This window comes from Thioclava electrotropha, from assembly GCF_002085925.2.
GTDB lineage: Bacteria > Pseudomonadota > Alphaproteobacteria > Rhodobacterales > Rhodobacteraceae > Thioclava > Thioclava electrotropha.
Genome location: NZ_CP053562.1, coordinates 624,266 through 735,817, shown reverse-complemented (window position 1 = coordinate 735,817; position 111,552 = coordinate 624,266). Strand labels below are relative to the sequence as shown.

Annotated in this window: 118 protein-coding genes, 1 tRNA gene and 5 pseudogenes (2 of these 124 only partly in view); 59 read left to right on the top strand and 65 right to left on the bottom strand. The window is 62.5% G+C overall.

Going from position 1 to position 111,552, the window contains the following annotated elements:
* The 9 genes from uxuA to uxaC all read right to left on the bottom strand — a co-directional run.
* A protein-coding gene (uxuA, locus tag AKL02_RS03745) for a mannonate dehydratase (RefSeq protein WP_083079745.1) crosses the window boundary here: on the bottom strand, window positions 1-304 show its beginning. 881 nt of this gene lie to the left of the window's left edge; the window shows 304 of its 1,185 coding nt (coding positions 1-304); it begins with the start codon at window positions 302-304; its stop codon lies off the left edge, out of view.
* Window positions 301-1,740: a mannitol dehydrogenase family protein gene (locus AKL02_RS03740; protein WP_083079747.1), complete on the bottom strand. Its 1,440-nt coding sequence runs from the start codon at window positions 1,738-1,740 to the stop codon at window positions 301-303. Before AKL02_RS03740 ends, uxuA begins: the two co-directional genes overlap by 4 nt.
* Window positions 1,718-2,461, bottom strand: a complete 744-nt coding sequence (kduD, locus tag AKL02_RS03735) for a 2-dehydro-3-deoxy-D-gluconate 5-dehydrogenase KduD (RefSeq protein ID WP_083079749.1) — start codon at window positions 2,459-2,461, stop codon at window positions 1,718-1,720. The genes AKL02_RS03740 and kduD overlap by 23 nt, the downstream gene beginning before the upstream one ends.
* Window positions 2,458-3,282 (bottom strand): 5-dehydro-4-deoxy-D-glucuronate isomerase, encoded by an 825-nt coding sequence (gene kduI, locus AKL02_RS03730; RefSeq protein WP_083079751.1) that lies wholly within the window; start codon window positions 3,280-3,282, stop codon window positions 2,458-2,460. Before kduI ends, kduD begins: the two co-directional genes overlap by 4 nt.
* Window positions 3,283-3,293: 11 nt before the next feature.
* Entirely contained in the window at window positions 3,294-3,599 is a 306-nt protein-coding gene (locus tag AKL02_RS03725) for a cupin domain-containing protein (protein ID WP_078545539.1), read from the bottom strand.
* A 13-nt stretch (window positions 3,600-3,612) separates the two neighbouring features.
* Window positions 3,613-4,893, bottom strand: a complete 1,281-nt coding sequence (locus AKL02_RS03720; protein ID WP_078540065.1) for a TRAP transporter large permease — start codon at window positions 4,891-4,893, stop codon at window positions 3,613-3,615.
* A gap of 4 nt (window positions 4,894-4,897) precedes the next feature.
* Complete coding sequence (locus tag AKL02_RS03715; RefSeq protein WP_083079753.1) at window positions 4,898-5,455, bottom strand: TRAP transporter small permease; 558 nt, start codon at window positions 5,453-5,455, stop codon at window positions 4,898-4,900.
* 62 nt (window positions 5,456-5,517) lie between these two features.
* Window positions 5,518-6,498, bottom strand: a complete 981-nt coding sequence (locus AKL02_RS03710) for a TRAP transporter substrate-binding protein (protein WP_083079755.1) — start codon at window positions 6,496-6,498, stop codon at window positions 5,518-5,520.
* Window positions 6,499-6,526: 28 nt separating this feature from the next.
* Window positions 6,527-7,933 carry a glucuronate isomerase gene (gene uxaC, locus AKL02_RS03705; RefSeq protein WP_083079760.1) on the bottom strand — a complete coding sequence of 469 codons (1,407 nt, stop codon included), beginning with the start codon at window positions 7,931-7,933 and terminating at the stop codon, window positions 6,527-6,529.
* A 98-nt stretch (window positions 7,934-8,031) separates the two neighbouring features.
* On the opposite strand from uxaC, the gene AKL02_RS03700 reads away from it, so the two are divergent.
* Complete coding sequence (locus tag AKL02_RS03700; protein WP_083079763.1) at window positions 8,032-8,739, top strand: GntR family transcriptional regulator; 708 nt, start codon at window positions 8,032-8,034, stop codon at window positions 8,737-8,739.
* Window positions 8,740-8,812: 73 nt separating this feature from the next.
* Here AKL02_RS03700 and AKL02_RS03695 read toward each other — a convergent pair whose 3' ends face one another.
* From AKL02_RS03695 to AKL02_RS03650, 10 genes are all read right to left on the bottom strand, one after another.
* Window positions 8,813-9,097 (bottom strand): hypothetical protein, encoded by a 285-nt coding sequence (locus AKL02_RS03695; RefSeq protein WP_133052005.1) that lies wholly within the window; start codon window positions 9,095-9,097, stop codon window positions 8,813-8,815.
* Between the two features lie 182 nt (window positions 9,098-9,279).
* The gene (locus AKL02_RS03690) at window positions 9,280-10,059 is read right to left on the bottom strand and encodes a relaxase/mobilization nuclease domain-containing protein (RefSeq protein ID WP_083079768.1); all 780 of its coding nucleotides are present in this window, start codon (window positions 10,057-10,059) and stop codon (window positions 9,280-9,282) included.
* A gap of 342 nt (window positions 10,060-10,401) precedes the next feature.
* Window positions 10,402-11,916, bottom strand: a complete 1,515-nt coding sequence (locus tag AKL02_RS03685; protein WP_083079771.1) for an aldehyde dehydrogenase (NADP(+)) — start codon at window positions 11,914-11,916, stop codon at window positions 10,402-10,404.
* A 77-nt stretch (window positions 11,917-11,993) separates the two neighbouring features.
* A complete protein-coding gene (locus tag AKL02_RS03680; RefSeq protein WP_078604208.1) occupies window positions 11,994-12,755 on the bottom strand; it encodes an SDR family oxidoreductase in 762 nt (253 codons plus the stop codon).
* Window positions 12,756-12,874: 119 nt separating this feature from the next.
* Window positions 12,875-13,903: a TRAP transporter substrate-binding protein gene (locus AKL02_RS03675; protein WP_078545523.1), complete on the bottom strand. Its 1,029-nt coding sequence runs from the start codon at window positions 13,901-13,903 to the stop codon at window positions 12,875-12,877.
* 50 nt (window positions 13,904-13,953) lie between these two features.
* A complete protein-coding gene (locus AKL02_RS03670; protein ID WP_078545521.1) occupies window positions 13,954-15,231 on the bottom strand; it encodes a TRAP transporter large permease in 1,278 nt (425 codons plus the stop codon).
* Window positions 15,228-15,764 (bottom strand): TRAP transporter small permease, encoded by a 537-nt coding sequence (locus tag AKL02_RS03665; RefSeq protein ID WP_083079773.1) that lies wholly within the window; start codon window positions 15,762-15,764, stop codon window positions 15,228-15,230. Before AKL02_RS03665 ends, AKL02_RS03670 begins: the two co-directional genes overlap by 4 nt.
* A gap of 4 nt (window positions 15,765-15,768) precedes the next feature.
* Entirely contained in the window at window positions 15,769-16,926 is a 1,158-nt protein-coding gene (locus tag AKL02_RS03660) for a fumarylacetoacetate hydrolase family protein (protein WP_108722445.1), read from the bottom strand.
* Between the two features lie 141 nt (window positions 16,927-17,067).
* On the bottom strand, window positions 17,068-17,784 hold the full coding sequence (locus AKL02_RS03655) for a FadR/GntR family transcriptional regulator (RefSeq protein WP_078545515.1): 717 nt from the start codon (window positions 17,782-17,784) through the stop codon (window positions 17,068-17,070).
* 29 nt (window positions 17,785-17,813) lie between these two features.
* Window positions 17,814-19,232, bottom strand: a complete 1,419-nt coding sequence (locus AKL02_RS03650; protein WP_083079777.1) for an FAD-binding oxidoreductase — start codon at window positions 19,230-19,232, stop codon at window positions 17,814-17,816.
* Between the two features lie 154 nt (window positions 19,233-19,386).
* On the opposite strand from AKL02_RS03650, the gene denD reads away from it, so the two are divergent.
* The 3 genes from denD to AKL02_RS03635 are packed head-to-tail and all read left to right on the top strand — an operon-like array spanning window position 19,387 to window position 23,041.
* Window positions 19,387-20,370, top strand: a complete 984-nt coding sequence (denD, locus tag AKL02_RS03645; protein ID WP_083079779.1) for a D-erythronate dehydrogenase — start codon at window positions 19,387-19,389, stop codon at window positions 20,368-20,370.
* A 53-nt stretch (window positions 20,371-20,423) separates the two neighbouring features.
* Window positions 20,424-21,269 (top strand): NAD(P)-dependent oxidoreductase, encoded by an 846-nt coding sequence (locus tag AKL02_RS03640; RefSeq protein ID WP_232621710.1) that lies wholly within the window; start codon window positions 20,424-20,426, stop codon window positions 21,267-21,269.
* Window positions 21,266-23,041 (top strand): IlvD/Edd family dehydratase, encoded by a 1,776-nt coding sequence (locus AKL02_RS03635; protein ID WP_083079783.1) that lies wholly within the window; start codon window positions 21,266-21,268, stop codon window positions 23,039-23,041. The genes AKL02_RS03640 and AKL02_RS03635 overlap by 4 nt, the downstream gene beginning before the upstream one ends.
* Window positions 23,042-23,528: 487 nt before the next feature.
* Here AKL02_RS03635 and AKL02_RS03630 read toward each other — a convergent pair whose 3' ends face one another.
* The 7 genes from AKL02_RS03630 to AKL02_RS03600 all read right to left on the bottom strand — a co-directional run bounded on the left by AKL02_RS03630 (window position 23,529) and on the right by AKL02_RS03600 (window position 31,937).
* Window positions 23,529-24,407, bottom strand: a complete 879-nt coding sequence (locus AKL02_RS03630) for an SMP-30/gluconolactonase/LRE family protein (RefSeq protein WP_083079785.1) — start codon at window positions 24,405-24,407, stop codon at window positions 23,529-23,531.
* A gap of 26 nt (window positions 24,408-24,433) precedes the next feature.
* Window positions 24,434-25,360, bottom strand: a complete 927-nt coding sequence (locus tag AKL02_RS03625) for a 3,5-dioxohexanoate:acetyl-CoA acetone transferase (RefSeq protein ID WP_078540082.1) — start codon at window positions 25,358-25,360, stop codon at window positions 24,434-24,436.
* A 4-nt stretch (window positions 25,361-25,364) separates the two neighbouring features.
* A complete protein-coding gene (locus AKL02_RS03620; protein WP_083079789.1) occupies window positions 25,365-26,306 on the bottom strand; it encodes a 3-hydroxyacyl-CoA dehydrogenase in 942 nt (313 codons plus the stop codon).
* Complete coding sequence (locus tag AKL02_RS03615) at window positions 26,306-27,100, bottom strand: SDR family oxidoreductase (protein ID WP_083079791.1); 795 nt, start codon at window positions 27,098-27,100, stop codon at window positions 26,306-26,308. Before AKL02_RS03615 ends, AKL02_RS03620 begins: the two co-directional genes overlap by 1 nt.
* A 14-nt stretch (window positions 27,101-27,114) precedes the next feature.
* Entirely contained in the window at window positions 27,115-29,178 is a 2,064-nt protein-coding gene (locus tag AKL02_RS03610; RefSeq protein ID WP_083079794.1) for an ABC transporter permease, read from the bottom strand.
* A complete protein-coding gene (locus tag AKL02_RS03605; RefSeq protein ID WP_083079796.1) occupies window positions 29,175-30,746 on the bottom strand; it encodes a sugar ABC transporter ATP-binding protein in 1,572 nt (523 codons plus the stop codon). Before AKL02_RS03605 ends, AKL02_RS03610 begins: the two co-directional genes overlap by 4 nt.
* Before the next feature lie 75 nt (window positions 30,747-30,821).
* Window positions 30,822-31,937, bottom strand: a complete 1,116-nt coding sequence (locus tag AKL02_RS03600; RefSeq protein ID WP_083079798.1) for a sugar ABC transporter substrate-binding protein — start codon at window positions 31,935-31,937, stop codon at window positions 30,822-30,824.
* 122 nt (window positions 31,938-32,059) lie between these two features.
* Between AKL02_RS03600 and AKL02_RS03595 the strand changes: the two genes are divergently transcribed.
* The 5 genes from AKL02_RS03595 to AKL02_RS03575 all read left to right on the top strand — a co-directional run bounded on the left by AKL02_RS03595 (window position 32,060) and on the right by AKL02_RS03575 (window position 36,594).
* Window positions 32,060-32,752, top strand: a complete 693-nt coding sequence (locus tag AKL02_RS03595) for a GntR family transcriptional regulator (protein WP_232621709.1) — start codon at window positions 32,060-32,062, stop codon at window positions 32,750-32,752.
* Window positions 32,753-33,193: 441 nt separating this feature from the next.
* Window positions 33,194-34,843 carry an FAD/NAD(P)-binding protein gene (locus AKL02_RS03590; RefSeq protein WP_165757048.1) on the top strand — a complete coding sequence of 550 codons (1,650 nt, stop codon included), beginning with the start codon at window positions 33,194-33,196 and terminating at the stop codon, window positions 34,841-34,843.
* Between the two features lie 97 nt (window positions 34,844-34,940).
* Window positions 34,941-35,177 carry a HigA family addiction module antitoxin gene (locus AKL02_RS03585; protein WP_198453248.1) on the top strand — a complete coding sequence of 79 codons (237 nt, stop codon included), beginning with the start codon at window positions 34,941-34,943 and terminating at the stop codon, window positions 35,175-35,177.
* A 667-nt stretch (window positions 35,178-35,844) separates the two neighbouring features.
* Window positions 35,845-36,003, top strand: a complete 159-nt coding sequence (locus AKL02_RS03580) for a hypothetical protein (protein ID WP_108722447.1) — start codon at window positions 35,845-35,847, stop codon at window positions 36,001-36,003.
* A 237-nt stretch (window positions 36,004-36,240) separates the two neighbouring features.
* Entirely contained in the window at window positions 36,241-36,594 is a 354-nt protein-coding gene (locus tag AKL02_RS03575; RefSeq protein WP_083079860.1) for a response regulator, read from the top strand.
* 260 nt (window positions 36,595-36,854) lie between these two features.
* On the opposite strand, the gene AKL02_RS03570 is transcribed toward AKL02_RS03575, so the two are convergent.
* The 3 genes from AKL02_RS03570 to AKL02_RS03560 all read right to left on the bottom strand — a co-directional run bounded on the left by AKL02_RS03570 (window position 36,855) and on the right by AKL02_RS03560 (window position 37,565).
* Entirely contained in the window at window positions 36,855-37,016 is a 162-nt protein-coding gene (locus tag AKL02_RS03570; RefSeq protein ID WP_165757049.1) for a hypothetical protein, read from the bottom strand.
* A gap of 67 nt (window positions 37,017-37,083) precedes the next feature.
* Window positions 37,084-37,302, bottom strand: coding sequence for a hypothetical protein (locus AKL02_RS03565; RefSeq protein WP_083079800.1), 219 nt, complete (start codon window positions 37,300-37,302; stop codon window positions 37,084-37,086).
* Between the two features lie 56 nt (window positions 37,303-37,358).
* Window positions 37,359-37,565 (bottom strand): cold-shock protein, encoded by a 207-nt coding sequence (locus AKL02_RS03560; RefSeq protein ID WP_075777127.1) that lies wholly within the window; start codon window positions 37,563-37,565, stop codon window positions 37,359-37,361.
* A 710-nt stretch (window positions 37,566-38,275) separates the two neighbouring features.
* Here AKL02_RS03560 and AKL02_RS03555 point away from each other — a divergent pair.
* The 6 genes from AKL02_RS03555 (at window position 38,276) to AKL02_RS03530 (ending at window position 41,511) form a co-directional block, all read left to right on the top strand.
* Complete coding sequence (locus AKL02_RS03555) at window positions 38,276-38,545, top strand: DUF982 domain-containing protein (protein ID WP_083079802.1); 270 nt, start codon at window positions 38,276-38,278, stop codon at window positions 38,543-38,545.
* 468 nt (window positions 38,546-39,013) lie between these two features.
* On the top strand, window positions 39,014-39,220 hold the full coding sequence (locus AKL02_RS03550; protein ID WP_083079806.1) for a cold-shock protein: 207 nt from the start codon (window positions 39,014-39,016) through the stop codon (window positions 39,218-39,220).
* 181 nt (window positions 39,221-39,401) lie between these two features.
* Complete coding sequence (locus AKL02_RS03545) at window positions 39,402-39,554, top strand: hypothetical protein (protein ID WP_165757045.1); 153 nt, start codon at window positions 39,402-39,404, stop codon at window positions 39,552-39,554.
* 337 nt (window positions 39,555-39,891) lie between these two features.
* A complete protein-coding gene (locus AKL02_RS03540) occupies window positions 39,892-40,836 on the top strand; it encodes a DnaJ C-terminal domain-containing protein (RefSeq protein ID WP_083079807.1) in 945 nt (314 codons plus the stop codon).
* Window positions 40,833-41,162, top strand: coding sequence for a chaperone modulator CbpM (locus AKL02_RS03535; RefSeq protein WP_083079809.1), 330 nt, complete (start codon window positions 40,833-40,835; stop codon window positions 41,160-41,162). The genes AKL02_RS03540 and AKL02_RS03535 overlap by 4 nt, the downstream gene beginning before the upstream one ends.
* Before the next feature lie 142 nt (window positions 41,163-41,304).
* Complete coding sequence (locus AKL02_RS03530; protein WP_083079811.1) at window positions 41,305-41,511, top strand: hypothetical protein; 207 nt, start codon at window positions 41,305-41,307, stop codon at window positions 41,509-41,511.
* Between the two features lie 24 nt (window positions 41,512-41,535).
* Here AKL02_RS03530 and AKL02_RS03525 read toward each other — a convergent pair whose 3' ends face one another.
* The 3 genes from AKL02_RS03525 to AKL02_RS03515 all read right to left on the bottom strand — a co-directional run bounded on the left by AKL02_RS03525 (window position 41,536) and on the right by AKL02_RS03515 (window position 43,265).
* Window positions 41,536-42,456: a transglutaminase family protein gene (locus tag AKL02_RS03525; RefSeq protein ID WP_083079813.1), complete on the bottom strand. Its 921-nt coding sequence runs from the start codon at window positions 42,454-42,456 to the stop codon at window positions 41,536-41,538.
* Window positions 42,457-42,546: 90 nt separating this feature from the next.
* On the bottom strand, window positions 42,547-43,053 hold the full coding sequence (locus AKL02_RS03520; RefSeq protein ID WP_083079815.1) for a hypothetical protein: 507 nt from the start codon (window positions 43,051-43,053) through the stop codon (window positions 42,547-42,549).
* A 74-nt stretch (window positions 43,054-43,127) separates the two neighbouring features.
* Window positions 43,128-43,265, bottom strand: a complete 138-nt coding sequence (locus AKL02_RS03515) for a hypothetical protein (protein ID WP_165757050.1) — start codon at window positions 43,263-43,265, stop codon at window positions 43,128-43,130.
* A gap of 1,056 nt (window positions 43,266-44,321) precedes the next feature.
* On the opposite strand from AKL02_RS03515, the gene AKL02_RS03510 reads away from it, so the two are divergent.
* From AKL02_RS03510 to AKL02_RS21275, 5 genes and pseudogenes are all read left to right on the top strand, one after another.
* Entirely contained in the window at window positions 44,322-44,750 is a 429-nt protein-coding gene (locus AKL02_RS03510) for a PACE efflux transporter (RefSeq protein WP_083079819.1), read from the top strand.
* A gap of 2 nt (window positions 44,751-44,752) precedes the next feature.
* Window positions 44,753-45,400, top strand: coding sequence for a 5-formyltetrahydrofolate cyclo-ligase (locus tag AKL02_RS03505; RefSeq protein WP_083079821.1), 648 nt, complete (start codon window positions 44,753-44,755; stop codon window positions 45,398-45,400).
* A gap of 183 nt (window positions 45,401-45,583) precedes the next feature.
* Window positions 45,584-45,661 (top strand): annotated as a pseudogene (locus AKL02_RS21280) (IS5/IS1182 family transposase); the annotation flags it as partial.
* Window positions 45,662-45,915: 254 nt separating this feature from the next.
* Window positions 45,916-46,119: a type II toxin-antitoxin system RelE/ParE family toxin gene (locus tag AKL02_RS03495; protein WP_198453246.1), complete on the top strand. Its 204-nt coding sequence runs from the start codon at window positions 45,916-45,918 to the stop codon at window positions 46,117-46,119.
* Window positions 46,120-46,170: 51 nt separating this feature from the next.
* The gene (locus AKL02_RS21275) at window positions 46,171-46,428 is read left to right on the top strand and encodes a HigA family addiction module antitoxin (protein ID WP_083079824.1); all 258 of its coding nucleotides are present in this window, start codon (window positions 46,171-46,173) and stop codon (window positions 46,426-46,428) included.
* A gap of 373 nt (window positions 46,429-46,801) precedes the next feature.
* Here AKL02_RS21275 and AKL02_RS03485 read toward each other — a convergent pair whose 3' ends face one another.
* A complete protein-coding gene (locus tag AKL02_RS03485) occupies window positions 46,802-47,209 on the bottom strand; it encodes a GFA family protein (RefSeq protein ID WP_083079826.1) in 408 nt (135 codons plus the stop codon).
* A gap of 236 nt (window positions 47,210-47,445) precedes the next feature.
* Window positions 47,446-47,886: a redox-sensitive transcriptional activator SoxR gene (soxR, locus tag AKL02_RS03480; RefSeq protein WP_083079828.1), complete on the bottom strand. Its 441-nt coding sequence runs from the start codon at window positions 47,884-47,886 to the stop codon at window positions 47,446-47,448.
* Between the two features lie 441 nt (window positions 47,887-48,327).
* Here soxR and AKL02_RS03475 point away from each other — a divergent pair, with 441 nt between their 5' ends.
* Window positions 48,328-48,753 carry a VOC family protein gene (locus AKL02_RS03475; protein WP_232621708.1) on the top strand — a complete coding sequence of 142 codons (426 nt, stop codon included), beginning with the start codon at window positions 48,328-48,330 and terminating at the stop codon, window positions 48,751-48,753.
* 370 nt (window positions 48,754-49,123) lie between these two features.
* Here AKL02_RS03475 and AKL02_RS03470 read toward each other — a convergent pair whose 3' ends face one another.
* Complete coding sequence (locus tag AKL02_RS03470; RefSeq protein WP_083079864.1) at window positions 49,124-50,302, bottom strand: MFS transporter; 1,179 nt, start codon at window positions 50,300-50,302, stop codon at window positions 49,124-49,126.
* A 97-nt stretch (window positions 50,303-50,399) separates the two neighbouring features.
* Here AKL02_RS03470 and AKL02_RS03465 point away from each other — a divergent pair, with 97 nt between their 5' ends.
* Window positions 50,400-51,290: a LysR family transcriptional regulator gene (locus AKL02_RS03465; RefSeq protein WP_083079830.1), complete on the top strand. Its 891-nt coding sequence runs from the start codon at window positions 50,400-50,402 to the stop codon at window positions 51,288-51,290.
* 126 nt (window positions 51,291-51,416) lie between these two features.
* On the opposite strand, the gene AKL02_RS03460 is transcribed toward AKL02_RS03465, so the two are convergent.
* Complete coding sequence (locus tag AKL02_RS03460; RefSeq protein ID WP_133052006.1) at window positions 51,417-51,725, bottom strand: hypothetical protein; 309 nt, start codon at window positions 51,723-51,725, stop codon at window positions 51,417-51,419.
* 92 nt (window positions 51,726-51,817) lie between these two features.
* Between AKL02_RS03460 and AKL02_RS03455 the strand changes: the two genes are divergently transcribed.
* A complete protein-coding gene (locus AKL02_RS03455) occupies window positions 51,818-53,326 on the top strand; it encodes a Fic family protein (protein WP_083079832.1) in 1,509 nt (502 codons plus the stop codon).
* 12 nt (window positions 53,327-53,338) lie between these two features.
* Here AKL02_RS03455 and AKL02_RS03450 read toward each other — a convergent pair whose 3' ends face one another.
* Together AKL02_RS03450 and AKL02_RS21270 are read right to left on the bottom strand one after the other, a co-directional pair.
* On the bottom strand, window positions 53,339-54,586 hold the full coding sequence (locus AKL02_RS03450; protein ID WP_083079835.1) for a plasmid recombination protein: 1,248 nt from the start codon (window positions 54,584-54,586) through the stop codon (window positions 53,339-53,341).
* Window positions 54,587-55,130: 544 nt separating this feature from the next.
* A pseudogene (locus tag AKL02_RS21270) lies at window positions 55,131-55,265 on the bottom strand (GSU2403 family nucleotidyltransferase fold protein); the annotation flags it as partial.
* A 296-nt stretch (window positions 55,266-55,561) separates the two neighbouring features.
* Here AKL02_RS21270 and AKL02_RS03440 point away from each other — a divergent pair.
* From AKL02_RS03440 to AKL02_RS03430, 3 genes are all read left to right on the top strand, one after another.
* Window positions 55,562-56,299: an RNA-guided endonuclease InsQ/TnpB family protein gene (locus tag AKL02_RS03440; RefSeq protein WP_165757051.1), complete on the top strand. Its 738-nt coding sequence runs from the start codon at window positions 55,562-55,564 to the stop codon at window positions 56,297-56,299.
* Window positions 56,300-56,506: 207 nt separating this feature from the next.
* Window positions 56,507-56,791, top strand: coding sequence for a CopG family ribbon-helix-helix protein (locus AKL02_RS03435; protein WP_083079840.1), 285 nt, complete (start codon window positions 56,507-56,509; stop codon window positions 56,789-56,791).
* Window positions 56,788-57,069, top strand: a complete 282-nt coding sequence (locus AKL02_RS03430; protein WP_083079843.1) for a type II toxin-antitoxin system RelE/ParE family toxin — start codon at window positions 56,788-56,790, stop codon at window positions 57,067-57,069. The genes AKL02_RS03435 and AKL02_RS03430 overlap by 4 nt, the downstream gene beginning before the upstream one ends.
* A gap of 60 nt (window positions 57,070-57,129) precedes the next feature.
* Here the strand turns inward: AKL02_RS03430 and AKL02_RS03425 are convergent, their stop codons facing one another.
* The 10 genes from AKL02_RS03425 to AKL02_RS03380 form a co-directional block, all read right to left on the bottom strand.
* A complete protein-coding gene (locus AKL02_RS03425; protein ID WP_083079845.1) occupies window positions 57,130-57,732 on the bottom strand; it encodes a plasmid pRiA4b ORF-3 family protein in 603 nt (200 codons plus the stop codon).
* Between the two features lie 274 nt (window positions 57,733-58,006).
* A complete protein-coding gene (locus AKL02_RS03420; protein ID WP_078523233.1) occupies window positions 58,007-58,324 on the bottom strand; it encodes a type II toxin-antitoxin system RelE/ParE family toxin in 318 nt (105 codons plus the stop codon).
* Between the two features lie 4 nt (window positions 58,325-58,328).
* Window positions 58,329-58,583, bottom strand: coding sequence for a ribbon-helix-helix domain-containing protein (locus tag AKL02_RS03415; protein ID WP_078523234.1), 255 nt, complete (start codon window positions 58,581-58,583; stop codon window positions 58,329-58,331).
* An 18-nt stretch (window positions 58,584-58,601) separates the two neighbouring features.
* Window positions 58,602-58,961: a hypothetical protein gene (locus AKL02_RS03410; RefSeq protein WP_083079848.1), complete on the bottom strand. Its 360-nt coding sequence runs from the start codon at window positions 58,959-58,961 to the stop codon at window positions 58,602-58,604.
* Between the two features lie 379 nt (window positions 58,962-59,340).
* Complete coding sequence (istB, locus tag AKL02_RS03405; RefSeq protein ID WP_078572607.1) at window positions 59,341-60,102, bottom strand: IS21-like element helper ATPase IstB; 762 nt, start codon at window positions 60,100-60,102, stop codon at window positions 59,341-59,343.
* Window positions 60,099-61,595 carry an IS21 family transposase gene (istA, locus tag AKL02_RS03400; RefSeq protein WP_198453284.1) on the bottom strand — a complete coding sequence of 499 codons (1,497 nt, stop codon included), beginning with the start codon at window positions 61,593-61,595 and terminating at the stop codon, window positions 60,099-60,101. The genes istB (AKL02_RS03405) and istA (AKL02_RS03400) overlap by 4 nt, the downstream gene beginning before the upstream one ends.
* A gap of 159 nt (window positions 61,596-61,754) precedes the next feature.
* Window positions 61,755-62,567, bottom strand: coding sequence for an Ivy family c-type lysozyme inhibitor (locus AKL02_RS03395; RefSeq protein ID WP_083080256.1), 813 nt, complete (start codon window positions 62,565-62,567; stop codon window positions 61,755-61,757).
* A 135-nt stretch (window positions 62,568-62,702) separates the two neighbouring features.
* Window positions 62,703-63,221 (bottom strand): lysozyme inhibitor LprI family protein, encoded by a 519-nt coding sequence (locus AKL02_RS03390; protein ID WP_083080259.1) that lies wholly within the window; start codon window positions 63,219-63,221, stop codon window positions 62,703-62,705.
* 224 nt (window positions 63,222-63,445) lie between these two features.
* A complete protein-coding gene (locus AKL02_RS03385) occupies window positions 63,446-64,162 on the bottom strand; it encodes a histidine utilization transcriptional repressor HutC (protein ID WP_083080262.1) in 717 nt (238 codons plus the stop codon).
* On the bottom strand, window positions 64,159-65,529 hold the full coding sequence (locus AKL02_RS03380; protein WP_083080265.1) for a formimidoylglutamate deiminase: 1,371 nt from the start codon (window positions 65,527-65,529) through the stop codon (window positions 64,159-64,161). The genes AKL02_RS03385 and AKL02_RS03380 overlap by 4 nt, the downstream gene beginning before the upstream one ends.
* A 72-nt stretch (window positions 65,530-65,601) precedes the next feature.
* Between AKL02_RS03380 and hutI the strand changes: the two genes are divergently transcribed.
* From hutI to rfbA, 30 genes and pseudogenes are all read left to right on the top strand, one after another.
* Complete coding sequence (hutI, locus tag AKL02_RS03375; RefSeq protein ID WP_083080267.1) at window positions 65,602-66,780, top strand: imidazolonepropionase; 1,179 nt, start codon at window positions 65,602-65,604, stop codon at window positions 66,778-66,780.
* Complete coding sequence (gene hutH, locus AKL02_RS03370; RefSeq protein ID WP_083080270.1) at window positions 66,774-68,294, top strand: histidine ammonia-lyase; 1,521 nt, start codon at window positions 66,774-66,776, stop codon at window positions 68,292-68,294. Before hutI ends, hutH begins: the two co-directional genes overlap by 7 nt.
* Window positions 68,291-69,100 (top strand): N-formylglutamate deformylase, encoded by an 810-nt coding sequence (gene hutG / locus AKL02_RS03365; protein ID WP_083080272.1) that lies wholly within the window; start codon window positions 68,291-68,293, stop codon window positions 69,098-69,100. The genes hutH and hutG overlap by 4 nt, the downstream gene beginning before the upstream one ends.
* Complete coding sequence (locus AKL02_RS03360; RefSeq protein WP_083080275.1) at window positions 69,097-70,290, top strand: CaiB/BaiF CoA transferase family protein; 1,194 nt, start codon at window positions 69,097-69,099, stop codon at window positions 70,288-70,290. The genes hutG and AKL02_RS03360 overlap by 4 nt, the downstream gene beginning before the upstream one ends.
* Window positions 70,287-71,429: an acyl-CoA dehydrogenase family protein gene (locus AKL02_RS03355; protein ID WP_083080277.1), complete on the top strand. Its 1,143-nt coding sequence runs from the start codon at window positions 70,287-70,289 to the stop codon at window positions 71,427-71,429. Before AKL02_RS03360 ends, AKL02_RS03355 begins: the two co-directional genes overlap by 4 nt.
* A gap of 22 nt (window positions 71,430-71,451) precedes the next feature.
* Window positions 71,452-73,146 (top strand): urocanate hydratase, encoded by a 1,695-nt coding sequence (hutU, locus tag AKL02_RS03350; protein ID WP_083080294.1) that lies wholly within the window; start codon window positions 71,452-71,454, stop codon window positions 73,144-73,146.
* Window positions 73,143-73,691 (top strand): HutD/Ves family protein, encoded by a 549-nt coding sequence (locus tag AKL02_RS03345; RefSeq protein ID WP_083080279.1) that lies wholly within the window; start codon window positions 73,143-73,145, stop codon window positions 73,689-73,691. The genes hutU and AKL02_RS03345 overlap by 4 nt, the downstream gene beginning before the upstream one ends.
* A 100-nt stretch (window positions 73,692-73,791) precedes the next feature.
* Window positions 73,792-74,604, top strand: coding sequence for a transporter substrate-binding domain-containing protein (locus tag AKL02_RS03340; protein WP_083080282.1), 813 nt, complete (start codon window positions 73,792-73,794; stop codon window positions 74,602-74,604).
* A 67-nt stretch (window positions 74,605-74,671) separates the two neighbouring features.
* Window positions 74,672-75,319 carry an amino acid ABC transporter permease gene (locus tag AKL02_RS03335; protein ID WP_083080285.1) on the top strand — a complete coding sequence of 216 codons (648 nt, stop codon included), beginning with the start codon at window positions 74,672-74,674 and terminating at the stop codon, window positions 75,317-75,319.
* Window positions 75,319-75,978, top strand: a complete 660-nt coding sequence (locus AKL02_RS03330) for an amino acid ABC transporter permease (RefSeq protein ID WP_232621707.1) — start codon at window positions 75,319-75,321, stop codon at window positions 75,976-75,978. The genes AKL02_RS03335 and AKL02_RS03330 overlap by 1 nt, the downstream gene beginning before the upstream one ends.
* A 3-nt stretch (window positions 75,979-75,981) precedes the next feature.
* Window positions 75,982-76,308 (top strand): ATP-binding cassette domain-containing protein, encoded by a 327-nt coding sequence (locus AKL02_RS21340; RefSeq protein WP_269780189.1) that lies wholly within the window; start codon window positions 75,982-75,984, stop codon window positions 76,306-76,308.
* Window positions 76,230-76,775: an amino acid ABC transporter ATP-binding protein gene (locus AKL02_RS03325; protein ID WP_269780188.1), complete on the top strand. Its 546-nt coding sequence runs from the start codon at window positions 76,230-76,232 to the stop codon at window positions 76,773-76,775. Before AKL02_RS21340 ends, AKL02_RS03325 begins: the two co-directional genes overlap by 79 nt.
* Window positions 76,776-77,856: 1,081 nt before the next feature.
* A pseudogene (gene istA / locus AKL02_RS03320) lies at window positions 77,857-79,352 on the top strand (IS21 family transposase).
* Window positions 79,349-80,110: an IS21-like element helper ATPase IstB gene (istB, locus tag AKL02_RS03315; protein ID WP_078572607.1), complete on the top strand. Its 762-nt coding sequence runs from the start codon at window positions 79,349-79,351 to the stop codon at window positions 80,108-80,110. The pseudogene istA (AKL02_RS03320) and the gene istB (AKL02_RS03315) overlap by 4 nt, the downstream one beginning before the upstream one ends.
* Window positions 80,111-80,279: 169 nt before the next feature.
* A pseudogene (locus tag AKL02_RS03310) lies at window positions 80,280-80,870 on the top strand (cupin domain-containing protein); the annotation flags it as partial.
* A gap of 533 nt (window positions 80,871-81,403) precedes the next feature.
* Window positions 81,404-81,772: a MarR family EPS-associated transcriptional regulator gene (locus tag AKL02_RS03305; RefSeq protein WP_083080344.1), complete on the top strand. Its 369-nt coding sequence runs from the start codon at window positions 81,404-81,406 to the stop codon at window positions 81,770-81,772.
* A 326-nt stretch (window positions 81,773-82,098) separates the two neighbouring features.
* Complete coding sequence (locus tag AKL02_RS03300) at window positions 82,099-83,403, top strand: oligosaccharide flippase family protein (RefSeq protein ID WP_165757065.1); 1,305 nt, start codon at window positions 82,099-82,101, stop codon at window positions 83,401-83,403.
* Window positions 83,404-83,473: 70 nt separating this feature from the next.
* On the top strand, window positions 83,474-84,760 hold the full coding sequence (locus AKL02_RS03295) for an O-antigen ligase family protein (RefSeq protein ID WP_083080350.1): 1,287 nt from the start codon (window positions 83,474-83,476) through the stop codon (window positions 84,758-84,760).
* Window positions 84,761-84,833: 73 nt separating this feature from the next.
* Window positions 84,834-85,931: a glycosyltransferase gene (locus AKL02_RS03290; protein WP_165757066.1), complete on the top strand. Its 1,098-nt coding sequence runs from the start codon at window positions 84,834-84,836 to the stop codon at window positions 85,929-85,931.
* A 1-nt stretch (window position 85,932) separates the two neighbouring features.
* Complete coding sequence (locus AKL02_RS03285) at window positions 85,933-86,967, top strand: hypothetical protein (protein ID WP_083080356.1); 1,035 nt, start codon at window positions 85,933-85,935, stop codon at window positions 86,965-86,967.
* Window positions 86,964-87,557 (top strand): nucleoside/nucleotide kinase family protein, encoded by a 594-nt coding sequence (locus AKL02_RS03280; protein ID WP_083080359.1) that lies wholly within the window; start codon window positions 86,964-86,966, stop codon window positions 87,555-87,557. Before AKL02_RS03285 ends, AKL02_RS03280 begins: the two co-directional genes overlap by 4 nt.
* Complete coding sequence (locus AKL02_RS03275; RefSeq protein WP_083080361.1) at window positions 87,554-88,723, top strand: hypothetical protein; 1,170 nt, start codon at window positions 87,554-87,556, stop codon at window positions 88,721-88,723. The genes AKL02_RS03280 and AKL02_RS03275 overlap by 4 nt, the downstream gene beginning before the upstream one ends.
* Window positions 88,724-88,904: 181 nt before the next feature.
* Complete coding sequence (locus AKL02_RS03270) at window positions 88,905-89,417, top strand: acyltransferase (RefSeq protein WP_083080363.1); 513 nt, start codon at window positions 88,905-88,907, stop codon at window positions 89,415-89,417.
* A 77-nt stretch (window positions 89,418-89,494) separates the two neighbouring features.
* A complete protein-coding gene (locus tag AKL02_RS03265) occupies window positions 89,495-90,673 on the top strand; it encodes a glycosyltransferase (RefSeq protein WP_165757067.1) in 1,179 nt (392 codons plus the stop codon).
* Window positions 90,674-90,714: 41 nt separating this feature from the next.
* Entirely contained in the window at window positions 90,715-91,791 is a 1,077-nt protein-coding gene (locus AKL02_RS03260; RefSeq protein ID WP_133052022.1) for a glycosyltransferase family 4 protein, read from the top strand.
* Window positions 91,788-92,864, top strand: coding sequence for a DUF1972 domain-containing protein (locus AKL02_RS03255; RefSeq protein WP_083080369.1), 1,077 nt, complete (start codon window positions 91,788-91,790; stop codon window positions 92,862-92,864). Before AKL02_RS03260 ends, AKL02_RS03255 begins: the two co-directional genes overlap by 4 nt.
* Window position 92,865: 1 nt before the next feature.
* Window positions 92,866-93,438: a dTDP-4-dehydrorhamnose 3,5-epimerase gene (gene rfbC, locus AKL02_RS03250; RefSeq protein WP_232621706.1), complete on the top strand. Its 573-nt coding sequence runs from the start codon at window positions 92,866-92,868 to the stop codon at window positions 93,436-93,438.
* Window positions 93,435-94,472 carry a dTDP-glucose 4,6-dehydratase gene (gene rfbB, locus AKL02_RS03245; protein ID WP_083079523.1) on the top strand — a complete coding sequence of 346 codons (1,038 nt, stop codon included), beginning with the start codon at window positions 93,435-93,437 and terminating at the stop codon, window positions 94,470-94,472. The genes rfbC and rfbB overlap by 4 nt, the downstream gene beginning before the upstream one ends.
* Window positions 94,469-95,314, top strand: coding sequence for a dTDP-4-dehydrorhamnose reductase (gene rfbD / locus AKL02_RS03240; protein ID WP_198453244.1), 846 nt, complete (start codon window positions 94,469-94,471; stop codon window positions 95,312-95,314). Before rfbB ends, rfbD begins: the two co-directional genes overlap by 4 nt.
* A complete protein-coding gene (gene rfbA, locus AKL02_RS03235; RefSeq protein WP_083077595.1) occupies window positions 95,311-96,192 on the top strand; it encodes a glucose-1-phosphate thymidylyltransferase RfbA in 882 nt (293 codons plus the stop codon). The genes rfbD and rfbA overlap by 4 nt, the downstream gene beginning before the upstream one ends.
* 258 nt (window positions 96,193-96,450) lie before the next feature.
* On the opposite strand, the gene AKL02_RS03230 is transcribed toward rfbA, so the two are convergent.
* Window positions 96,451-97,101, bottom strand: a complete 651-nt coding sequence (locus AKL02_RS03230) for a hypothetical protein (RefSeq protein ID WP_083077597.1) — start codon at window positions 97,099-97,101, stop codon at window positions 96,451-96,453.
* Between the two features lie 93 nt (window positions 97,102-97,194).
* On the opposite strand from AKL02_RS03230, the gene AKL02_RS03225 reads away from it, so the two are divergent.
* On the top strand, window positions 97,195-97,431 hold the full coding sequence (locus AKL02_RS03225) for a helix-turn-helix domain-containing protein (RefSeq protein ID WP_075777684.1): 237 nt from the start codon (window positions 97,195-97,197) through the stop codon (window positions 97,429-97,431).
* Between the two features lie 13 nt (window positions 97,432-97,444).
* On the opposite strand, the gene AKL02_RS03220 is transcribed toward AKL02_RS03225, so the two are convergent.
* The 10 genes and pseudogenes from AKL02_RS03220 to AKL02_RS03180 all read right to left on the bottom strand — a co-directional run bounded on the left by AKL02_RS03220 (window position 97,445) and on the right by AKL02_RS03180 (window position 107,280).
* Complete coding sequence (locus tag AKL02_RS03220; protein WP_332836462.1) at window positions 97,445-98,869, bottom strand: DUF6538 domain-containing protein; 1,425 nt, start codon at window positions 98,867-98,869, stop codon at window positions 97,445-97,447.
* Window positions 98,870-98,910: 41 nt separating this feature from the next.
* Window positions 98,911-99,573, bottom strand: a complete 663-nt coding sequence (locus tag AKL02_RS03215) for an XdhC family protein (protein ID WP_232621705.1) — start codon at window positions 99,571-99,573, stop codon at window positions 98,911-98,913.
* Window positions 99,574-99,618: 45 nt separating this feature from the next.
* A pseudogene (locus AKL02_RS21265) lies at window positions 99,619-99,681 on the bottom strand (hypothetical protein); the annotation flags it as partial.
* Between the two features lie 368 nt (window positions 99,682-100,049).
* Window positions 100,050-101,372 (bottom strand): TRAP transporter large permease, encoded by a 1,323-nt coding sequence (locus AKL02_RS03210; RefSeq protein ID WP_083077606.1) that lies wholly within the window; start codon window positions 101,370-101,372, stop codon window positions 100,050-100,052.
* 1 nt (window position 101,373) lies between these two features.
* Window positions 101,374-101,919, bottom strand: coding sequence for a TRAP transporter small permease subunit (locus AKL02_RS03205; RefSeq protein ID WP_165756963.1), 546 nt, complete (start codon window positions 101,917-101,919; stop codon window positions 101,374-101,376).
* A 40-nt stretch (window positions 101,920-101,959) separates the two neighbouring features.
* Window positions 101,960-103,033, bottom strand: coding sequence for a C4-dicarboxylate TRAP transporter substrate-binding protein (locus AKL02_RS03200; RefSeq protein ID WP_078601945.1), 1,074 nt, complete (start codon window positions 103,031-103,033; stop codon window positions 101,960-101,962).
* A gap of 80 nt (window positions 103,034-103,113) precedes the next feature.
* Window positions 103,114-103,575 carry an SRPBCC family protein gene (locus AKL02_RS03195; protein ID WP_083077612.1) on the bottom strand — a complete coding sequence of 154 codons (462 nt, stop codon included), beginning with the start codon at window positions 103,573-103,575 and terminating at the stop codon, window positions 103,114-103,116.
* Entirely contained in the window at window positions 103,572-105,938 is a 2,367-nt protein-coding gene (locus tag AKL02_RS03190; protein WP_083077615.1) for a xanthine dehydrogenase family protein molybdopterin-binding subunit, read from the bottom strand. The genes AKL02_RS03195 and AKL02_RS03190 overlap by 4 nt, the downstream gene beginning before the upstream one ends.
* A complete protein-coding gene (locus AKL02_RS03185) occupies window positions 105,935-106,423 on the bottom strand; it encodes a (2Fe-2S)-binding protein (protein WP_108722362.1) in 489 nt (162 codons plus the stop codon). The genes AKL02_RS03190 and AKL02_RS03185 overlap by 4 nt, the downstream gene beginning before the upstream one ends.
* Entirely contained in the window at window positions 106,420-107,280 is an 861-nt protein-coding gene (locus AKL02_RS03180; RefSeq protein ID WP_083077617.1) for an FAD binding domain-containing protein, read from the bottom strand. The genes AKL02_RS03185 and AKL02_RS03180 overlap by 4 nt, the downstream gene beginning before the upstream one ends.
* 153 nt (window positions 107,281-107,433) lie before the next feature.
* Here AKL02_RS03180 and AKL02_RS03175 point away from each other — a divergent pair, with 153 nt between their 5' ends.
* A complete protein-coding gene (locus AKL02_RS03175; protein WP_198453242.1) occupies window positions 107,434-108,087 on the top strand; it encodes a TetR/AcrR family transcriptional regulator in 654 nt (217 codons plus the stop codon).
* Window positions 108,088-108,314: 227 nt separating this feature from the next.
* Window positions 108,315-109,019 (top strand): hypothetical protein, encoded by a 705-nt coding sequence (locus tag AKL02_RS03170; protein ID WP_083077620.1) that lies wholly within the window; start codon window positions 108,315-108,317, stop codon window positions 109,017-109,019.
* A 109-nt stretch (window positions 109,020-109,128) separates the two neighbouring features.
* On the opposite strand, the gene AKL02_RS03165 is transcribed toward AKL02_RS03170, so the two are convergent.
* The 6 genes from AKL02_RS03165 to AKL02_RS03140 form a co-directional block, all read right to left on the bottom strand.
* Window positions 109,129-109,204 (bottom strand) — tRNA-Phe (locus AKL02_RS03165).
* 98 nt (window positions 109,205-109,302) lie between these two features.
* Complete coding sequence (locus tag AKL02_RS03160; protein ID WP_078545394.1) at window positions 109,303-109,494, bottom strand: DNA gyrase inhibitor YacG; 192 nt, start codon at window positions 109,492-109,494, stop codon at window positions 109,303-109,305.
* A complete protein-coding gene (locus AKL02_RS03155; RefSeq protein WP_083077623.1) occupies window positions 109,491-110,543 on the bottom strand; it encodes a ribonuclease E/G in 1,053 nt (350 codons plus the stop codon). Before AKL02_RS03155 ends, AKL02_RS03160 begins: the two co-directional genes overlap by 4 nt.
* A complete protein-coding gene (locus AKL02_RS03150) occupies window positions 110,543-111,112 on the bottom strand; it encodes a Maf family protein (RefSeq protein WP_083077626.1) in 570 nt (189 codons plus the stop codon). The genes AKL02_RS03155 and AKL02_RS03150 overlap by 1 nt, the downstream gene beginning before the upstream one ends.
* The gene (gene infA / locus AKL02_RS03145; protein WP_010397442.1) at window positions 111,109-111,327 is read right to left on the bottom strand and encodes a translation initiation factor IF-1; all 219 of its coding nucleotides are present in this window, start codon (window positions 111,325-111,327) and stop codon (window positions 111,109-111,111) included. The genes AKL02_RS03150 and infA overlap by 4 nt, the downstream gene beginning before the upstream one ends.
* An 82-nt stretch (window positions 111,328-111,409) precedes the next feature.
* Window positions 111,410-111,552, bottom strand: partial view of a carbon-nitrogen hydrolase family protein gene (locus tag AKL02_RS03140; protein ID WP_083077780.1) — the 3' portion only. The gene runs 751 nt beyond the window's last position; only the last 143 of its 894 coding nucleotides appear in the window; its start codon lies off the right edge, out of view — the gene reads right to left on this strand; the stop codon is at window positions 111,410-111,412.

Here is a 111,552-nt window from a genome sequence, read left to right as displayed (position 1 = left end):
AGATCGTGGTGATGCCCTCGGCGGCGAGATTGGCCATCGATTGGCGGTAATTGGCGAAAAGCGCGCTCAGATCGCCTTCGCCGCGCTTGATCCGCTCGTGGATCGGCAGGCTTTCGACCACATACCAATGCAGCCCCGCCGCCTCGATCCGGGCGCGCCGATCGGCGATCGCCTCGCGCGACCAGACCTCGCCATAGGCGATCTCGTGCAGGGCGGTGACAATGCCCGATGCGCCCGTCTGCGCGATCTGCGGCAGGGAAATCGTGTCCAGCTCGGGGCCATACCAACGCCAGCTCTCGATCATTGGAGAACCTCCCGCACCGCGGCGCGCGCGCCTTTTTCGACGAGCGCGCGATAGGCCTCCGTGACCGGGGCCTGCAGGGATTGTGCGAGCTCGGGCGGAAACACAGAACGCAACGACAGAAGCGCCGCAACCTTGCCCTCGGCATCCGCGGCACTGTCGGAGAGCGCACGCAACTCAGCGGCCAGCGGGTCTTTCACCTCGATCGGCTGCCCGCTCTCGTCGTCGCCGCTGACGTAGCGCATCCAGGCCGCGATCGCGAGCATCAGGCCCGGGCAGCTCCGCCCTGCCTTCAACGCATCGGCGACGGTGGCCAGAATGCGCTGCGGCAGTTTCTGGCTGCCATCCATCGCGATTTGCCATGTCCGGTGACGGATCGCGGGATTGGCGTAGCGCTCTGCGAGCGCGTCGGCATAACGCTCGAGCGAGACGCCCGGCGGCGGGGTCAGCGAAGGGATGATCTCGTCGCGCCACAGATAGCGCACGAAGTCGGCCATCACCTCGTCGTCCATCGTGTCGGAAATCGTCTCGAACCCCGCCAGATAGCCAAGATAGGCCAGAGAGCTGTGGGTGCCGTTCAGCATCCGCAGTTTCATATGCTCGAACGGAGTGACGTCGCTGACCATCTCGACACCGACCGCGCCCCAATCGGGCCGCTCGCCATCGACGAAATCATCCTCGATCACCCATTGGCGGAACGGCTCGTGCATTACCGGCAAGGCGTCGTGCCAGCCGGCGAGCTCTTCGAGCCGCGCGATGTCCTCGGGCTTCGTCGCGGGCACGATGCGGTCCACCATGGTCGAGGGGAACCGCCCCTCAGCCGCGATCCAGTCCGCCAGCTCCGGGTCGATCCGGCGCGCCAGATCCAGCACCACGCCGCGCAGCAGCCGGCCGTTTTCGGGCAGGTTATCACAGCTCATCGCGGTGAAGGGACGCAGGCCGCGCGCGTGGCGCAGCTGCAGCGCACGCACAAGATAGCCGGGCGCAGAGACGGGCAGGTCGTTGGCCATGTCATGCACGATATCGGGATGATCGGGGTCAAGCGCGCCGGTCGCGGGCGAATGGCAATAGCCCTTCTCAGTGATCGTGAGCGATACGATGCGCACATCCGGATCGGCCATCACGTCGAGCACTGCTTGCGGATTTTCGCGGGCCACCAGAATATCGCTGACGATCTCGATGCGCTCGGGCGTTTCGCCCTCGGGGCCGAACTCCAGCCCGCTATAGGCGAAATCCTGCGGCGCCAGCGCATCGCGCATCCGCGACGATTGCAGCGACACGCCGGTGATCCCCCAGTCGCCGCCGCTTTTCGCAGCAGCCTCAGCCGTGTAGATCGCCCCATGGGCGCGGAAGAACGCGCCGAGGCCGAGATGGACGATACCGGTTTTGAGCTTCGCGCTTTCGCGGGTGAGACGTTCAGCGGGCAAGCCAGCCTCCATCGACATTCAGCACCGCACCATGGATGTAGCGCGCGGCGGGGGAACACAGGAAGGCGGCGGTGCCGCCGATATCGGAAGGATCGCCCCAGCGCCCGGCCGGAATTCGCGCAAGGATCGCTTCGCTGCGCTCTGGATCGGCGCGCAGAGCCTCGGTGTTGTTGGTCGCGATATAGCCGGGTGCGATGGCGTTTACGTTGATCCCTTTGGCCGCCCATTCGTTGGCGAGGATCTTGGTCAGCCCCGCCACACCATGCTTGGATGCGGTGTAGGACGGCACGCGGATGCCGCCCTGAAAGGATAGCAGCGAGGCGATGTTCACCACTGCCGAAGGCGTATTGCCCTGCTCGAGCGCGGCGCGGGCGAAGGCTTGCGTGGTGAAGAACAGCGCCTTGAGGTTCACGTCCATCACCGCGTCCCAATCGGCTTCGGTGAAATCCAGACTGTCCTCGCGGCGGATGATGCCCGCGTTGTTCACGAGGATCGAATAGCCCACATCCGTGAAGCTGTCCTGCGCGGCCATTGGGTCTGCGAAGTCGAGGAGCAGCGCCTCGCCCTGCCCGCCCGCATCCGCGATCATCTCCAGCGTCTCGGTGCATTCGCGCCGCCCCGCACAGGTCACATGCGCGCCTTGCGCAGCCAGCGACACCGCGATTGCCTGACCGATGCCGGTATTCGCGCCGGTGACGAGGGCGCGGCGGTTCTCCAGCGAAAACGGGCTCATTTCAGATCCGCCGGCTGGACGAAGTCCATGTCGGTGTAATCGACATTGTCGCCCGCCATCGCCCAGATGAAGGTGTATTCGCCGATCCCGGCCCCGGAGTGGATCGACCACGGCGGCGAGATCACGGCCTCTTCATTGGCGATCATCATGTGGCGGGTCTCGGTCGGCTCGCCCATCAGATGCAGCACGCGCGCCTCAGGTGTCATGCCCCAATAGAGGTAGGCTTCCATCCGCCGGTCATGGACATGCGCGGGCATCGTGTTCCAGACCGAGCCTTCGACCAGTTGCGTGTAGCCCAGCACCAGTTGGCAGCTTTCCATCACGGTGGGATGGATGAACTGGTTGATGACGCGTTTGTTGGAGGTCGCAGCTTCGCCCAGCTCGACGCGGTTCGCCTCGGCGAGCTTGATCAGGCGATGGGGACAGGCGCGATGCGCGGGTGCGGAGACCAAATAGAACCGACCGTCGCCCTCAAAAGTCACCGGACCTGCGCCCATGCCCAGATACAGCACATCGCCGCGCCCCATCTCCCAAGCGTCGCCAGCGGCTGAGACGCGTCCCGTTCCGCCGATATTCACGATGCCCATTTCGCGCCGGTCGAGGAAGGTGGCGGTCCGCGTCTCGTCCACCACGTCGAGCGTGAGCGGCGCGCCGTTCGGCACCGCGCCCCCGAGCGTGAACCGGTCGTAATGCGTGTAGATCAGGCGGATTTCGCCGGGCGCGAACAGCCCGGTGCCCAAGAAATGCTCCCGCAGCTCCTGTGTGCCCATCGTGCGGGCGTGGTCGGGATGGATGGCGTGGCGGGTTTCTACGCTGAGCATTGAATGTCCTTTCACAAAAAATCGTCGCGGCGCGGGGTGAAGCAGTCGAGCAGCTCCCCCGCTTCGACACAGACACAGCCGTGTTCGGCGCCGGACGGTATCATCAGGCTGTCCCCGGCGCGGAGCACGTGCTCCGCACCGTCCAGGACAAATCGAAATTCCCCGGAATTGCAGTAGGTGGCCTGCACGTGAGGATGGGAGTGGAGCGCGCCCTCTGCCCCGGCCTCGAAACGAACCGAGACCAGCATCATCTGCTCGTTTTCGGTCAGAACCTGGCGGGCGATGCCCTCATCGGGATAGGCGATCGGGTAGCTCATGGGAAAACTCCTCTCAGTGGAAGACCGACGGCAGCCAGAGCGAAAGCGCGGGGATGTAGGTCACCAGCATCAGCGTGGCGAAGGTCGCGAAATAGAACGGCCAGATCGATTTCATCACCGTCGTGATCGGCACCCGGCCCACTGCGCAGCCGACGAACAGCACCGCACCGACCGGCGGCGTGCAGAGACCGATCCCGAGGTTGAGCACGAGGATCACCCCGAACTGCACCGGATCGACGCCGAAGGCCTGAGCCACGGGCAGGAAGATCGGCGTGGTGATCACGATCAGCGGCGACATGTCCATGAACGTGCCCAGCACCAGCAGCAACAGGTTGATCAGCAGCAGGATGACGATCGGATTATGCGAGAAATTCTCGAGCAGATTGATCAGCTTGGCCGGCACTTGCAGATAGGCCAGCAGCCAGCCGAAGGAGGCCGCGCAGCCGATCACCATCAGCACCATCGCCGTCGTGCGCACCGCGCCCTTGGTCGCTTCGATGAAATCCGACAGCTTCATCGTGCGATACAGGAAGACGGTCACCAGAAGCGCGTAGACCACCGCGATATTGGAGCTTTCAGAGGCGGTAAAAATGCCCGAGCGCACGCCGCCGAAGATGATCAGGATCATGATCAGACCGGGCATCGCATTCCAGAACAACCGCCCGAGGGCCCTGCGACCGGGAAACGGTTCGGTCGGGTAGCCGCGGCGTTTGGCGACGAAATAGGCGGCGGTCATCAGCGACAGCGCAAGCACCAGACCCGGAATGATCCCGGCGGTGAAGAGATCGGCGATCGAGATCTTCCCGCCTGCCGAGATCGAATAGATGATCATGTTATGGCTGGGCGGCAGCATCAGCGCGATGATCGCCGCCGTGACCGTGATGTTCACGCCGTAATCCGCGCCGTAACCTCGTTCGCGCATCTGCGGCACCATCAGGCCGCCCACTGCCGAGGCATCCGCCGCAGCCGAGCCCGACACGCCGCCGAACATGACCGAGGCGAGGATGTTCACCTGCCCCAGCCCGCCGCGCATATGCCCGACCAAGGCACCCGCCAGCGCGACCAGCCGCCGCGCGATATCGCCGCGCACCATCAGGTCACCGGCATAGATGAAGAACGGGATCGCCATCAGCGCAAAGACAGAGACGCCGGAATTCAGACGCTGGAACACCACCACCGGGGGAAGCCCGAGATAAGTGACTGTCGCGAAGGAGGCCACGCCGAGACAGAACGCGACCGGCGTTCCGATCAGCAGAAGGACGGTAAAGGTCCCGAACAAGATCCAGAGTTCCATCGGTTCAGTTCCCTTTGCCAGTTACAGCATTGCCTTCAAGCTCTGCCGCATCGTGATCGTCGCCGAACCGCGACGTAGACAGACCCGCGAGCCGGCGCAGGATGCGCTCGGCGCAGAAGATCATCAGCAGCGCTCCGCCCGCCGCGACCGGCACGAAGCGGAAAGCCCCGGAAACGCCGAGCCCCGAAATCGTCGTGGCGGCCATCTTGTCCGCCAGCTCCCAGCCGTATTTGAGCATCCCGAAACCGAAAGCCGCGACAACGAGGTCCGAGATCGAGAAGAAGGTCAGGCGCACCTTTTCGGGCAGCACGAAAAGCAGCACGTCGAAGCTGAGGTGGTAGCCCTCCCGGATGCCGACAGCCGCGCCGAGGAAGATGAACCAGCCCATCAAGATCACGCTCGCGGGCTCGGCCCAGAAAAGGCTTGAGCCGAGAACGTAGCGATAGAAGACCTGGGCGAAGACGAAAGCCGTCATCAGCACCAGACCGATCCCTGATAGCCATAGGGCAGCCCGGCCCAACCAGCCCGTCCAGACGGCCAGTTTTTCCACAACGTTGCGCATCGGTGGGAACTCCACGGAAAGAATGTGCCCCCGCCGCAATGGGCGGGGGTCGAGAGGTCAGATCACTTCGTCGCTTGAATGCGCGCCACCAAATCCTTCGCCTCGGGCGTGGTCACGTATTTGTCGTAGACCGGCTTCATCGCGTCGATGAAGGGCTGCTTGTCGATGTCCTTCACGACTTTGACGCCAGCCGCTTCGACCTTGTCCTCGGATTTCTTTTCCTGCTCGGCCCAGAGCTTGCGCTCGAGCGTTTCCGAGTTCTTCGCCGCCGCCTTGATGACATTCTGATCTTCGGGGCTCAGCTTGTTCCAGGTCGTGAGCGACATCGCCACCAGTTCCGGCACCATCAGGTGCTGATCCTGCGTGTAATAGGGAGCGACTTCGAAATGGCCCGAGCTGTCATAGGAGGGCCAGTTGTTTTCCGCACCGTCGATGACGCCGGTCTGGATCGAGGAGTAGACCTCGCCATAGGGCATCGGCGTAGCATTGGCGCCGATCGCCTTCATCATGTCGACGAACACGTCGTTCTGCATCACGCGGAACTTCATGCCCTGAAGATCGTCGATCGATTTGATCGGGTGCTCGGAGTTGTAGAAGCTGCGCGAGCCTGCGTCGTAATTGGCCAGCTGCACCAGATCATGTGCCTCGAACGCCTTGCCGACTTCGGCGCCGATCGGACCGTCGAGCACGTGGTGCTGATGCTCGACCGAGCGGAACAGATAGGGCAGCGAGAACAGCTGCGTTTCCGGAACGATGTCGTTGAAGGTGCCGAACGAGGCGCGCACCATGTCGATCACGCCCAGCTGGGTCTGCTCGATCGTATCCTTCTCCTCGCCCAGCTGCGCGGACGGGTAGACCTCGATGCAGATCCGGCCATCGGTCTTCGCCTCGACCTCCTTGGCCATCGATTTCACCGCCTCGACGGTCGGGTAGCCGTCGGGGTGGGTGTCCGACGAGCGCAGGGTCATGTCGCAGGCCGACGCGGTCGTGACGCTGGCGGCCGAAATCAGCAGCGCAGCGATAGGTGTCAGTGTCTTTTTCATTACTTCTCTCCTCCCAGAAAGTGCTCAATCAGAGCTTGTAGGCTTGGCGTGCAAGCCTGTGTGTGAGGTCGTTGATGACCTCAGAAGCTTCCTCCTCCGTCAGCCGCCCGGTGGCGACCAAGTTGGCAAGGAATCCGGCATCGACCCGGCGCGCGACGTCGTGGCGCGCGGGGATCGACAAATAGGCACGGGTGTCGTCGTTGAAGCCGACCGTGTTGTAGAAGCCCGCCGTTTCGGTGGTCATCTCGCGATAGCGCCACATGCCCTCGAAGCTGTCGTGGAACCACCACGCGGGGCCGAGGCGCAGACAGGGATAGACCCCTGCCAGCGGCGCCAGCTCGCGCGCATAGGTGGTCTCGTCGAGTGTGAACAGGATGACGCGCAGCTCGGGGGTCTGCCCCACCGCATCGAGAAGCGGTTTGAGCGCGGCGACATAATCGGTGCGCGTCGGGATATCGCAGCCCTTGTCGCGCCCGAAGCGGGACAGGATAGGATCGGAATGGTTGCGCGACGAGCCGGGATGGATTTGCATCACCAACCCATCCTCGCAGGACAGCTTCGCCATCTCCGTCAGCATCTGAGCGCGAAACGCCTCGCGCTCCGCCGCATCCGCTTTCCCCGCGAGCACCTTGTCATAGAGCGCCTCCGCCGCGGCGCGATCCAGATTGAGCGTCGCGGCACTCGGATGACCGTGGTCGGTCGAGGTCGCCCCGAAAGACGCGAAATAGGCGCGCCGGTCGCGATGGGCGTCCAGATAGGCCGCGAAGGATGTGCCCGACTGCCCGCCAAGCTGGCAGAACGTCTCGACATTCTGCGCGAAGCCTTCGAAATCGGGATCCACCACCGGATCGGGGCGATAGGCGGTGATCACGCGCCCGCCCCACCCGCTTTCGCGGATCATCCGGTGCCATTTCAGATCATCGAGCGGACTTTCCGTCGTCGCGATCACCTCGATATTGAACTGCTCGAACAAAGCGCGCGGGCGCATCTCCGGGCTCTGAAGCGCCTCCGAGATGCGATCGTAATACATGTCCGCGGTGTCGGCGCTGAGCCGCTCGGTGAAGCCGAAGATCGTCTCGAACGCATGGTCCAGCCAGATCCGCGAGGGCGTGGCGCGGAACAGGTGGTAATGTTCCGCGAACAGCCGCCAGATCTTGCGGCCATCGGTTTCCGTCTCGCCGCCATCGACGCGCGGCACGCCAAGCGCTTCCAGCGGCACGCCTTGGCTGTGAAGCATCCGGAACACATAGTGATCGGGCGTCACGAAAAGCTGGGCGGGATCGGGAAAGGCTTCGTTCTGCGCATACCAGCGCGGATCGGTATGGCCATGGGGCGATATGATTGGGGCGTCCTTGATCATGTCATAGAGATCGCGCGCAAGGGCACGAACCCCCGGATCAGCTGGCAGCAGGCGATCTTTATTCAGCAGCACCATGGTCTATCGCTCCCCCCGTCGCTATTTTCTTAGGTGGACTACCACCGAACTAATAAACTAATATGCTAGAATACCCGGACCGTCAACGAGGAGTTCCGATGCCCGCGCCCCTGCCTTTGACCCAGCTTGATCAGAACGCACGCATGTCGGTCTCCGATGTCGTTTTCGAACATTTGCGCCAACAGGTTCTGGGGTTATCCCTGCCGCCGGGTACGAAGCTCTCGGAAGTGGAGGTCGCCAAGCAGATGGGCGTTTCGCGTCAGCCGGTGCGCGATGCCTTCTACCGTTTGTCGAAGCTCGGATTTCTGGTGATTCGACCTCAGCGCGCGACGACGGTGTCGCTGATTTCTCGCGATGCGGTGCTGCAAGCGCGCTTCATTCGCAACGCGCTCGAGGTTGAAACTGTGCGCGTCGCGGTCGCCGCATTGACCGATGAGGATCTCGCGGCGTTGCGCGATCTGATCGAGCAACAGCGTGCCGCAATGGAAAAGGGAGAGAAGACCAAATTCCACGAACTGGACGATCAGTTTCATCGCGAGATATGCACCCGGGCCGGGCTCGGCTTCACCTGGGAACTGATCGCCGAGAATAAGGGCCACATGGATCGCGTGCGGATGCTGTCGCTGTCTTTCGCCTCGCGCGATGCGTTCGACGATCACGTAAAGATTCTGAGCGCGCTCGAAAGCCGGGACCTTGACCGCGCGACACAGGCGATGCGCGATCACTTGTCGCGCATCCTCGATCAGATTGACCGCATTCAGGACGATCACACCGAGCTTTTCGAGGTCGCGCCTCACCAGAGCTGAGGTCGGGATGGTGTGATCGCCGAATACTTCGACCTGGGAACTCAAGGTCGACAAACGTGACGGCATCGGGCGTCTACCCAACCCCCGGCCCTTCGATCTCTTCCACGCGCGCCGGCTGCATCGCACCAACCCCGACCTCTCCAGCCCGCACGATAAGATCGAGAACAGCTTGGATCATCCAGTCCTCCTTGTTCTCACCGAGTTCCTTGAGAAACGCAGGCATGTCCTGCATCACGATATCGCCACCCGAGATTTCGGCACGACCCTCGGCAAGCGCAGCGATGACATCGCGCAGAGCGGCCTGCTTTTGCGCAAAATCCAGAGCTCTTCGGTCGAGCTCCGCGGACGTCCCCTGCATCTGTGCCGCAATCGCCTTGCGCGCGGCATGTTGTTTCGTCGTTAGCCGCGCTTTTCGCGGCCCGTCGCGCAACAACCCGCAAGGCGCTCCGACCGCCGCGTGATAGTTATTCTGGAACTCCCGCATGGCTGCACGATAGGCGGCTATCTCCGGAACCTCACCGCGCAGTTTTCGAGCCGCTTTCAGATGGGCACGGTTCTCTTCTTTCCACGCCGCAAGCGCCTTGGCATTCTCAGCGCCACCGCGCGACAGTCCGAGCGCCACGCATCGAGACGCGTGGCATTATGTACCTTGTTGTGCGCGATGGTCTCCGGTCGTTTACCAAGAGCCCGCTTGCGCGGTCTCGGCGGAAGCGCCTGGGGGATGGGGCGCGGGAGAGAGCAAATGGCCGAAGGAGTCTCGCAGGAGGCGCGCACCTCCGCGGCTGCGCGCTTGCCCGCATGCAGCTTGTTCGCATCGAGCTTCGGATCGTCGACATTGATCGCAAGGATGTGGAGGTGGACGTGGGCCTCATCGAGATGCAGCACGGCCACCCATTGAGTTCCCTTGGGCACGCGCCTTTTGAAATGCGTAAGCACCCGTTCCGCCCAGCTGAGGATTTGCGGACGATAGCCCTTCTCATCACGCCTGAAGGCCTCCACCGAAAGGGGGGGCGAGTGTATCTCCGTGTAAAGCGTCGCCGCATCCCGGCGCAGCCGACGCTGATAGCTCGTGCCTTTCGCACTTTTCACGGTCTCACGGATCGTCTCCACTTTCTCGGTCCAGAGCGCTTCGAGTTCTTCGAGCGTCGTCGTCCCGTCAAGCTTGGTGGGAGCCTTTGGCTCGGCGAAATGGCCCGAATAGCGTGGCACCCGCATCGCCTCGCCAAAGACCTGCTCGGCCGTGTTCACCTGCGCAGGCGCCCCCTTAACTTTGCGCGGGGCGGCCGAGTAACATTCGATATGGACGAACTGATAGCTCATGGATCACCTCTTCTCTTCCTTCGCTCTCACTCGAGGATAAGAGGGTGACCTGAAAAAACGGGCAGGACGGCGCACACGAAAAACGGCGCCAGGAAAACTAGCTATACGAAAGACTATAGTTAGCTTTTTTGAACGGCCGGATTGCGGGCCAGCGCGGCAGCGTCGGCTTATGCTCAAAAAAGGCGGCACGCGGGGGCACCATAGTTCGCCCCCCCCCGGGAAGGACTTCGCCCGACCAAAAATCGAAGGCCTCCCAAACGCAGCAACATCCTCAAGAGCGTGTAGCTTAAGCGACCACTTCAGGCTGTTCATCGTTCTGCCTGAAACGAAAGCCGACGAAACTCACGCAAGGTCCGCGGGCAGCACGCCCTCGGGGATGTTCTGGTAGCAGACCGGGCGCAGGAAGCGCCGGATCGAGAGCGTGCCGACGCTGGTCGCGCCGAAGTTCGTGGACGCCGGGTAGGGCCCGCCATGGACCATTGCGTCACAGACCTCCACGCCGGTCGGGAAGCCGTTGGCCATCACGCGGCCCGCCTTGCGCTCGAGCACCGGCAGCAGCTTGCGGGCAAGCTCCGCATCGCCGTCATCGAGATGCATGGTTGCTGTCAGCTGGCCCTCGAAGCCCTTCGCAAGATCGACCATCTGTGCCGGATCAGAGACCCGGACCACAAGACCGAGCGGCCCGAAGACTTCTTCGCCAAGCGCATGGTCCTGCAGATAGTTCTCGGCGCTCGTCTCGTAGAGGTTCGGGGAGGCGTTGCGGCCCTCTTGCTCGGTCGTCAGCACCGGAGTCACGGAATTGCGGGTATCGAACCGGTCCTTGCCGTCGCGATAAGCCTGCGCGATGCCGTCTGTCAGCATGACCTGCGGGCCGGAAGCCGACAGCGCTTCTTTCGCGGCGGCGACGAAGGCGTCGCCTGCCGGGCCTTCCTCGACCACGGCGATGCCCGGGTTGGTGCAGAACTGGCCCGCGCCCATCGTCAGCGAGCCTGCCCAGCCGGTGCCGATCTCGGCGCCGCGCGCCTTTGCGGCCTCGGGCAGCAGGAACATCGGGTTGACCGAACCGAGTTCACCGAAGAAGGGGATCGGCTCGGGGCGTTGGGCACACAGATCGAACAGCGCACGGCCCCCGCCCAAGCTACCGGTGAAGCCCACCGCCTTGATCAGCGGATGCTGCACGAGCCCTTGCCCCACGTCACGGCGTCCGCCCTGGATCAGACTGAAGACGCCTTTGGGCATGCCGGTCTTCTCGACTGCGGCCTTGATCGCCTCGGCCACGATTTCGCCGGTGCCTGGATGGGCAGAGTGGCCCTTCACCACGACCGGGCAGCCTGCGGCCAGCGCGGCGGCGGTGTCGCCGCCCGCTGTCGAAAACGCCAGCGGGAAGTTCGACGCGCCGAAGACCGCGACCGGACCGATCGGACGCTGCATCATCCGCAGATCCGGGCGCGGCAGCGGCTGGCGATCGGGGAGTGCCTCGTCATGGCGGCGGTCGAGATAGTCGCCGTTGCGGATGTGGCTCGCAAAGAGACGCAGCTGGCCCACGGTGCGCCCGCGCTCGCCATTCAGGCGCGCCTCGGGCAAACCGCTTTCCTGCGTGCCGATCTCGGTGATCGCCTCGCCGCGTGCGTCGATCTCGTCGGCGATAGTCTCGAGGAACTTGGCGCGGGTCTCACGGCTCGAATAGCCGTAGTCCCAGAATGCCTCCTCAGCTGCCTCGCAGGCCGCGTTCACCATCTCGACCGTGCCGACGCAGAACTCATGGCTCGGCCCATGGGCTGGGTCGGAAGAGAACGTTTTGTCGGTGCCGATCCATTCGCCGGCGATCAGGTGTTGTCCGTGCGGGGTGAAGGTCATGATGTCTCCTTGTTAATTCGTCACCGGGCCCGACGCAGAACGGCGTCGCAGAGACCCTTCGTTCAATGCGCGCGGTTTCAAAGAACCGCCGTCATGCCGCCGTCGATGTAGAGGATTTGTCCGTTCACGAAATCCGAGGCCGACGAGGCGAGAAATACCACCGCGCCCTGCAATTCCTCGGGCTTTCCCCAGCGCCCGGCGGGTGTGCGCCCGCGGACCCAGCTGTCGAAATCCTGATCTTCCTGAAGCGGGCGCGTCATGTCGGTCATCATGTAGCCGGGTCCGATGGCGTTCGCTTGAATGTTCGAGCCGGCCCACTCCGCCGCCATCGACCGCGTCAGCATTTTGACGCCCCCTTTGGCGACCGTGTAGGGCGCGACCGTGACGCGGGCGAGGTCGCTCATCAGCGAGCCGATATTGATGATCTTGCCGCCCCCTTTCGCGATCATCCGCGAAGCTGCTTCGCGGCCACAAAGGAATGCAGAGGTCAGGTTGGTATCGAGCACGCGCTGCCAGTCCGCCGCGCTCAGTTCCAACATCGGACGGCGCAACTGGATACCGGCATTGTTCACCAGAATGTCCGGGGTGCGCCCCTCCGCGTCGAGCCTCTCGAACGCCGCGCGCACGGCGGCCTCGTCGGAGACGTCGAAGGCCGCGGCGCTCACGTCGTAGCCTTGTTCGATCATTTCCTTTCGAGTCTGCTCGAGCCGTGCGGCATCAAACCCGTTGAGCACCACGTGCGCGCCCGCGGCCGCCAGCGCCTCCGCGAAGGTTCTGCCCAGACCGCGAGACGAGCCGGTGACCAGTGCGGTTTTGCCTGAGAGATCGAATGTGTTCATCGCCCTATCCTCGTGTCCGTGTCGTGACCAAAAAGGGAGAGGCGGGCCGGAGGACATGGCCCGCCTCTTGATCCGCCCGAGGGAATGGGCGGATCAGCTTGAGACTACATTACGCAGCCTCAGTTGCTGCTCGCTTTCTTCTCGGAGCGAAGCCCGTCGATCGTCTTCTGCACCCGATCGATGACGTCGCCACCGATTTCGTCGCGGTGCTTGTCGTAGACGACCTGCGACTTCTCACGCATGCGAGCCAGCTCTTCAGGCGAGACTTTGTTGAACTTGATCCCGGCCTTTTCCATCTTCTCGAGCGATTTCTTGTTGAGATCCTGGATCACGTTGCGCTCGACTGAGCCGCCCTTGACTGCACAGGTGCGCAGCGCATCCTGTTCGTCGGGATCGAACGTATCGAAGATCGGCTTCGAGAACAGGAAGAGGAAGGGCGTATACGCGTGCTTCGTCTCGCTGATATATTTCTGCACTTCGTAGAACTTCGAAGTGTCGATCGTGACATAGGGGTTTTCCTGTGCATCGATCGCGCCGGTCTCCAGTGCAGAGAACACTTCGCCGAAGGCCATCGGCGTCGCGTTGGCACCGAGATTGTCGAAGGTGTCAAGGAAGATATTGTTCTGCATCACGCGGATCTTGATGCCCTTGAGGTCTTCCCACTTGGTGATCGGACGCTTCGAGTTCGACACGTTACGGAACCCGTTCTCCCAATAGGCGAGGTTGACCAGCCCTTTGTCGGCCAGCTTGTCATTCAGGAACTTGCCGAAATCGCCATCCATGACGGCGTAGGCTTCCTCGTTGGTCTGGAACAGGAACGGCAGATCAAACACACCGAGCGCTGGTTCGATCCCGACAAGCGGCGAGGACGAGGTCACCACCGCGTCGAGCGTGCCTGAGCGAAGCGCCTGGGTCGCCTGAAGGTCGCCGCCAAGCGAACCGCTCCAGTAAGCCTGAAGCTTCATCTTGCCGCCGGTCTTGTCGTCAAGACACTGCTGCATCGCATCGACGCCATTATGCACCGGGTGGTTCTCGGCGACACCGTTGGAAATCCGGATCGTGCGGTCGTGGAATTCGGCTGCGGCAGGGCTTGCGACCGCTACCATCGTGCCAAGCAGAAGCGCTGCTTTAATTGCCTTGGTTTTCATTGTTTCCTCCCTTTGGAAATTAACGTTGGCAAATGTTGACCCGTGACCGGTCAGTAGAACCAATGTGCCGGAACGAGCACGATCTGCGGAAAGGCCACGAGAACGAAGAGCACCAGGATCTCGGCCACGAGGAAGGGCCAGACACCGATGATCACACGGCCAAGGGGGATCCTCCCGACCCCGCTGACCACGTTGAGGACGACACCGACAGGCGGCGTCAGAAGTCCGATGCAGCAGTTCATGATGAACATCACACCGAAGTAGATCGGATCGATCCCCGCCTTCTGCACCAGCGGCAAGAGCACCGGGGTCAGGATCAGGATCGTCGGCGTGAGATCGAGGGCGGTGCCGACCATAATAATCAGCACCATGATGAAGGCCATGAGCAGCTTCGGATGCTCGATCAGCGGTTCGATGATGCTGCCGAGCTCGGCGGGGATATTCGCCATCGTGATGAGCCAAGCCGAGACCAGCGCGGCACAGACAAGGAACATGATCGCCGCCGTTGTACGACCTGCCGCGATGAACACGCCCGGCAGGGATTTCAAGGTGAGTTCGCGATAGACGAAGAGCCCGACGAAGAGCGCATAGAAGGTCGCGATCACCGCAGCCTCGGTCGGGGTGACGACACCGAACTTGATACCGCCGAGAATGATCACCGGCATGCCAAGCGCCCAGATTGCGCGCATCCCTGCCCGGCCTTTCTCGCCCCAGCTGGCACGCGGCAGCGTCTCGGCCTTGTCCTTCCGGGCAACGAAGAGCCAAGTGACGATCAGCACGGTCCCCATCAGGACACCAGGTGCGATGCCAGCCATGAACAGCTTGGAGATCGAAAGGTTGCTCGCGACGCCGAAGATAATGAAGGCCATCGAGGGCGGGATGACCGGCGCGATCACGCCACCTGCGGCGATCAGGCCGGCGGAACGCGGCACGTCATAGCCGGCGCGGCTCATCATCGGCAGCAAGATCGCAGCGAGTGCGGCACTATCGGCGGCAGCCGAGCCAGAGATCGAGGCGAGGATCACCGCCGCCATGATGGCGACGATGCCCAGACCGCCGCGGATATGCCCGACGCAGGCGATCGCGAAGTCGATGATCCGGCGCGAGAGCCCGCCGGCATTCATCAGTTCGCCTGCGAGAATGAAGAACGGGATCGCGAGAAGGGTGAAGGTATTCGCCCCGATCGCCATATTCTGGGCGATGATCTGGGTGTTGAACATCCCCAGATATTCCATCAGCGCGATGCCGCAGAAGATCAGAGCGAAGGCAACAGGAACCCCGATGGCCATGGCGCCGATGAGCGCGACAAGAAAGACAACGAGGGTCATGATGCACGCCCCTCGATATCTTCAGCGTCATGATGTTGGCCTGCGAAGCGGGCGAACTCGGCGTCGCTCATCCGACCGGTCAGCAACCGGAAGAGCCGCTCGAGCGAGATGAGGATGATCCCGGCACCCGTGAACAGCCCGGTGCCGTAGACAAAGCCCATCGGCATCATCGTTACCGGAGCGCCCATCGTCATGTTGATCGGCAGCTGCTTCCATGTGCCGATAAAGAGCACCGCCGAACAGCCGATGATCACGATCTCGCTCAGCCCCATCAGGACCATGCGTCCGCGACGACCGAAGGCCGCGGCCACTGTCTCCATGCCCATATGCATATGGTGATGGTGTGCGACGACGGCGCCGATGAAGGTCAGCCAGACGAAGAAGAAGCGCGACATTTCCTCCGAGACGGCAATGCCGCTATCGAACGCGTAGCGCAGGATGACATTGAGAAAGACCATCAGAGCCATCCCGGCGAGCAGAAGCGCCAGCAGGATGTCGAGGCCTCGGTAGAAGAGTGCGATAAGTTTCTGCATCCGCTTACACCCTGTCGCCGAGGCCGCGGGCGACCAGGTTGGCAATCAGCGCGCGGCTGCCAAAGACCCATTCGGGACAGGCATCACAGCGAGCGACGCGGTTCACCAGAGTCCCGAGCCGCGGCGAAGCAATCTCGACCTCGTCGCCGGTCTCGTGGGTGAAGCCCTGCCCTGGCGCACGGCGATCCTGCACCGGCGCGAAAAGCGTGCCGAGGAACAGGACCGCGCCGTCGGGATATTGGTGGCTGCGATTGAGCATCTGCCGGGCGAGTTCGGCGGGCGAGCGGCTGATCGCCTCCATGCGGCTCTCACCCGCCATCTCGAACCCGTCGGTGCCGCGCACGCGCAGAGTGACGACCGCGGTCTCGACATCGGCGAGCGTGAAATGGTCGTCGAAAATCCGCAGGAACGGCCCGATCGCGCAGGAGGCATTGTTATCCTTGGCCTTGCCGAGCAGGAGCGCCGAGCGACCTTCGACGTCGCGCAGGTTCACGTCATTGCCCAACGTCGCACCAAGAATCGTGCCATCCGAGCGGATCGCCAGCACAATCTCGGGCTCGGGATTGTTCCAGTCCGAAATCGGGTGGATGCCGATCTCGGTACCGCATCCGACAGATGACATGGGCTGGGCCTTCGTGAAGATCTCTGCGTCCGGACCAATGCCGACCTCGAGATATTGCGACCAGAGGCCCATCTCCTGCAGCAGTGCCTTCACTTTCGCAGCGGCTTCCGATCCGGCAGAGATATCGCGCAGGTTCTCACCGATCACCGGAGCAAGCTTGGCGCGAATGTCCTGCGCGGCCTGAAGGTTGCCGCCGGCGCGTTCTTCGATCACGCGCTCCAGCATACTTTCAGCGAAGGTGACGCCCGCGGCCTTCACCGCCTGAAGATCGATCGGCGCCAAGAGATGACCGGCCTCGCCGGACATGAAACCCTCCAAAGCTCCGAGCACCGGCAGATCGTCGCGCCTCAGGCATGCTTGCAAATCGTCGCACTCCAGAAGCCCGGAAACCGTCGCTGCGATATGAGAAAGATCGTGCAGGATTCCGTTGCGCAGAACGGTTACGCAGGGCCCGCCTTCCGCCTTCGACCAGACCCGGCCGATCAGCAGGGCGCGTGCGTCATCCTCGGGCAAAATACGGCCCGTTTCCAAATTGAGCATAGGTGCCAATTCCCCCTCCATGTTGTCGGGCGCAGTATCTCCTCATACCGCACTGACATATGATGTCAGACAACACTACAACCTAAAATACAACCCCTATTCTGCGCCGCCTATGCGGCTCAAGCGTATGTGATGCTCAGCTTACTCGACGAACTCGAACTGCAGGCCGACACGCTCCGCGGAGTTGACCAGATGGCGCTGCATCGCGGCCCGTGCCGCGGCGGGATTGCGCGCTCGAATGGCCTCGCAAATCGCCCCGTGCTCTTCGATCGTCCACGCGATCACATCGTCGAGCTGCCCCTCGGCGCGCGCGATCGTAATGACATGGCTGATCCGCTCCGAGATCGCGGTGACGAATTGCACGAAATAGTCATTGCCCGTCGCCTCGGCGATGATGCGGTGGAAATCGAGATCGGCGGTGACGCCCGACTTGCCCCAATCACGAATACCCGACAGGCCCATCATCGCGGCGTCGAGCGCCGCCATCTGGGCCTCGGTGTGGTTCACTGCTGCGAGTGCAGCCGCTTCCATCTCCAGCGGCACGCGCACCTGATAGAGATCGTTGAAGGCGTGCCGGTCCATCTTCTTGCCGTCCTCGAGACGGATCTGGCGTGCTTTGCGCTCCACCACGAAGGCACCGACACCCTGTCGCGTCTCGACCAGCCCTTCGTTGCGCAGTTGCGCAATCGCTTCGCGCACGACGGTGCGGCTCACGCCGAAGGTCTTGGACATCGCATGCTCTGTCGGCAGCTTGTCACCGGCTTTCAGCACGCCATCATAAATCCGCTTGGCGAACTGCGTGGCGATCCGCGTTGGCAGGTGATCCGTGCGGGCAATCTGCTCGAACTCATTATCCATCACTCATTCCTCATCTCGTCCCAAGTCCGTCAACTTTCGAGGTCGATCAGACACCCGGGGTTCATCGTCAAATTTGGATCGATCGCCCGCTTGATCCGCCCCAGCAGATCATGCTGAACCGAAGACGCGCGCGCGGCGAAGTCGGCCTTCTTGAGACGTCCGACCCCGTGCTCTGCGCTGATCGAACCGTCATAGCGATCCAAGACCCCGTTGAGAACTGTTTTAGCTCGAAAAATCTGCTGATCGAGCGCCTCCATGCCCTCCGGGTCTGGCAGCACGTTCAGATGCACATTGCCATCCCCCACGTGACCGTAGGAGACGCAGACCGCCCCGGGCAAGGCTTCTCCGACCGCCGCCTCGGCCTCAGCGACGAACGCAGCCAGTTCTGAAAGCGGCACCGAGAGATCCGTGCGCAGATGTTTTCCGCGCCGCGCCTGCCCCTCGTTCATCCCCTCACGCACCAGCCAGATATTCTGCGCCTGAGCTTTCGACTGCGCGACCACGCCGTCGCGCACGAGCCCCTCTTCCATCGCCAGTTCGAGGAATTGAGAAAGAAGAGCCTCGATATCGACGAGACCCGAGCCCGAAAGCTCAACCAGCGCATAGGCGCGATGTGCGGGCTCAAGCGGCAACGAAAGATCGGGAATACCCTCGCGCGCGAGCGTGAATGCCTCAGCGGGCAGGAATTCGAAGGCCGACATCAGGTCACAGCACTGGCGACGCGCGAGACGGTAAAGCTCGATCGCGTCTTCTAGCGAGTCGAGCGCCAGCAACGCGGTCGAGACTTGGTCGGGTGCGGGCATCAGCTTGAAGGACACGGCCGTGACGATGCCCAGCACCCCTTCGGCTCCGATGAAAAGCTGCTTGAGATCGATCCCGCGATTATCCTTGCGCAGCCGACTGAGCCGATCGAGCACGCGACCGTCCGGCAGGACGACCTCAAGCCCGAGCACCAGCTCGCGCGTCATTCCATAGCGCAGGACGTTCACCCCGCCCGCATTGGTCGAGACATTGCCACCGATCTGGCAGGTGCCTTGCGCGCCGAGCGCGAGCGGGAAGTAGAGACCGGCCTCGGCCACTTCTTCCTTGAACGACTCGAGCACGACACCAGCTTCGACAACCGCCGTGAAATCCTGTGCGCTCAGGCTGCGGACCCGGTCCATACGCTCGAGCGACAACACGACCTGAGACTCAGGCGCATCGGGCACCGCGCCCAGAGCAAGTCCGCTACGCCCCCCCTGTGGCACAACGCCGAGCCCGAGCTTTGCACAGGCTCGCACGGCGCGGGATACGTCTTCGGTGCTCCGCGGTCGCAAAAGCGCAATGGCAGAACTGGTGATGTCGCCGTGCCAGTCCTGGCAATGGCGCGCGATCAGCCCGGCATCGGTCGAGACCATGTCGCCGTCCAGCATCGTGCAAAGTTCCTCCGCCGCCTCACCTTTCTGCATGCCTCTCCCCCCACTCTTGTTCTTCGTGCTCGCCCGTCGCCCCATCTCGACCAGCTGGACAAAAATGATTTGCATCCCGCATATATCTGGTTATCAGACAACATTACAACATTTTTGATGCTGGACTGCGAATTTCTCAGGGAGGAGACACGTTATGCACGCACTCATTGTCGGCGCGGCGGGAATGGTTGGCCGAAAACTCACCGATCGAATCGTCCGAGGAGCGCCGCTTCAGGGCAAATCGGTCGACCACCTGTCGCTGGTCGACGTAGTCGCCCCGGAAACGCCGGAGGGATACTCAGGCACCACCGATTGCCTGCAAGCCGACCTGTCCGAAGCAGGCACGGCAGAGAAACTGATCGCCGCGCGGCCTGATGTGATCTTCCACCTAGCCGCGATCGTCTCGGGCGAGGCCGAGAAAGATTTCGAAAAGGGCTACCGGATCAATCTCGACGGCAGCCGCGCGCTCTTCGAGGCAATCCGTCACGCGAACCTCGCCGATGGCTATCGTCCGCGGGTGGTCTTCGCCTCTTCCATCGCGGTGGTGGGCGCGCCCCTGCCCTATCCGATCCCCGACGAGTTCCACGCGACGCCCCTGACCAGCTACGGCACCCAGAAGGCGATCTGCGAATTGCTGCTGTCGGACTATTCGCGCCATGGTTTCTTCGACGGGATCGGCATCCGCCTGCCCACGATCTGCATCCGTCCGGGCAAACCGAATGCCGCAGCGTCAGGCTTCTTCTCGAACATCCTGCGCGAACCCTTGGTGGGTCAGGAAGCCGTGCTTCCGGTGCCCGAGACGATCCGGCACTGGCACACCTCGCCGCGCTCGGCAGTGGGTTTCATGATGCACGCAGCCGATATCGATCTGGATGAGGTCGGGCCGCGCCGCAACCTTTCGATGCCGGGTGTCAGCGCCACAGTCGGCGAACAGATCGAAGCCTTGCGCCGAGTTGCAGGACAAAAGGCTGTCGCCCTGATCCGGCGCGAGCCAGACGCGATGATCACCAAGATGTGCGAGAGCTGGGCCGCAGGCTTCGACGCGACCCGCGCCCGCCAGCTCGGCTTTACCTCGGAAGACAGCTTTGACGCGATCATCCAAGCGCATATCGAGGATGAACTGGAAGGTGCCGCGTGACACAGCCGCTCCCCAATATTGCTTTTCTGGGCACAGGTCTAATGGGGGCGCCGATGGTTCGGCGCCTCCTCGGGGCGGGCTATCCCGTCACCGCATGGAACCGCGCTGCCGAAAAGGCCCGCGCGCTGGTCGCCGCCGGGGCCGAGCAGGCGGGGAGCCCCGCCGAGGCCGTCGCGAAGGCGGATATCACCTTCACCATGCTTTCTGATGGCGCAGCGGTGGCCGACGTGCTGTTTGCGCAAGTCACAGCCGAAGCCCTGCGCCCGGGCAGCGTGCTGATCGACACCTCGTCGATCGCGCCGGACGTGGCGCGCGATCATGCCGCCCGGCTCGAAGAGCTTGGCGTGACGCAGATCGACTGCCCTGTCTCGGGCGGCACTGCGGGCGCCGAGAGCGGAACGCTCGCTTTGATGGCGGGTGGGCCGAAAGAGACGATCGCGCGGATCGCGCCCGTGCTCGAACCACTTGGGCGAATGACCCATGTCGGCCCTGCGGGCGCCGGTCAGGTCTGCAAACTGGCCAATCAGCAGATCGTCGCGATTACCATCGGCGCGGTCGCCGAGGCGATGGTCCTCGTGAGAGCGGGCGGCGCAGATCCCGCGAGATTCCGCGACGCGATCCGCGGTGGCTTTGCCGAAAGCCGCATCCTCGAACTGCATGGCGCGCGGATGATCGCCCGCGATTTCACCCTAGGCGGCCCGTCGCGACTGCAGCTGAAAGACCTTCGCGGCGTCGAAACGCTTGCGAACGCAAACCATCTCGAGCTCCCGCTGACCGATACCGTGCGTGCGGCCTACGAGGCCTTCGTCGCCGCTGGAAACGGCGACGTCGATCATTCCGGGCTGCTGCTTCATCTTGAGACGCTCAACTGCGTGTCCCTTCTCGAGGAAAGATCATGACCAAAACCGAACGCCGCCTGCGCTCGCAAGACTGGTTCGACAATCCCGATCATGCCGACCTGACTGCGCTTTATCTCGAACGCTTCATGAATTACGGCACGACGCCTGAAGAGTTGCGCGCGGGCAAGCCGATCATCGGGATCGCCCAGTCGGGCAGCGACCTGAACCCATGCAACCGCCACCATCTGGATCTCGCCAAGCGCGTGCGCGACGGGATCCGCGATGCAGGCGGCATCCCGATCGAATTCCCGACGCATACGCTCTTTGAGAACTGCAAGCGTCCGACCGCCGCGCTCGATCGCAACCTCGCCTATCTGGGTCTTGTCGAACTGCTTTACGGCTACCCGTTCGACGGTGTCGTGCTGACCACGGGTTGCGACAAGACCACCCCGTCGGCCCTGATGGCCGCGGCGACGGTCGACCTACCCGCGATCGTTCTGTCCGGCGGGCCGATGCTCGACGGCTGGCACGAGGGAGAACTCGTGGGCTCGGGCACGGTGATCTGGCGTTCACGCCGCAAATACGCCGCGGGCGAAATCACCCGCGACGAGTTTCTCGAAACCGCGCTCGACAGCGCGCCCTCGATTGGCCACTGCAACACGATGGGCACGGCCTCTACCATGAACGCCATCGCGGAGGCGCTGGGTATGTCGCTCACTGGCTGTGCGGCGATACCGGCAGCCTATCGCGCCCGCGGCCAGATGGCCTATCGCACCGGGCGACGTGCCGTTGAACTGGTCCACGAGGACATCCGGCCCTCGAACATCCTTACCCGCGAGGCCTTCCTGAACGCGATCAAACTGAACGCGGCGATCGGCGGCTCGACTAATGCCCAGCCGCATATCATGGCAATGGCGAAACATGCGGGCGTGACGCTCGATCCGTCGGACTGGCAAACGCATGGCTACGACATCCCGCTGCTGGCCAATGTGCAGCCCGCCGGGAAATATCTGGGCGAACGGTTCCACCGCGCGGGCGGTGTCCCTGCGATCCTGTGGGAACTACTGCAGGCGGGACAGCTGAACGGCGATTGTCCCACCGTCACCGGTCACAGCGTGGCGGAGAACTTAGACGGGCACGAGAGCACCGATCGCGAGGTGATCTACCGTTTCGAGGAGCCGATGATGGAGCGCGCGGGCTTCTGTGTCCTCTCTGGCAATCTCTTCGACTTCGCGATCCTGAAAACCTCGGTGATTTCGCCGGAGTTCCGAGAGCGTTATCTCAGTGAGCCGGGCCGCGAGGGAATTCTCGAGGGCACGGCCTTCGTCTTCGACGGCTCGGAAGACTATCATGCCCGCATCAACGACCCCGCACTCGTGATCGACGAATCCTCGATCCTCGTGATCCGGGGGGCGGGTCCGCTCGGCTGGCCGGGCTCTGCGGAAGTGGTGAACATGCAGCCGCCGGATCGCTTGCTGAAACGCGGCATAACCAGCCTGCCGACGATCGGTGACGGGCGACAATCGGGCACCTCGGACAGCCCCTCGATCCTGAACGCCTCACCCGAGAGCGCGGCGGGCGGCGGGCTGGCATGGCTGCGCACGGGCGATACGATCCGGATCGATCTGAACACCGGGCGCTGCGACATGCTCGTTGCCGACGACGAACTGGCAGCGCGCAAGGCTGGCGACCTGCCGCCGACCCCCGAGGCAGCGACCCCGTGGCAGAAGCTCTACCGCGAGACCGTCACGCAGATGGCCGACGGTGCGACGATCCGCGACGCCGAGCAGTTCCGTCAGCTTGCGAAGAGACTGCCGCGGCACAATCACTGAGATGAACCTCCCCCACCAATCCGATCGGTTGGAAGGGGCTTGTGGTGAGGTCTTTTGGTCAAATTGGCCGGGCCGCAGGCGACAATCCTGCGGTCCATGCCCCCGAGAAGTGAAAGCAGCTATTTCTATTGCCTGTCTCGGAGGAGAGCGCGAGCCGAGCCAATAACAATTGAAGGCGGGCGACGCTAAGAGCTTTGGACTTAAGTGCCGTGCTGAGTGACCTTCAAATGACCCGTGCAGCCTATTTTCAAATCGGTCGCGACAATCTGAAAGCTGCTCTGCGACCAGCTCTTTGACCTATCGTCGAACGGTCACTCTGCGGTCGGTGAGCTAACATATGGGAGCGAGCAATGACCGGCGCACAGCCCGCCTGAACACTGATTTTCGCGACGACACGTTTGGCCGCTCTCCGGTCTCACGCAGCCCCTCTGGATGCGCCTGCGCGCCGAGTGCGCGCAGGGCTTTGGAGGGGGGCGACTTCGACTACTCAGCCGCCGAAGCGCGGCTCGGACACGCCTTTCACGCCGAGACCGCGGATCGCGAACAGGCTGCCGCGCTGAACACCGTCGTCGGGAAAACGCGGCAGCGGCGGCTTCGCCATCGACGTGACGTAGAGCACGTCGAGATCGGGGCCGCCGAACTGGACGCTCGTGACCTTCTTCACTGGCATCGGGATTTCCATGTCGAGCGTGCCGTCCGGTGCGAAGCGGCAGATCCGCCCGTCATAGACCAGCGCCATCCAGTAATAGCCCTCCGCATCGACCGTCGCCCCATCCGCGGCGCCCCCGTTCGAGGTATCCGCCTTCGCAAAGGTGCGACGGTTCGAAATGCCGCCCGTCTCGATGTCATAGTCATAGGCCCACATCTCACCGGTCCAGGTATCGGTGAAGTAGAAGGTCTTGTCGTCCGGCGAGAAGCAAGGCCCGTTCGAGCAGATGATCCCCTCCTCGAGCTTGGTAACGCTCAGGTCGGGATCGACGCGGTAGAGTGCGCCCAGCGGCCCCTCCTCCTGCATATCCATCGAACCAGCGAAAAACCGACCGCGCCGGTCGCATTTGCCGTCGTTGATACGAGTCGTCGCGAGATTGGCCTCCGGGTCGTGCAGCAACTCGCAATCGCCGCTGTCGAAATCCAGCAACCAGAACCCCTTGTCGAGCGAGACGATGGCCCCCTTGCCGTCCTTGCGCACCGCCATCGAGCCGATCTTGCCCGGCACGTCCCAGGCACGCAGTTCTGTGCCGTCCGCAGTGCAGCGAAACACCCGTCCATCCATCGAGTCGATGAAATAGAGCCGCTGGCTTTCGACGTCCCAGACCGGGCCCTCGCCCAGTGTCGTCTTCACGTCGAGCAGAATATCGATCTGCATGTTGGTCTCCTCCCTTGGTATCCGGTTCAGAAGTTCACGGCGTCGCCGCCCTTGAGCGCGAGCATCTCGCGCGCCTCGTCCGGCGTCGCGAGCTCGAGGCCCAGCCCCTCGACGAGGGCGCGCGCCTTGGCGACCTGTTGGGCGTTGCTCTCTGCAAGTTTGCCGCGCGAGATCCAGATGCTGTCCTCGAGACCGACGCGGATATTGCCCCCCATGCTCAGTGCCTGTGTCGCGATGCGAAACTGGTCCTTGCCGGCCCCCAGAACCGACCAGCGGAAATCCTTTCCGAAGAGACGGTCTGCCGTGCGCTTCATGTGCATGACATCCTCGGGATGGGTGCCGATCCCCCCCAGAAGACCAAAAACGGACTGAACGAAGAACGGCGGCTTCACGAGGCCACGATCGGCGAAATGTGCGAGGTTGTAGAGATGCGAGATATCGTAGCATTCGAACTCGAACCGGGTGCCGTTGTCGTAGCAGGTCTCCAGAACGTATTCGATGTCCTTGAACGAATTGCGGAAGACGAGGTCACGCGACCCCTCGAGATGCTCGCGCTCCCATGCGTGCTTGAACTCCTTGTATTTCGCGAGAAGCGGGAAGAAGCCGAAATTCATCGACCCCATGTTGAGCGAGGCGACCTCGGGCGCCCATTGCGCAGCGGGCTTCGTGCGTTCGTCCACCGTCATGTAGGGCGAGCCGCCGGTGGTGATATTCACCACCGCATTCGTCGCCTGCTTGATCCGGCCCAGGAACGGCGCGAAGGCCTCGGCCGACTGGTCAGGCTTGCCGGTTTTCGGGTCACGAGCATGCAGGTGCAGGATCGCGGCCCCCGCCTCGGCCGCCCCGATCGCGGCTTCGGCGATCTCGTCGGGCGTGATGGGCAGGTGATCCGACATCGTCGGCGTGTGGATGGCGCCGGTCACGGCGCAGGTGAGGATGACCTTGTCTGGCATTCTATCAATCTCCGATTTCGTCTGTTGCGCGGCGCTTGTGAGCGGCGAGCGCCATGAGGCGCCGGTCTCGCCACGCCTGACGCTGAGCAAGCTCGTCTGCGGGAAGCGCCGCACGGCGCTCCGCCTCGATCCGGTCCAGCACGGGGCCGCGCCAGTCCGCTGCGGGTTGCCCCGCCATGCCGTCATAAATGCCGCCATAGCGCGTCACATATTGCCGCACGCCCTCGGGCGCGTTGAGGTCGATGGTCTCGAACGGGCCGATGAAGGACCAGCGAAGCGCGAGCCCTTCGCGCAACCCGATATCGACGTCTTCGGTGCTGGCATATCCATCGGCCACAAGCCGGAACGCCTCATGCAGAAGGGCGCCCTGAAGGCGGTTCATCACGAAGCCGTCGATTTCCTTCTGCATGACGATCGGGCGCATGCCGGCGTCGCGCAGAAGATCCGCCGTGCGCTCAAGAAGCGCAGGATCGGTCCAGGGCGCAGGCACCAACTCTGCTGCGGGCACGAGATAGGCGGGATTGATCGGATGATTGACCATGACCCGGTGACGTCCCGCGAGCCCCTCGGAAATGGCCGAAGGCAGCAGGGCCGACGACGAGGAGGCGAGCACGGCATCGGGTCCGGCAATCGCGTCGAGACGCGCGAAGATTTCGCGCTTCACCCCGATCTCCTCGAAGGTGCTCTCCTGCACGTGCCGCGCGCCCTCGAGCGCCTCTTCGAGCGTGGCGACCGGCTCGATGCGCGCGAGGGCTTCCTCGGCGGTGCCAGGGATGAGGCCCAGGCGCTCCAGTTCCGGCAGCATCTTGGCGGCGAAGTCGCGCGCGGCCTTTGGCGCGGCGGGGACCTCGTCCCACAACCTCACCGGATGACCGGCGCGGGCGAATACGATGGCCCAGGCGCGCCCGATAAGCCCCGAACCGACGCAGGCGACAGGGTCTTTCATCACAAGGTCTCCACGTTGCCATCGACGGGGAAGCTCTGCCCCGACAGGTTGCGCCCGGTATCGGCGATCAGGAAGGCGGCCATGTCCGCCACGTCCTCAGGCGGGGTCATCCGGCGCAGAGAGACGTTCGACAGATACCGCTCGGTCATCTCTTCATGGCTGATCCCGGTCTGCTTCGCGCGAGCTGCGATCACGCCTTCGATCCGCGGCCCTTCGATAATGCCGGGCAGGATCGCATTGGCACGGATATTCTCGGGGCCGAGCTCTTTCGCGAGGCTCTGGGTGAACCCGATCACCCCCCATTTCGCCGAGGCGTAGGGCGTGCGGAACGCATAGCCGAACTTGCCCGCCGAGGAGGAGATGTTGACGATCGCTCCGCCCCCTGCCGCGCGCAGCATCGGGACCGCTTTCCGCGTGCATAGGAACTGACCCGTCAGGCCGATATCGAGGCAGCGCCGCCAATCCTCGGGCGAGATTTCGTCGACCGAGCCGGTAGGCCCCGCAATGCCGGCATTGTTGACCAGCGCATCGAGCCCGCCGAGGGTCTTTCCGATCGCCTCGAAGAAAGATGCCACCGCCGCTTCATCCGAGACGTCGGCGCGCAGGGCCACTTCGGCGCCCAGCTCCTGCGCGGCCCGTTCAAGCGCGGCTTCATCGATATCGCAGATAGCCAACCGCGCGCCTTGCCGAGCCAGTTCCCGCGCGATGCACAGACCGATGCCGGAAGCGCCCGCCGTGACCGCAACGCGTTTACCCTCGAGGCCGGGCAATTTCATCCTGGATGTATCACTCATCGAAATCTCCTTGGTTATTTGCGCAATGCGATCACGGCCATCAGGATGACGAGCCCGAAGAACACTGAGCGGAATGCGAAGGGCAGCGCGGTGCCGGCAAGCAGGGTCTGCATCGCGGTCAGCAGCAGTGCGCCGCCCAGCATGCCCGCGTAATGCCCGCGGCCACCCGTGATCAGCGCCCCGCCCACGACGACGACCGCGATCGAGGGCAGAAGGTAGTCATCCCCCATCCCTAGGCTCGCCTGTCCGGAGAAGCCCGCCAGCAGAACGCCGACCAGCGCCGCGCAGAGCGCCGAGAGGATGTAGACAGAGATGATGACCCTTCCTGTGCGCACCCCCGAGAGGCGCGCCGCAAGTTCGCTGTTGCCGACCGCGTAGACCCGGCGCCCGAACGCGGTGCGCCCCAATAGGACAATCGCGAGAGCGACGAAGGCGGCCATGAAGATGATCACCGGGGTCACCCCCATCAGCTTGCCGGTCATCAGCCAACGCAGCGAGGGCGGTGCGAACCCGGCGGGCGTGCCGCCCGACCAGATCAGCGCCGCGCCCTGAAGAATGCCGTTCATCGCGAGCGTCACGACGATCGGCGACAAGCCCAGCGCCACGACGCCCAACCCGTTCGCGAGCCCGATCAGCGCAGCCACCGCGAAGACCACCGGCAGCGCCGTGAGCAACCCCATGTCCTGCCCGCCAACGAGCCCGGTCAACATCACGCCCGACAGCGCGATGCTCCAGGGCAGCGACAGGTCCAGCCCCCCGGTCAGGATCACCGCGCCCTGCCCCAGAGCGAGGATCGCGAGGAAGCTCGAGAGCACGAGGAGCGAGTCCCAGTAGCGCCAGCCGCTGAAGACATTGCCCAGCACCAGTTGCGTCGCGATCACGACCACCACGAGGCAGATCCAGGCGGGCAGGACGTGGCGCAGCGTATGGCCGTGACGCTGCAGGAAGCTTTGCGCGGGGGCGGTCTCTGCCGGTCGCGTGAAAGCCAGCCTGTGATCCTCGCCCGAGCGTTGGCCAACGAGCCATCCGCGCCGCCGGGCGCCGATCGCATCGGTGACTTCGCGCAGGCGTTGCGAGAGCGTGCTGTCACGGCGCAACGAGCCCGCGAGCACGGCGATCAGGAGCACTGCGCTTTCCGCAATGGTCGAATAGTAAGCCGAGACGTTGAGCGACAGCAGCAGGTTCACCACGATCATCAGGATATAGGCCCCGAGGATCGTGCCCAGCACGCCGCCTTTGCCACCGCCAAGACGGGTGCCGCCGATCACCACAGCCGCGAAGGTCGGCAGCAGGAGCGAGTTCCCCACCAACGGGTCGCCGCTGCCGGTCTGGGCGCTGACGAAAACACCCGCGAGCCCGTAAAGCCCACCTGCGAGCACGTAGGTCGCGAAGGTAACGGTGCGCGCGTGAAGCCCCGTCGCGCGGGCAGCCTCGGCGTCGCTGCCCACTGCATAGAGCGTGATCCCGTAGCCCGTGCGCTTGAGCCAGAGCCACAGCGCCACCAGCACGAGCATCAGCGTGATCGGTGCAGGCAGCAGGCCGGGGATCGTGTCACCAAGATAGACAGATGCGAGCGAAGGCGCGACGAATCCGCCCGGCATCGCCATCACAAGAAGCGTCAGCCCCTGAACGATGAACATCACCGCCAAGGTGACCACGATGGGCTGCAGGCGCACCACGGCTACGAAAAACCCGTTCACCGCGCCCACAGCCATGCCGATACCGATCCCGATCGCGGTCCAGAGCGGCACGGAGGCCTCCATGTTCGCCGGGTCCATAGAGGTCGCAAGCACCGCGTTGACCAGCGAGACCACCGCCCCTGCCGACAGGTCGAACCCGCCCGACAGGATAACCAGCGTTTGTCCCGCAGCCGCAATCGCGGAGGTCGCCCCGCCACTAGCTAGGAAGGAAATGTCGAAATAGCTCAGCGGATAGGGGCTCAGCCCCGCGTTCAACGCCATGAGCCCCGCCAGCACCAGCGCCGCGACGATCACGGCCTGTCCGTGACGCAGGCTGCGTAGCCAGTTGGAGGACTTGCGCCGCGGCGCGGCCCCGGATGATAGGCTTTGGTCACTCATGCCCGGACCTCCTGTTTCGGATGCGTCGTGTCTCCCTTCAGCGGTGCGTTGCCGCCGAGCGTGGCCTGCATGATCGCGTTCTCGCTCAATTCTTCACCCTCGAGCCAACACGACAGCCGACCCTCGTAGAGGACGCCGACCCGGTCGCACAGATGCACGAGTTCAGGGATTTCGGTGGAATGGAGCAGGACCGAACCGCCTGCATCCGTATAGGCGCGCAGCAGCGCATAGATTTGCTCTTTCGTCCCGACATCGATGCCGCGCGTCGGGTCGAAGAGGAGCAGAATCCGACTTTGCGCCACGAGCCACTTGGCCAGCACGATCTTCTGCTGATTGCCGCCCGAGAACGCGCCCGCGGGCAGGTAATGCGCGCGTTCGTCCACCTCGACGGCGGCGAAAGCCCCCGCAGCGGCACGCGCCTCCGCCCCGTCATCGAGAACCGGCCCCCGGTGAAACCGCGAGAGCACGGGCAGGCTGGCATTCTGCCGCCCACTGAGTTCCAGGAACAAACCTTGCGTCTTGCGTTCCTCGGGCACGAGCCCGATCGCGACCGACGGATGCAGCGCATCGGCCGGGGCGCGCAGATGGAGGGGCGTCCCGTCCAGCTCGATATGGCCCGCGCGCAACCGCTCCTGTCCGAAAAGGGCGGAGAACAGCGCCTCCTGCCCCATGCCTTGCAGCCCGGCGATCCCGAGGATTTCTCCCTTATGTAGAGAAATTTCGGCCTTGCGCAGCTTCGGCCCCGCCGACAGCCCACGGGTGGCGAGAACCGGGACCTGCCCCGCGATCGCCTTCGGGGCGCGGCGCGGCGGGAAGGCATTCTCGACCGAGCGGCCCACGATCATCTCGACCACTTCGGCATCGCTGACATCCGCGACCTTCGCCGAAGTCACGGACCGTCCGTTGCGCAAGATGGTGAGCGTGTCGCAGAAGGCGCGCACTTCGGGCAAGCGGTGCGAGATGAACAGCACGGTAATTCCCTGCGCGGCCGCGTCCGCGATGATCCGGCCGAGCCAGTCGACATCGCTGCCAGAGAGCGCCGATGTCGGCTCGTCGAGCAAAAGGATTTCGGGCTGGCGGTAGAGGGCGCGGGCGATCTCGATCTTCTGGCGCACAGCCAAAGTCAGTTCCTCGGCCAACGCATCGAGATCGACGTCGAGGCCCAGCGCTTCGAAATGTGCGGTCACCTCGCGCCGCGCACGGCTGCGGTCCAGCGTGCCGATGATCGTCCGGCGCGACCGCCCCAGCAGCATGTTGTCGAGCACGCTCAGGTCCGGCACCAGCGTCAGCTCCTGAAAGGCGGTCTGGATCCCCGCGGCATGGGCATCGCGCGCATTGCGCAAATTTACGTCGCGTCCGCCTATTCGGATCGTGCCAGAATCTGGCCGCACGAGCCCCGAGAGCAGTTTCATGGTGGTCGACTTGCCGGCGCCGTTTTCGCCGAGCAGGGCGTGGACGCGGCCGCGAGCGACGGAGAAGCTGACCTTGTCATTGGCGACGGTGGGACCGTAGGCCTTCGATAAGTCGTGAACTTCCACCGCAGGCGCTGAATCGGCGATGCGTGACATGCAATTCTCCGGAATGCGTATGTAGGGTGCGGTCTGCGCCCGGCGGCGGAAATCCCCGCCGCCGGGCGTGTGACCTCAGTTCTCGGGCTGGCCGACAAGCGCGGCGTTCAGACCAAGCTGCGGCAGATCTTCCGAGAAGATCGAGGCGAACCAGCCGGGGTTCGACACCATCGAGGGCTGGAACACATTGCACCCCGCCTTCTGCTCATCCCAGCTTCCCGTCTCGCAAAGCTGCACCGTTTCGTTGGTGACGAGGGGCAGCGGCAAGGTGGTATGCTTCGGGATGTCCTTCCCTTCGAGCTTATCGACCGCGAGCTTGAGGGCCAGCGCGCCGGAATAGGGCGGCGAGGCGTAGGAAATCCGGGGCGCGCCCATCGGCGCATAGGGCTTGCTCGCCCCTTCGACCGCTGTATCTGCCGGAAGCATTTGGATGCGCCCGCCATTCGATCCCTCACCTGCACAAGGCAGCAGTTCGGAAGGATCGCGTCCCGCTTCGAGCTGCATGGAATCCGCCGTGTAGCAGCCAACCTGCATCCAGAGCCCGTTGATATCGGACCAGTCGCGGGTGGCCATCAGCTTGTTGAGTTCAGTCCGGGCCACCGCCTGGCTCCACATGCCCACGGCCTCGCCGACGATATTGATGCCGTCATGCTGAGCGAAGACTTCCTTGGCCGCCTTGGTTCGGGCGGTATCCACGGACGTGCCGGGCACGCCCGTCACCATCACGACATCGCCCTTGCCGCCCATCTTGTCGACCAGCCATTCCGCCGTCTTTCGACCGGCCTCCTCTTGGTCGATCGTCACGTTATAGGCGCAGGGCTCCGTGATCTCGGCGTCATAGGCGATGACCGTCACACCACGCGAGCAGGCGCTCTTGACCACGCTGTTCAGCGCAGTGGGCGAGATCGGGTAGACGACGATCGCGTCCGCCCCGGCCTGCACCATCGCGTTGATCTGCTGAATCTGGCGCTGGGCGTTCGGCCCGGCGACCTGGACTTCGAGATCCACCTTGTCGGCATAGTCCTTTGACGCGGCGAGCGCCTTGACCATGTTCGAGGCCTCGGCCTGCCAATCGTTCCCGATATAGCTCATCGAAAGATAGACTTTGTAAGGCCCGTCGCTCTGCGCCTGGGCGGCTCCAGCCACGAGACCAAGGGCGCAGGCGGCGCCCGCGATATAGCGTTTGATCATTTCTTCCTCCCATGTCCGGCGACTCTCCCCGGCCGCCTCACGGGATTCACGATCCGATATCTTTGATCAAAAGTCAAAACGTGTTTTATTCTTTTTCGAGCCGGCGTAGTTTAGGCCGTGAAATGAAAGGTCTGACCATGTTCGAAAGCGTCACGCCGCTAAAGCGCGAAACCCTGCAGACGCTGGTGCATCAGCGGCTTTGCGATCTGATTCTGCAGGGCGAGATCGCACCCGGCGAGTCGATCACTGTCGCCAGCATCGCCAAGGCGCTCGACGTCAGTCCGATGCCTGTGCGCGAAGCAATTTCCCGGCTCATGGCCCTCGGAGCCCTGACCATCGTGTCGGGACGATCCATCGGAGTGCCGCGTCTTGGGGCAGAGGAACTCGCCGACCTGCGCAAAGTCCGCTCGGAGATCGAGACCACCGCGGTGGCCTGGGCGGTCGAGCGCCGCGATCCCGAGTTCATCGCACGGCTGGAGAAAGTCCTCTACGCGATGGAAGCTGCGGAAGCCGCGGGTCAGGTGCGCGAATTCATCCACGCGAATTACGACTTCCACTTCACCATCTACCGGCAGGCAGGTTCCCCCCTGCTCCTCGAGATCATCGGCAATATCTGGCTACGGATAAATCCGCAGTTCCACCTGCTGCAACGCCATGGCCACTACCGTGTTTCCAACAAGCAGCACCGCAGGCTGTTCGAAGCGATCCGGGACGGTGACAGCGCGGCGGCCATCGCAGCCCTGCGCGAGGATATCGACAGCGCCTACGAAGTGATCCTCGCCAGCCTCAAGGAGAGCGACGCCGAGCGCGGGTGAACGGGTTGGCGGGCGATGCTGGGCAGAGCGGGCAACGCCGGCCCGGAAAAGCTACCTATATGACAGACTATAGGTAGCTTTCTCGAACGGCTGGATTGCGAGCTGGTGCGGCAGCGCCGTAAAGGGTCGCGTGGGCACCCTTTTCTTCGTCGCATCCAAACGTTAGCCCTTCCTAGCCCACGCAGGAACCTGAGAAGCTCTTTTATTGCAGGGGCCCAAGTGGTGGGCGTCCGATGTAAGCAGAAGTTCCAGATGCATCGGTCCCATTCGAAGATAATGCATCGGAAAGTCGCGGTCATCGGGCCTTCCGTTCAGGGGTCGAGGCTCCTCGGAAGGAACCAATTCGTTGGAAGCTTGTTTCGATAATGCGCGGCCAATCGCGCAGAAACTCTTACCTTTTCAAAGTTGTTAGCCCTGCGAAGTCTTTCGAAAGGTCGGATCGTGAGACGCCCCACTCCGCGCCCATCTCATGGCACGCCGATAGCCAGCCCGGCGGCCGGTCTCTCCTCCCGCAAAAGCGCAAATGCGCCACAATCGGTCGCGCTTGTCGGGAGCGGAGCTACAGCCATTTACGCGCTCAAGCACCTGATTGAGATCTCCTCCCCGCTCACAATCCATATCTTCGAGCGCGAGCGCGAGATCGGGCCCGGGATGCCCTATCGAAATGGGGTTAACCACCCGCAGATGCTCGCCAATATTGGCAGTCGAGAGATCCCGCCCGTGGGGGAGAGCCTGGAAGCGTTTTTACTGAATAGCAATGCGGCAACGCTCGCAGAATTCGGGATCACTCACGCGGAAATCGGGCCAGAGACCTTCTATCCTCGCCTCGTCCTCGGCCGCTACTTTATCGCTCAAATCGCGGCTCTCATAGCAAAAGCGCGTGGCCGCGGACATAGTGTAGAGGTCCGCTCGCGCCATACTGTTTTGGACATAGAGCCGACCCAGCTCGGGACGCGTGTGAAGTGGGAAACGCCGCACGAAAGAGGCACGGAAACTTTCGACCACGTCATCCTGGCGACCGGGCATCAATGGCGCGATCGGACTGATAACTCGGGAGTTCAGCTCCATTCGCCGTGGCCCGCGGAATCGTTGCGACGCTTCATTGGCTGCGCAGTAGGACTCCTTGGCAGTTCTCTTACTGCGATTGATGCCGCTGTCGCCCTGGCGTCTTTCCACGGGCGATTTGAAGAGAATGAGAACCAGGTGCGCTGGGTCCCCCACACTCCCGACGCCGGGTTCACGATGGTGATGATGTCGCGCCGTGGTGTCTTGCCCGATGCAGACTGGTATTACCCCTACCCTCTACCGTCACTTTCGCTTTTCACCCGCGAAGCGATTTCGGACCTCATCGGACGGGACAATTTTCTTATCCAATGCCAATCGGTTCTTGCGAAAGAACTCGAGGCACTGGATCCCGCATACGCCGCACGCACGCGACCCGCGCAGCTTGAAGGGTTTGCACAGCGCCATTTTGCCGATCGGCTGTCAAAGAACTCTTGGGAGGATGTGCGCTCCGATTTGAGTCTCGCGAAGGCGAACCGCGCTTCGAAGGTCAGCGAACCATGGCGCGTCGTTCTGTTGGCAGCACATGAAGTCTACCAGGGCCTCCTTGAGCATCTAACACCGGAAGACCGCGCAGTGTTTGATCGTGAATTGTTTCGGGTTTTCTCCGATGTCTATGCATCGGTGCCGCATCGATCAATCGAGCGGATGATCGCGCTGCACGAGGCCGGTGTGCTCGAACTCGTGCGGCTTGGAGAGGACTATTCGATCGCGGCGGAGCGACAGACGGTTAGAATCACCGGTGCTTCCGGCACGATCACGGTCGAGCACTTGATCGATGCGCGCGGCCAACGGCCTACCGACCTCACCGAGTTGATGTTCCCGACGCTCCGCGATGCGGCCGATCTCGATCCGGAGACCCTACTAGTCAGCGGCCCGCATCAACCAGCCGGAACGATAACCTGCGTGGCGATCCCGGTAGTGCTGAAACGCAACCCCTTCGTGCAGGGACTGGAAAATGCCGAGGCGTTGGGACGGCGCGCTGCGCAGAACATTGCCGATGCAATCGCGATCCGCAGTCGCGTCTGAGAGCGCAAGCCCGCTCGAGATGAGGCACAACTCAGACACGAAGACCGCGCGGTTGCTCGTTTTCCAGACGTTCTCCGATCCCTTCAGAGACGGCAAAATGAAGTGCAATCCTGCCCGCTGCCCGACGCATCCGGGCGAACTGCTCCGCGAGGAGCTGATCCCCGCGACCAGGAAATCCAACGCCGAGATCGCGCGGATGCTCGGAATCTCGCGCCAGCACCGGCATGACATCCTGGCCGAACGGAAGCCCGTGAGCGCTGAGGTCGCCGTGCGTCTGGGTAAGCCATTCGGAAACGCGCCGCTGATCTGGGATCAGGATGCAGGCGGCCCATGATGCCTGGCACGCATCCCGAGAGGTGAATGTGTCGACGATTCCGACACTGTGTGCGGCTGAATAAGCCACGATTCCGAAGACGGGCGCGGGAGATTTGCCGTCCCGCGCCAGGTGCAAGATCTGCGGCACGATTCCAGAAAGCTGGAATCGTGAATATGCAGCAACCTCCGTCTGGACAATATGGGGTCAGCAGGCAGAGGCCGCATCCTCTTTCAAAATCAGAGGTGTGATGGCGAGCTTTGAACGGGCCCGGTGGAAGAAGGTCATCCCCTACCCTCACCGTATTCGACAACAGCCATTTCGCGACCTGAGTGAATATTATCGAACATGCAGCGCCGATGGGCTTCGGGTGTTCGATACACAACACTCTTTCTCACGGTGGTGTTCGGATCGCGACACAGCATGTCAGTTATCGAACACCCCGGCCCCACGCCAACTAATTGATATACATTCGAAACTCGTGCCGCGAGATGCTGCAAAACGAACACCTCGATGTTACTGCCATGTCGAAGCCCTCCCGAGACGATACAGATCTTCTCCGCGGAGGAATGGTGCTTCCGCGTGCGCCGGCGGATGATTGGAAGACTAGAAAACGAGCAGGAACGAACCTACGAAAACTGACGCTAGAACATGAGGCGAAAAGACCTCTCTGCTGACCATTCTCGTGATGGAAGCGTCGTTTGCAGGCGTCTATCTCGCCTACTCTTTCATCTTCACTTGGGGATACGATACGACCTTTCCCCGCAACAACGGGGACGGATGGCATTACGATGGAAGAAAAAGCGGCGGGAGGAATCGCCCCCCTGCTTGGCCTGGCACTTCTTAGCCGCCCGTGCCTCTCAGGATAAGAGGCTTGATGTGACTAGACGCCATGTGACGCAGCCAGCGGGCACGGCCCGCTCAACACGCTGCCAAAATAGATAAATATTAATTTCGCCAGGGAACCGCAGATGTGCGATAGCGTTGGTCTAAGTCTTCTGACCGACAATTGCTCTATCGCAATTGCGTATTGTCCCTGTGTCTCGACAAAGCGCACCTTCTCCTCAGGCACCAGGGTAATACGATGCGCAACGATGCGACCAAAGTTCTCGTGGTCGAAGACGAGGCCATTATAAGGATGGATCTCGTTCTCGGGCTCGAAGAACTGGGCTATTATGTGCTTGAGGCGAACTCCGCTGATGCTGCACTCAGCCTACTAGACGCGTGGCAGGAAATTGACCTGCTAATTACCGATATCGACATGCCCGGAAAAATGAACGGAGTGGGGCTCGCGCATGAGGTGCGGCGCAGGTATCCCGCGTGCCAGATCATCATCATGTCGGGGCATTCAGCGCCCGAAACGCTAGACCTCCCCAAGCGCAGTGCTTTTATGCCAAAACCGATCAGCCCTGGCGAACTCGCAGCGACCTTCACCTGACGAAAAGCTCTGAATATCCGCGATTGCGCCTAAGACGGCATCCTCAGCGTGAAGGTCGTGCCGGCTGGCGCGGTGTCCGGTTCCTGGATTAGAATTCTGACAGCCGAATGACCTATCCGCTAAGAAAGCGAAGCGGCAGGAGTTTCCTCCCGCCGCCTTGCCTCCCGACAAGTAGTGTGGCGCGCGTCGTTAAGTTTTTGCGAAACCTCACATCGCTCAGCCCTCTTGCCAGGAACTCCGGTCCCGAATTTCAGGCAAGACTATTCCTGAATTCCGCCCGGCAGGGCGCTGCGCTCGTCCGATATCTTTTCTTCGGACAAACTCCGGAAGAAGTGATGCCAAGCAAGAGCAGCATGGCCCTTGGAATGCGCGTGGTCCCTCGTCTGGGACGTCTTGCCCGCAGGCATTTTTTCGACAGCCATATTTCGGCCCTCCCTTTAAACCCCGAGAGATACTCAGGAAATTCCTGTGGATGACCGAAATATCCGGTCAGCGTCGCGGCTTTTTCTCGCGCGGGAACGGTGCCGCAGCACTTTCGTCCGAATTCCGTTCCAAACGCGCCGCGCGCAAACTCGCGGTCAGCTCCGCTCTTTTCGCGGAGTCATCGTCACGGATGAGGCGCACTGCGGCATCCGTCTTGTCCTGAGCCGTCACGGCTTTCCGAGGCAGATCACGGAAAAAACCGTCCACATTGTAATTACGGGGCATATGCCCTCCTTGGTTGCGAAATCCGGCCCACCGGGCCGGATATGGAACCTTTGCGTTCAGCCGAGCGCCAGATCGCAGGCGGACTCACGCCCGTCGCGGCCGGTTTCGATCTCGTAGGTGACGGCCTGTCCGTCATCGAGCTGCGAGAGGCCCGCGCGCTCGAGGGCCGAAATGTGGACGAAAATGTCACGTCCACCGGTCTTCGCTTCGATAAAGCCGAAGCCTTTGGTCTGGTTGAACCACTTCACGGTGCCATTGGCCATCGTGATGTCTCCTCAAATATTGCGGTCCGCGGAATGCGACAGCCCGGCTCAGTCAATTCAATAAGGCAGACTGAAGCCAAGGAGGGAGACAGGTTGCAGAAGGGAATAGCGTTGCCCGATCTGCCTACGCCAGTTTGGCTAAATTAGCAAAGGAAATGCGCGGCGCACCATCGCGTCGTCCGGCCTCCCCTGACGAAAGCTGATTAATATCGAGCACAATCAATCTGTTGTGCAAAAACGCGGGCGCGCGCTGCAATTTCCTCGCAATCGTGGCGGAGATCGCTTACCTGAGAACTCGCATATCTTAATTCTCAGACCCTGTTCCTTCCGGCTCAGCGACGATCTTGAGCTTTGTCGGGCCGCGCGTTTTCGAAGCCGGCATAAGGAAAAGGAGCCTCACCCGGCCCATAGCGACGTGAAGCCATTCGAGCAGACCAACCCCTTAGCAACCGCGCCGTGCGGGTTCTGGCCGATTGCGCATATTGCACCCCTTGCGCGTTCGCCGCGGGCTTCGCGCATCGAAAGTGCCGGATCGTGATCCGCGCGCGTTGACGCTGACGCGTCTCGATCCGAACGTAAAGACATCCCGCGCGCAATACCGCGCGCCGACCTAATTCACCGCATGGCGCAGGCATCGCCCGCACCGTGCCTCCGTGATCGCGCGACCGGTCAAACTGGTCCCGTCACGATCTCTTGGAAAGATACGAACCTTGATCGAAATTTACTGGGGCAAACCCATCTCTCTCGTCGTGTCGCCCGAAGGCGACGTCAAGAACTTCAGCACCATCGAGCAGGTGCATTACTGGCTTCGCAAGAAGTGGCCCGTCGCCGACACCGCGCAAGACTATGCGATCGGACGCATCGAGGCCGCTATGGACTGCCTGGGCTCCGTGGACGATGCGCGCAGCGCCTTCCTTGGCGCCGCCGGCACCGCGGGTTTCGTGCCATTTGAACCAGCGGCTCATGCCCTTGCGGCCTGACACCGGTTAGCCCTGAGGCACCCGTCCGCAGCGAAGGGCCCTCCGCGCGAAGCGCAAAAGCTGCAGGCTATGTGATCGAAACCTTTTGACGGCCTGTTACCTTCACGGTGAGCTGACCCTGCCGATCGTGGATAAGGCGGACGATGTCTGGCGCAAGGGCACGGGCGCCTCCGTCTTGGTGATCCCGCCCTGGCTTCCTGCCGCCGAAGTGAGCGGCAGATCGAGACCTTTCTCGATATCGAGAAAGGCCGCCCGCCCTCGGCCCCGAATGCGCATCTGGGTTGAGAGATGCATTTTTCATCTCATTTCTCGGTTGCATCTTGTATCGCCGCCCGCCCGCTCCATCTATGAGGAGCTTCGTTATTCCGACCGCACCCTGTCTCCTTCATCGGCCTCAGTTTGCTTTCCGATCTGACCGGCCGACCTGCCGCCTTATGCGGGCAGATTTTCAATCAAGGAGACAACACGATGGCCAATGGCACCGTGAAATGGTTCAACCCCGGCAAAGGCTTCGGCTTCATCCAACCCGAGAACGGTCGCAAGGACGTGTTCCTGCACATCAGCGCGCTCGAACGAGCGGGCCTTTCCGAGATCGACGACGGTCAGAAAGTGACCTTCGAGATCGAAACCGGCCGCGATGGCCGGGAATCCGCCAAGGATCTCGAACTCGCCTGATAAAACCGTTCGCGGACTGGTGTCTTCCGGTCCGCGAACGCGCCCATGTGGCGAGAGTCTTCTCTGCTCGAATACCATTGCGCAGTCCAGGTTCGAAACATCTGTAGAACCACCCATCCGGCATTGAGGATCAGGATGTGCGGGCGGGTTCAAAATTCACCTGTCTACGCGGAGAACGATCATGGGCTATTCCCCTCAAAAGAAACAACTCGACCTCAAGGATTTCCTGAGCCAGCCCGCCAAAAAAGGCTTCCGGAAAGGCGTCGGTTTTCGACGCGCGCCGACAAATCCGACCCCTGTCAAAGCCGGCGCAAAACAGGCCACGGCGAAATAAACAGCTGCACCGAGTTAATTGATTTCCCCGCTCCCCGAGAGACGGGGCTGATCAGTCGGCGTTCAGCGCGAGCCACTTTCCTGAATGCTTATTGAGACGCCTTAATCCTAGCTTTGGGCCAAGACACCCTCATGGGTGGCAGCCTCCTCGCTCGCCGCGTTTGCCGTGGGTTCGCAGCCGCTTGGCCCCACATCGCTCAGCACAGTCACTCACGTCATTTTCGCATTGACGTGGATCACGGACTCAAGCTCCCTTCTCGTGGCATCCAACGACAAGTGAACCCACTTCTGCACGCGCTGCGTCTTACGATGCGTCGCTCGCCGAACAGGAAACCTGGATGCCCAATGATCCATACAAAGTCCTTGGCCTGACCAAGGCCGCGACAGCTGACGAAATCAAGAAGGCGTATCGCAAACTTGTGCGGACGAGCCATCCTGATTTGCACCCGGATGACGCAGGAGCCGAAGCGCGGTTCAAGGCGATATCGGCCGCCTACGATATCCTGAAAGATCCCGAAACCCGTGCGCGCTACGACGCCGGAGAAATCGATGGTCTCGGTGCAGAACGTCCGCGGCGCCAGTATTACCGCGATTTCTCGGGCTCATCCGACAATACATATCAGCGACAGCGCGGGTTTGGGCCGGATGTCGATCCGGCAGATATCTTCGCGGACATATTGCGCAATCGCGGGCAGTCTGGCGCTGGCGACTTCGGCGACCGTGGTTTTTCCGCACGCGGCGCCGACGCGCGCTATTCGCTCACCGTGCCGTTTCTGGATGCTGCGCGCGGAGCGGAAACCCACATCATGCTGCCCGATGGACAAAGCCTGACCGTCAAGATCCCACGAGGCACTGAAGACGGCCAGACACTTCGGTTACGCGGCAAGGGGGCGCCTGGCTATGGCGGTGCTCCTGCGGGGGATGCGTTGATCACCGTTCTGGTGGGGTCTCATCCGGTGTTCGACCGAGACGGCGATGATATCCTGGTAACGCTCCCCATCACCATCGAAGAGGCCGTTCTCGGCGGTAAGGTCACCGCACCGACGATTGACGGCCCCGTCGGGCTCACGATCCCAGCAGGTGCGAATTCGGGCCAGGTCTTACGTTTGCGTGGACGTGGCATCGCCAACGCGAAGCGCAAAACCAAGGGTGATCAGCGGGTTGAGCTGAAGATTGTTACTCCGCCCGACATTGACGACGGCCTGCGTGATTTCCTCACCGAGTGGCGCAAGACACATAGCTTCAATCCGCGTGTCGACTTGATGAAAAGGGCCAGCGCATGACGGACAGGTTTTCCGAAGAGGACGTGATCTCCAACGTCACCCGCCTCACACGAAGTCAGCTTTTGAGCTATGTCGAAGGCGAACTCGTCCGACCGGAAAAGAGTGACACCGGCTATATTTTCCGCCGCGTCGACATCGCGCGATTGGAGCTATTGTGCGATCTCTCCCATGATCTTGACCTCGACGAAACGGCGCTGGCTATCGTGGTCTCGCTCCTTGACCAGCTGCATGCTGCGCGACAGGACCTCGTTACGATTGCCCGCGCGCTAGACAGCCTGCCACCGGAACTTCAGACGAGTGTCCTGGCAGCAATGAAACGGCCATGAACAAAATGCGCCTCTCCCCTTTGGAGAAAAGACTAACCTCAAAACGAGGACATTTCAGGGGAACAGGTCACCTGTCTTGCAGTAGTATGGCGGCTCGTTTCATTAACTGCCTCGAAGTGCGGACACTACAGGGAGATTAAAAATGGAAGACCCAATTCAGCTCGGCCAAGGCGTATTCGTGACTGGCGCAGAAAAAACGATCTTCCGATTTGAAGGACGCGCACGGGATGGCTTCGTCACTATTAGCGGATCAGGCGGCTTCACCTGCGACGTGCCAGAGGATTGTATTCAAGCGGTCAAAAAGCGCACCCGGAAGGAATTCGGAAATATCGACTTTCATCGCGACTGAACGCGCAAAGCACCCATCACCTGATTAACGCCTTGGCAGGTCGTCGAAACTTGCCTCCTCCGCCACGGGCACGTCGGCGCGCCCGCTTTGAACGGAGACCTCAACAGAGAGATCATAGAGCGCGTTGCCAAATCCTGAGAAGCTGCCCGAAATTGGTGAGACCTGATGGATACCTCGACCGACCGCGACCGGTATCAGGTTCTGCGACCCGACGCTGCGATTTGTCGGATCGAATGCGATCCATCCGGCGCCGGGGACGAATATCTCGACCCATGCGTGGGTCGCCCCTGAGCCAGCCGATCCCACAAGGTTCATTTCGGGATTGAAGAGATATCCCGAGACGATGCGTGCTCCGAAACCGAGATGGCGGACGGCCTCGGCAAGCAGGACCGCGAAGTCGCGGCACGAACCCCAGCACCGGTCGAGTGTTTCGGCCGGCGATTGGGTGCCCTCATCCTCCCGGCTCTGGTAGGAAATCTGCTTGAACACCCCGGTGCTGATGTCCTTCAGCAGAGACAATGTGTCAGTCGGGCGCCCCATGACGAAGTTCTCGACCCAGCGGGAAAGGCGGCCTTGGATGTCTTGATATTGCGGGGTGGTCAGCGCCCCCAAGTCCGTCCAGTCGTCCGCAGCGTAGAGAAAAGGATATTGGGCAGCAGAAGAAGCGATGGCGAAGACCGGCCAGGCCGAAGCAGTCAGCTCCACGGACGCACGGCTTTCGATTGCCAGATGATCAGTCTGGTCGTCGAACACGGCAGTGGCGATGGCGTTGCCCGCCACATCATGCGCCCATGTTATGTGCGCCGCCGGCGTAATGGAGAGCGCGTGCGAGAGCAGCCGCAATTCGCGCGTCTCGCGCGGGCGCAGCATCAACCTGTGCGGCCCGAGAGAGACGTCTCCCCGGTATCGGTAGGTCGTTTTGTGAAGAATGTCGAGGCGGGCCAAATGACGCTCAAATACGGTCAGATAATAGTGGCAGCCACGCCCACAGCCATGTCGGCTAGCAATGGGGCAGCCAGACGCCTCGTTAAGCCGCTAATTTCTCGGTCGTGTTTCCGGCCTCGTCGGCATCCCTTCGTTTTCGGCGGCCAGAATGGACGCTTCGTAGCGCCGTCTTTCGGGAGCCGGCAGGGGCTCCAGTCTGGATAGATCCGGATCAGGCGACCGGAATACCGAGTAGAGATGGCGCAGATGCGCCTCCGAGACACCATCGGCCTTCATGACGAGGCGCACCATCGGATCCGAAAGCATCTCTTCCACAAAAAAGTCCAACAGGGCGCGGCCCGTAAGCCTGTCCCTGGCACGCGCGTGGGCGAGATCAGCCAAGGTAACGGTCAGCGTCCTTTCCAGGCCAGGATGTGAGGCGTTGGGACGCCGTTTCACCAAGACGGACGCTTTCCAGATTTCGGGATCCTTCCGATCCGGAGGAGGGGCCAGCTCCGTCTCGATCTCATACTCTCCCGCCGGGAGAGTCTCGGCAAATCCCGGAAGGCTGAACGGGCGGGAAAAAACCACGACGGTCTTGCGTGTAAGTTCTTCCACTGGCGCACTCCTCTCACATGATGAGCGAATGACCCGCGCCCTTGCCAGGGCCGGGGCGCGGGTCGGCGCAGGTCTCAAGAAGTCTTGGATTTCGCCGGCGCTTCCTTGCTGGCGGCCTTGGTCTCGCTCTTCTCGGCAGAAAGCTCGGCAGTCTTCTCGGGCGTTGGCTTCATCGCCGCTGCGGCCCGAGTAGTCAGGTCCTTGAAGGACATGTCATCGATCCTTTTATCGCCCGACGTCAACTCTTGGCCCATGTCGGACCGGGATTCTTGCCGTCGGCCTAATGTATATGGGGACGAGGGACCTGCTTTACGATGATCAGGCGCCAGGGAATCTGAGAGCAGGTGCGATCTCCGGTCCGGCCCCCGATTTCCCCACGCGGATCTCGATCCGATGTCCGAGACATTCGCGCGGCACAGTCAGTGGCGAAAGACCAGAGATTTCGACTAGGCAAAGTTTGCCCTAGATATCCGCGCTGACCTGCCCCCTTGGGTCCCTCGTTCATAACGAGAGTCTGCAGGTCATCAGCAAACCTATGAAAGGCTACGGGAATCGGGGGGTGTTCCGGAACGCTTTTCATCTCTCGTCAAATGACTTGTTAGCGAAATCGGACGGCCTCTGCGGCCCCCACGAGAGACATGGCAGGGGCCGCGAGACCGTTCTGGCAGGCAATATACCTAGGGAGGAAGCCAGACCGGGTTCGTCACATTCAATTGCCGCCCATGCTTGCCACCGATATGAGCACCGCAGATCATCGAAGCGTCAAGAATGGAGACACTGCGAAGACCGAGCGAACGATGACGTGGTAGCACATCGGCACTTTCGTTCGCGCTCGCCGACGGCCTTTCGACGACAGAACACCTGATCTCGGCTCAAGTTCCACCCGACACTATGATCTTCCGGATATCTGCAATCTTCATGGACGTTCAGGGGCGAAACTCGCTGCATAGGATCCCGCCCGACTGCAACGGGCTTCTAACCGAATGGCGATCTTGGTCTGAGAAAATCAGCAGCGTCTTTCGGGGTGGCGGTCTCTCTTGGTGTCTCGCCTCATTTGGGCAAGCGGCCTTGGACACCCCATCCCGGCTCGTCCGTTTCCTCAGCGAGCGAAGTCCGCGAGGCACGGCCCCCGTGGTCTCTGGACAGCGCAGTGCCCCCAAGCTTGAAAAGCCGACGCACGGGTCCCACCATAGGGAGACCCGAGGATGACCTCGCCCGACCAGAAGGCCGGCACGCTTAATCTCCAGCCCGACACTTGAAGACCTTCCATGCGCAGCACCCCAGACCGTATCCGCCAAGCCGTGAGCTTCGAACTCATTGGTCTCCTCATCGTGACGCCGCTTTTCGCTTGGGCTTTCGATCATCCCATGGAGAAAATGGGCGTGCTGGTCGTCCTTGGCGCAACAGCGGCCACTGCCTGGAACTATCTTTTCAACCTGGCCTTCGATCATCTCCTGCTCTGGCGTCGTGGCGATGTCCGTAAGACTATGCCAATTCGGATCTCTCACGCGGTGCTTTTCGAGGTGTCTCTGCTCACCCTGCTTCTGCCGATTTTCGCATGGTGGCTCGACGCCTCCCTGCTGACCATTCTCGTGATGGAACTGTCCTTTGCAGGCTTTTACCTCGTCTACGCCTTCGTTTTCACTTGGGGATACGATACGATCTTCCCGCCTCAGAAACGTGATCGGATGGCATAAACATGGATGACGATGCGACCGGAGGAGCCCCCGCCTGCTTTGCTCATCTTCTGGTCGACGGGCACCTGGTCGATCCCGAGACAGCACGCGATGTGGCGCGGTTCAGACGGGCGGAGCGCGCGCGGCTTGTGGCCGCGCGGGCCTTGTCAACAGAAGACCGAGAGCGCGCGACCGCGCGCTTGATTGACGGTCTCGAGAGAATCCTCCCCCTCGACGCCGCCACGACAGTGGCCACCTACTGGCCAATCCGGGGCGAACCGGATCTGCGGCCCTGGATGCGCAAGGCACACGACGTCGAGGCCGAGGTTCTGTTGCCCGTCGTCGTCGCGCGAGATGCGCCGCTCGAATTCCATAGGTGGTCCCCGGAATGCCGGATGGTGCGCGGCGTCTGGAACATTCCCGTGCCGGCCGCAGGCGAACCTCGCACGCCCGACATCGTGATTGTCCCCCTTGTCGGGGTCGACACGACCCTCCACCGCCTTGGAAACGGGGGCGGCTATTACGACCGGACGCTCCCCCGTTTCGAGAAAAAACCGCGGATCGTCGGCATAGGTTTTTCGGGCTGCCTCTTGCCAACCATCTACCCGATGCCTTGGGATGTGCCGATGGATGAGATCCTTCTGTCGGATGGCACCCATTTGACGAGATAGCGCAGAGAGAAGCGGTGTCCCCGCCTGGTCACGCCTCTATCGTAGTTCCGCGCCGCACTCCTTCTGCTGTAACGAGCGCATCAGATACCACGCACAATCTCGAGGCACTGGTCACCAGCGCCCCGGGAGGTCATCGACAGCTTTATTTATATCAGGCGATGCGTTGACGCTCAGAAGAGCATGATAAGAAATCTTTTTGGGCTGACCGACGAGCGGATGCCGCGGTTGCGCCCGTTCTTTCCCAAGAGCCATGGCAAGCCGAACACCAGAATGTCGACAACGCCGACCGCCTGGCCCACGCCCCTGTCATGTGTCAGATTGTCGGTGGTCGCGCGGCCAATGCACAAGCGGCCTCGCAGATGAGGCGGTTCGAGACCGAGATCCGGGCCGCCCCATCCGTAAACCAACTGCTTACGATTGTAGGCTAATAGCTTACGCATAGATATATAAAGACCTTCGCGAACAAGCAGCTGAAAGCCCTGTGGGAGATGGGAAAGTCATAGATCGATGCACGGATGCACAGCCGTATTCTGCGTCGACTGGATGCCCTCGACGCCGCGACCGCGCCAGAAGACATGAACCTTCCGGGCTTCGACTGTCACAGCCTGCGAGGTCACAACCCAACCCGCTACACGACCCATGCGAATGGCCCGTGGTGCATCACCTTCGAGTTCCGCGACGGCGACGCCTATGTGCTGGACTACGAGCAATATCACTAGGAGGCAAAGAAGAGCTGCAATCCTGATCGCTGCCCGACGCATCCGGGCGAACTGCTCCGCGAGGAGCTGATTCCCGCGACCAGGAAATCCAAGACCGAGATCGCGAGGAGGCTCGGGATCTCGCGCCAGCACCGGCATGACATCCTTGCCGAACGGAAGCCCGTGAGCGCTGAGGTCGCCGTGAGTCTGGGCGAGCTATTCGGAAACGCGCCGCTGATCTGGAGCAGGATGCAGGGCGCCCATGATGCCGGGCACGCATCCCGCGAGCTGGATGTGTCGGCCATTCCGACGCTCTGTCCGGCGGAATGAACGCCTGTCTCGCGCTTCCGTGACCTTCGATGCTTTCATGCGGTTGCGCTCCTCTCCCAGCCAGGAAAACTTCTTTGAAAACTCCAGTTTCAAACGGTCCAACTTTCCGGGGGCAGAGCAATACGGCCGGGCGGGTCTCAAGACAGGCTTACCGCGACGCCGCATGGCCGCTTCGAGCCCAGAGTCACCAGACCCGTAGCGCCAAGTTCAAAGCCGGCGATCGAGGCCGCTCGAATGTCGCCGCGCAGCTTCCCTGAACCGGACTTAGCCCCGGACTTCCTTTTCCGAGCTGTTGGACGGGAGAACGGACATAGTAGTCGTTCGTCTCTACATCGGTTAGCTGCTCTATCCGATTGAACGCAAGATTGTCATATCAACTGGGAAGTTCGTCGATTCTTTTAACTGAGGCCAGATCGTCGTCCCAATTCGCGCGACTGGAGAGGCAAATATGCGCGGTGGGTCGTATGTCGATCGGGCTATCGAGTGAGCCTGCTGGGGCGACGAGGGAGCCATCATGCGCTTGAGAGAACGGCAGTGCCGACCCGCAGTCTGCACAGAAGCTCTTCACGTGCTGCGTCCCGGGAACGCGAAATATCCTGATTTTTTCCGTCCCGGACAGCCAGGTGATTTCAGCCGTCGATGAAAACAGGTTCGCAGAATGAGCCGTGCCGCTATCTTTGCGGCAGCGTCCGCAATGGCACAGGAAGAAGCTCTCGAACTCTCCCGATATGCGAAACCGCACGGCTCCACACAGGCACTTTCCGTTCACCTCGTTATCCATTCGTAGCCCCCTCGACATGCCCCGATCGGGCCGACTTCCGGGGCAAAGCCTCACAAGGAGCAACGTGAGCGTCAACTGCTCACGCAATCCGAAACGCCGATGCCCGACATGTCGACGGTCGGTGGGCGCATTCAGCGTCAAACGGGATAGCGCTTTGAAAGATGACGTCTATTGCGAATTCACCCAACTCTTTAGGGTGATCGCGCCATTTTTTAAGCCCTGCCTTGGCTACAGTCTCAGATATCCTCGATCCACTTTCTTGGACCGGTCCCTCGCTGACGCAGTTCATCCTTGGGATTGAACATCTTGCAGGATTTCAAAGAAAGGCAGCCGCAGCCGATGCAAGCGGTCAGGGTCTTTCGCAGGCGCTGAAGTTGGGCAATCTGCTCGTCGACCCGGTGCGTCCACTTCTCTGACAGCGCCGCCCAGTCTTCCCCGGTCGGAACATGGTCTGTCGGCAGCTTGTCGAGTTCGGTTTTGATCTCTTCAAGCGTCATGCCGAGGGTCTGAGCGAAAGTGATAAAGGCGAGGCGCCGCAGAACGTGGCGCGGGAAGCGTCTGTGCCCGGAGCCAGCCCGCTCGGACGAGATGAGCCCGCGCTCCTCGTAATAGCGCAGCGCCGAGGAGGCGATGCCGCTGCGGCGTGAAATCTGGTTGATGGTCAGCGTCGTTTCCATGGTTCGGTTGTTTCTCGAATTTCAGCATTGACCTAAAGTTAGCTTCAACTTTTAGAACGTCGCTCGTCCGACAGTCAACGGAGGGAAACCATGCGACAGAGTCACGCTTATCCTTCGGCTCAAAAGATGCAGACTTTTCGCATGCCAGGAGAAGTCGGCAGCCGGCGCGACCGTTTGACCGTGGGCAGCGCATCATGAAGCCAGAGGCGCCCCCGCAAGCTTTGCAGCTGCGCGATGAACTTCATTGCTTGCTTCGCCGCCATGGAGCGACGTCTGTCCTTCACGCCCTGCTGTGGACGTTGCTGCAGTCACGGCGGAGGCCCAAATCGATCGCCACGACTACCCTTCGCTCGCATATCCGGCGCGACGTTGGCCTACCACCCGCGCCGCCGAACCCGACGCGATAAGATGAATTGCACTGACAGGAGATCAGAGATGCCCATGGAAATCGACAGCGAAACCGGCCCCGCGAACAAGTTTGCAGACATGATCGAATGTCATGGCCTCATCCTCTTCACCGAGCGCTACGAGGCCTGCGTGGAGTTCTATCAAACCAAGCTCGGCCTGCCGCTCTGGTATGAAAAGCCGGGGCTGACCTGCCTTCGCTTTGGCGACGGATATCTGATGATCGAGACCGGCGGACGCGCAGAGAATGCCCGGAAAGACATCTCTCAGAACCCGGTTGCCTTGCGCTTCAACGTCTCAGACGTGAAGGCTGCGGCGCGCCTGCTGGAGACTCAGGGCGTGCCGGTCGAAGTCAAAATGCACAGCTGGGGCACGACCGGCGCGTTCCTCGACCCCGACGGCAACGTGTGCAGCCTGAAGAACGCCGACGATCCCTTCTTTACCGATGAGCAAGGGCAATGATGTGCAGCCTTCCCAAGATAAAGTGGTAGCCGTCAAACGTTCTCTCTCTCGAAAGGGCAGGGTATCTATGGAAGGTGAAGCAACTGCGCGGGGACGAAAATACTGCCACGTAGCTTCAGCAGCTCGACGTGCTTGACGGGCACAGCAGAGCTGGGTGGGCCATCTGGCCCGAACCGGACGTTAGTGCCAAGTGTTGCGAACGTCCGGTGTCAGACCGTGGTGAAACGCGAAAGTGACTTCGACTAATGCCTGAAGCCAGTATCAAACAGGCGATAGGCATCGGGCTGCAAAATTCGTGAGTGTGAGGGAGGGGCGGGCGCCCCTCTGTCTTCATGCGCACGCCCGCCCCAATTTCAGGGCTCAAACCGTATCACTCCGCTGGATGTGGAAACGCACTCTTCGCAAGACGTCCGCTCAACCGGGTCAGCGCCAGCGCGCCCAGCACGACGACCGCGCCGAGGAAGGGCGTGACCGACAGGCCGAGCTGATCGACCGCGAGACCGCCGACCCAGGCCCCGCCCGCGATGCCGAGGTTGAAGGCCCCGATATTGAGGCCAGAGGCCACATCGACCGCCCCCGGCGCAACGCTGCGCGCGATATCGACAACATAGGCCTGCAGGGGCGGCACGTTGCCGAAGGCGAAACCACCCCAGAACAGCACCACCGCGATGGCGGCCCAGGGCGTGGCGAGGCTCAGCCCCAGCAGCGCGAGCGACGCGGCTAGCCCCGCGAAGATCAGCGTGAGCGCCGGCACCGGCCCGATCCGGTCGGACAGCTTGCCGCCCGCGATATTCCCGACCGCGACCGAGATCCCATAGAGCAGGATCACGAGGCTCACCGATCCGGCGCTCAGCCCCGTCACATCGGTCAGCATGGGCGCTAGGTAGGTGAAGGCGATGAAGTTGCCGCCATAGCCCACGGCCGTGATCAGATAGACCAGCAAAAGCCGCGGCGAGGTCAGAACGCTCAGCTGTTGCTTCAGCGACGGCGACGCACCGCGCGGCAGGTTCGAGGGCACCAGAAGCGCCGAGGCGATGAAGCCGATCACGCCCAGCCCGACGACGCCGAGGAAGGTCGCGTGCCAGCCGAAATGCGCCCCGATCCATGTGCCAAAGGGCACGCCGGTCACCAGCGCGACAGTGAGCCCCATGAAGACCATGGCGATCGCGCTCGATTCCTTTTCGCGCGGCACGAGGCTCGTCGCAATGGTCGAGGCGATGGCGAAGAACACCCCATGTGCGAGGCCGGTGATGAAGCGTGCCGCGATCAGCGCGCCGAAGCTTGGGGCAACCGCTGCGAAGGCGTTGCCGCCGACAAACAGCGCCAGAAGCGCCAGCAGCAGCGTCTTGCGCGGCGGCCGGTCGGCAAGCGCGGTCAGCACCGGCGCACCGATGGTGACGCCAAGCGCGTAAAGGCTCACGAGAAGCCCCGCCGAGGGCAGCGGCACACCCAGCGACTGGGCGATGGTGGGGATGAGGCCGACGATCACGAACTCGGTCGTGCCGACGGCAAAGGCGCTGATCGTGAGCGCCCAGAGAGCAAGAGGCATGTCGATCTCCCTTTGGTTGAATTGGATATCGACATCCCATCTGTCATGGGTCAGCCTTTGCGTGAACAGACAGGTCTGGAAAGGATCATTGCGCAAAATGCACGAATTGCCGCAAACCCGCGATCTGGCGACCTTCGTGAGCGTCGTCGAGGCGGGCGGTTTCGCCGAAGCCGCGCGGCGCTTGGGTGTGGCGCCTTCGACGCTGAGCCGCACGGTGAGCCGATTGGAAGAGCGGCTTTCGGTGGTCCTTCTGCGTCGCACGACGCGTGCGCTGGAACTGACCCCGGAGGGGCGCGACCTGCTCGAAGCCGCGCGCGAGATCGTCGACCGGACCGAGGCGCTGGCCGATCTCGCGACGCAAGGGGGCACGCCGCGCGGGCCGCTTCGGATCAACGCGCCGGTGCCTTGGGTGCTGCATGTGCTCGCCCCCGCCCTGCCCGATTTCATCGCGCGCTATCCCGAAATCGAGATCAGCATCGAGATGACCGATAGCGTCGTCGACCTGATCGGCGCGCAGGCCGATGTCGCAATCCGTATGGGCACGCTGGGCGATAGCGAGCTTTTGCGCCGTCCTTTGGGTTATGCTGTCTGGCGGCTCGTGGCCGCGCCGGATTATCTCGCACGTATGGGCCCCCCCGAGACGCCGCAAGATTTGACGCGGCTCCGGCAGGTGCGCTTCCAGAGCCCCGCTCATATCAACGAACTGCGCTTCGACGATGACCCCGAGCCGGTTGCGCTCGCGCCCTCGGTCACAGCGGGGAATGGCGAGGCCGCCCGGGCGCTCGTCTGCGCGGGTCTCGGGGTCGCGCGGTTTTCCGATTTCATGGTAGCGCGGGACATTGCCGAGGGGCGGCTGGTCGAACTGTTTCCCGGCAGGCTCAGCGTCGAGCCGCTGCCGGTTCAGGCCGTCTACATGACGCGTGCGGCCGGGCTTCGAAGACTTGGGGCATTTCTCGACTGGCTGAGTGAGGTTTACGGATCGCAATAACGGGATCGATCCGCAGTGCGCTTGAACAAGTCTGCCCATAACGCCTATCCACTTCCGGCCCGTTGCTGTCTTTCCTCGACGGGCGCGCACGATGCAGTCGAGCGTCTGGCCGCGCCTCTGTGCGCCTTACAATTCCTGCAACTGGTCGCGCAGGAAAGCCACGTTGACCGCAAGCCCCGGCAGCAACCACTGGAAGAGACGCACGACGGAAAGGATCTCTTCGAGTGGTCCATCCTTGCGCGCCGCTTCCTGCAGTTCGGTCGATGACAGCCGCGTCGGGTTTGGCATGTTCAACGCCAGCATGAAGCGCGTGTTTGGAGAGAACGTCCCAAAATTTCGCCCGCGAGACCGGACCTGAGCCGCCTGCGAGCGCTTGGCGGCGGCAACAGTGACGAAATTCGAAAGAAAAGCGCTTAAAGTGAAGAAAATCGACACGAGGTGACGGTTCTCTACGCGGATGATCTTGTAGCTTTGGTGAAAAGAATCTAAATAAACGCCATGAGGGTGATTATTTTCGTGGCGTGGTGATGACTTTCTACGGACGCAAGCTTCCCGGCCAAGGCCGGATTGCAGGATATGGCTGGCTGATCAGTGAGCTCGGTCTGCGCACGCCCATGCCGCGCCGCCTGGCTCTTGTCTCCGACCACCACGAACGCCGGTCCGAACCGGAATGGGAAATATTTCGATCGGAGCAATGGCCGGGTGAGGCCGTCTTCGATCACCTGACGTTTGCCATCAAGAACGAAGGCATCGATCTTCGGATCATGCATGAGGTCACAAGGGTTGCAGACCATTCCGAGATTTCCCGAGCCCTGATGGGAGCGACCGGCCTCGTCGCGCGTCGGCTTTGGTTCTTTTGGGAATGGCTGACAGGCGAGATGCTGGATCTGCCTGACCTTGGGAAAGTGAAGTATCAACCCGCGCTCGATCCAGACATCTATTTCGCTATCGATCCAGGGATTCGATCGGCCCGCCACAAGATTATCGATAACCTGCCCGGCACCCCGGCCTTTTGTCCTCTCGTGCAGAGATCCCCGAGGCTCGAGAAGCTGATCGCGCTGCAACTGCCAGCTCTGGCAAGGGAGATCACAGGAAAGGCGCCGCAACATATCGTATCGCGCGCCGCGGCTTTCCTGTTGCTTGACGATTCCAAGGCTTCCTTTGCGATCGAGCAGGAGAAACCAGGCCCCCAACGAGCAGCCCGCTGGGCACGCGCGATCGGCGAGGCGGGAAGCCATCCGCTATCGCTGGGCGAGCTTGAGCGCCTGCAACAAATTGTCTTGCGAGATACACGCTTCGTGAAGATGGGGGTTCGCAAGGAGGGTGGCTTCATTGGTAGCCACAGCCGCGACGGAAGGGTCCCGGAGCCGGTGCATATCAGCGCCCGGTATGAAGATCTGGCTGACCTCCTGGAGGGAATCGCGCTCTATGAAACGCGGGCTCTCGAGGGCGGTGTTGATCCGATGGTGGTCGCGGCCGCGGTGTCGTTCGGTTTTGTCTACATCCACCCCTTCGAGGATGGGAACGGTCGTCTCCATCGATATCTGCTGCACCATGTTTTGGCCCGTGGCGGGTTCAATCCGACGGGCCTGGTCTTCCCGATCAGCGTCGTGGTCTACCGGCGTATCGAGGAATACAGCGATGTTCTAAAATCCGTCTCGGAACCTATGATGGAGTTCATCGAGTGGAAGCCCACGGCCCGGGGGAATGTGGAAGTCCTGTCGGACACAGCGGCGCTTTACCGCTTCTTCGACAGCACCATGCATGCCGAGTTCATCGCCGATTGTGTCAGGGAAACGGTCGAGCAGGACCTCCCCAGGGAAATCGACTACATTGAGCGCTATGATCGGTTCAAATCCAGTGTCGACGCGTTGCTGGACATGCCCGCCCCAATGGTGGATTTACTGCGAGGTTTTCTGGAACAAGGCAACGGCACGCTATCCGGACGTGCCTTGCGCAAGGAGTTCTCGGCGCTGACGGAAGAGGAAGTCACCCTGATCGAGGAGGCCTATGCGGCAGCCTGGCCTCCCGACTGAATTCCACCAGACCTAACCTAATCCAAGCCCATCAATCTCGTCATCGCGCGACAGCTGCAGCGCACCAACCCCGACCTCCCCTGCACGCACTAGGAGATCGAGAACAGCTTGGATCATCCAATCCTCCTTCTTCTCACCGAGTTCCTTGAGGGAGGCAGGCATATCTTCCATCACGATGTCCCCTCTGAAGATTTCAGCACGGCCTTCGGCAAGTGCTGCGATGACCTCACGCAGGGCGGCTTGCTTTTGCGCAAACTCGAGAGTTCTTCGGTCGAGCTCCGCAGACTGCACTCGCATCTGCTCCGCGATCGCCTTGCGCGCGGCATGTTGTTTCGTCGTTAGCCGCGCTTTTCGCGGCCCGTCACGCAAGAGCCCGCAGTGCTCTCCGACCGCCGCGTAGTAGTCGTCCTGGAACTGACGCATGGCCGCACGGTAGGCGACCATTTCCGGAACCTCACCCCGCAGTTTTCGAGCCGCCTTCAGATGAGCGCGGTTCGCGTCCTCCCACCTTGCAAGTGCCGCGGCATTGTCGGCGCGCACGGTGCGACAGTCCGAGCGCCAAGCCTCGAGACGCGCGGCATTATGCTCCTTGTTGCGCGCGATGGTCTTCGGTCGTTTGCCGAGAGCCCGTTTGCGCGGTCTCGGCGGAAGCGGCCTGAGAGCAGGGCGCGGGAGAGAGACGATGGCTGAGGGGATCTCGCGGGAGGCGCGCACCTCCGCGGCTGCGCGCTTGCCCGCATGTAGTTTGTTTGCATCAAGTTTCGGGTCTTCGGCATTGACTGCGAGAATGTGGAGATGGACCTGCGCCTCGTCGACATGCAGCACCGCCACCCACTCCACGCCCGGCGGCATACGCGCTTCGAAATGCGTGAGCACCCTTTCCGCCCAGCTGAGAATCTCTCGTTTATGGCGCTCCCAGTCGTCCCTTAAGGCCGCGGCGGTCATCGGATGCGAATGGATTTCCGCATAAAGCGTCGCCGCATCGCGGCGCAGCCGACGCTGATAGCTCGTGCCTTTCGCACTTTTCACGGTCTCACGGATCGTCTCCACCTTCTCGGTCCAGAGCACTTCGAGCTCTTCGAGCGTCGTCGTCCCGTCAAGCTTGGTGGGAGCCTTTGGCTCGTCGACATGACGCGAATAGCGCGGCACCCGCATCGCCTCGCCAAAGACCTGCTCGGCCGTGTTCACCTGGTCGAGCGCCCCCTTCACTTTGCGCGGGGCGGCCGAATAACATTCGATATGGACAAACTGATAGCTCATGGATCACCTCTTCTCTTCCTTGGCTCTCCTCCGAGGATAAGTTGGTGACCTGAAAAAAACGGGCAGGAGACCGGTGCGAAAAACGTCGCCGGGGGTCTGTCGGGAAAAACTAGCTATATGACAGACTGTAGCTAGCTTTCTTGAACGGCTGGATTGCGAGCCGGCGCGGCAGCGTCGGCTTATGCTCAAAAAAGGCGGCACGCGGGGGGCACCATAGCTCGCCCCCCCCCCGGGAAGGACTTCGCCCGACCAAAAATCGAAGGCCTGCCAAACGCAGCAACATCCTCAAGAGCGTGTAGCTTAAGCGACCACTTCAGGCTGTTCATCGTTCTGCCTGAAACGAAAGCCGACGAAACTCACGCAAGGTCCGCGGGCAGCACGCCCTCGGGGATGTTCTGGTAGCAGACCGGGCGCAGGAAGCGCCGGATCGAAAGGGTGCCGACCGAGGTCGCGCCGAAGTTCGTGGACGCGGGATATGCGAGGGCGCGAGCATGTCTACGTCACCGGTGAAGACCATCTCCGATGCGGGGGCGGCGACCCCAAGAAGGGCGGGGTAGAGGCGGAACGCGTTCGTCCCCCCGAGGATCCCGCCGATCTCGAAGAATCCGACCCGAGACAAGGAAGAGAGGACCTTTCCGGTGTTAACGTCGAGCGAGAGGAGCCCGGCGGCCCTCAGCATCGAGACCAGGGTCGCGTTCTTCTTTCGCCAACCGTCGCAGACCTCCCGCTCGGCGCGCGCGGCCGCGACGGTCGCCAGGACCTCCGGCGTTTCAGGGCCAATCGTTTTCTCCACGACCCGGTCCCCGATGCGGCGCCTCGACACCCAATAGCCCCGACCGGACTTCTCGATCCGCATGATGGACCCAGGGACGGAGAGGGGTGGCCGGGCCCGGAACCTCTGCATCAGCTCATGATACGCAGTCTGGATCGGGACCGGGAGATGCTCCATCAGGCATTCCTACACATTATATTACTTTGTGTAGGAAAGCATGGCTCCCCTGGCCCCGCGTCAAGCTGTCAGCGACTGCGGGGCTCGACTGGGGCGTATCGACCTTCGTCACGCTCGCGCATGAAGACGGTGCCTTCGAGGCACTGCCGAACCCGCGCCACTGGGCTCTCGAAGCCGAGGACCTTAAGGCTGAGCAGCGCCGGCTCTCGGTCGCGGCCCGGGCGCGGAAGATCTCCCGACGGGCGCTGCGGGCACACCGCCGCGCTCTGGCGCGTCGTCATGCGAAGATCGCCGCGCGCCGAAAGGACTTCCTGCACAAGGCGAGCGCGCGGATCGCCGGGCGGCATCGCCTGATCGCGACCGAGGCGCTGGCTGTGCGCAACATGACCGCTTCAGCCCGGGGCACCGCGGAGGCGCCGGGCCGGAATGTGGCCCAAAAGGCGGGCCTGAACGGATCGATCCTGGACACGGCTCCGGCCGGGTTTTTGAACATGCTCCGATACAAAGCGGAAGAAGCTGGTGCGGAGTTCCTTGAGCCGAAGACGCGAGAGCTGAAGCCGTCACAGCGCTGCCTGGACTGCGGTGCCGTGCGGAAGAAGACGCTCGCGGAGCGCCATCATGATTGCGACTGTGGCTGTCGTCTCGGAAGAGACGAGGCCGCGGCCCGCGTCCTGCTGAACTGGGGGCTCGAGGAGAGCCGGAAGCGGCGGGACACGGAAACGATCAATCCGGCCGGGACGGTCGGGGATCAGGCAGCTGCCTGATCCGAAACTCCTTTCCAACCTACGGGATTGGTGGGGGAGGTTCATCTGCTCGAAGGTTTTTCGAGACATTAGGTCACTCAAGCGAAAAGCCCTATTCGTTCGCCGTCATCACGCATTGAACCCACTTTCGAGCGCCTATCTGATCAAATCTTGCTTTCCATGAGAGATGTATTACGATGTATGACGTCTCAATCGTAAGAGCAAATCATGGGCACCTCGCCATACTCCATCCGTCTGGACGACGAGCTAAGACAATCTCTCGAACGCGAAGCGGAAATCGAAGATCGTTCGCCTGCCCAGCTCGCAGTGCGCGCCATTCGATCCATGCTGGACGCCAAGGCTGCAAAGCGGACCGCCATAGACAACGCTTTGGCGCGTGCCGAAGAGGACGCTTTCATTTCCGCCGAAGCGATGAACGCCTGGATCGATTCATGGGACACAGGCCATGAGTCCCCTGCCCCGAAACCGGACATCACGCCTGACGACGCATGAAGATCGTCTTTGTTGAAGAGGCGGCCCAGGACATCCAATGGTTTCGCTATCACTATCAATCGGTTTTTCCGGAAGGTAGCTCCAAGGCCCGCGCGAGCCTGAAAGCCATCCAGCAGACGCTGGCCGCCAATCCTTATGCGGGACATCCCAGCGTTTCAGGGCGCGCTGTGCGAGAACTCTCGCTTCCTCGGACACCGTTCTCGCTGATATATCGCGTCATGCCCACTCAGATCGAAATTCTCCGCCTTTGGGATAACAGGCAGGGGACGGATTACTGAGAGGATACCGGCAGGAAATACAAGGTAGGCATTCGGCGAAGACTGCGGGCGTTCACTCGATCAGATACGCCTGGTAGAAGCTTTGGGTTTCCGAGGCTTTGGTGCCCATTTCCGGGCGAGGCGTTCGAAGTTGTCGAGGATACGGCCGATATCTGCCTCATCAGGATCGAACTTTGCGCCATGCCATTCCAACATGTCTGCGTGGGCTTCGTGTTGCGGATCGGCGATGGCGTCCAGGAAGTCCGCGTAACCGGGAGAGCCGCCGATATCTTCCGGCGGGCAAGCCCCTATGGCTCTGACAAGACGCGGATATGCGGCACCCGGGACGGCATCATCGATTTTCTCGACCTTGATCACGTGATGCCAGTTGTCGCCAAAATCGTAGATGTAATGGATGGTCTTGGTTCCCACATCTTCGAGCACATCAAGTAGGCTGGTCTTACTGGCCGGCATGGGGCCCTCGTAAAAACCATCTGGATCTGGCACGCCCCAGCCGACGCCGCCAGCCCTGAACTCATAGAGGTGGCTATCAGTCCATCCCATGGCGGACTGGATAACATCGTGCAGGCGGTTCAGCTTGATCTTCAGTGGCACATCGAAGCGTCGAAGCACCTGAGGCTCGACGTCAGATAATGTCACCTTGAGGCGCGCGACCAGCGTCATGCAGCAATCCTTTTCAATTCTGTTGCGGCGTTCCAATTCCTGGCAGCAAGTCATGCAAAGCGACACCGGCATATCCGGCAGACGGGCGAGCACATCGGACAGTCATGCCTGCGGATCGATGTTGTTCATCTTTTGCCGAGACGAGCAAGAACCTGTCCAGGCCGAGACAGTTCGTCGAGCGGCAGAGAAGCTGAGAGCTTCCCGTGTCTCTGAGGCCCCGCATAGTCGAAGCATTGCTTCACTCGCGGTTCTGCCCTCAGGGGGCGGAGACCGATCAGGCAGAGCCAAAATCATCCCGGAAACGGTCAGACTGATGCATGCGCTCATGCAGGATCGTCACGATCCCGATGTCCCCGTTCGAGAGATATCGCCAGTAGACGAAATGATGCTCGTATCGAAAGAAGAACCCATCAACACCGAACTCGGCTGGGATCGGTTTCGACGCGACACCATGTGCCGCGATCTTGTCGAAGGCTGCGAACAGGCCAGTGATGTAGTTCGCGGCCTGATCCTCTCCCCACCTGTCACGGGTGTAGCGGTAAATGACATCGAGGCGGTGGGACGCCCCGTCCTGAATACGGATTTCGGCCACCGGATCAGCTCCGGTTCCGTGCGATTACCTCGGCTGCGCTCAGCGGTTGATACGTGTCTTCTGGGGCTGCGAAGGCATGGGTCAACTCGGCTTTCAGGAGGCTGAAGGCCTCCTGCTCCGCCCTCTCCTTGTCGCGCCGGATCAAGTCGCGGATGTATTCGCTGACATTCTCATAGGACCCGTCATCACCCACATTCGCCGAGACAAAGTCACTCAGCGCCCCACCGAGGCGGACGGTCAACGTAGTCGTTCGGGACATGGCTCAGCACCTCTCACATTACCCGTATTCAAAATAACCAAAATCGACGACAAAACAAGGGTGGGCTGTGCGACCCTGTTGTTCGCGTTGATTACGAGGCTTTCCGAGGTGACTGCCCGAGTTGTCCACATAATTCGACCAAACCGCGGGATTTTCGAGCTTTTCCAAGGCCAGATTTTCGGCCTCCTCGCCTAGACTGAGGTCATCAACCAAGGAAAGGACAACATCATGCTCGACATCCTCCCCACCTCGGGCCCGCGTCACGAATTCGCGGTCTTGGCAACAATGTTCGCCTATACCAGCGCGGAAATCGCAGCGGCGTTCGAATATATCGACCGCAAGGAGCGTCGCACCGACCCTACCGGAAAGTTCGATCATCGTGGATGCTTCTTCGCCGCCGAACGCACGATCGCTGTCAGGTTTTGCCGCGCGCCTTCGGCCAGATGGCCATACCCCCAACTGCTCGCCGCTCGGACAGCTGATCACTGCGCCGAACTATTTGAAGTTGACGAAGCAAAAAATGTGAAGCGATTGGCGCTTGCCTTCAAGCGTTTTCGCGTCGGGGCGCCGTTTGCGGACTTGCGCCGCTGTCAACGGCGGAGCAAAAACCGGCCACGGGGCGGAGCAAAAGTCTGCCGCCAGAGAGGGCATGGGATTGAAGCGAAGGGAACGCTTCGCGCCCCGGCAGCTGCGCTTTTCAGATAGCTGGCGGCTGCCGGGGCGCTTTGGCCCAGCGGGCCAAACCTGAACGATGTGATCAGGTGTTGGCGCTGTTTCGGGCGCGGCTTTGGGCAAGCCGATAGCTGTCGCCGTTCATCTCGAGGATGTGGACATGGTGGGTGAGCCGGTCGAGCAGAGCGCCGGTCAGGCGCTCGGAGCCGAAGGTTTCGGTCCATTCGTCGAAGGGCAGATTGCTGGTGATCATGGTGGCGCCCCGCTCGTAGCGCTGCGAGATCAGTTCGAAGAGCAGCTCGGCGCCGGTCTTGCTCAGAGGCACGAAGCCCAGCTCGTCGATGATCAGGAGCTTGTATCCGACCATCTGTTTTTGCAGGCGTAGCAAGCGGCGCTCGTCGCGGGCCTCCATCAGCTCGTGGACCAATGCGGCGGCGGTGGTGAAGCCGACGGAAAGGCCCTTCTGGCAGGCGGCCAGTCCAAGGCCCAAGGCGACATGGGTCTTGCCGGTGCCGCTCGGGCCGAGGGCAATGACATTCTCGCGCCGCTCGATCCATTCCCCGCGGGCGAGTTCCAGCACCTGCATCTTGTTGAGCTTGGGGATCGCCTTGAAGTCGAAGCTGTCGAGGCTTTTGGTCGCCGGGAACTTCGCCGCCTTGATGCGGCGCTCGACCATCCGCCGTTCGCGGTCGATCAGTTCGAGTTCCACCAGGCGCGCCAGGAAGCGAACGTGGTCCTGCCCCTCCGCGGCGCACTGGCGCGCGAGCTTGTCGTATTCCCTCAGGAAGGTCGGCAGCTTGAGCGTCTTCAGATGATGGGCGAGCAGCAGGTCGGGCGCGTCGGTCATCGGGCCTCCTCCGAGATCAGGCACATGTAGCTGGCCGCCGAGGTCTTTCCGACCTCGGCCCGCGGCAGGTAGGGATAGACGTCGAGGTCGAGCTTCGGCGGTCGCTTCTCGACCTGACACAGCACGAGATGCTTGACGGCGTCGAAGCCGATGGCTCCCATGCGCAGGGCCGTCTTCACGGCGGCTTGCACATCGTCGAGCTCGAAGGCCTCCAGCAGCCGCAGGACCTGGACGAACTCACGCCGCCCCGCTTTGAGCATGCGTGCTTCCATCAGGCGGCGCAGGGTTGCGAACTCGGGCGGCAGCTCCCAGCCTGTCAGCGGCGCGGCCTGGTCCAGGGCATTGATCTTCTTCTCGATCAGCGGAAGGTAGTGGAGCGGGTCGAAGACGACATCCTCGCGCTCATAGCTGCGCGGATGGCGCGCGATCAGATCGCCGCCGCAGCCGATCGCCACCTCGTCGACATAGCCGCGCAGCCAGACATCGCGGTGGCCGTAGGCGATCGGCACGGAATAGTCGTTGGTCTTGTAACGCACCAGCGCCTGCGAGGTGACCCGCCCGCTCGCCTGATCGCAGGCATCGAAAGGGGCTGGCGGCAGCGCCGACATCACCTCGAGATCCCGGTCAAGGCGCGTGCCGATCGTCTCGGTATGGCCGCGCAGAACATCGCCCTGACGCTTGCGGCATTGTTCTTCCAGCCAGGCGTTGAAGGCCTCCCAGGAGGGGAAGCGCGGCACCGGCACCATGAAGTTGCGCCGGGCATAGCCCACCAGCCCCTCGACGCTGCCTTTGTCGTTCCCTTTGCCGGGACGGCCATAGCGGTCACGGAGCAGGTAATGTGACAGGAACCCGCTGAACAGCCTGGCCCGCTTGCGGGTGCCATCCGGCAGGATCTGTGCCACCAGGCACCTGTCGTTGTCGTAGAGCACCGACACCGGCACCCGACCGAAGAAGCCGAAGGCGTGAACATGCCCGTCGACCCAGGCCTCGGAGGTCGCAGCCGGATAGGCCCGGATATAGCAGGCATCGCTATGTGGCAGGTCGAAGGCGAAGAAATGCGCCTTCTGCTCGACACCATCAATGATGACCATCGCTTCGCCAAAGTCGGCCTGGGCATGCCCGGGCGCATGGGCCAGCGGCACGAACATCTCGCGACCGCGCCGGTCATGCTCACGAATGTAATCCTTCACGATCGTGTAGCCGCCGGTGAAACCGTGTTCGTCCCGGAGCCGCTCGAACACCCGCTTGGCGGTGTGCCGCTGTTTGCGCGGCACGCCGCGGTCCTCTTCCAGCCAGGCGTTGATGATCTCGGTAAAACCATCCAGCTTCGGGCGCTTGATCGGCGCCTTGCGCCGGTAGCCCGGCGGAACCGAATACGCCAACATCTTCTGCACGCTGTCGCGTGAAATCCCGAAGTGACGCGCCGCCTCGCGCTGGCTCATCCCCTCGGCGCAGGCAAGTCGAACCTTGCGATACAAGTCCACGGTGAAAATCCTCCCGCCCTCCCGTCGCCAGAAAGGGCAAAAGTGGCCGACTTTTACGCCGCCCGCAGCCGGATCATCCCGCCGCTACCGTGGCCGACTATTGCGCCGCCGTTCTCACCAAACACCGAAATGCAGTCGGCCCCAAGGCCGGGTTTGCGCGCGAGAAGTTTAATGCGCCACCATGATGGCCCGGATCGTATTCGGGAGAGCTTCAGGCGGCTCTCCGATCAAGACGGGTTCGTGACCATCCCTTTTGATCGCTGCGACAAGCTGGCCGGTAGAGCGATAAAGTGCGATGGCCGCATGGTTTCCAGCACAGACCTGCGGAAGGCAGCCCGATCCCACGATCCAATTGCCTTCCACTGTCATCTGCTGCAAGCCCACGGTCATGTATCGGCGTAGCATATCAAGCTGTGACCACGTCATTTCCCGCAGCAGAGTTGGTTCCATTTCTGCTGCGGTCAGGTATTCGTAGGGACTTTCGCCGATCCACGCATCAGCGTTTCCAGCTGAATTCCGCGCCACCTTTGAGCTCTTCAGCCCTAAGACCTTACGGACGACGCTTTGACCGTCAAAGATGAAGGCCACCTGCCCTTCACTAGGGTCCATCGACGGCATGGTAAGCGTTACGGTCTCCGCGTCATGGCTGAGCTCATAAATTTCGGAACAAGTTCCGAAAGTGTCTGTCAACCGAAGATGACCGGGCGTCGTATCGAGCCAGGCATAGTTTGTAGGGCACGCAACCCCACCGCTGGCCACACTGACGAGCACCAGACTTCCGACTTTCTCGATGAGGTCGCCATGGAAATCTCCGAGGGGAAAGCGCTTCCCCCCAACCTCTACGGATTTCATCTCCAGCTCCCCTCCGACAATACGCACGATGCCGGATGGAGAGTTCATCTCTTCTCCCGCAGAGGCCGTCACTGGCGATAGCGCCTGTGACAGCAGCACGGCAGCGAACAGAATGGAAATCGATTTCATGGTTTATTTATCCTCGATATTAGCAAGGTTACGCCTCAAATACTGGCTTCTCGTCTTGCTTATGCAGGGCCCACAATCCTTTTAGGGAAAACCTGTGACGGACCAGAATTTTGACGCATCGGGGCGAATGGCTGATTACCGCGCGATCTTCGGATAGGAGTGCCCAATCTGCTGTTCAAGCGCGACAATTCTGCGCATCGTAAGCTCTGTCTGGCACAATAACATCTGCATCTCTGCACCACTCCCGGTCGCGTCGTAGCGAACCCCCAACTCGCAGGTATTGTCGCGGACCTCGATCCAAGCGCGTTGTGACTTTCGCAAGAGGGCTTCGAGCCCGGAGTAATTCGCGTTGGTAGCTTCTCGCTGCATATCAGCAGCCTTCACGTTACTGATGCCAACTGCATAGACTTCATTGAGCATGGAATCGGCCTGATTAAACGCCGCGCGACTGCAGCTGCGATATTCGACGGCAGCCTTACCCTCATTCTCAAGCGTATCCATGCAGCCGAGAACCTGCTTTCTGGCGCAGACCTCGACTTGATCCTCCGCTTGGGAAACACACTTCCTAATGTGAATATGGTCTACAGATTGCGAGGCCCAGCTCAGCGCAGGAACGCAACAGACGACAAGCACGGTCGCGGCAAACGGTTTCATCTGAAATTCCTTTCTGAAAGATGTGCCATTGCTGCCCGATGAATATGGCGAATTGTTGACTCGACGATCAAATATTCACGTCGCTCGACCATCCATCTCCCTTAGCGCAAACGGCACAAATGTTCTCGCTTGCGCCGGTCGCAGCCACGCCGTGACCTCTAACCAGCCACCGGCTGTTCACCCAGTCGCGATTAAAGACAAGTGGACGTTTGATCCGCCCCCTTTCACAGCTCCAGACGCATCCGATGGGACGGCGAGAAGGATTGCCGCGCATAGGTAATCGGTTGCGCATCGAGCCAGGTCACCCGGAGCATCGTGAGAACCGGATCGTCGGGCGCGCAGACAAGATGTTTTGCAGCCGCCCCGGCGGCTTCTGCCAGAAATTCCATCGTGCCGTGAGTATAAGGTGCCTGCCGCACGAGCCAGACATTCGGGCTGGTCTTGGACAAGTCCACGTCCTCGATCTCGGGCACGGTATCGAGCACGATCCAGCGATTTTCGAACATGTGCGGCACATCATCGGCCAGATGAAGGCTGCTGACGTGGAGCAGGCGCTCGCGTCCCGACAGCCTCAACTTCTCGCGCACCAGCGGCGGCGGAGCCTCGATCTTGCGCTCCAGCAAGCGGTATGCGTAGCGCGCCCCGCTGGCTTCGACCTCGACATGGGTCAGCGGGATCGTGAGCGTGGCCTTGCGGCGCGGTGCTTCGCGCACCCGGGTGCCAGCCTTTCGGCGCCGGTCGAGAAAACCCGATGTCGCGAGATCGCGCAGCGCGCGGTTCACCGTGGCCCGCGCGCAGCCGAATTCTGCAGCGAGATCCACCTCATTGGGGATCAATTCGCCGGGCGCATAGAGCTGCGCGCGGATCCGCGCCATCATCTCGTCGCGGATCGACTGCCAGCTGATCGAATTGTCAGCCCCATCCTCTCTCGTCACCGTCATACCTCATACCCCAACCGCTTCGACACACGCCCGTAAGCCCGCGCGATCGCATCGCGTTGAACGTGACGCCCGTCCTGCACCACATGACGCCCCGCGGACCATACATCGCGCACCGCGCGATCATCACGCGCGAAAATCCAGGTATCGAGCAGGACGTCGCCGAGCCTCCCTTGACCGTCTGGCCCAAGGTCGTCAAGCGCGAGAAGATCGGCCCAAAGCCCCGTCGCGATGGCTCCGCTGGCGCGTCCTGCCGCCTGCGCACCTCCCTCGACCGCCCCCTGAAAAAGGACGCGCCCAGTCGAGCGGTCCGGATCGGCAAGCGCGGCACGCGAATGATCGCGCAAACGCTGGGAATATTCGAGCGTGCGCAATTCCTCGGTGAGCGAAATCCGAATATTGCTATCCGACCCGACACCGAACACCCCACCTGCGGCTCGCCAGCGCACGCCGTCGAAAATTCCGTCTCCGAGGCTCGACTCGGTGATCGGACAGAGACCGGCCACTGCGCCCGTCGCAGCGAGCGCCTCGGTTTCTGCGGGCTGCATCTGGGTTGCATGGATCAGGCACCACCGGCGGTCGACCGGGGCATTCTCAAGCAGCCATTCAACGGGCCGGGCACCTGTCGTGGCCCTGACTTCCTTAACCTCGGCCTGTTGCTCGGCCAGATGAATATGGATCGGTGCATCGCCTGCAAGCGAGACCGCCGCCTCGAGTCCGCTCTTGTCCACCGCGCGCAGGCTGTGCGGAGCGATCCCCAGTCCGCTATCTGCACCAAGCTCTGCAACATGGCGACGCGCCCCCTCGACCAGACGCGCGAAGCGCTCGGGATCGTTGCCGAAGCGGTCCTGCCCCGAGACAAGCGCGCGCCCATCGAGCCCGCCATAGGTATAGAGCACTGGCAAAAGCGTCAGCCCGATCCCGGTCTGGGCCGCCGCCGCCACGATCCGTCCGGCCATCTCGGCCAGATCTTCATAGGGCCGACCACCCGGAGCGTGATGCAGGTAGTGAAACTCGACATTGGTCGCGTAACCGGCCTCGAGCATCTCCATCTGAACGAAAGCCGCGATCGCCTGAACGTCCTCTGGAGTGAGGCGGTCGAGGAACCGATACATCAGCCGCCGCCAGGTCCAGAAGCTGTCATGCGGATCTTCGCCGCGCCGTTCGGAGAGGCCCGCCATTGCACGTTGAAACGCGTGGCTATGCAGGTTGGCCGGAGCAGGTAGCAGGATTTCAACCCTCTTCGCCCCCTCGGGGCAGGTCGCTCCCGGTGCGATCGCGCCGATGCGACCGTCCTCATCGAGGTCAATTCTTACCCGTTCCGCCCAGGAATTCGCCACCAGCGCCCTATGCGCCCAGATCGTCTGCATGGTTGCCCCTCCGTGTTGACAGGTTTTTTATGTGCAGACATATTAACCGCAAATCAAGCACGAATCGAGTTCATGACAGAGATCACCCTCACCAATGCAACACTGGCCCCCTGCGACGGAGCGACAGAGAACCGTGTCTTCTCAGGGTGGTTGCGTCTTAAAGACGGGCGCATCGCCGAGATCGGGGAAGGCTCAGCAGACGGCCAGGACCTCGCCGGGCGGCTGGTCACCCCGGCCCTGATCGATTGCCATACCCATCTCGTCTATGGCGGCAGTCGAGGGCGCGAATTCGAGCAACGCCTGGAAGGTGTGAGCTACGAGGAAATCGCCCGCAGCGGCGGTGGCATCCTTTCCACAGTCAATGCGACACGCACCGCGAGCGAGGACGATCTGGTCGCCTCCGCCCTGCCCCGTCTCGATGCGCTGCTGGCAGAGGGCGTGGCGGCGGTCGAAATCAAGTCAGGCTATGGGCTGAGCGTTGAAGACGAGATCAAGATGCTGCGGGCGGCGCGTCGGCTCGAAAAGGAGCGTCCCGTCCGCATCATGACGACCTGGCTCGCAGCACACGCTTTGCCTCCGGAGTATGCCGGGCGCGCGGAAGTATATCTCGATGAAGTGGTCATCGCAGGTCTACGGGCCGCCCATGCCGAGGGACTTGTCGATGCGGTCGACGGGTTCTGCGAGTCGATTGCCTTTTCTGCCGAGCAGATGGCGCGGGTCTTCGACGTCGCGCGGGAACTGGGCCTCCCGGTTAAGCTTCATGCGGAACAGCTCAGCCACCAGGGTGGCAGCCAACTCGTCGCCGCGCGCGGTGGGCTCTCTGCCGATCACGTGGAATATGCGACCGCGGAGGACGCCGAAGCGCTGGCGCGCGCGGGTAGCGTCGCCGTGCTTCTGCCCGGGGCCTTCTACACACTGCGCGAGACCAGAATGCCGCCGATCGCCGAGTTCCGTGCAGCAGGCGCCGCTATGGCGCTCGCCACCGACAGCAACCCCGGGACATCGCCGCTCACGTCGCTCCTTTTGACCATGAACATGGGAGCCACGCTCTTTCGCATGACGCCGACCGAATGCCTTGACGGGGTCACTTGCCATGCCGCGCAGGCACTCGGCCTTGAGGATTGCGGACGGCTCGGCGTCGGTATGCGGGCAGACCTCGCGATCTGGGACGTCACCGATCCCGCCGAGCTGACATATCGGATCGGCTTCAACCCCCTTCACTGCCGCTACTTTGGAGGCCGCAAATGCTGACACTGATGCCGGGCGAGGTCACCCTCGAGCAACTCGAAAACCTCTGGCGCACCAGCGCGGCCGCGCGGCTCGATCCCAGCACAGCAAGCGCGATCGCGACCTCAGCTGCACGGATCGCCTCGGCGGCCAAGGGGGAGGACGCCGTCTACGGGGTAAATACCGGCTTCGGCAAGCTGTCCTCGGTGCGCATCGCGTCCGATGACACCGCAACCCTCCAACGCAACCTGATCCTGTCTCACTGTTGCGGCGTCGGCGATCCCCTGCCGGTGGAGACGACACGTCTGATGATGGCGCTCAAGTTACTCAGCCTTGGACGCGGCGCCTCGGGGGTTCGTCCGGAAATCATCGCTCTAATCGAGGGGATGCTGGAGCACGGCGTCACGCCGGTCGTGCCCGAACAAGGTAGCGTCGGCGCCTCGGGCGACCTTGCGCCGCTCGCACATATGGCCGCTGTCATGATCGGCGAAGGGGAAGCCGTGTTCGAAGGCCAGCGACAGTCCGGTGTGGACGCGCTCGCCGCTGCGGGTCTCTCCCCTGTTATGCTCGGCGCAAAGGAAGGGCTCGCGCTCATCAACGGGACGCAATTCTCAACCGCGCTTGCGCTTGTGGGTCTGTTCAGCGCGATGACCTGCCTGCGCACGGCCATCGTGACCGGCGCGATGTCGACGGATGCGATCATGGGGTCGACAGCACCCACACGGGCCGAAATTCACAGCCTCCGCGGTCATGCGGGCCAGATCGAAGTCGCGAAGGCGATGCGCGAACTGCTCGACGGCAGCGAGATTCGCGAGAGCCATCGTGAGGGGGACGACCGGGTGCAGGATCCCTACTGCATCCGCTGCCAGCCTCAGGTGACCGGCGCGGCACTCGACCTGTTGCGATTCGCCGGCCAGACCCTGGTTACCGAGGCCAACGCGGTGACCGACAACCCCCTCGTGCTCTCCGATGGCACGATCGTGTCGGGGGGGAACTTCCACGCCGAGCCCGTAGCTTTCGCTGCGGATCAGATCGCCCTGGCCGTTGCCGAGATTGGCGCGATTGCGCAGCGTCGCATCGCGCTGATGGTCGATCCCGCGCTCAGTTTCGGGCTGCCGCCCTTTCTCACACCACAAGCGGGGCTCAACAGCGGCTTGATGATCGCCGAGGTGACCACTGCAGCCCTGATGAGCGAGAACAAGCATCTCGCCGCCCCATGTTCGGTAGACAGCACACCAACCAGCGCCAACCAGGAGGACCATGTCAGCATGGCGGCCCATGGCGCACGGCGCTTGGGACTGATGACGCGCAACCTCGCGGTGATACTCGGAGTGGAGGCACTGTGCGGCGCGCAGGGCATCGAGTTCCGCACGCCCTTGGCGACATCCGCCTCGCTCGCGCGAACAATCGAGGTCTTACGGCGCCATGTCGAAACGATGGGCGCCGATCGCTACCTCGCGCCTGATCTCGAAAAGGCCCGAAAGCTGGTAGAAGACTCGACGCTCGTCACCGCCGCCGGACTGGGAGTCGCAGTATGAGTTCGATCGCCCCTGATCCCGTCGAAATCATCGAGGGAGATAGCCCCGTCATCCTCGGGCTTCCCCATACCGGGACGTGGGTTCCTGCGGACATGCGAGAGGCGCTCAATGAACGCGGCCGCGCACTGGCGGATACCGACTGGAATATCCACGAGCTCTATGCAGGGCTTCTGCCGGGCGCGACCTCGGTGCGTGCGACCTTCCACCGCTATGTGATCGACGCGAACCGCGGCCCCGAAAACGAAAGCCTCTATCCCGGGCAGAACACGACCGGGCTCGTTCCGCTGACTGATTTCGATGGCGCGCCGATCTGGACGACAGAGCCCGCCGCTGAGGAGATCAGCCGTCGGCTCGCAGAGTTCCACGCGCCCTATCACGCCGCACTGCGCACTCAGATTGAACGGGTCCGCGCGCGCCATGGCGTGGTGGTCTTCTATGATTGCCACTCGATCCGCTCGCACATCCCTTTCCTGTTCGACGGAAAGCTTCCCGATTTCAATATCGGCACCGCGAATGGCACCAGCTGCGATCCGCGCATCGAGACCGTAGCGGCGGAGATATGCGCGCGCGCAAATGGGTTCAGCCATGTCATCAATGGCCGGTTCCGTGGCGGCTGGACAACACGTAACTACGGTCAGCCTGAAAGCGGTGTCCACGCCATCCAGATGGAACTGGCCCAATCGACCCACCTCGCCGCGGAAGCCCCGCCTTGGGATATCAGCGCCGAGAAAGCCGAGCGTCTGCGTCCCCACTTGGGCGAGATACTGCGCGCGCTCGAAATGCTCGCCCCGGAGCTTGTCGCATGAAACCGCTCGAAGGGCTTCGAATCCTTGACCTGACCCGTGTCCTCTCGGGCCCGTTCGCGACCGCCTTACTGGCGGATCTCGGGGCGCAAGTAATCAAGATCGAACCGCCGCGAGGGGACGACTACCGACATATCGGCCCGTTTCGCGACGGGGAATCCGCGCTCTTTGCGCTGACGAACCGCGGCAAGAGTTCGATCGTGATCGATTTGAGAGCGGAAGCGGGACAAGAGCTTGCGCGCCAGTTGGCCGGGCAATGCGATGTCGTGGTGGAGAATTTCCGCCCCGGTGTGGCCGCTCGGTTGGGCCTCGATCCGGCGGAGTTGCGCAAGGACAATCCCGGCCTCGTATATTGCGCGATCTCGGGCTTCGGACAGGACAGCCCGGCCTCCCGCCTGCCCGCCTATGACCTCGTAGTGCAGGCGATGTCGGGCTGGATGGATGCGACCGGCGAAGAGGCCGGTGGACCGTTGAAGGTCGGCGAGGCCTTGGGCGACATCGCGGCCGGGCTCTACGCGGTGATAGCGATCCTTGCCGCGCTCGTCGGGAAGGAGAAAACCGGGCGCGGCGCATCGCTCGACGTCGCGATGCTCGATAGTCTCGTCGCGATGCTGCCGACCAGCCATGCGGTGCATCTCTATGCAAACCGCCCTGTGGAGCGGGTCGGGAATCGTCACCCCCTCTCCACGCCGTTCGGGACCTATCGCACGCGGGATGGCCTCGCGATCATTGCGGCCCTGAGCGGTCGCCAATTCACCGCGCTCTGCCAGTTGATCGGCGCTCCTGATACTGCAGAGGACCCCCGCTTCCTCACCGATGAGAAGCGCACGCAAAACGAGCCAGCTCTACGCGCGGTGATCGAAGGCTGGACCACCCGTCACCCCACCGAGAAGGTTGTTGCGGCACTCGCCGAGGCGCAGGTGCCCAGCGCACCGATCATGACCCTCGCCCAACAGCTGGCTTCGCACCATGCGCATGCGCGCGCTCTCGTGCGCCAGCTACCGCACCATTCGCTCGGGGAAAGCCCGGTCGTGGGCCAACCCATCCGGTTCGAAGGCGCAGCGCCACTCGCTGAGACTGGAGCGCCTGCGCTTGGAGGAGAGACCCGGAAGATCCTGCAGGAAGCCGGCCTGAGCGCCGCCCAGATTTCCCGACTGATCGCGGCCGGCGTCGTAAAGGAAGCAAGCCGATGAGAGCCTTTGACCACCTTTTGAGCGCGGAAGAGCGACAGTTCCTCGACATGCTGGAGCGCTTCGCCCGCGACGAGCTTGTCCCACGTGCGGGCGAGACCGATCGAACCGGAACCTTTGTCCATGATCAGCTCGCTGCGCTGTCGGAGACCGGAATGATGGGAGCCAATCTGCCCGAACGCTGGGGCGGGGCCGAAATCTCGGCCCATGCGCTCTTCGAGGCGGTCGCGACGATCGCGGGCGGCTGCGGCTCCACCGTCTCGGCGCTGACGGCGCATTTCCTTGCGACCGACAGCCTGTTGCTCGGGGGCGATGATGCGTTACGCGCGCGCTTTCTGCCTGCCGCGGCCGAGGGGAAGATGCTCGGCGCGTTCGGCCTGACCGAACCCAATGCGGGGTCCGATCCCGCCGACATGCGCAGCCGCGCAGTGCGTCAGGGCGACGAATGGCACATCAAGGGCAAAAAGTGCTTCATCTCGAATGGCGGTGTCGCCGATTTCATTATCCTCTACTGCGTGACCGATCCACAGGCAGGTCACCGGGGCATCTCGGCCTTCGTCGTTGAGAAGGGCACACCCGGCCTCGTTCCGGGCCGAGTCGAACAGACAATGGGTCTGCGGGGCGGCCATGTCTGGGAACTCGATGTCGATGTCATGGTGCCCGATGCAAACCGTCTCGGCGAGGAGGGCACCGGCTTTCGCACCGCGATGAAAGTGCTCGACAACGGGCGCACCGAGGTGGCGGCGATGGCTGTCGGGATCGCGCGCTCCGCATTGGCCGCCGCCCGCGATTGGGCCCGCGCACGCGTCATCGGGGGCGAGGCGCTCTCGAACCGGCAGGGCATCCAGTGGATGCTCGCCGACATGGCGATCGAATTGTCGGCCGCCGAACTTCTGGGCCATGAGGCCGCGCGCCAGCGACAGGCCGGAGAGCGGTTCACCACCGCAGCCTCGAAGGCCAAACTCTTCGCGTCCGAAGCCGCAGGGCGCATCACCGATCAAGCCTTGCAGATCCACGGCGGCTACGGGTTCACACGAGATTTCCCGCTCGAGCGGCAGCTCCGCGACCTGCGCATCATGCGCATATACGAGGGCTCCTCCGAAATTCAACGCAACATCATCGCGGGCCGGATGCTCGCCTGACCTGCCAAGAAGGACCGAAATGATGAACAACCCACGTCACAACATGCGCGACATCTACCCCGCCACCGGGACCGAGATCACCGCCAAGAGTTGGCTGACCGAGGCACCACTGCGGATGCTGATGAACAACTTGCACCCGGACGTCGCCGAAAAGCCGCACGAGTTGGTGGTCTATGGCGGGATCGGCCGCGCCGCACGCACCTGGGAGGATTTCGACCTGATCTGCGACTCGTTGCGAAAGCTCGAAGCGGATCAAACGCTTCTCGTGCAATCGGGCAAGCCAGTCGGGGTCTTCAGGACCCACACGGACGCACCACGCGTGTTGATCGCTAACTCCAATCTCGTGCCGCACTGGGCCAATTGGGACCATTTCAACGAACTCGATAAGAAGGGTCTGGCAATGTATGGCCAGATGACAGCCGGGTCGTGGATCTATATCGGCGCGCAAGGCATCGTTCAGGGCACCTACGAAACTTTCGCCGAAGCGGGGCGCCAGCATTACGATGGGGATCTGCGCGGCAAGTGGATCCTGACCGGTGGGCTCGGCGGCATGGGAGGCGCGCAGCCGCTCGCCGCTGTCATGGCGGGCGCTTGTTGCCTTGCGGTCGAATGCGACGAGAGCCGCGCCGACTTCCGCATCCGCACCAGATATTGCGACGAGAAGACCCATTCGCTTGACGAAGCGCTTGCGATGATCGCGCGCTGGACCACCGCAGGCGAAGCGAAATCGGTCGCTCTGATCGGGAACGCTGCCGAGATCTTCCCCGAGATCCTGCGCCGGATGCAAGCGAGCGAGGATCTGCCGAACGGGCGTCCAGACATCGTGACCGACCAGACCTCGGCCCACGACCCCTATCACGGCTACCTGCCGAAAGGCTGGTCAGTGGCGCAATGGCGTGCGACCCAAGAGAGCGATCCCGCGAAGGTCTCGACCGCCGCCCGCGCCTCGATGCGCGAGCACGTGGCAGCGATGGTCGGGTTCTGGAACGCGGGCGTGCCGACGCTCGATTACGGCAATAACATCCGCCAGGTCGCGCAGGAGGAAGGGCTGGAGAATGCCTTCGCTTTCCCCGGTTTCGTGCCTGCCTATATCCGCCCGCTATTCTGCCGCGGGGTCGGTCCATTCCGCTGGGCTGCACTGTCTGGCGATCCGGAGGATATCTACAAGACCGACGCGCGGATGAAAGAGCTGTTCCCTGAAAACGAACACCTTCATCGCTGGCTTGACATGGCGCGCGAGCGGATCGACTTCCAGGGGCTTCCTGCGCGGATCATGTGGATCGGCCTCGGCGAACGACACAAGGCGGGCCTCGCGATCAACGAGATGGTGCGCAACGGTGAACTCAAGGCTCCGGTGGTGATCGGTCGCGATCACCTCGACAGCGGCTCGGTTGCTTCGCCCAATCGCGAGACCGAAGCGATGAAGGACGGCTCGGATGCAGTTTCGGACTGGCCGCTGCTCAACGCACTACTCAACACCGCATCGGGCGCGACCTGGGTCTCGCTGCATCACGGCGGCGGCGTCGGCATGGGCTTTTCGCAGCATGCCGGAATGGTGATCTGCTGTGACGGCACCGAAGAGGCCGATCGCCGGATCGAGCGGGTGCTTTGGAACGATCCGGCCACCGGGGTGATGCGCCACGCGGATGCGGGCTACGAGATCGCGCAGGACTGCGCGGTCGAGCATGGTCTCGACCTTCCCGGGATCCTAAAATGAAACTGCTGAGCCGCAGCGAAGCGACAGCACAGCCATGGAAAAATGGCGGCGGTCGCACTTGGGAGCTTGCGACCTTTCCCGAGGGCGCGGGTTTCGAGGGTATGCTGTGGCGCCTGAGCATGGCCGAAGTGGCGCGCGACGGGCCATTTTCGCGGTTCGAGGGGATCGACAGGACGCTTACAGTGCTCTCTGGCGGGGCCATGGAGCTGCGGTTTTCGCAAGGCGGTTTTGTTCGTCTCGATGCGTGCTCCGCCCCCCTCGCCTTTCCCGGCGAAGCCGCTGTAGATGCGCGCGTGAGCGACGAGCCCGTAATCGATCTCAACATCATGACACGGCGTGGCTCTTTTTCGCACCGGGTCGAACTGCTTGATGCCGGCCACCCCACGCCCCAGCACACCTTCGCTCTGTTTGTTCGCGAAGCCCCAGCTCGCCTCGGTGACCTCAAACTGAAGCCGGGCGCGGTTCTCCTCGCCGAAAACGACGATCTCGCGGGTCTGTCCGCCGATGGACCGATCTATGCGCTTACGTTGCGACGACACGATTAACTCCCCAGCGCCGACGCGGGTCGGCACCGGGGCCAACAGTCCGGTGCCACAAGGGGCACGGCGCCGGAGACAGAAAGCCCCGCCAACAGGAGAGAAGACAATGACCTTTTCCACCACGCTGAAATCCGCGCTGTTCGGTCTGAGCACGATTGCCCTCACCGCAACGGGGGCGATGGCTGACGATCTGGCCGATATCAAGTCGGCCGGCAAGATCGTGGCTGCGACCGAAATGCACTACGCCCCCTTCGACATGCTCGATCAAGGCGAATATGTAGGCTTCGACCGCGACCTGTTCGACGAGATCGCCAAGGAGCTCGGCGTCAAGCCCGTCTACGAGGACCTGCCCTGGACCTCGATCCTCCCCGGCCTCGAAGTGAAGAAGTTCGATTTCGTGCTCGCGCCCGTCACGATGACGTCCGAACGAGCAAAACGCTACAGCTTCACTCTGCCCATTGCGGATGCGACGGTCGCCTTCGTGCAACGCAAGGGCGGCGAGATGACGAAACCGGCCGACGCCAAGGGCATGACCGTGGGCGTTCAAAAAGGCACCGCGCAGGAGAAACAGCTCGAAACCTATAGTGACAAGATCGGCGGCATCACCATCAAAGGCTACGGCACCACCGACGAGGCATATGCCGACCTGATGACCGGGCGCCTCGACGCGGTCGCGGGCTCCGCCCCGCTGCTCAACTATCTCGCCAAGACGCGGCCCGATGACTTCGCCGTGGTCAACCCGCCTTTCGGCACGCCGACCTATTTCGGTTACGTCGCGCGCAAGGGGGAAGGCGACAGCCTGGTCGCCGCCGTCAATGACGCAATCAAGAAGATCGAGGCCGATGGCCGCATGAAGACGTTGCAGGAAAAATGGTTCGGCGCCGCGACCGACTTGCCCGAAACCATGCCCGAATTGTAATCGCCTCTATGACGGGCCGGTCACGCATCGGCCCGTCCTTCCCTTTCTCGCATTCACGGGGCAGGCCATGTTCTCCTTCCAGGTGATCATCGACAACTTCCCGGTCCTTCTGTGGGCCGCGCGCAATACACTCCTGATCTCGGTTCTGGGGTGCCTTGAGGGGCTGATACTCGGTGCGGTGATCTGTGCTGCCGCCCTGTCGGCACGACCGGGCCTCAGGCGGGCCGCCGCGATTTACGTGAGTTTCTTTCGTGGGGTGCCGCTGCTCATTCAATTGCTCGTCGCCTATTACCTTCTTCCGGTGATCGGGTTGAATGTGCCGGCACTGGTCGCTGCTGTCCTGACCGTGGGCCTCTGCGCCGCCGCCTATCTTTCGGAGGTGCTGCGCGGTTCGCTCAACGCGATCCCGAAAGGCCAAGCCGAGGCTGCTCTGGCGATCGGTATGAGCCCACGCAACATCTGGATCCGCATCCTCCTGCCGCAAGCGCTCAAGATCGGGTTGCCATCCATCGTCAACGAACTGATCCTGCTGGTGAAAGCCAGTTCGCTGGTGACCGTGGTTGGTATCGTCGAGATCACCCGGATGAGCCAGTCGGTCGCTGCAGCGACTTATCGCCCGCTCGAAATCTACCTTGCCGCCGCCTTCATCTATCTTGCGATCAACCTCGTGATCGCGCAGGCCGGTCGCGCCTTGGAACGGAGGCTCACTCTCTGATGTTCGAGATGCTCCAACATTACGGCCCGGACCTGTTGACCGGCTTCGGCATCACCTTGCTAAGCTGGACACTCGGCACGGTTTTCGGCCTCGCCCTAGGCTTCGTGATTGAGATCGTGCGGCGCTTCGGTCCCAGCTTACTTGGCTATCCGATCCGTGCTTACGTGGAATTCATCCGTGGCACCCCGTTCCTCGTGCAGATCTTCGTGCTCTATTACGGTGGCCCCTTGCTCGGCTTGCGCCTCGACGCCATGCCAGCCGGGATCCTCGGGCTGACGATCTACGGCAGCGCCTATTTCACCGAGATCCTGCGCGCCGGTTTCGATGCCGTCCCGAAAGGACAGATCGAAGCCGCCCGCGCCATTGGCTTTGCGAACATGACGATCGTGCGCCGCATCATGGTGCCGATCATGATGGTCTCCGCCCTGCCCCCCATGGTGAACTTCGCGATCATTCTCACCAAGGAAACGGTGATCCTTTCCATGATCACCGTGCCCGAAATCATGTTCCAGACCCAGACGATGATGAGCGAGACCTTCGCCTTCTTCACCCCGATCCTGATCCTCGCTTTGTTCTTCTGGGGCTTCGTCGAGCTGATCTCGCGGCTCGGGCGGAGGCTGGAGCGCCGTTTCACCTATTACCTGCTTGATCGGAGCTGAACGATGACCCAATCCAGCCCTGCCCCCGCCGCAGCCCACCTGCGCAACGTCTCCAAGTTCTACGGCACGTTCCAGGCCCTGCGCGAGGTCAGCCTCGACATTCCGCCCGGCAAGGTGACCTGCCTCATCGGCCCATCGGGCTCTGGCAAATCCACCCTTCTGCGCTGCATCAACTTCCTGGAGGAATACGACAGCGGCGAAGTGCGCATCGACGATCAACTGATCGGTTACGAAACACCGGGCGGCAAAAGATGGCCGCACGGCAATTGCGAGAAATGCGACGCGACATCGGCATGGTGTTCCAGCAGTTCAATCTCTGGCCGCACATGAGCGCACTTCAGAACGTGGCAGAGGGGCTGGAGCGTGTGCGCGGCCTGTCCCGCAGCGAAGCCCGCGAGCGGGCCCGCGAAGCGCTGAAGAAAGTCGGCTTGTCCGATAAGGAAGGCAACCATCCCAGTCATCTCTCCGGCGGCCAGCAGCAGCGCGTAGCGATCGCCCGGACGATCGCGATGGAACCGCGGATCATGCTCTTCGACGAACCCACGAGCGCGCTCGATCCCGAGCTCGTCGGCGAGGTGCTCGCGGTCATGAAGCAGCTTGCGGCCGAGGGCATGACGATGGTCGTCGTCACCCACGAGATGGGCTTTGCTGCGCATGTCGCCGACCGCGTTGTGTTCATGGAACGCGGAGAAATCGTCGCATCAGGTTCGCCCCGCGAGGTATTCGACGCCCCTTCCGACCCGCGGCTCGCAAGCTTTCTGCAAGGTTACCGCGAACGAAACTCGCTGGATTTATGAGTCGGTTCACCGGGGGCGAAGTTTGCGTTCGTCCGGGGGCGCGCAAACTGTCTCCCCCAGACGCAGCCCATTTTTCTATTTTGGCGAGGCTCCTGCGGGCGGCCGCCGCCGACCTAGCCAGCGCGAGTTAGGCGCTTGTGGAGCGCCTCGATCGTCCGTCGCTATCACAGGCAGGCCCGTTGCGCCCATAAGGACAGGGTGAGGCCCCAGGTGCTCGTTCAACGACATACCAAACTCGAAATGCATATTATCGAGCACTTTAGGCACCGGGCCCGCAGGTGCTCGTTCAACAGCACGGGGGTGCTCGTTTCACGACATGCCATGTCGTTGAACGAGCACCCCTACCACCTCGTAAGCTACTGAAATCTTTCGAAAGCGGCGTTGAACAAATACAGCAAAACGAGCACCCCCTGTTTGAAGGCTCGCATTTGGAAGGATGATCCGACTTGCCTTGGCAGATGGATTTCCCGACCTGCTGGGACGAGAGCGTGAGGGCACGTCCCGCGCCAAAGATATGGTTGTCGCCGTTCATAAAACGGGCATCGCGCCGCCCCGGCTCAGCTCAAAGCCAACCATGAAGCCGGGAACGGCGGAAGACCGGTGCCAGTCGACGCATAGCGGCGGGACTACAAAGGCTCGCAAAAGTAACAAAAGAGCTCGCCTCATTCCATTGCGGTCGCTTTGATCACGCATACGAAGCATGGCTTCAGGCTAGGCCTAGAGCCCCATGAGGACTCGGATCGCAGCCTCAGAGGCAGGGCGACCAAAGAGCTTGAAGCGCGAGAGATGGGGCAATGTCAGAATGGGCACACCCCGTTGGGTTCGATACCGGCTGATCTCGATTTTGCCCCATCCCGCCGAGACTTCAGCCTCAAGCTTAGCACTCGTCCACGTAGTAACGCAGCGCGCGGCCTCATTAGAGCAACAAACGATCAGATCGAGATCCTGTCTGTTCAAAGGGGCGGCCCAGAACTGAGAACGGCGGCGCAATAGTCGGCCACGGTAGCGGCGGGATGATCCGGCTGCGGGCGGCGTAAAAGTCGGCCACTTTTGCCCTTTCTGGCGACGGGAGGGCGGGAGGATTTTCACCGTGGACTTGTATCGCAAGGTTCGACTTGCCTGCGCCGAGGGGATGAGCCAGCGCGAGGCGGCGCGTCACTTCGGGATTTCACGCGACAGCGTGCAGAAGATGTTGGCGTATTCGGTTCCGCCGGGCTACCGGCGCAAGGCGCCGATCAAGCGCCCGAAGCTGGATGGTTTTACCGAGATCATCAACGCCTGGCTGGAAGAGGACCGCGGCGTGCCGCGCAAACAGCGGCACACCGCCAAGCGGGTGTTCGAGCGGCTCCGGGACGAACACGGTTTCACCGGCGGCTACACGATCGTGAAGGATTACATTCGTGAGCATGACCGGCGCGGTCGCGAGATGTTCGTGCCGCTGGCCCATGCGCCCGGGCATGCCCAGGCCGACTTTGGCGAAGCGATGGTCATCATTGATGGTGTCGAGCAGAAGGCGCATTTCTTCGCCTTCGACCTGCCACATAGCGATGCCTGCTATATCCGGGCCTATCCGGCTGCGACCTCCGAGGCCTGGGTCGACGGGCATGTTCACGCCTTCGGCTTCTTCGGTCGGGTGCCGGTGTCGGTGCTCTACGACAACGACAGGTGCCTGGTGGCACAGATCCTGCCGGATGGCACCCGCAAGCGGGCCAGGCTGTTCAGCGGGTTCCTGTCACATTACCTGCTCCGTGACCGCTATGGCCGTCCCGGCAAAGGGAACGACAAAGGCAGCGTCGAGGGGCTGGTGGGCTATGCCCGGCGCAACTTCATGGTGCCGGTGCCGCGCTTCCCCTCCTGGGAGGCCTTCAACGCCTGGCTGGAAGAACAATGCCGCAAGCGTCAGGGCGATGTTCTGCGCGGCCATACCGAGACGATCGGCACGCGCCTTGACCGGGATCTCGAGGTGATGTCGGCGCTGCCGCCAGCCCTTTCGATGCCTGCGATCAGGCGAGCGGGCGGGTCACCTCGCAGGCGCTGGTGCGTTACAAGACCAACGACTATTCCGTGCCGATCGCCTACGGCCACCGCGATGTCTGGCTGCGCGGCTATGTCGACGAGGTGGCGATCGGCTGCGGCGGCGATCTGATCGCGCGCCATCCGCGCAGCTATGAGCGCGAGGATGTCGTCTTCGACCCGCTCCACTACCTTCCGCTGATCGAGAAGAAGATCAATGCCCTGGACCAGGCCGCGCCGCTGACAGGCTGGGAGCTGCCGCCCGAGTTCGCAACCCTGCGCCGCCTGATGGAAGCACGCATGCTCAAAGCGGGGCGGCGTGAGTTCGTCCAGGTCCTGCGGCTGCTGGAGGCCTTCGAGCTCGACGATGTGCAAGCCGCCGTGAAGACGGCCCTGCGCATGGGAGCCATCGGCTTCGACGCCGTCAAGCATCTCGTGCTGTGTCAGGTCGAGAAGCGACCGCCGAAGCTCGACCTCGACGTCTATCCCTACCTGCCGCGGGCCGAGGTCGGAAAGACCTCGGCGGCCAGCTACATGTGCCTGATCTCGGAGGAGGCCCGATGACCGACGCGCCCGACCTGCTGCTCGCCCATCATCTGAAGACGCTCAAGCTGCCGACCTTCCTGAGGGAATACGACAAGCTCGCGCGCCAGTGCGCCGCGGAGGGGCAGGACCACGTTCGCTTCCTGGCGCGCCTGGTGGAACTCGAACTGATCGACCGCGAACGGCGGATGGTCGAGCGCCGCATCAAGGCGGCGAAGTTCCCGGCGACCAAAAGCCTCGACAGCTTCGACTTCAAGGCGATCCCCAAGCTCAACAAGATGCAGGTGCTGGAACTCGCCCGCGGGGAATGGATCGAGCGGCGCGAGAATGTCATTGCCCTCGGCCCGAGCGGCACCGGCAAGACCCATGTCGCCTTGGGCCTTGGACTGGCCGCCTGCCAGAAGGGCCTTTCCGTCGGCTTCACCACCGCCGCCGCATTGGTCCACGAGCTGATGGAGGCCCGCGACGAGCGCCGCTTGCTACGCCTGCAAAAACAGATGGTCGGATACAAGCTCCTGATCATCGACGAGCTGGGCTTCGTGCCTCTGAGCAAGACCGGCGCCGAGCTGCTCTTCGAACTGATCTCGCAGCGCTACGAGCGGGGCGCCACCATGATCACCAGCAATCTGCCCTTCGACGAATGGACCGAAACCTTCGGCTCCGAGCGCCTGACCGGCGCTCTGCTCGACCGGCTCACCCACCATGTCCACATCCTCGAGATGAACGGCGACAGCTATCGGCTTGCCCAAAGCCGCGCCCGAAACAGCGCCAACACCTGATCACATCGTTCAGGTTTGGCCCGCTGGGCCAAAGCGCCCCGGCAGCCGCCAGCTATCTGAAAAGCGCAGCTGCCGGGGCGCGAAGCGTTCCCTTCGCTTCAATCCCATGCCCTCTCTGGCGGCAGACTTTTGCTCCGCCCCGTGGCCGGTTTTTGCTCCGCCGTTGACAGCGGTCTGGCGTGAGCAGAACCCAAACGAGCACGGAAACGTCGCAACCGGCCCTGCGACCGCGATCGATTGCCGCCACACGCTCCTGCACTCGACCAGCGATGCGCAGGAACTGGTCGGCATCGGCCTTGAGGATATCATCGCCGTCGCCATGCCCGATGCTGTCCTCGTCGCCCATAAGAATCGTGCGCAGGACGTGAAGAAAGCTGTTGCCGAGCTGGAAGCCAAGGGAGCAGCTCAGGCCGAGACCCTGCCCCGCGACTTCCGCCCCTGGGGCTGGTATGAGAGCCTCGTTGTCGGTCAGCGCTTCCAGGTGAAGCGGATCCACGTCCACCCAGGTGCCGCTCTAAGCCTGCAAAGCCATCACCACCGCGCTGAGCATTGGATCGTTGTGGAAGGCACCGCGAAGGTGACCATTGATGACGAGGTGAAGCTCGTGACCGAGAACGAGACTGTCTATATCCCGCTCAGTGCCGTCCATCGCATGGAGAACCCCGGCAAGGTTCCTCTGACGCTGATTGAAGTTCAGACCGGCAGCTATTTCGGCGAGGATGACATCATTCGTTACGACGATGTTTATGCGCGGAGATAGGGGCGATGCTTGGTTGAATGGCTTCGCCTGATTAGTCGTTTTGACGAACGCAGCTATCCGATTGAGAATATGGCTTCATCACTAAGCTCTAAGAATTGGAGGGCGTCGGGCAGGACATTGAGACGTCATTCCCGCATCTCGAACAAAATGCAACGACGACAGGCCGCGGCGCGAACGAGCGACCGGAAACTCTGCTGATGCGGAAAGCTTGGTGATCTGTCTGCGACGATCGTCAGACGCAATGAGCGCCACTCCAGGCGAACGGTGCGCCCCCGCCCAGCGAGACATAAGACACCGCACCATCCATCACCGGCCGATCTCCGCTGCTTCCAAGCAACTCACGATCACACACCCGTGACTTCCCTTGCCGAATGTATGGATTTGCATAAACACCCTTTCAGCAGCGGCAGCATCCTGCTAAACGCTCAACTTTGAACGATGTCGAATTTTCGACCCCAAACTGCGAACACCCCTCCCCTCAGGCTGCCCCGAGTCAGCGCTGATGCGGTAGCCTGCCAGAATGCGAGCTTCTGATGGCAGGCCAGCGCAGCAAGGTCCAGGAAGATATCCGCTTTCGCATCTTGCGCCTGCTCGAGGAAAACCCGGAAATGTCGCAGCGCGAGCTTGCAGACGCGGTCGGCGTAAGCACGGGAAGTGCGAACTACTTGCTCAAGGCGCTCATCGAGAAAGGCTTCGTGAAGCTCGGGAACTTCAAGGCGGCAGAAGACAAGCGCCGCTATGCCTACCTGCTGACGCCGAAAGGCGTGGCGGAGAAGGCGGCGATTACACAGCGGTTCTTGGCAAGGAAGATGGCGGAGTTTGAGGCGCTGAAGGCGGAGATTGAGCAGTTGCGCAGTGAGACTAGTGATAGTGACATGCGCAATAGCAAAAAGCGCCGATAGTTTGCGTTATTGGACTTTTGGTCGGATGAGCTTGGAAGTCGGCGGGAGTGCGCGGATGATATACGTATGAGACTCTCGAGAACTCAACAGTTTCGTCGTAAGTCACTCAGAAAAGATTTTTCGGTAACTCTTTTGTATTTGAGGGGGACTGAAACCGAACCAGCTCCCATGCATCGCTAGGCACTCCTATGGGCGAAGTATTCACCGTGAAAACAAAACTAGAAACGAAGGCCTTCTGAGGAGAGAAACCCACCGACGGTTTCTTCCGAACCGTGGAAGAAAATCGGGTTTCAGACCACGGCCCCTCCAAGCTTTTGGCGATTTCTTTGAAACTCTACGAGAAACTTCAAGTCCCGATCCTGCGCGATGCCTTGGGAATCGGTCTCGTCAAATTGCTCGCAATTCCGGCTGCGCTTGCGGTCGCAATTATCCTGGCACGCACGCTTGGCCCAAGCGACTATGGCATCTATGCGTTCGCCTTGAGCCTGACCAATCTCTTTGCGTTATTGTTGACTGGTGGGCTCGCACAGTTGGTGACCCGAGAAGTCGCCTTTGCGCTGCATGGGGAAGAACGAAGCCTCCTTAAGGGCGTAATTGAAGTCGCTACCGGATGGGGGCTGTCAAGTTCCGTATTGGCGATCTTCATTGCTTGGATCACACTCACATTTTTCTTCCCTGAAATTGAAGAAACTAGGCGGGTGGTTCTGCTAACGGGCTTTCTTGCGCTTCCAATTCTCGCCCTGTCGCCCGTTTGGGCCGGTACGCTCCGCGGATACGGCCTTGGCGCGAAGTCACAGTTTCCCGGCTTGTTGCTCATGCCCCTCACGCAGCTTGCGACCGTGTCAGTCTTGCTTTGGGTCGACTGGCTCACCGCGCAAACCGCGATGTTGGCGTTTGCATTTGCCAACGGCGTCGTGGCCGTGGTCGGCCTGTCCCTTATGCGCAGGACGATCTCCGGCGCGCTCCGCAACACGGTTGCCCAATACCGGCTCGCCACCTGGGCGAAATCGTCGGTCACGTTCACGGGCATCGCCATGATCATGTACGTCAGCACCCAAGTAGGGGTTCTTCTCCTAGGGTTCGTGTCGAGCAGCGCCGACGTCGGCGCCTACCAGATCGCCGACCGGGGGGCGCAGCTGGTCATTCTTCCCACCGCCATCATTGAGCTGGTCCTTGCCCCACATGTCGCACGCCATTTCAAGGCCGGGGAAGAAGACCGGATGCGGCGCCTGTTCCGCATTTCCCGGCTCGCCAGCGGCGGCATGACCCTGTTTCTGGCCTTGCCGATGGTCTTCATGGGGGCCCCGATCATCCGGGTAGCGTTCGGCGAAGACTATGTCGGCATGGCGGTGCACCCGCTCGCCATTATTTCAAGCGCCCTCGTCGTGCGTGCCTTGCTCGGCCCGACGACGACTTTCCTCTCGATGACCGGCAACGAAAGGTCGACCCTCGCGGCACAGGGGCTCGCGCTGGTCGTGAACGTCATCCTGACGCTGATCCTTGCGCCCCGTCTGGGCGCGACGGGCGCGGCAATCGCCTCGGCGACCGGGATCTTGCTCTGGTCGGGGTTGCTGGGCATTCAGACCTGGCGAAAGCTGGGAATTCGGGTCTTGTGGCCATTCGGTTATTGACTTCCCAGCGTCAACGACGCCTTCTGTCCGGAAGAAAGCAGGGACAAGTTTGAGAATAAGAAAAGCAACGTTGGTGGGAATTCTCATTCCCGTAGCCTTACTTTCCGAGTTCTACTACATCCCAGTGTTCGGTGGCACGCTTCGTCCTGCACACCTGCTGGCGCCTGTAGTGGTCCTGATCTTCCTCCCGTATGTGTCCCGGCTGTTCGCCGCCCCATTGTTCTGGATCCTGTTGGGTCTGCTTTTCGTGAACCTCGTTTCGGCACTGGCATCGAGCACGCCGGCAGCGGCATTCACGAGCTTGCTTCTGCTGTTCGCCAACGCTTCGATCGGGATTGCGACTGCCGTGCTGCTGGCGTCCGGTCGGATCGACATTCCGAAAGTCCATGCCCTGGTGCTGTTCGCGATCTACACCTCCGTGATATGGAGCATCGTCCAGGTCGCATCCTTTTCCCTTGGCGGGTTGAACCTGGGGCTCTCGGAACAACAGATTGGTCAAATATCGGCCGGCTTCGCTCCGGCGTTCCGAACCGAAGCCAACGGATTCGCGAAGTTCCTGAACACGGCGTTCCTTCTGACTTTCCCGGCCGTGTTAAAGCTGAAAAGCAAGCAAGCGTTTGCCACCTATGCCGTCTTCATCGGAATCGGGTTCATGTTGTCATTCACGCGGTCCGTGCTCTACACTCTACCGATCACGCTGCTTTTGGCATACGGCTGGTCCAAGTTTTCAGGTCTCGGGCGGACGGCATCTCGCCGGCCTGTTACAACCGGCGCCGTATTTGCTCTGGCCGTGTTCATTTTCGTGACGCAAGCTCAGTCGTTCAATAAATACGCCGCGCATAAGATCAGCACGTTCTTCAGCGTTAAGGAAATTCTGACAGGAGAATCCAGCGGCCTCCGCCTTGAATGGCAACAAGCGTTGATCAACGCCTTCACCAGCTCCAATCACAACTTCCTATTTGGCACGGGCTGGGGCCAAGTCTATTACTACTACAACGACGTGGCGATGCAGGCCGGCGGCGCTGACATTATCGTATTTGCGACATATGGCGGCATCTTTTCAGCGATCGGATATTTCGTGTTCATAGCGTCGGCCCTGTTTTATACTGCGCGTATGAGCAAGCGAACAAAAGGCACGCGAGATAGTTACTACTATCAGGGAATTCTGTTTGCGGTGCTCGGCGTTACAGTAACCGGCATGATCAACGGGTCGCTCAATGCGCCAGAATACTGGATCGTCATGGGGTTGGCCATTCACACAAGTGCGCGTGCCCGCCTGATGTCGCGCACAAGGGCAAGTCGTGTGCCGCTCACGGGTCTGCAAACTCCTTCTGAAATCGCGCCGGTTGCACGATGACGAATACGGCACGTCAGATGTTTCAGTTTGTGCAACGCCGGCGACCAGAACGGGTTTCCGGCGGGAGGTCTTCTTGAAAGTCCTCCACGTCATTCTCGGCAAGGCCGACAAGAACCGCCCCAATGGGGTAAACCAGGTGATCGCCGGGCTGGCGACGCATACGGCCCGGCTTGGCGTACCCGTCTCGGTTCTGGGGCTTGCCAAGAGCGCGGCCCACGAGGGCGAGCTCGTCGCGCGGGACGGGTTCGAGGTGGAAGTGTATTCCCGCCCGGGCCCGGCCTTCCGCGCGGCGTTGCGCAAGGCGGTCGGGGCAGCCGACATCGTTCACCTGCACGGCACTTATTCGCGGCTCAACCTCCGGGTCGGGCGGCTCTGCGCCGAATTAAAAACGCCCTATGTCGTAACCTTGCACGGCGGGCTGTCGCCAGCACGCAATACGTGGCGCAACGCATGGAAGAAAGACCTCTTCCACATGCTTTTCCAGAAACGGCACTTGGAACGCGCGGCGCTCATTCACGCGCTGACCGAGGAAGAGAGCACGGAAGCGCTGGAACGATTTCGCCCCGCCGCCATGACAGTCATTCCGAATGGGGTCGACCTGAGCGATTTCCCCGCGCCTGCCACCAACCGCGCGCAGAACCGGCCCATCCAGCTCGGCTACATCGGGCGTATCTCGCGCGAAAAGAACCTCGACGCGCTCTGCGAAGCTTTCGCCCAGGTCAATGGAGCTGGCGACGCGCAGCTTCTGCTCGCCGGTCCGGACTCGCCCGAGAGCGCCGCGATCCTCAGGCGCTGGTCGGCGCATGGCGTGGGCTTCGTCGGGCCCAAGTTCGGCGACGACAAGCGGGCCTTTCTCGCCGGGCTGGACCTGTTCGTGCACCCCTCGAGAGCCGACGTGTTCTCGATCGGCGCCATGGAGGCGTTGGCGAGCGGCGTCCCGCTGGTGATCTCGCGCACCTCCGATGCCAGCCATTTCGCCGGAACCGGAGCTTTCATCCTGTGTGAGCCGACGGCGTTCGGCATCGCTCGGGCGCTGCGCCGGGCATTTAATTGCCAGGCCGGCTGGCCGGAAATGGCCCGACGCGGCAGGCAGCTAGTCGAGAGCCGCCTAAACTGGAACGCCGCCGCGACCGACTTGATGGCGGCCTACAAAAACGTTCTGGAGCGCTGAGATGTCAATCAAGCAGGAGGCCACCGGGCTTATTCACAGCGCGCTCGACGGAAAAATGGATTTCTTGGAATTGCGTGGCATCGACGAATTTGCCCGCGAAGGCGGCGACATCGACGTGCTCGTGCCGCGCAACCGCGCCCGCGAAGCCCTCGGGCTGGTTGCCGAACTGGCCGCGAGCCGAGGCTGGTCCGTCGCAGGATGGCGCGATATCGGCTATATCACCCAAGCCTGTTTGGCGACCCGTGAAACCGCCGGCGCGCCACGGCAGGCGGTCAAGATCGACCTGTGGAACGGGGTCGGTTGGCTCGGCATGGGGGCCGATCCCTATGCAGTTGCCCTGTTCCATCATCTTGAGACGAGGGGCCCAGCCGAAACGATAGGGCTGGTGACACTGCTGCAGAAACTGCTTTATCCTGGCTACTTGCGTGATCGCGACCGGCAACGGGTTCTGGCCGCCTGCAGTGCCAACGAGATCGCGGCATTCGTTGCGGCAAACAGCATTCCGCTCACTTCGGCCGATCTGGAACGCGACAGGCTTGGCCGCCTCGCGCGCTGGCGGTTGCGCGCCGCGTCGGCCGGGGCGGCGAACGCGGGCCTGCCGCTCTGGCTAGCGCGGATCGCCTGGCGCCGGTTGGCCTTCGCTCTCGTCCCGTCGTCGCTGCCCGGGATGCGCATCGTGGTTTGCGGGGCAGACGAGCCGCGCCGCGCCGCGCTCGCCAAACGGTTCCGCGCCCTTTGCCGCAGCAGCGGGTTTCACGAACCGGTATCCTACTTGCAGGCCGATGGGGCCGCCGAAGCCGGTGCACGGCGGCCGCTCGCCGCTGCGCGGCAGGTGTTGAGTGCAGCCCGTGGCGAGGTCGTACTGGTGCCCATCGCGGTCCCCACACCACAAGCCGGCGGCCCGGATCGACACGCAAAGACACTTCACGTCTCGCTTCCAGGGAGCCCAACAGAAGGGAGTGACGACCTCGACGTTCTCCTTGCCGCGGTCACCAAACAGTCGCTCGGCACTTTGCGCGGAAAGGGGGCGGCATGACCCATCACGCAAGAACGGTCGTATTCCTCGGCCCGGACGGCGCAGGCAAAACCACGCTCCTCACGCTCGTCGAACAGGCCCTGACAGAGCAGGGCATCGACTTTGCGCACTATTATTTCGCGCCGGGATTTCTCAAGCGCTACCGACCATCCGGCACACCGACCGTCACTACCAACCCACACGGGGGGCGCCAATATGGCGCTGGCCTCGTGCTGATGAAGATCTCGCTGATGCTATTCGAGTTCAACATGGGGCTGCCCATGGTGAAGCGCCGCAACCGGCTGGTCCTGTTCGACCGGTTCATCCATGACATTCTCATTGACCCGCGCCGCCACCGGATGGACCGGGTGCGCTGGTGGATGCGGGCGCTGCTAAAGCTCGCGCCACGCCCCGATCTCGCCATCATCATTACCGCCCCGACCGGGGTCATCCAGACGAGAAAGCAGGAAGTCTCCGCGGCCGAGACCGAACGTCAGGTGCAGGCCTACAAGGATGCAGCTGGCCTGTTCGCGCGGGCAATCGCGCTCGAGAACGTTGGCCCGCCCGAGGCCACCGCGCGGCGCATCGTCGAGGAGGTCATGCGCCGTTGATCAATCTCGTTCCCCTGTTCGGTCCCCGATCGGCGACGGGCCAGACTACCGCGTTCCGGCTATTCCCGCGCCGAGGCGCCGAACGCTGGATGCTCGAGACCCGGTTCCGTCGCCCGTGGCATCTGGAAACATGGCCACAGGCGAACCGGCGCGCCAAGGTAATCTATCGCGCCGCGAGGCTTCTGGGCGACCTGGGCCTAAACCTGCCATCCCGGCGTATCACGCTCTCCATCGGCAATGACTCGCTCTACGCCCAGCTCCGTGGCCGGTTTGACGCGCTCGGGATTTTTCTTGGCACCCCCGGACCGAACCGCAAGGTCGTTGTCTTTGCCAGGGGCCGCGAGGGGGCCTGGTTCATCAAGGTGCCCATCGGCGAAACGAGCGCGGCGCTAGCCCAGACCGAAGCGTCGGTGCTCGACACGCTGGCCGGCGACCCGAACCTCTCCCCGCTGGTGCCGCGCTGCTTATGGATTGACGAAGCACTCGCCATCGAAGACGTTCGCGCCGCGGGCGCCATCTTCGCACCGCTCGACCCCGGAGAAGTCCTGCGGGTGCATGCGCTGCTGTTTGCCCGCAGCCGGAGCGACATCCCGCTCGCGGATCTCGTGCGGCGCTGGACGGCGTCCGAGGCCGAGGCGACGCCGCATGGCCATCCCGGCACGGCCCGGGCCATCGCCGCCGCCCGCGCCGCCGCCCGCTCGTTCCTCGGCAGCCTGGCCCCCGACACCGCGGTCGAATGTTACGAGGCCCATGGCGATTTCACCCGCTGGAACGTGCTGCGCGCCGCCGACGGCTCGGCCCGCATCATCGACTGGGAGCTTTTCGGCGTCCGGCCGAAATTCTTCGATCCGTTCCACTATCTCGTGTCTCAAGCGATCCTCGTAGACCGGCTTCCGGCGCCGGCGATCCTGGAACGGGCCGAGCGCTTGGCCGAGGGAGCGGATTCACTGGACATCTACTCGAGGTGGCTTTACTTCGGCCTCTATGTTGCAGGCCAAGTATGCTATTATAGCGGCATTTACGAACGTCAGACCGAGTTCTATGCGCAGGCGTTTTGGCAGCTTGAAACTTGGACCGAGCTTCTCGAAATGCTCTGCGCGCGCCCGCCCGGCGATGCAAATCGCCTAGGCCCGGGCGCACCGAAAAACTTCGGAAATGCGCAATGACGTTTCGTGATTTCCTCGTCGCCTCGGTGTCTCGCATGTTCGCTCGCCTGTTCAGCCTCGACCCGGACGTGCCCGTTCCTAGGTTTGTCACCCTGGCTTGGTCGACCGCCGCCGGCCTTGTGCGTGGCGCCCTCCTCGCACGTCGCCGGATCGTCTTGTCACGCTGGGCGAGGATGCGGGCATGTTACGCACCGCGGGCGGCCTCGTGCGGATCGAGGAACATAGCCTCGTCGACTGCCTCTCGCGCGAGGGCATTTCGCTCGGGCGCAACTTCAAGCTCGTCGCGTATTTGCGCATGATCGCCAGCGGCTCAATCAGCGATCTCGGCAAGGGCATAACCGTTGGCGACAACGTCGGGATCGGCGAATTCGCCTATATCGGCGGCGCGGGCGGGGTGGTGGTTGGCGCCGATTGCATTGTCGGGCAATACCTGAGCATACCTCCCGAAGACCACGTCTTTGCTGACCCGGCGCACCCGATCCGCGATCTGGGGGGCACGCGCAACGGGATCGAAATCGGGCCGGGCTGCTGGATCGGCGCGAAGGTCACGATCCTCAATTGTGTCCAGGTCGGGGCGGGATCTGTGATCGCCGCTGGCAGCGTGGTCTCCCGTAGCTTCCCCGCCCGCAGCCTGATCGGCGGCGTGCCCGCCCGCCTGATCCGGCCCCTCGACGTCGAAACGACACCGACATGACCGAGGCTGGACAACTCACCGCCAAGCCCTCCGGGGCCAGACGGAATTGCGTCCTGGTCGCTGCCTACGACGCGGGGATGCGCACTAGCGAGGGCTATGTCGCGCGTAGTCTACTGACCCGGATCGACCCCGGCGAACGGGTGATCCTTGTTACCCGCCGTAACAACGTCGCCGAGCTTCGCGCCAACCCCGAGTTCCGCGCCGCCGCCAACGTGCGCCTGGTCGGCTACGACCTGCCCCGCTGGGCCGCCTGGTGGAAGAAGGGGCCACGCGGCTACGGCCTCTACGCCTATCTCTGGCAAGTGACATGGCCTCTAGTCCTGAAACGTCGGCGCTGGCTGACCCGCCGCCTCGCCATCGTCCACACGTTCAATTTCCATAACGACAGCATTCCGAGCCTTGGCTGGGTCCTCGGGCGGCCGTCGATCTGGGGGCCGGTCAACCACAATGAAGGCGTGCCGCTCTGGCGCACGCGCGACTGGCCCGCGAGATTGCGCCGCAAGACCGCGATCAAGGCGCGCCTGCGCCAGCTTGCCTGGCGGCTAGACCCTCTGCTCTACCTTGCCAAGGCCCGGACCGGGCTGGTGTTCTCCGCCGGCAGCTGGGTCGACTCGCGGCTGCGGCTTGCCGGGCGTAAGAACGTGCGCCGGCGCAGCCAGCTCGGGCTCGACCCGTCGATCCTGCCGCCACCCACGATTCGTGCGCCCGGCGGCCTGCGCCTGGTGAGCGGCGGGCGGCTCGACTGGATCAAGGGGCTCGACCTTGCGCTGGAGGCCCTTGCCCTGCTTCCCGAAAGCGCATCGCTCACCATCATTGGCGACGGCCCCTGCCGCGGGGCACTGGGCCGCCGCGCCGAAAACCTCGGGGTCGCCAAGCGCGTGACCTTCCATCCGGCCGTCCCGCGCGACGAACTTCTGCGCGCCTATCTGAACCACGACCTGTTCGTGTTCCCCTCCGCCGAGGCGGGCGGACTCGCCTGGGTGGAAGCGCTTGCGATCGGGCTGCCGGTGGCCGGGTTTGAGGGGCCGACTGAGCTTGCCGACATGGCTGCACATCTTCCGGGAATTCACATCGCGCCCGCTCGGAGCACACGCGAAGCGAACGTCGCGGCATTCGCGCAGACAATCGCGGCCGCGATTGCCAGCCAAGGCGATTCCGCTGGCCGGGCCGCAGCCGCCCGCGCGCATTATGGTTGGGACGGGTTCGCGGATGAGATCCAGACCGCCTACCGCGCATTTCGCGGAGCGCCTCAGTGATAGTCTTCTGCCACCTGCTGAACGATGCCTCGGGGAGCCCAGTGATCCTGCGCGAAACAATCGGCGCGCTCGCGGCGGCCGACCCCGACCGCATCCTGTTCGTCGGCAGCCAGGGTCGTGGCGTGTTGGAAGACACCGGCGTGCCGATCCGCCGCTACTGGTATCGCCGTAGCCGGTTCAGGCTAGTAACCCTCGCCACGTTCGCGTTCAGCCAGCTGGCGCTTTACCGCGCTCTTTCGCGGGCCGACTTGCCCACCGGAGCCGTGATTTACGTAAACACGTTGCTGCCCTTCGGCGCCGCGCTCTGGGCGGCCTGGCACGGCCACACAGTCGTCTACCACGCCCATGAAGTGTCGATCTCTCCGCGCCCGCTTAGGTGGTTCCTGCTGCGCGTGGCGCAACGGACTGCGACCCGAGTGCTCTACGTGTCCGAGGATCACCACCGGCGCCTGCCGGTCGCGGGCGTTCCCGCCACGGTCCTGCCCAACCCGGTGTCAGCGCGGATCGCGACGCGCGGCTTCGCCACCGCCTATGCGCCACGCCGCTCCGGGCATTTCGAGGTCCTGATGCTGGCCTCGCCGCGCGACTTCAAAGGCGTGCCGGAGTTTCTCGGCCTAGTGGAACGGTTCCAAAACCGCCCCGACATCCAGTTCACTTTGGTGCTGAACGGTGACCGCGACGAGGTCGCTGCATACCTGCCGCCTGGACCGGTGCCGGGGAACGTGACCATTCATCCCCGCACCGACAGGCCGGAAGATTTCTACGCGACCGCCGACGTGGTGGCGAACCTGTCGCGGGTCGATCTCTGGATCGAGACATTCGGTCTGACCATTGCCGAGGCGATGACATTCGGCCTACCGGTGATCGCACCGCCGATCGGCGGCCCCGCTGAAATCCTGCGTGACGGCGTAGAAGGCTTTCTGGTCGATTCACGGGATGCGGCCACGCTGGCGGACCGGGTGACCACCCTGTTCGAAAACCCGGCGGCGGCGCTGGCAATGTCGGCCGCTGCCCGGCAGCGCGCACGGGATTTCACCATCGAAACCTTCACCGCCGACTTGCAGTCCTTGATCGTCGCAATGCCGGCCAACCCGACCCGAACGGAGCACCGCGTATGAAACTCGCAATCCTCGGCACTGTTGGCGTACCCGGCTCCTACGGCGGGTTCGAGACCCTCGCCCAGAACCTCGTCGACCATCACGGCGCCACCGGCAACAGCGCCGCGCTCGCCGTCTATTGCTCGGCCAAGGCTTTCCCGGACCGGCCCGATAGCTACGGCAGCGCCCGGCTGCGCTACATCGGGCTCGATGCCAACGGCGCGCAATCCATCGCCTACGATGCGCTCTCGCTATTCGACGCCGTCCGGCGCGGCGATAACCGGCTGCTCTTGCTCGGCGTCTCGGGCGCGCTCGTCCTGCCCTTGGTGCGCCTTGTCAGCCGCGCCCGAATCGTTACGAATATCGACGGCATCGAGTGGAAACGCGAGAAGTGGACTGGCCTCGCCAAAGCCGTGCTGCGCGTCTCGGAATGGGCCGCGGTACGATTCTCGCATGTGGTGATCGCCGACAACCAGGCGATCGCGGATTACGTGACCGCGACCCATACCCGCCCCTGCGCCGTTGTCGCCTATGGCGGCGACCACGCGCTCGATGCCGCGCCCGACCCGCGCGCCACCGCCGACCTGCCCGAGAACTACGCTCTTGCCTTGTGCCGGATCGAGCCAGAAAACAACGTCGCGATGATCCTCGAGGCTTTCGTCGGCCTAGAAACGCCGCTGGTCTTTGTCGGCAACTGGGACAAGAGCGCCTATGGCCGCGACCTGAAGGCGCGGTTCGCCGATCACCCGAATATCACCATCCACGACCCGGTCTACGATCCGAGCGGGCTACGTGCCATTCGCGACCGCGCCACGGTCTACGTGCATGGCCATTCCGCTGGTGGCACCAATCCCTCGCTGGTAGAGATGATGCATTTTGACATTCCGATCTTGGCCCACGGCTGCTCGTTCAATCGGCACACGACGGAAGAGAAGGCCCGCTATTTTATGAGCGCGGATGAGTTGGCCGAGGCAGTTCGTAGCCTGTCGGGGCAAGATGCCGCGCAGATCGGCGCCGACATGGGAGAGATTGCCCGCCGCCGCTATACGTGGGACCAGATCGGCCGGACCTATTTCGAGTTGCTGGAGAGCTGACGTGGACATTGACGAAACATCCCTGCCTGGTGTCGTCTTGCTGACCCCGAAGCGATTCGGCGATCACCGCGGGTTTTTCTCCGAGAGCTATTCGGCGAAGCGATTTGCCGAGGCAGGGATCGAGATCGATTTCGTGCAGGACAACCATTCGGTCTCGGAGACCGTGGGCACGGTGCGCGGGTTGCATTTTCAGGCCCCGCCCCATGCGCAGGCGAAGCTGGTGCGCTGCGGCCGTGGGCGGCTCTGGGATGTCGCGGTGGATATCCGCAAGGGCAGCCCGACCTATGGCCAGTGGTTCGGCACGGAGCTGAGCTTCGAGAATGGCAAGCAGCTGCTGATCCCGGCAGGCTTTGCGCATGGGTTCGTCACGCTCGAGCCGGGCACCGAGATCGTCTACAAATGCTCGGATTACTACGCGCCCGAGTGTGAGGGCGCGATCCGCTGGGACGACCCGGATCTGGGCATCGACTGGCCGCTTTCCGCAGGAATAGAGCCTGTTTTGTCCGGTAAAGATGCCGAGGCGCCGCTGTTTGCCGGGCTCAAAAGCCCCTTCACCTGGGAGGGCGCAGTATGAAGATCCTCGTCACCGGCGGCGCAGGTTTCATCGGCTCCGCGGTCGTCCGTCTCGCCGTCTCGCGCGGCCATGAGGTGGTGAACCTCGACGCGCTGACCTATGCCGCCTGCCTCGAGAATGTCGCGCCCGTCGCCGACAGCCCGCTTTATGCTTTCGAGCAGGCCGATATCCGCGACCCCGAGGCTTTGACGGCGATCTTCGCCCGTCACAGGCCCGACGCCGTGATGCATCTCGCCGCCGAAAGCCATGTGGATCGTTCGATCGACGGCCCCGGCGCCTTTATCGAGACGAACGTGATGGGCACCTACAACATGCTGCAGGCGGCGCGTGCCTACTGGGAGGGTGAAGGCCGCCCCGACAGCTTCCGCTTCCATCACATCTCGACCGACGAGGTCTATGGCACGCTCGGCGCAACGGGCCAGTTCACCGAAGAGACGCCCTACGCCCCGAACAGTCCCTATTCCGCCTCGAAAGCGGGCTCGGACCATCTCGTGCGCGCCTGGCACGAGACCTATGGCCTGCCGGTCGTGCTCACGAACTGTTCGAACAATTACGGCCCCTATCACTTCCCGGAAAAGCTGATCCCGGTCGTGATCCTGAACGCGCTCGCGGGCAAGCCGCTGCCGATCTATGGCGACGGCTCGAACGTGCGCGACTGGCTCTATGTCGAAGATCACGCCGATGCGCTGCTCTTGGTGCTGGAGAAGGGCGCCTTGGGCCGCAGCTACAATATCGGTGGCGAGAACGAGCGGTCGAATCTCGAGCTGGTCCAGACGATCTGCACCATTCTCGACAAGCTGCGTCCGGGCGATGCGCCCTATGCCGATTTGATCACCTTCGTCACCGACCGCCCCGGCCACGATGCGCGCTACGCGATCGACCCGACCCGCATCCGCGAGGAGCTGGGCTGGCGGCCGAGCGTCACCGTTGAAGAGGGGCTCGAGCGCACGGTGCGCTGGTATCTCGAGAACGAGGATTGGTGGCGCCCGCTGCTGGAGCGGCACGGTGTCGGTGAAAGGCTGGGCAAGGCATGATCCTCGTCTTCGGACAGACCGGCCAAGTCGCGCAGGAGCTGCAGCGCCTCGTGCCCGATGCGGCGTTTTTAGGCCGGAATAGGGTCGATTTGCGTGATCCCGGCGCCGCAGCTGAGGCGATCCGGGAAGCCAAGCCCGAGGCCGTGATCAACGCAGCGGCCTATACCGCCGTTGACAAGGCCGAAGAAGAAGAGGCGCTCGCCCAAGTGGTCAACGGTGACGCGCCCGCGGCGATGGCCGAAGCCTGCCGCGACCTTGGCATCCCGTTCGTTCACATCTCCACCGATTACGTTTTTGACGGCTCGGGCGAGGCGCCGTTCAAGCCGACCGACCCGACCGCTCCGCTTGGCGCCTATGGCCGCACAAAGCTCGCCGGCGAAGAAGCGATCCGGGCTGCGGGTGGCCCCTTCGCCAATCTGCGCACCAGCTGGGTCTTCTCGGCCCATGGCGGGAACTTCGTGAAGACGATGCTGCGCCTGTCGGAGAGCCGCGATCGCCTGACGATCGTCGCCGACCAGATCGGCGGGCCGACACCGGCCAAGGCGATCGCCGAGGCCTGCCTGACTATGGCGCAAGTGTTGCAGCGAGCGCCCGAGAAGAGCGGCGTTTACCATTTCTCAGGCTCTCCCGATGTAAGCTGGGCAGGCTTCGCGCAGGAAATCTTCGCGCGGACCGGGCGCGACGTGACGGTGGAGGACATCCCCACCGCCGACTTTCCGACGCCTGCGAAACGGCCGCTGAATTCGCGGCTCGACTGCAGCGATCTGGCCGTGTTCGGCCTGAAGAGACCCGATTGGAAAGCGGAATTGAATGAAGTGTTAACTGAATTGGGGGCGGTATGACCAAACGCAAAGGCATTATTCTGGCGGGCGGCTCGGGCACGCGGCTCTATCCGATCACGATGGGCGTCTCGAAGCAGCTTCTGCCGGTTTATGACAAGCCGATGATCTACTACCCGCTGACGACGTTGATGCTGGCCGGCATCCGCGAGATCGCGGTGATCACGACGCCGCATGATCAGGAGCAGTTCATCCGCACGCTCGGCGATGGCAGCCAATGGGGGCTGAGCCTGACCTATATCACGCAACCCTCGCCCGACGGTCTGGCGCAGGCCTATCTGCTGGCCGAGGAGTTCCTCGCCGGCAGCCCGTCGGCGATGGTTCTGGGCGACAACATCTTCTTCGGCGCGGGGCTCGGCGAGATCCTGAAAGCGGCGAATGCGACCACAGATGGCGGCACCGTCTTTGGCTATCGCGTGCGCGATCCGGAGCGGTATGGCGTGGTGGATTTCGACGACAGCGGAAAAGTGCGCGCGATCATCGAGAAGCCCGACGTGCCGCCCTCGCAATTCGCGGTGACGGGGCTCTACTTCCTCGACGAGACCGCGCCGGGCCGCGCCAAGACCATCACGCTTTCCGCCCGTGGCGAGTTGGAGATCACGTCTCTTCTGGAAACCTACCTGCATGACGGCGCGCTCTCGGTCACCCAGATGGGCCGGGGCTTTGCCTGGCTCGACACCGGGACGCATAGCAGCCTGCTCGACGCGGGGAATTTCGTGCGCACGCTGGAAGAGCGGCAGGGCCTGCAAAGTGGCTCGCCCGACGAGATCGCCTTCGAGAAAGGCTGGATCAGTGCCGACGCGCTCGCCGACCGGGCGAAGAAATTCGGCAAGAACAGCTATGGTGAGTATTTGGAAACGACTGTGAAGATCAGGAAATGACCGAGCTCAGTGACGTTATGATCCACCCCGTCCTCCTTTGCGGCGGCTCGGGCAGGACGCGAAGGGGTGACGGTGGCGCCGCTTCCAAGGACAAGGTAAAACCAACGCCTCGAAATTCTTGAGCCAAAAAGCAAGAGCCACGACACCAAAGTCGTGGCTCTTTTTGTTTGAAGATCTTTCTATCGCGACGCGACATAAGGAAAGAAAAACTGACACTCTGTCTGTGGATGCAGCCCTGCTGCCCCCTCGCGAAAACACTTACGTGAGTTCGGACGAGTCGAAGGATACAATCGCCGCCCCAACTCGATCGGCACTATCCGCCCCGGACCAATACGCGCGAGCTTCCATCCAATCCGCCTCGGAAACCGGGTCACCGAAACCAGGATCCGAAAGTTGACGAAGCCCGTAGTCCAGATGCACGAGGCGCCCCAAGATTTTCATATCATCGAGATCGATCGCGACCTCCAGCACATCTCGCCCCACCACGATACCTGAACCGGCGTCGACAACGAGATAGCGCCGAATAGCCTTCAGCAGGGACTCCGCCGGATCGAGATCCGGCTCAGGCCCCTCCGCTCTCTGGAAGAGCCAGCGATGGGCATAGCTGCAAGCCTCATCCGTGAGTAGGACATACTGCAACTCTTCTTCCTTGAATGGCCCTCTCCGCGCGGTCATCGACCGGGTCTCGAGGAATCCGCGCCCTTTGAGTTTGAGCGCGCCTTCGTAGCTCGTCGCACCATTCTCCAACAGCTCGAGGAGCGGACGTAGCAAGGGGTCCGCCAGCATGTTCTTGATACGGCGATAGACAAACCCATCACCGAGTGATCCGGCAAGACTGCGATCACGATGAATATACATCTCTCGATCGGAAATGAGCAGAAAATTGGGGTCGATTTCAGTTGCGTCCATCGAGGTGGTCCCTTTGCAAAGATGTATTAGCGAGCGCACGAATGTCTCTTATAACAGGTAGAGCTAAAACCAACATTGCGCGATTGCAAGGGGGTGAAACGGACGCCGAAAAGCCCTCTGCGCGACACGCTCGCGAGCAACCTCAGATCACTGCGCGCAGAGCGTGGATGGTCGCAGGAACGTCTAGCGCTCGAATCTGGTCTCAACAGAACCTATTTGAGCGCCGTGGAGCGTAGCGAACAGAATATCTCCATCGACAATGTCTGGCGCCTCGCGCAGGCACTCGATATCGACCCCGCTAATCTGCTCAAGGTGAAACTGCGGAGCTGATCGCTCACGCGGCTTAGAACGCGATCGGCTCAAGGAGCGCCGCAATCGTCGCCAACCGGCCACCCTCTCCATAGCGCTCGCGCCCCAGAGCATGCCCCATGATGTCGCGCCGGATCCGCTCATCGATTTCCGCTGCAAGCATCCGATCTTCAAACGCATGCCGCAAGCTGTAGAGAGAATGCCGCTCGCTCTCGAGGAGACCGGCATCGCGCAGATAGGTGTTCACTGTGGCACTCAGCGTGGCCGAGCTTTCGCGATAACGCGAGAACCCATCCGGGAACGCTCGCATAGCCGCGAGCGACACCTCGTGCAGGGGCATGACGCGCTCCGCATTCTGCGTCTTTAAAACCCGTCCGATCGGCTGAAGGAGCAGATGCGGGATCGGATCATCGAGCCGGATCTCCTCGGGTCGCAGCGCTGCGATTTCGCTCGGACGCAGCCCGGTATTCACCATCACCAGCAAGATCGCCCGCGCCTGCGGCTCCAGCCCATCAAGCGCCCCAGGAGCCAGCAAGCGGTCCCGGACCCACGCGTCGGAGAAGGAAGGCCGCCGCGCAGCTTTCCCCTGTCGGAAGCCGAGGTCCTCAAGCGGCAGCTCGAGCCCGAGCCGTTTGTCGCGGTTCACACGCTTCAAGACCGCACTGAGATGCGTCAGATCCTTGTTCGCGGAGTTTGCCGTGAGCCTTTCGGACGCCATCCGCTCTGCCCACCAATCGCGAAAATCCAGAAAATCATCGCGCGTCAGATCATCAAGCGGCTTGTCCCCGACAACAGCGATGAAATTCTGCACCGCCTTGATATGCGGGTAACGCCAGCGCCGAACTTGGTCCGCACTCTTGCCCAAGGTCTTGTCACGAGCGAGCCCCCAGAAAAGCTCGAGCGCCCGCGATACGGTGATCAACGGCAGTTCCGCCCCACCCAGGAGCGAATCCGCCCCAAGCGGATCGCGCATCTCGTCACTGGCAACCAGGTCGATACGCGCGAGTAGCTCTTGCACAGGCAGACGCGCCACTTTGCGCGCATCGAGAAACCGGTAGCCTCGCGCCTTAGCAAATCGCTTGGCCGCAGCAAACCGCGCCTCCGCGTCCTCCGTGTCGCCATCGAGCATCGCCTCCCAGACCTCGACCTGCTCGGCCCAGAGCACCGGGGCCTTCTCTCGCGCCAATGTCTCAGACCCCGTCCGAAGGCTGATCACCACTTCGCGGCGCGGATCGACAGAGGCATACCCCTTGGGAACCCGCCGACGCAGATGCCAGACGTCGCCACGTTTGGTGATATTCATCGCACATCTCCGGAAAAGAGCCTTGTGTATCACCATGTGTAGCACGAAAGCCTTATCTATGGAAGCGAATTCGACATAAGTAATTGATTTATTTATATTATTTTTATGTTCCAGATTGACATTAGGCGGAAACGTGTCGGAGAGGAATTCCGCCAATCAGCGCCGAGAAGGGAGCATGAGATCATCCCGCGCCTACGTCAGACGCGCCGGGCGTGATCGATAACCTGAGCAAGCACACCAGCGGCCATTTCCTGCGCGGAACGTGCATGCGCGACATATCCGAAGGGTTCGACGAGCCGCGCAATTCCCGCGTCCCCCACCCCGGCGGCGCTCAAGGCCGCTTCGCGCAATTGACGCGCCCGAAGGCTTCCCTGCGCCCCGATATAGAAAGCGGGCGTCTCCAAGGCATGCGTCAATAGCGCGGTTTCGCGCTCATGGTCGTGGAAGAAAAGCGTGACGGCGGTGCGATGATCGACATGGGCCGTATCGGGCCAGGTCTTGCCGGAAAATGCGCATGCGCCCGCAATGCCGTCGCGCGTTTCCTCGGCTCCGGCATATAGCGTGACCGGCAATCCAGCAGCCTGCGCAAGCGCGGAAAATCCCCGAGGCTCGGGACCATCGCCAAAGACCAGAACTCGCACTTTGGGGCGCAAGGTCATGGTCAGACCGCCGCGCGTCGCGCCGTTTTCGATCTGGCCATCCGGCAGCACCGTCAGCGTTACATTTTCACGCGCGACCAGACGGCGATGCACCGCGTTCAAAACCTCACGATCCGGGGCCGGCAGCAAGGTGACTTCCAGCCCGCCCCCACAAGGCAGTTGAATATCCATGAAAGGCGACCCGCGCCCGTAACGCAGCACTTTCGGGGCGCCGCTTTTCAACGCCTCCACCGCATGAAGCGCGACATCCTCGTCGATACATCCCGACGACAAATTGCCGAACCGCCGCCCGGCACCATCGACTGCCATGCCAGACCCGAGCGGGCGATATGACGGCCCCTCGACATGGCTGATGAAACACTGACACATTGGCCCCGCCCCCAAGAGCCGAGCCAAGGGCCATTCGGTCTCGCATAGAACTGTCGTCGACTGATCCATGCCATTTATCCTCTTAGAAAGACGTTCGTTTTCTGTGTGCCTCGATCGCGGATCGGTCCCTCCCGCTCGTTCTTGCGACCAAGCTCATCCAATCCCGTCACATGCGGCCCATGCGGCCCGCCGCGACAGCTTCGGACGGTTTTGTCCCGCAGGTTCAAATCTAGCGTTCTCTCCCGGACCTACGCGCCGCGCTTCGGCCCGGGAGAGAGGAATAGACCGATCACAGCGCCGGAGATCTCTTAACCGATGATCAGCACTGGAAAGGAGGCCACGAGGATCAACACACCCAACATCACCCCGACATAGGGCAGCGCACCGGCAAAGATGGATTCCAGGGAGACGCTTCGGTCTCCAAGCGTCGAATGCACCGTGAAGATCGAAATCCCGAAGGGCGGGGTGAGCAACCCGACCTCGACCGCAATCACCGTGATGATGCCGAACTGGATCAAGTCATAACCAAGGTGCTGCGCGATGGGAGCTGCGATGGGCACCACGATCAGCAGGATCGAACTGCTATCCAGGATCATACCGAGAAGCAGCACCAGCAGCACATAGACGATCAGGAACCCGACCGGGCCAAAGCCACTGCCGCTCACAAAGGCGCCGATAGCGGCGGGGATACCTGCGACGGCAAGCATCTGGCTGTAGAAGCCAGCGGCCACCAGCAGCGCGAGGATGCCGACCGAGATGGTGCCGGTCTGGCTCAGCACCGCCCAGCAGCCGCGCAGGTTCAGGCTACGCCGGAAGATCGCAATGATGAGCGCCGCGAAGGCTCCGACGCCCCCGGCTTCCGTCGGGGTGAAGAACCCGGAATAAAGGCCACCCAGCACGAAGGTCACCAGCACGATGATCGGGACGATCTTGCGCAGGAGCTCTCCCGTCGACAGGTCATCATAGGCCTGCGCCTCGGGGTCGGCCTCTTGGGTCTTGGGGGAGGCAAAGACGATGCCGGGCGCGAATTTCGCGGCCAGCAGGATCCACAGCACGAAGCCCGTCGCCAGCAGCGCGCCAGGCACCAGCCCCGCGATGAACATCCGGCCGATGGATTGCTCGGCCAAGACGCCATAGATGATCAGAAGCAGGCTCGGCGGGATGAGCATGCCGAGAACCGAACTGCCCGCGACGGTGCCCGCGGAAAACGACGGCGAATAGCCGTGGCGCGTCATCTCAGGCACGGCGACCTTGGTGAAGACCGCCGCCGAAGCGATGGAAACGCCGGTCACGGCGGCAAAGACGGTGTTGGCCGCCACGGTGGCGATGCCAAGGCCGCCAAGCAGGCGGCGCAGCAGCGCCTCGGCGACGTCAAACGTATCCTTGCCCACATTCGAGATGCTGACGAGATGCCCCATCAGAACAAAGAGCGGGATCGTCGCGAAGAGATAGTTGGCAACCCCATTGTAGGCGGCGATGGACATGAGCCGCATGGAAAGGTCGAAATTGCCGCGAATGATCCAGACCCCGGCAAAGGCCACGACCAGAAGCGCCACGGCGATGCGCATCCCCAAGAGCACGAGCGCGAAGAGCACGCCAATGAGGATCAGTCCTATGGTGATGCTGCTCATGTCAGAAGTGCTCCTCAGTCGGGCGGTTCAGCAGGGTCTCGACGGCCGAAAAGACGCAGGCGAGACTGGTGACCGAGGCCCCCAGCACCACCAACAGATGGAAGGGGAAGGTCGGCAGCGTCCAGACGCCGCGCACCCCGAAAAACTCGGAGCTGACCCAGGCGTCATGCGTATCGGGCCAGGCGGCGAGCGCCACGAGTCCGAAGATGACCGCCCCGGCAAGCGTAAACAGGCTGTCCAATAGCCGCACCGACCGGGGCGAAAAACGCTGGAGCCCACGCATCAGGAAATCCGACCGGATCAGGGTGCCGTTCAGCGCGGCAGCCGGCAGCAGCAGGAAGACGATCGCCACGACCGAGCGGGCCGCGATCTCGGCGACGCCGATGATCGGTGCGGCCAGAAAATTGCGACCGACCACGTCGGCGACGATCAGCAACATGATGGCAAAAATCCACAGCACGCCCACCGCCGCCATCGCGTTCAGGGCAAGCTGGAGCCCGCGCCGAAGCGCGGGCAGGCTGGTAGCCAGGAGACTGGCGCGTTGCATAGAGGCTCCCTCAGTTGCGCGCGGGATCGAAGCCATGACTTCAGATCCCGGCGGTCCAGTCGCGGGCAGGTTTGATGCCACGAGCTTCCAGTTCGCCAAAATACGCTTTGGCCACCGTTGCCGCCGCCGCACCATTGGCCTCAAGCCAAGGCTTCGCGACGTCGGGGAGCGTCTCGGCCCAGCGTTCGCGCTCTGCGGGAGCCATTTCGGTGATCTGAAGCCCGGCGCCCTTCATCTCGGTGATCGCCTCGGTCGTGCGCTTCGTGATGTAGTCGCCATGCGCGCGCGAGGTGATACGCCCCGCTTCTTTCAGCGCGGCCTGCACGGGCTCGGGCAGCCGGTCGTAGAAGCCCTTGTTCACCGCGATCCCGCCGAAATACATCGAGCCGAAGCCGACCCGGGTCAGATGCGGCGCAACCTCGTAGACCCGTGTGGGCTGGATGCCGCTGGCGAAGGAGAGCGTGCCCTCGGAAACGCCGGTCTGGATGTCGGTGTAATAGGTGGTCAGCGCGCCATCCACCGGCGTGCAGCCGGTCTCCGCCAGCCAGTTGGCCGAGGTGCCCGGCGCGTTGAGGCGGCGGTTCCGGATGTCATCGACCGAGGTGATGGGGAATTTGGCGTAGACGTCGTAGCTGTCGGTCACCAGCGAGGACAGATGCACCATGTTCTGGTCGGTCCACCCTGCGCGCAGCTCCGGCAGCTCGTCGGTCAGCTTGTCGAAGATGTCGATGGTGACGTTATGATCGACATTCGCGAAGGGGGTGAAATAGGTCACGTTCTGCAGCGGCATCGCCGAGCCTTCCCAGACCGTCCCCACCATGCCGACATCGACGATGCCGTCGCGCACCGCCGTGCGGGTGTCCTTGAACTTGTAGAGCGTGCCGCCGTAGTTCTCGTTCCAGCTCACGGAATACTCGCCGCCCGCATCCGCCAGCAGCTTTTCGAGCGCCGGTTGCAGTGCGTTCTGCATGGCGTAGACCCAGATATTGTTGGTCGGGTGGCTCGACCCGATCTGAATCGAGATGTTCTGAGCCGCGATGCTGCGGGTGTTCAGAAAGGGCAGCGCCAAGGCTGCCGAGGACATGGCCACAAAGGCCCTGCGTGTGGTTGTCATTAGTATCCTCCTCCCAAGGATGGTTCTTGTTATACGCGCTTTTTTTCGTGTCTGGCCTGACCTCGCTGCGCGCCAGCGGATCAGGTCGGCCCAGCCTCCTCCGGTTGGGCCAACGCATCGGAAAAATTGGTGAAAAAGGCGTCCGTCAGCTTCTGCGCCGTGGCGCCGATCAGCCGGTTGCCGAGAGAGGCGAGCTTTCCGCCCACCGCGATATCGGCATCATAGCAAAGCCGCGTGCCGTCCGCCTCGGGCACCAGCGTCACCTGTGCCGCCCCCTTGGCGAACCCCGCGACCCCACCCGAGCCTTTGCCGGACAACGTGCAGGACTGGCCGGGCACGATATCGCTCAGCGTAACCGCGCCCTTGAAGCGGGCCGAAACCGGGCCGATCTTGAGCTTCACCACGGCGGTGAATTCGGTTTCGCTCAGCTGTTCGAGGCTTTCGCAGCCGGGAATAGCTTCGGCCAGCACGTCACGGTCGAAGAGTGCCGCCCAGACGGTCTGGGGGTCGGCGCTCAGGAGCTGCTCTCCTTCAAGCTTCATGGATCGGTCCTTTGCTTTCGGGCCGCGTCGAGCGCATCGAGGATGCGCAGCGGCGTCATGGGTGTCTGGGTGAGCCGTGCGCCAAAGGGGCGCAGCGCGTCATTCACCGCGTTCATCGCGGCGGCGCCGGCAGCGGCGGTTCCCGCTTCGCCCACGCCCTTGGCGCCAAGGATCGTGTCCTCGGTGGGCGTTTCGATATGGGCGATTTCGATATCGGGCATCTCGCAAGCCATGGGCACGAGATAATCGGCGAGCGACCCGTTGGTGAGCTGGCCGTCCGCGTCATATTGGCATTCCTCGAAGAAGGCGGGGCCAAGCCCCTGCACCACGCCGCCGCGGATCTGTTCGTCGACCAGAAGCGGATTGATGATGCGACCGCAATCCTCGACGACCCAATGCTTCAGGATCCGCACGATGCCGGTTTCCACATCGACCTCGACCAGACTGCCCTGAATGCCGTTGGTGAAGTCGAACGGGTAACCGGAGGGCGCAAAATGATGCGCGACGGTCAGCGAATGATCGACCCCGTCGGGCAGCGTGTCGGGCCGGTAGGTGGCGACGCGGCCAATCTCTTCGAGCGTGATGCGCGCCTCGCCCGTGGCGACATCGACAACCGCGCCATCTTCGAGCCGCAGCGTTGCCGGATCGGCCTGCAGCAAAGCGCCCGCCAGAGTCAGAATCCGCTCGCGCAGCTTGCGTCCGGCGCGCAGCGCCGTCTCGCCGCCGATGCCCGCGCCCCGGCAGGCCCAGGTGGCACCGCCGCTGGGCGTGGTCGCGGTGTCGCCCGTGGTGACGCTCACCCGTTCGGGCGAAACACCCAGTTGATCGGCGACCACCTGCGCGATGATCGTCTCGGTGCCCTGCCCCTGCTCGGTGACCGAGATGGCGCAATGGATGTCGCCAGAGGGCGTCATCCGCACCACTGCGCCGTCCTGCGCCGAGATCCGCGCTCCGCCGACGCCGTAGAAAGCCGCGCCGGGATTGGTGATCTCGACAAAGGAGGCGATGCCGAACCCGCGATAGATGCCCTGTTCGCGCAGTCGAGCCTGATCGGCGCGTAGCGCGTCCGGGTCCATCATCTCGCGCAGCTTGGCCAGACTGGCCTGATGCGAGAGCTTCTCGAACTGATAGCCGGTGGCCGACACATGCGGATAGGCATCGTCGGCAATCAGGTTGCGGGCACGGATCTCGAACGGATCGAGGCCCGTGACCTCCGCCGCCCGTTCAACCAGCGCCTCGGTCACCGCACAGGCGATGGGATGCCCCACCGCGCGATACTGGCTGGTCTGCACCTTGTTCTGGAAGGCGACCTGCAGCCGGCCGCGATAATCGGGCATGTTGTAGGGAGCACCCATAAGGCGGATCACCTGATTGCCCTCGGCAGCGCTGGTGCGCGGATAGGCCGAGACCGCGCCGACCGGCGCCAGATCATCGACGTCCATCGCGAGAATCTTGCCCTCCGCGTCCAGCGCCATGCGGCCTTTCACGATATGATCGCGAGCGTGGATGTCGGACAGAAAGCTTTCCAGCCGGTCGGCCACGTAGCGCACCGGGCGCTTGAGGATCATGCTCGCCGCGACGGCGCCCATCTCTTCGTTATAGACATGCAGCTTCATGCCGAACGAGCCGCCTACATCGGGCGCGATGACGCGGACCTTGCCCTCCGGCAGACCGAAATGGCGCGCATAGACGTCCTGAAACTGGTAGGGGGTCTGCGTCCCGTGATGCACGGTGAGCGCACCACTCGACGGGTCGAAATCGGCGATCACCGCGCGCGGCTCGAGCGTGACGGCGGTGTGGCGGCCAAAAGTGAAGCTGCCCTCGACCACATGCGCGGCACCGGCGAAGGCCTCGTTCACCGCAGGCGTTTCCAACAGCGCCTCGTAACAAAGATTGTCCCGCGCGGCACTGTTCGCCAGGGGCGCGCCGTCCTGCAGGGCCGCAGCGCCATCGGTCACCGGCTCGGAATCCTCGATATCCACCATCACCAAGTCGGCGGCATCCTCGGCCTCGGCCCGGCTCTTGGCGATGATCATCGCCACCGGTTGCCCGGTCCAGAGCACTTCCTCCTCGGCAAGGATGTTCATCGGCGGGCTCTGCATACCTGCGAAATGCGCGAGCGTGCCGACCCACGGCTTGCAGCGCGCGTTCAGCTCGGCGGCGGTCAGGATCCGCACCACGCCGGGGGATTGTTCGGCTTCGCACGTGTCGATCTCGACGAGCCGCCCCTTAGCCATCGGGCTACGGACGAAGACTGCGTGCAGCATGCGCGGCAGGGTGAGGTCGCTGACAAAATGCCCCCGACCCGAGAGGTGGCGCCGCGCATTCTCGCGGCGCTGCGACTGGCCGATATACATGGTCATTTCGCCGCCTCCGTCCGGGCCGCGCGGTCGCGGGCTGTGGTGTCGATGGCGTCCACGATGGCCTCGTAGCCTGTGCAGCGGCAGTAATTGCCCGACAGCGCGTCGCGGATTTCGTCTCGCGTCGGTGCCGGGTTCGCCTCCAGCAACGCCTGCGCGCTCATCAGCATTCCATTCGTGCAAAAACCGCATTGCAGCGCGTTGCGATCATGAAAACGCGCCTGAAGATCGGCCGCGGCACCGGTCTCGTTGAGCCCCTCGATCGTCTCGACCGTGCTACCCTCCGCCTGCACCGCCAGCACGAGGCAGGCATGCACCGGCACGCCGTCCATGAGCACCAGACAGGCCCCGCAGGCACCCATTTCGCAGCCCAGATGCGTGCCTGTCAGGCCGAGATCCTCGCGCAGGAAATCGGCGAGACTGGTGCGGGGGAGAACGGCTTCCTGAACCTGTTCACCATTCACGGTCGTGCTCAACATAACCTTCATTGAACAGCCTCCATCCGGGTCAGCACCCGTCCCAGGAGGACGCGCGCGAGTTGCAGACGACGCTCTGCCGGGAAACCGGGGTCGTCGGGTGGGTCGAGATCGGTGGCCAGGGCGGCCTGAGCGCGGGCAATGGAGTCCGTTGAGAGCGGGGCGCCTTCCAGCGCGTCTTGCGCCGCGGCGGCGCGCATCGGGGTGACACCCACTGAAAACAGCGTCACCGACGCATCGGAAACCACGCCATCGGACATATCGGCCTGTGCGGCCACGCCCACCATGGCGTAATCGCCCCGGCGACGCGCGATCTCGTCGAAGCCGAACACCCGTCCTTCGGGAGGGAGCGGCACGTGAATGGCGGTCAGCACTTCGCCGGGGATGAGGGCTGTTTCGTAAAGGTCGAGGAAAAAATCGTCGGCGGCGATCATGCGCCGGCCTTCGGGGCCCATGACCTCAAGTTCCGCCCGCATGGCCAGCACAGCAGCCGGGAATTCCGATGCCGGATCGGCAAGCGCCAGATTGCCACCGATCGTGCCACGATTGCGAATTGCCGGGTGCGCGACATGGGGTGCAGCGCGGGAAAGCAGCGGCGCATGGCGCGCGATCAACGGATTGGCCAGCACCTCCGCATGACGGGTCATCGCACCGATGCGCAGCGTTTCGCCCTGTAGCTCGACACCGTGCAGTTCGGCAATTTGCGAGATGTCGATCAGCCGCGACGGCGCCTGCAGACGCAGCGCCATCGAGGGCACGACACTGTGCCCGCCCGACAGGTAGACCGCGTCGCCTCCCGCGTCGGAATGCAGCGCCCATGCCTCAGCAAGACTGCGCGCACGCAGAAATTCGAACGATGGTAGTTTCACTTATCCTCCTCTGGCCCGCAGCTCTCCCCAGCTACAAAGTGACCAATTGGTAACTTCTATAATGCAGGACAATCAGGACCGGTCAAGAAAAAATGACCAGTTGGTTACAACAATGGTTTGCATTAGGCTCGGGATAAGAGAAGAGAGACAGGCATGACCTCGGAGAAAAAGACCGAAAATCAACGGCCGCGCCGCAAGAACATGCGCGGGGAGGAACGCGAAAAACTGATCGTCACCGAGGCGGTTCGGTTCTTCGCCGAATCGGGATTTGAGGGCCAGACACGCGAGCTGGCCAAGCGTATGGGCGTGTCCCACGCGGTCATCTACCGGCATTTCGAAAGCAAGGACGCACTGATCGAGCGCGTCTACGAGCATGTTTTTCTCGAACGCTGGAACCCGGACTGGGAGCAGCTGGTGCTCGAAGGCGGCCGTTCTCTTCAGGATCGCCTTACGCAATTCTACATCGAATACTCTGAACGGGTGTTCGACTATGACTGGGTTCGCATTTTCGTGTCGTCCGGGCTGAAGTCCTACGGGCTGACCGAACGCTACCTCGATATCATTCGAACGAAGATCATCGAACCGGCTGCGATGGAATTGCGCGCTTCCCGGCAAAACGCCGAAGACCGCGCTGCGCCGAACACCGACGAGGTCGAACTCCTCTGGGGGCTACACGGAGCGGTGTTCTACATCGCCATTCGAAAATTCGTCTACAACATGCCCTTGGAAATCGACGTCGAAGCAACTGTGCGCGCCACCGTGACGAATTTCTTCGAGGGCGCGCTTCACGACACTTCACCGCACTAACCTGCCCCGGCGCTGCGTCGTTCAAACCGAGAGTCTGCGGGTTTGGCTTTGATGCCCATGAACTTGCGGTGGCGTTTGCATCCGAGCGACGAATGCGGCCTGAGCGCGTTGGAATTGCGCGCCTTGTCGGAGCGGCGCAGCCACGACAAAGAGAGCGCGCCACAACTTGCCTTCCCCAGCACCCGCCGATAGCGTCACGCGAAACCACATAAGCGGGGAGGCGGACCATGGCGCTTTGCAGCGATGCGGCGATGGTGCTGTTCTATGACATCGACGGTGACACCGCCGACCACGACCACTGGCACAGCCATGAGCACCTGCATGAGCGCCTCTCGGTTCCCGGGTTCCTGCGGGCGACGCGCTGGATCGCGACCGAGAGCGGGCCACGCTACATGGTCACCTATGAAGTCAGCGGGACCGACGTGGCGACGTCGCAGGGCTACCTCGACCGCCTGAACGACCCCACATCTTGGACCGGTGCGATCATGCCGAGATTTCGCGGCATGACGCGCGGTTTCTGCACGATTCCGGCGAGCGAGGGCTACGGTCTGGGTGGTTTCGCCACCGCTTTCCGCTTTCAACCCGGCACCGGACATGAAGACGCTGCGGCTTCCTGGATCGCTCAGGAGGTGCTTCAGGAGATCGCCTATCGTCCGGGTGTCGCCAGCGTTCAGCTGCTCCGTCCGACTGCACCACCGCCGATGACACGCGAGCAGGCACTGCGCGGCGCCGACACACCACTGCCGTGGCTACTCATCGCCACCGGCTATGACGCGACGCTGCTGGGTCAGGCAGTGGAGCGCGGTTTCGATCCGGCTTCGGAAGCCGCTGCCGGGCTGATCGGCGACGTCGTCGCGACGCATTATGTGCTGAATCACACCGCGACTGCTGACGAGGTCGCGCGCACGCCCAAGCCGCAGTTTCCGCGTTAAGTTATTCCCGTCTGCGGCGGGGAAAGTTCACCGGCGCAGAACCGTGTGAAGCCACGCTATGAATAGAGCGAAGCCAGACCAACACGTAATTCTATTTTGAGGATTTTAGTGGTGCCCGGAGGCGGACTCGAACCACCGACACGCGAATTTTCAATCCGCTGCTCTACCAACTGAGCTATCCGGGCACTGCGACCTTTCGGTCTTGGTGGAGCGGTTACTAGACGAGGGCGCGGGGGGTGTCCAGAGGGATTTCGCAGAAAATTACGCGAACTTGCGAAACGTCTCAGTGCGGCTTGCCGGGGGGCGTATCATCGCCTGCGGGACCGGTCGGCGCGCGCTCTTCTTCCTCGGCGATATCGCCGGGAATGACGTAGGAACCGTTCAGCCAGCGCGCCAGATCGACATCGGCGCAACGCTTCGAACAGAAGGGGCGATATTTCGGGTCGGCATCCTTACCGCAGATCGGACAGCTCATTTCGCCTCCCTGTTTTGGCCCCGCAGAAGGCGCACGAGCGGGACGCGGTCGCGCTTGCGTTGCATCTCGAAATTGCCCAGCGGCGTCCAGCCGGCCAGCGACGTCTCGGGCTCGCCTTTGACGGAGCGGCGCAGCTGCTGTTCCAGCGCCTGACGGTCGCGCTTGGGCATCGGGGCGAAGTCGATCACGACCTGCCCTCCAAGGCCGCGCAGGCGCAGCTGACGGGGCAATTCGCGGGCCGCGGCGATATTCGCCTTCAGCGCCGCGGCGGGCGACGTGTCATTGCCGGTATTGACGTCGACCGCGATCAGGGCACGGGTCGGCTCGATCATCAGATGCGCCCCGCCCGGCAGGTCGACCCGCGGGTGCAGGAGCGCTTCGATCGCGTCGGTGACGCCGTGGTCGTCGAACCCGCCTTCGATCACCTCGTCGGGCACGGGTTCGGCCCAGTCACGCCAGGCTTCTTCATGCGGGTCGGGCGCATCGACGAGCAGTTCCGGCCCGCCTTCAGTATCGTTAGTCACGGCCTCGGCCAGCTCGCGCATCGCGGCGACATCCTCTGCCACCTCTTCGAGCGACACATGGGCCGCGGCGGAGCGCAGGATCACGCCCATATCCGAGCCTTCCATCACCGCCTCGGCTGCTGCCTGCAGGTCGGCGCGCAGATCGTCTTCATGGATCCGCCGGGAGACGTTGATGCCGGGCGCGCCGGGAGTGACGATGGCGTAGCGCGACTTGAACAGCACCCGCAGCGTCACAGGCAGCGCCTTGCCGGGCTCGGTGCCGCCGGAGACCATGCAGATCACGGTTTGGCCGGGGGCGAGCCCCTTCACCTCTTTCAGAAAGCCACGCGTGCCTTCGGGCAGATCGACGAAGACGCCGCCCTGCCCTTTCATCTGGCGGCCGATGGTGCCGCGCAGGATCGCGCCGGGGGCGAAGCTGATCTCCTCCGGGGTGTCGATAATCAGGTCTTCAATTTGCCCGTCGACCATCAGCGCCGCCGCTTCACGACCGGCGATCTCGTCCAGCAGAACCACACGCCCCTGCATTATACGTCCCCTCGAATGCCCGCGCTTGCGAGCAGCGTTGCGGTTTCAGCTAATGGCAATCCCACGACAGCGGTGAACGACCCTTGAATCCACGGCACGAAAGCGCCGCCGCGACCCTGGATCGCGTAGCCGCCCGCCTTGCCGCGCCATTCGCCCGAGGCGAGATAGCCGTTCACGTCCTCGTCGCTGAGCGGTTTGAACTTCACCACCGTATCGACAAGCCGCTCACGCAGGCCCTGCGCCGTGCGCATTGCCACGGCGGTGAACACATGGTGCCGACGCCCGGAGAGCAGCCAGAGAAACTCCGCCGCTTCTTTCTCGTCTTCGGGTTTGCCCAAGATACGGCGCCCGCAGGTCACCGTGGTATCGGCGCTCAGCAGCACCTCGTCATCGGCCACATCGAGCGCCATCGCTTTCTCGCGGGCCATGCGGGCGACATAGTCGCGCGCGGCCTCGCCCTTCAGCGGCGTCTCGTCGATATCGGCGGGGCGCACATCAAAAGGATCCAGCCCGAGCTGGGCCAGAAGCTCTCGCCGTCGCGGGCTCGCCGAGCCGAGGATCAGCTTCACTTGAAGCGGTAGTTGATACGACCCTTCGTAAGGTCGTAGGTGTTCATTTCCACCTGAACCTTGTCGCCTGCCAGAACACGGATGCGGTTCTTACGCATCTTGCCTGCCATATGCGCGATGATCTCATGGCCGTTTTCCAGCTCGACCCGAAACGTCGCGTTAGGCAGGAGTTCCTTCACGACACCGGGAAATTCGAGCATTTCTTCCTTGGCCATGGTCACTCCATAAATGGTTACCCGCGTCATCTGCGGGCGAGCGTTTAAATGCGCCCGTAAGCCGCGAAATTCAAGGGCAATGTCAAGGCTGGGCGGGGTTTTCCGAGGCGATCCGGATTATTTGGGCCGCTTCGGACTGCTCGGACCAATGTTTGTAGGGCAAAACAGTTCCTGCAGTCCGGCTTTGCGCGACGCGATCCAAGTCCACCGTCGCGAAGGTCCAGC

Bases quoted from the DNA above. Each gene is read 5' to 3' on its own strand.
- AKL02_RS03395 (WP_083080256.1), bottom strand. From the start codon at position 62,567: ATGAAATCGATTTCCATTCTGTTCGCTGCCGTGCTGCTGTCACAGGCG.
- AKL02_RS03540 (WP_083079807.1), top strand. From the start codon at position 39,892: ATGCCCAATGATCCATACAAAGTCCTTGGCCTGACCAAGGCCGCGACA.
- AKL02_RS03515 (WP_165757050.1), bottom strand. From the start codon at position 43,265: ATGTCCTTCAAGGACCTGACTACTCGGGCCGCAGCGGCGATGAAGCCA.
- AKL02_RS03255 (WP_083080369.1), top strand. From the start codon at position 91,788: ATGAAACTCGCAATCCTCGGCACTGTTGGCGTACCCGGCTCCTACGGC.
- AKL02_RS03600 (WP_083079798.1), bottom strand. From the start codon at position 31,937: ATGATCAAACGCTATATCGCGGGCGCCGCCTGCGCCCTTGGTCTCGTG.
- AKL02_RS03700 (WP_083079763.1), top strand. From the start codon at position 8,032: ATGCCCGCGCCCCTGCCTTTGACCCAGCTTGATCAGAACGCACGCATG.
- AKL02_RS03545 (WP_165757045.1), top strand. From the start codon at position 39,402: ATGGGCTATTCCCCTCAAAAGAAACAACTCGACCTCAAGGATTTCCTG.
- AKL02_RS03185 (WP_108722362.1), bottom strand. From the start codon at position 106,423: ATGAAGGTTATGTTGAGCACGACCGTGAATGGTGAACAGGTTCAGGAA.
- AKL02_RS03635 (WP_083079783.1), top strand. From the start codon at position 21,266: ATGACCAAAACCGAACGCCGCCTGCGCTCGCAAGACTGGTTCGACAAT.
- AKL02_RS03710 (WP_083079755.1), bottom strand. From the start codon at position 6,498: ATGAAAAAGACACTGACACCTATCGCTGCGCTGCTGATTTCGGCCGCC.
- kduD (WP_083079749.1), bottom strand. From the start codon at position 2,461: ATGAGCCCGTTTTCGCTGGAGAACCGCCGCGCCCTCGTCACCGGCGCG.
- AKL02_RS03195 (WP_083077612.1), bottom strand. From the start codon at position 103,575: ATGAAGCTTGAAGGAGAGCAGCTCCTGAGCGCCGACCCCCAGACCGTC.
- AKL02_RS03230 (WP_083077597.1), bottom strand. From the start codon at position 97,101: ATGGACGCAACTGAAATCGACCCCAATTTTCTGCTCATTTCCGATCGA.
- AKL02_RS03650 (WP_083079777.1), bottom strand. From the start codon at position 19,232: ATGCAGAAAGGTGAGGCGGCGGAGGAACTTTGCACGATGCTGGACGGC.
- AKL02_RS03410 (WP_083079848.1), bottom strand. From the start codon at position 58,961: ATGATCGAACTTTCCGGTAGGGTCGGTGCGACGCTCCTTGCGGTCGAT.
- hutH (WP_083080270.1), top strand. From the start codon at position 66,774: ATGCTGACACTGATGCCGGGCGAGGTCACCCTCGAGCAACTCGAAAAC.
- AKL02_RS03495 (WP_198453246.1), top strand. From the start codon at position 45,916: ATGCACAGCCGTATTCTGCGTCGACTGGATGCCCTCGACGCCGCGACC.
- AKL02_RS03640 (WP_232621710.1), top strand. From the start codon at position 20,424: ATGGTTCGGCGCCTCCTCGGGGCGGGCTATCCCGTCACCGCATGGAAC.
- AKL02_RS03335 (WP_083080285.1), top strand. From the start codon at position 74,672: ATGTTCTCCTTCCAGGTGATCATCGACAACTTCCCGGTCCTTCTGTGG.
- soxR (WP_083079828.1), bottom strand. From the start codon at position 47,886: ATGGAAACGACGCTGACCATCAACCAGATTTCACGCCGCAGCGGCATC.
- AKL02_RS03360 (WP_083080275.1), top strand. From the start codon at position 69,097: ATGAAACCGCTCGAAGGGCTTCGAATCCTTGACCTGACCCGTGTCCTC.
- AKL02_RS03715 (WP_083079753.1), bottom strand. From the start codon at position 5,455: ATGCGCAACGTTGTGGAAAAACTGGCCGTCTGGACGGGCTGGTTGGGC.
- AKL02_RS03535 (WP_083079809.1), top strand. From the start codon at position 40,833: ATGACGGACAGGTTTTCCGAAGAGGACGTGATCTCCAACGTCACCCGC.
- AKL02_RS03205 (WP_165756963.1), bottom strand. From the start codon at position 101,919: ATGCAACGCGCCAGTCTCCTGGCTACCAGCCTGCCCGCGCTTCGGCGC.
- AKL02_RS03345 (WP_083080279.1), top strand. From the start codon at position 73,143: ATGAAACTGCTGAGCCGCAGCGAAGCGACAGCACAGCCATGGAAAAAT.
- AKL02_RS03485 (WP_083079826.1), bottom strand. From the start codon at position 47,209: ATGGATAACGAGGTGAACGGAAAGTGCCTGTGTGGAGCCGTGCGGTTT.
- AKL02_RS03615 (WP_083079791.1), bottom strand. From the start codon at position 27,100: ATGAGTGATACATCCAGGATGAAATTGCCCGGCCTCGAGGGTAAACGC.
- kduI (WP_083079751.1), bottom strand. From the start codon at position 3,282: ATGCTCAGCGTAGAAACCCGCCACGCCATCCATCCCGACCACGCCCGC.
- AKL02_RS03610 (WP_083079794.1), bottom strand. From the start codon at position 29,178: ATGAGTGACCAAAGCCTATCATCCGGGGCCGCGCCGCGGCGCAAGTCC.
- AKL02_RS03740 (WP_083079747.1), bottom strand. From the start codon at position 1,740: ATGGAGGCTGGCTTGCCCGCTGAACGTCTCACCCGCGAAAGCGCGAAG.
- AKL02_RS03200 (WP_078601945.1), bottom strand. From the start codon at position 103,033: ATGACAACCACACGCAGGGCCTTTGTGGCCATGTCCTCGGCAGCCTTG.
- hutI (WP_083080267.1), top strand. From the start codon at position 65,602: ATGACAGAGATCACCCTCACCAATGCAACACTGGCCCCCTGCGACGGA.
- AKL02_RS03695 (WP_133052005.1), bottom strand. From the start codon at position 9,097: ATGCAGGGGACGTCCGCGGAGCTCGACCGAAGAGCTCTGGATTTTGCG.
- infA (WP_010397442.1), bottom strand. From the start codon at position 111,327: ATGGCCAAGGAAGAAATGCTCGAATTTCCCGGTGTCGTGAAGGAACTC.
- uxaC (WP_083079760.1), bottom strand. From the start codon at position 7,933: ATGGTGCTGCTGAATAAAGATCGCCTGCTGCCAGCTGATCCGGGGGTT.
- AKL02_RS03585 (WP_198453248.1), top strand. From the start codon at position 34,941: ATGAAGTGCAATCCTGCCCGCTGCCCGACGCATCCGGGCGAACTGCTC.
- AKL02_RS03430 (WP_083079843.1), top strand. From the start codon at position 56,788: ATGAAGATCGTCTTTGTTGAAGAGGCGGCCCAGGACATCCAATGGTTT.
- AKL02_RS03630 (WP_083079785.1), bottom strand. From the start codon at position 24,407: ATGCAGATCGATATTCTGCTCGACGTGAAGACGACACTGGGCGAGGGC.
- AKL02_RS03675 (WP_078545523.1), bottom strand. From the start codon at position 13,903: ATGAAAACCAAGGCAATTAAAGCAGCGCTTCTGCTTGGCACGATGGTA.
- AKL02_RS03660 (WP_108722445.1), bottom strand. From the start codon at position 16,926: ATGCTCAATTTGGAAACGGGCCGTATTTTGCCCGAGGATGACGCACGC.
- AKL02_RS03380 (WP_083080265.1), bottom strand. From the start codon at position 65,529: ATGCAGACGATCTGGGCGCATAGGGCGCTGGTGGCGAATTCCTGGGCG.
- rfbB (WP_083079523.1), top strand. From the start codon at position 93,435: ATGAAGATCCTCGTCACCGGCGGCGCAGGTTTCATCGGCTCCGCGGTC.
- AKL02_RS03725 (WP_078545539.1), bottom strand. From the start codon at position 3,599: ATGAGCTACCCGATCGCCTATCCCGATGAGGGCATCGCCCGCCAGGTT.
- AKL02_RS03285 (WP_083080356.1), top strand. From the start codon at position 85,933: ATGTCAATCAAGCAGGAGGCCACCGGGCTTATTCACAGCGCGCTCGAC.
- AKL02_RS03175 (WP_198453242.1), top strand. From the start codon at position 107,434: ATGACCTCGGAGAAAAAGACCGAAAATCAACGGCCGCGCCGCAAGAAC.
- AKL02_RS03605 (WP_083079796.1), bottom strand. From the start codon at position 30,746: ATGTCACGCATCGCCGATTCAGCGCCTGCGGTGGAAGTTCACGACTTA.
- AKL02_RS03265 (WP_165757067.1), top strand. From the start codon at position 89,495: ATGCGCACTAGCGAGGGCTATGTCGCGCGTAGTCTACTGACCCGGATC.
- hutG (WP_083080272.1), top strand. From the start codon at position 68,291: ATGAGTTCGATCGCCCCTGATCCCGTCGAAATCATCGAGGGAGATAGC.
- AKL02_RS03680 (WP_078604208.1), bottom strand. From the start codon at position 12,755: ATGAACACATTCGATCTCTCAGGCAAAACCGCACTGGTCACCGGCTCG.
- AKL02_RS03655 (WP_078545515.1), bottom strand. From the start codon at position 17,784: ATGGATAATGAGTTCGAGCAGATTGCCCGCACGGATCACCTGCCAACG.
- AKL02_RS03690 (WP_083079768.1), bottom strand. From the start codon at position 10,059: ATGAGCTATCAGTTCGTCCATATCGAATGTTACTCGGCCGCCCCGCGC.
- AKL02_RS21340 (WP_269780189.1), top strand. From the start codon at position 75,982: ATGACCCAATCCAGCCCTGCCCCCGCCGCAGCCCACCTGCGCAACGTC.
- AKL02_RS03270 (WP_083080363.1), top strand. From the start codon at position 88,905: ATGTTACGCACCGCGGGCGGCCTCGTGCGGATCGAGGAACATAGCCTC.
- AKL02_RS03280 (WP_083080359.1), top strand. From the start codon at position 86,964: ATGACCCATCACGCAAGAACGGTCGTATTCCTCGGCCCGGACGGCGCA.
- AKL02_RS03570 (WP_165757049.1), bottom strand. From the start codon at position 37,016: ATGGCTGTCGAAAAAATGCCTGCGGGCAAGACGTCCCAGACGAGGGAC.
- AKL02_RS03505 (WP_083079821.1), top strand. From the start codon at position 44,753: ATGGATGACGATGCGACCGGAGGAGCCCCCGCCTGCTTTGCTCATCTT.
- AKL02_RS03575 (WP_083079860.1), top strand. From the start codon at position 36,241: ATGCGCAACGATGCGACCAAAGTTCTCGTGGTCGAAGACGAGGCCATT.
- AKL02_RS03210 (WP_083077606.1), bottom strand. From the start codon at position 101,372: ATGAGCAGCATCACCATAGGACTGATCCTCATTGGCGTGCTCTTCGCG.
- AKL02_RS03450 (WP_083079835.1), bottom strand. From the start codon at position 54,586: ATGAGCTATCAGTTTGTCCATATCGAATGTTATTCGGCCGCCCCGCGC.
- AKL02_RS03665 (WP_083079773.1), bottom strand. From the start codon at position 15,764: ATGCAGAAACTTATCGCACTCTTCTACCGAGGCCTCGACATCCTGCTG.
- AKL02_RS03530 (WP_083079811.1), top strand. From the start codon at position 41,305: ATGGAAGACCCAATTCAGCTCGGCCAAGGCGTATTCGTGACTGGCGCA.
- AKL02_RS03415 (WP_078523234.1), bottom strand. From the start codon at position 58,583: ATGTCCCGAACGACTACGTTGACCGTCCGCCTCGGTGGGGCGCTGAGT.
- denD (WP_083079779.1), top strand. From the start codon at position 19,387: ATGCACGCACTCATTGTCGGCGCGGCGGGAATGGTTGGCCGAAAACTC.
- AKL02_RS03625 (WP_078540082.1), bottom strand. From the start codon at position 25,360: ATGCCAGACAAGGTCATCCTCACCTGCGCCGTGACCGGCGCCATCCAC.
- AKL02_RS03170 (WP_083077620.1), top strand. From the start codon at position 108,315: ATGGCGCTTTGCAGCGATGCGGCGATGGTGCTGTTCTATGACATCGAC.
- AKL02_RS03475 (WP_232621708.1), top strand. From the start codon at position 48,328: ATGGAAATCGACAGCGAAACCGGCCCCGCGAACAAGTTTGCAGACATG.
- AKL02_RS03550 (WP_083079806.1), top strand. From the start codon at position 39,014: ATGGCCAATGGCACCGTGAAATGGTTCAACCCCGGCAAAGGCTTCGGC.
- AKL02_RS03190 (WP_083077615.1), bottom strand. From the start codon at position 105,938: ATGACCATGTATATCGGCCAGTCGCAGCGCCGCGAGAATGCGCGGCGC.
- istB (WP_078572607.1), bottom strand. From the start codon at position 60,102: ATGACCGACGCGCCCGACCTGCTGCTCGCCCATCATCTGAAGACGCTC.
- AKL02_RS03425 (WP_083079845.1), bottom strand. From the start codon at position 57,732: ATGACGCTGGTCGCGCGCCTCAAGGTGACATTATCTGACGTCGAGCCT.
- AKL02_RS03565 (WP_083079800.1), bottom strand. From the start codon at position 37,302: ATGCCCCGTAATTACAATGTGGACGGTTTTTTCCGTGATCTGCCTCGG.
- AKL02_RS03465 (WP_083079830.1), top strand. From the start codon at position 50,400: ATGCACGAATTGCCGCAAACCCGCGATCTGGCGACCTTCGTGAGCGTC.
- istB (WP_078572607.1), top strand. From the start codon at position 79,349: ATGACCGACGCGCCCGACCTGCTGCTCGCCCATCATCTGAAGACGCTC.
- AKL02_RS03620 (WP_083079789.1), bottom strand. From the start codon at position 26,306: ATGAAAGACCCTGTCGCCTGCGTCGGTTCGGGGCTTATCGGGCGCGCC.
- AKL02_RS03355 (WP_083080277.1), top strand. From the start codon at position 70,287: ATGAGAGCCTTTGACCACCTTTTGAGCGCGGAAGAGCGACAGTTCCTC.
- AKL02_RS03580 (WP_108722447.1), top strand. From the start codon at position 35,845: ATGGAAGCGTCGTTTGCAGGCGTCTATCTCGCCTACTCTTTCATCTTC.
- AKL02_RS03325 (WP_269780188.1), top strand. From the start codon at position 76,230: ATGGCCGCACGGCAATTGCGAGAAATGCGACGCGACATCGGCATGGTG.
- rfbD (WP_198453244.1), top strand. From the start codon at position 94,469: ATGATCCTCGTCTTCGGACAGACCGGCCAAGTCGCGCAGGAGCTGCAG.
- AKL02_RS03160 (WP_078545394.1), bottom strand. From the start codon at position 109,494: ATGAGCTGTCCGATCTGCGGTAAGGATGCCGACCCGAAATATCGCCCC.
- AKL02_RS03720 (WP_078540065.1), bottom strand. From the start codon at position 4,893: ATGGAACTCTGGATCTTGTTCGGGACCTTTACCGTCCTTCTGCTGATC.
- hutU (WP_083080294.1), top strand. From the start codon at position 71,452: ATGAACAACCCACGTCACAACATGCGCGACATCTACCCCGCCACCGGG.
- AKL02_RS03670 (WP_078545521.1), bottom strand. From the start codon at position 15,231: ATGACCCTCGTTGTCTTTCTTGTCGCGCTCATCGGCGCCATGGCCATC.
- AKL02_RS03385 (WP_083080262.1), bottom strand. From the start codon at position 64,162: ATGACGGTGACGAGAGAGGATGGGGCTGACAATTCGATCAGCTGGCAG.
- AKL02_RS03560 (WP_075777127.1), bottom strand. From the start codon at position 37,565: ATGGCCAATGGCACCGTGAAGTGGTTCAACCAGACCAAAGGCTTCGGC.
- AKL02_RS03685 (WP_083079771.1), bottom strand. From the start codon at position 11,916: ATGACCTTCACCCCGCACGGACAACACCTGATCGCCGGCGAATGGATC.
- AKL02_RS03155 (WP_083077623.1), bottom strand. From the start codon at position 110,543: ATGCAGGGGCGTGTGGTTCTGCTGGACGAGATCGCCGGTCGTGAAGCG.
- AKL02_RS03340 (WP_083080282.1), top strand. From the start codon at position 73,792: ATGACCTTTTCCACCACGCTGAAATCCGCGCTGTTCGGTCTGAGCACG.
- AKL02_RS03435 (WP_083079840.1), top strand. From the start codon at position 56,507: ATGGGCACCTCGCCATACTCCATCCGTCTGGACGACGAGCTAAGACAA.
- rfbA (WP_083077595.1), top strand. From the start codon at position 95,311: ATGACCAAACGCAAAGGCATTATTCTGGCGGGCGGCTCGGGCACGCGG.
- AKL02_RS03390 (WP_083080259.1), bottom strand. From the start codon at position 63,221: ATGAAACCGTTTGCCGCGACCGTGCTTGTCGTCTGTTGCGTTCCTGCG.
- AKL02_RS03470 (WP_083079864.1), bottom strand. From the start codon at position 50,302: ATGCCTCTTGCTCTCTGGGCGCTCACGATCAGCGCCTTTGCCGTCGGC.
- AKL02_RS03455 (WP_083079832.1), top strand. From the start codon at position 51,818: ATGACTTTCTACGGACGCAAGCTTCCCGGCCAAGGCCGGATTGCAGGA.
- AKL02_RS03330 (WP_232621707.1), top strand. From the start codon at position 75,319: ATGTTCGAGATGCTCCAACATTACGGCCCGGACCTGTTGACCGGCTTC.
- AKL02_RS03510 (WP_083079819.1), top strand. From the start codon at position 44,322: ATGCGCAGCACCCCAGACCGTATCCGCCAAGCCGTGAGCTTCGAACTC.
- AKL02_RS03595 (WP_232621709.1), top strand. From the start codon at position 32,060: ATGAAAGGTCTGACCATGTTCGAAAGCGTCACGCCGCTAAAGCGCGAA.
- AKL02_RS03305 (WP_083080344.1), top strand. From the start codon at position 81,404: ATGGCAGGCCAGCGCAGCAAGGTCCAGGAAGATATCCGCTTTCGCATC.